The sequence below is a fragment of the Bacillus sp. G402 genome (assembly GCF_051172515.1).
Lineage (GTDB): Bacteria > Bacillota > Bacilli > Bacillales > Bacillaceae > Bacillus > Bacillus altitudinis.
Genome location: NZ_JBPIZC010000001.1, coordinates 398,658 through 512,691, shown reverse-complemented (window position 1 = coordinate 512,691; position 114,034 = coordinate 398,658). Strand labels below are relative to the sequence as shown.

Here is a 114,034-nt window from a genome sequence, read left to right as displayed (position 1 = left end):
GGACGTCTGCAAGTATCTGTCTGGCAAGCTGATCTGCTTCTGCATTTTGTTTACGATCGATGACTTCATATGTTGGCGTGAGCTTCAGCTCTTTGATCGCAGCCTCAATTCGGTCGAGCCATTTGTTATGTATATCATCATAACAAGGCCATTCCCCTTTGAGCTGATTCATCACAACAAGAGAATCTCCTCTAATCGTAACAGAGTTTCTGCTGGCTCCCAGTTCTTTTAAAGCCTTTACCGCTTCAAATAAAGCCGCATACTCTGCCTCATTGTTCGTGGTGCTCTGAAAAGGCTGATTCTTCCTTAACCGGTATGCATCCTGTCCGAGCTGATAATACACAACAATTCCAAGCCCAGCATCACCTGTTTCTTTGCGAAAACTCGCATCAAAATAGACCTGAAGCTGATCGGGTTCAAGCCTAAGTTCTTCGTTTAGCTTTTCAAGTTCTTTCATCGACCACATCGCACCCTTTTCATCTTCAAATGATAGAAGTGACTGCGGTTCTTTTTTGTCTATATGTTTTGCTAAAAGCAAGGCTTCTTTGAGCTCCATCCAATCTTCTTGGAAAAAAGCAATGGACCCAATCGATTTCACTTTCATTGTATAGTGTGCTCTTAGTTTCATTGATCACATCGCCTTCCCGTACTTTTAAGGTAAACGTTCGTTATGCTATAATCAAAAAGTTACATTTTACATTTAGAAAGGAAGTTCATGTCACTTGTTTAATGAAGGTATTTGGATCTTATTTGCGATCATTAATTTTATCATTGTTCTTCTATTTTATAAAGGATTTGGCAAGATGGGGCTTTTCGTCTGGATTGGTTTTGCAACAGTTGCTGCCAATTTACAAGTGGTCAAAACCGTTGAATTATTTGGCTTAACGGCAACACTTGGCAACATTTTATACGGCAGTGTGTTCTTTGCAACGGACGTCCTAAATGAAAAATATGGACAAACCGAAGCGAAAAAAGCTGTCTGGATTGGCTTTGCCACCCTTTTAACATTAACTGTTGTCATGCAGGAGGCTTTACTTTTCCATCCCGCTCCATCTGACATTTCCCAATCATCATTAGAAACGATATTTGGCTTTATGCCAAGGGTCGCTCTTGGTAGTCTTGCTGCTTATATCATCAGTCAAATGTTAGATGTTTATGTATATTCGTTTATTCGCCGGATATTTCCTTCAGACGGTGCGCTCTGGCTGCGAAATGCGGGGAGTACAATGATTAGCCAGCTGCTTGATACACTCGTTTTCACAACCATTGCCTTTCTTGGTACCTACCCATTCCATATATGGATCGAAATTTTCATCACGACTTATGTGATTAAATTTATCGTCGCTGCCATTGGCACACCTTATGCCTATGCGGCGAAAAAAATGGTTCCGATTGATGAAAGGGGGAAATAAATTGCCAGCTGAAATATATATTGACGGTGCTAGTGCCGGAAACCCAGGTCCATCTGGCATCGGCATTTTCTTGAAATATGACGGAAAAGCTGAGTCTTTCTCCATTCCTCTTGGCACCATGAGCAATCATGAAGCAGAGTTTTCCGCGCTCATTGAAGGCATGAAAATTTGCGTAGAAAAAGGATTACGGACCGTTTCATTCCGCACTGATTCACAAGTAGTAGATCGTGCAGCCAATGCAGGATTTGCTAAAAATCCATCTTTTCGTCATTTTATCGAAGAAATGCTGCAGCTTCAAAGCGAATTTGATTTATTTTTCATTAAGTGGATTCCGAGCAAGGAAAATCAAGTGGCTGATCAGCTCGCTAGAAAAGCGATTCACCTTTCAAAAGGATGAATCGCTTTTCTTTTGGTTATGCTAATGGGTGAGGTGATACGAATTGGATAAAGAGAACAGAGGCCGTGTCACAAACGGAACGACTCCTCAAGGTGATGCGCAGACAAAAGATAAACAGCCAATATCGCAATTAGAAAATAAGGCGAAAAAAAGCAACACAAAGGGCTAAAATGAACTTGATTTTAGCCCTTTCTTTTTTTCTAACCTTAACTGATTCCTAATTGACTTAAGCGGTTCACCATTGGTTCGATCCCTTTAATTTGATGCAAGCGAAGCATTGCCGCTGCCCGCTCTGGATCCATTTTTATTTTTGTTTCGTCAATCGGACAGCTGAGTGGTACATCACATTTAATTTCTGCCAGTATACGAGAAAGCTTCAGATCTTCTAATCCTGCTTGCATTTTCTTTTGCTGAGCTGCCGTTAATGAATGAACATTTTCTAACAGTCGATCAATCGTTTCATACGTTTGAATAAATTTCAATGCTGTTTTTTCGCCGATTCCTTTTACACCAGGGTAATTATCGCTAGAATCACCCATCAGTGCTTTCATATCAATCAGTGCCTTTGGAGATATGCCCATTTCCTCTTCAAAAAGGGCTTTTGTATAATGCTTATAATTCCCAATGCCTTTTTGCATTAAAGCCACGGTCACTTGTTCATTCAAGATTTGCAGCAAATCTTTATCTCCTGTTAAGACGGTCACATGTGCTTCGTTTTGATAGATTGATGCAAGCGTTCCAATACAATCATCTGCTTCAAAACCTTTCACACCAATGTTCATGATCCCCAGTTCTTCTGTCGCCTCTTTTGCTAAATCAAACTGCGGGATAAGCTCAACAGGCGCCTCGCCTCGATTGGCTTTATAATCTTGAAACAATTCGTTCCGGTATGTCTGGCTCCCCATATCCCAGCAGCAAACGATATGAGTCGGCTCAAATGTTTGGACAGCTGTTAACAAATGCTTCAAATAACCATTCACTCCATTTGTCGGTACACCACGATCATTTATCATAAAATTGCGATGGACAGCCGTCGCATAAAACGACCTAAAAAGAAGTGCCATTCCATCTACAAGTAAGACGTGTTTATTCATTCATCTAAACTCCCTTTTTATAAACAATACTCCTATTCTATCATAGAACATCGAAACGAACATAAAAAAGGCGCCTTCTTCTTTTGATAAAGAAGAGGCAGCCCGATTACTTTTTACCATATTGCATTTTTTTCGTTTCCGCTTCTGCGTAGGATGGCATGTCTTTTTCCTTCGGCATGCGCTCCTCCTGCTGCTTTACGTTTTGCTTTTTTGCCATGATCATTCCCCTTTCTGGTTCATTTGTTAAGATGACCAAAAATGAGAAAATTACTCTTTACTTCTGTTTACGCTGGGTGTATTCCTCCACCATCTCAATCGTCACGTGTTTACGAAGCGGAACAATTCCGCCTCGGGCAAGCTCATTCATTTTAGACGTAATGGCGTTGATCTCATCTGTTGAAAATGGTTCATTGTGTTCACATTTTTTCACAGCCGATTCAATCGCCTGCTCTCTTTTTTGTTCAAGTGCAAGAAAAGATTGGATGTGGGCATGTTGTTTCTGTGAATGTGCAGAAATTTCTTCGTGTACGCTCGTCATCGTCTATCAACTGCTTTCTTTTTTATATAGTCTATCATGAATCATATCGTTTTCAACTGGTTCTTCCATTCATTTGTTTGTTCATAAACTTGTTCAATGACCGCCTGTTTTTCAGCATCTGTTGTAAGGCTCGTCATAAATGTCTGTTTTTGCTCATTGAGCTGTTGGAGAGCATCTTGTTCGTACCTTTCCGTATAGGTCTTCACTAGCTTTTCATATCTGCTCAGCAACTCTTCTTTTTCGTTATCTGCCCAACGTGTTGTCATTTGATGTAGAACATCTCGAATGGCTTCAATAAACGTAGCCTTTTCATTTTGTTCAAAAAAGGCTTTCGCTGATTTTTGTTTCTTTAAAAGTGGCTCAAATGGTGCAATCTCTGCTTCGACTTCAATTTGTTTTAGCTCAGCATTTTTCTCCTCAGGGGCTGACAGGCTGAGAGAAAAGTAAGGATCTTCCGCACATGCAGCCTGCATCCCTTTTTCCCACTCCTCCTGGAAATAATGGTGGATAAACGATTCCATTCGGATATCAAGTGCCTTGAGCTCCTGCACAAATTCAAATTCATACTCCTTTAACGCTTTCTCAAGTGCCTTTTTTAACTGCTGACCAAAATTCCCTTGAGATATGCCAGGATAAAAAGCCGACTTTAATAGATCATTCGCAAATAATGAAAGCCGCTGTACAATATGATAGAGCTGTTCATGCACGTCTTTTTTTACGCTTTCGGTCACAAGTTTAGACCGTTTCACATCTTGCATTTTTTCGAGAATGGCTTCATAGGATGTCTTGATGTTTTTCTTTTCAGCTTCTTTCTCATCTTCTGATTGATGCAAGGTCGCACGTAGTCTATCGACCGTTGTACATAATGTATTAGCTTCAAAATGCAAAAGTTCAATGGCATCTTTCGTTAATTCTTCCTCAATAAAATAGTCGAGCTGTTTTCTCAGTGTTGCATATTGATTATAAGATGTCGGCTCTTTCCCCTCGATCTCTTCCTTACTAGACACATGATGCAGGTTTGGATTGCGGATGCCTTCTTTTGTGAGCTCGCTTCGTACATAGTCAAATACGGTTTCAAGCTCTGCTTGATCCTTAGCCAAATCAGCTGCATTGATGATAAAGAACATTTTATCCATGCTAAAGGAATCTTTTACGAGTCCAAGCTTCCGTAAAAATGAGCGATCAGCTTTTGAGAAAGAGTGCTGATAATACGTTAAATAAAGAAGGGCGTCTGCATCCTTCATATACTGGAAGGCGATTTCTGTATGACGCTTATTCATACTGCTAGCACCTGGTGTATCGACAATCGTCAGTCCTTTATCTGTCAAAGGTGTACTTAAATACACCGTCACTTCCTTCACCACACAAGAAACAGATTCTTCCGCTACATAAGGCTTTAATTCTTGAAGTGTGACATGTAAATTGGTTTGGTTGTCAATGTCATCATGAAACTTGGCATAGGCTTGTAGGAAATGTTCTACAATGATTCGGTGATCCTGTTCGAGCTGCCGTTTTTTCAGTACTCTTTCCAGCTTTGCCTTAAACGAATCTCCTTTTTCTGTTGCGATCGAAAATCCAAGAATCTGATCGAGTTCCTCTAGAATGTCCTGCTTGGTTTTAAACACCACTTTGACACTTTCATGAGGATGATCTTCCGTAGGTCGTGTCAGTTTGTTAATTGTCGCAGTTGTTGGCGTAGGTGATGATGGTAACACCTTCCGTCCAACAAGCGCATTGGCAAAAGAAGATTTTCCAGAACTAAAAGCGCCAAATAAAGCGAGTGTAAATTCTTTTGCCTGCAGCCGTTCTGTTCGTTTTTCAAAGGAATCTCTTTGAGACTTTAGAATATCTAAAGGCGATAAAATGCGGGAAAGCTCTTTAAATTGTGCAATTGATTGTGCTGTTGTTAAATGCTGTGATTGGCGGTATTGATCGCGCTCTATCCGTTCAGTTGCTTGATCGCTCTCTTCAACATGAATTGATGCGCGATTCTTCTCCAGCTGGTCGTGCTGCATCCATTGCTTTTTCGCATAAAACCAGTCGCCTGGGATATGATCATCCGTTCCGTTTTGCCAAATATCCCATAAATGCTGAATATCCTGTCTTATTTGTTCATTTTTTTCGTTATACTCCTCAAGGCTCTGAAGCTCTTGTTTCGCTTGTTTCCATTTTTCCTCTTGCTTCTCTTGTTCATTCCGGAGCTGGTCTTTCAAGGTCTCAATCATCTGTTCAATCAATTGAAGCGCTTGCTGTTTTGCCTGTCTTTTCAATGCTTCACCAGCATCTTTCGCATATTGAAGAACATATTCGTTAGAAAAAGTTGCCCCTTGGTGAATGACCTTTTCAAGCAAGGATTCTTCAACAGGTGTCTCAAATGCCATGGCTTTGTCTAATAACGCTTCCCCAAGCTGATGCTGTTTTATTTCTTTTTTAAGGAGCTCGGCAATGTGCCAGTCAACTTCCGCTTTCATTCTCTTTTTTACATCTGCTAAGAAATCACTTGCCCGCTTTTCCTTTTCCTGCTCGGTTTTATTTTTTGCAAAAAGTAAACCCACTTTAAAGCCAGGTGCTTTCGATTCGATATAGTCACTTGCAAGCTCTCGCATCTTAAATGGCGTGAGGTTTGCATTTTTTAAGATGTTCTCTACTTCAGAAGACACTTTATCTTCTACCTGCTTTGCACCATTTTCAATAAATCGGCGTTTCTCTTCTAGTTCTTTCACTTCATTCCTTTTTTCTTGAAGCTGCGCGTCAAGGTCCTCTTCATGCAGTTCTTCTTTTAACGAGTCTATATGTTCTTTTAAAACATGTTCGATTTTCTGCTCTGTATAGGCTCGAAGTGATGCTTTAGGCATGGTTTGTAATTCTTGTAGCTTCTTCACTAAACGGATCATTTCGTTTTTTGGGTGTGCCTCATCCGTCACAGAAGTAAAATATAGATGTTCTTCTTCAATGCCTTCTTTTAAAAGCATCTCAACGACTTGTTTTTTGTAGTTTTCAAAAGTTGTCTCTTGTTCATCATGCCGATCCACTTGATTGACGATGAAATAAAGATTAGGCACTTTCTCTTTAATCGAGCGAATGAAGCGAATGTTTTCTTCAGAATGGACATGGTTATAATGAACGACATAAAAAAGAGCATCCGCTTGATGAAGAATCGAAGCAGCGGATAAAAAGTGCGCATGATCCGTTGAATCAATTCCCGGCGTATCAATGAGTGCCACTTTTTCTTCAAGTCCACTATAATCACCGCTAATTTCCACCATCTCAATTTGTTCCCCATCTTTACAAAAACGCTGCACCGCTTCTTTATCATAAGAACCGCTCATTTTTGCAAAGCGTCCATCAGACGTATGGAGCTGAACTTCACTGACCCCTTTCCTGACAACAACCAAGTTTGCACTCGTTGGAATTGGGCTTGTGGGCAGGATGTGATCATGAAGAAGATGATTCACTAGTGATGACTTACCAGCAGAATAGTGGCCGGTAAATGCGATATATACTTCTTCTTCAGCTTCCTTTTTCATAATAGATGCAAGTTTGGCTGCGCGCTCGTGATCATCCCTTTTCAGAAGGCTTTGATATAAAGCACCTGTAGTTTGAACGAGCGAATCTCGAATAGACAAGTCTTTCATGACGATAAACCCCTTTGTTTTTAGAAAAGTCAGTTATGTATGTGTACCATTTTACACAAAATAAAGAGATTTTTCTTCTGATCTGAGGAAATAAAAAAATCTGCTGCCCGATCAGTCGCAATGGACTGCAATCAGGAAGCAGATTTTTTTGAAACACCTTTTAATACGAAGCCAATCAATAAGCTGTATACACAGACCGTACCGAGTAAGAAAATCATTGTCATGTGATCACCGTCCATCCTTCATGATTGAGAATGTTTATCATTAATGAAAGTGTAGCACAATTGATAATGATTTTCAATATTAATTTAATAAATACTGATTCAGTGCTTTTTCTTCTGTTTGTATTCTGACCATCATCATCCATCCATTTAAACACGTAAACAAAATGGCAGTAATAAATGCGTTAAATAGCAGCGGAATGAACATCAGTTCAATCGCCACCACCACATAGTTAGGATGCTTTAACCAGCGATACGGCCCCTTTTTCACAATCATCGCATTTGGAACGACTAAGATTTTTGTATTCCAATACGTCCCAAGTGAACATAGTGCCCAGTACCGAATCACCTGGGTAGCAAGAAGGAACACAAGCAGCAATAGGAAAAAACGAGACGGTTGACGATGCAGCAGCCATGTCTCTCCAATAAGCGAGAGGAAAAAAGCTGCATGCATAGCGACCATATAAGGATAATGGCTTGCACCAAATTCAATTGCTCCGATCGCCTTCACCTTCTTTTCATTTCTTTTCGCCACAAGCACTTCAATGAGGCGCTGACAAATGAAAATGCCAATCACTATCCAGAAAATCATCACGAGAGCCCCTCCCATTTCATGAGCAATAATTCTGATGAAAAGCCTGGACCAAGTGCTCCGCAAAGCCCCACCTGTCCTGCATCTAGTGACTGATGTTCAAGAAAATGCTTCATGACATATAAAACGGTGGCAGAGGACATGTTTCCATGCTGTTTCAGAACCTCTTTTGAAGAAAATAGCTGATGCTCTTGTAAAGATAGGCTTTCAAGATAGGCATCAATCACTTTTTTTCCTCCAGGGTGAGCAAGAAATACGGATACATCCTCTGTTGAAAACCCTAGTTGATGTAAAAAGTGATCCACTTGCTCTTTTAACCAGCCAGAAATGATGGACGGAATGTCACGTGAGAAGATGACTCGAAATCCGTCGGCGGTAAAATCCCATCCCATCACATCCTCAGAATCTTTCATGGTCACTGACTGCGTGCCAAGCACTTTAGGAACCGTTTTTAACCGCGTATACTTAGAGGCGGCCTTTTCTCCAGTTAAAAGAACGGCCGCAGTCCCGTCACCGAACAGCGAGGTTCCAATTAAATTGCTTTTTGATTGATCTTGCGGCTGAAAAGTGAGGCTGCAAAGCTCGCAGGCAACAACGAGCACTTTCGCTTCTGGATACGCCCTGATGTATTCATAAGCTCGGGATAAGCCTGCCGCCCCGCCCCCGCAGCCTAACCCCCAAATTGGCACTCGTTTCGTATAAGGAGAAAATGGAAGAACATTCATCAGCTTTGCATCAAGACTTGGCGTTGATAACCCTGTACTAGAGATGAAAAACAAAGCATCAATCTCATCAAAAGGAACTGGCTTTGTAAGAAACGCTGTTTCATGCAGACAGTGAAAAACGGCTTCTTTCGCATGAGCCAATGCTTTTTCGATATAGAGGTCGTTTTTCTCTTCAAAAGAGTGATGTTCTTGATACCAATCAATAGGCTGTACAAACTGCCTGCTCTCTATTTCGCCATTATTAAAAGCTTTTAATAGCCGATCAATATCTTTAAACGATCGTTTAAATTGAGACCTTGCAAATTGAGCAGCTGCTTGCTGATCCACATGATGTTTTGGCAGACTTGTTCCAACTGAAAGAATGTATGCCATCGGCTTCACCTCTTTTTTCGGTTAATATCCCCAATCAAAAAAAGGATATACATGCCAAAACGACACAATTCAGTCAAAATATTTTCCTCCGTCTAACTTTTTGTCTTGACGACAATTGATAAATATTGGATAATATAGGTGAAAACATGATGTAGTTTTCCTCCTTCACAGGTTCGTTCCAAGCCAAGCGAACCTGCTTTTTTATGCAATTTATGTTCAAAAATAATGGTGATTTAATGAAAAAAAAGAACTCCGTTAATTGGGAGTTCCTCTGTGAATGACCTCTCTTATGAACATCTAAATAGCAAACCCTCACCTAAACCTTTTCAAGGATTGACTTAATAAAATCAGTTTTTTCATGTGCGTATTTGTGTTTGTCATTTCCATGTAATCTTGATAATATAAGTTTAAGCTGTTGGTACTCACTTCTAGCTTGCTCATTATTTCTCAAGTAATCTCTGAAATTTAACTGTTCAAGTAAATACTTATTATGTCTTTGGTACATATGGATTTGATGTGTTCGTGGTTCTCCCTTATTAAAGTAGTGTCTTTCAGGTAATACGTCTGTTCCTTTATATGAGTAACCGAGTCCTTCCAACGCTATTACACATTTTTCTCCATCAAAAAAATGTTCTATTTCAATTGCAATATCAATAATTGGCTTAGCGCTTAAACCTTTTACTGCTGTACTTCCAATATGGTGTACATTGATTATGTATTGACTAATATCACCTATTATCTTTCGCTTTTCACTTTCAAATTCTTTTGTCCACTCAATAGACCAAGGAACTAAAAAGACTTCCCCTCTTGGTAATCCTAACATTTACTTATCCCACCTTTCAACACCCATTTGGAGAATGTTAATAAACCAACTTTATCATAGGTCCCATATGGAGAGAGCAGACAGATTTCAATAATCATCCTATTCGTTTAGATCTATTTCTTGGTTGATGTCATTCAATACGATTCTTAACCATTCACTCTCATCTTATTTTATATCTAAAGAACAAAAATCCCTTCAACCGATTATTAATAGAGTTAGTTAATATAGCTTTATTCAAAAAAACACCTCTCAAATGAGAAGTGCAGACCGTAGACAAACCCCACCTTTCATTTAAACATGAATGGATCACCTTTTTTTCTGATCAACACAAATAAATAACCATAAAATGCTAATTTATTTGATGATTATATATGAAAAGGGGGTTTTTTCCTGTATACTTAATCAATATGAACACCATGAAAAACAGTGAAAAAAGATAGAATCTACTACATGATTCGGCACAAAATTTAATTGACTGGAGTGATTGTCATGAAAAAGGTGTCCAAAAAACAAACACCCTACAACACGATATTTCTCTCAAAGATAATTGGTTTAGTGCTTCTTACACTGTTTCTCTTTTTTATCTGGGATATGTCTAAACCCCATTTGCAGGCGACAAATGGGCAAGCAAAAATTGTTACTAGCAGTGACTTCCGAGACACAAGTATCAGTCTGAAAGCAAAAGATCATTCTGCAAGAACATTGGATCAACAATTTAAGACCAATCCAAACCAACAGACAACGAATCAAACGGTCTTTTTAACATTTGATGATGGTCCTTCTGCTACATCAAATCAGCTGTTAAATGTCTTAAAAGCACATCAAGTGAAGGCGACATTCTTCATGCTTGGACCGCAAATCCAAGCTCACCAAGCAGCTGTGAAAAGACTTTATCAAGAAGGACATCAATTAGGGCTTCATGGCATGACGCATGATATAAACCGCTTTTATCAGAACAGTGAGTCTCCCGCAAATGAAATGAGAGAAGCTCAGCTCATTCTTGCTTCTGTTACAGGCGTTTACACCCGTCTTGTGAGAACACCTTATGGCAGTGTTCCAAATTTAACATATGATCAAAAAGTACGCTTAAACCAATATGGCTTCATTTACTGGGATTGGACGATTGATAGCCTTGACTGGAGATATAAAAACTCACAATATGTTCAAGAGGTATTGAATCAACTGCAAATGTTTGAGAAAAATAAACCATGGGAACCAAAAGTGATTTTAATGCATGATCAACCCTCTACCACGAACTATTTAGATAGCCTGATTACACAACTAAAAGCAAGGGGCTATACATTTGCAGTCATTAACGAAACAATGCCTCCGGTACAACATTAATAGCACTAATCACAACAAGCCCGTATCCAAAGGATGCGGGCTTTCAGCTCTCCAAAGAGAAGTGATTACATAACAGATTGCTTAGGTTCTTCCATTAGCTCCTGCTCTGTTTCTTTTTTAAAAGGAATCATGTGATAAATAATATGAAGCAAAATAGCGGTAAAGCTTCCGGCGACAATTCCGTTACTTGTTAACAATTTAATCGATTCTGGCAAATGCTCAAACATTTGCGGCACAACCGTTACTCCGAGCCCGATGCCAACTGAGCATGCGACAATGAGCAAGTTTTCCTGTTTGGCAAAATCGACGCGTGAGAGCATTTTAATCCCGTACGCAATGACCATGCCAAACATGGCGACCATTGCACCGCCTAGAACGGATTTTGGAATAATCGTTGTAAATGCCGCGATTTTAGGAAAAAGGCCAAATACCATTAATAATACACCTGTCACCACAATGACCTGATTTTTCTTCACACCTGTTAATTGGATCAATCCAACGTTTTGGGAGTAGGCTGTGTATGGAAAAGCGTTGAAGATACCGCCTAATAAGACGGCAATTCCCTCTGCACGATATCCCTTTGCTAAATCCTTCTCTTTTAATGAACGATTCGTTAAATCTCCGAGCGCAAAGTATACACCCGTTGATTCGACTAATGACACAATGGCAACTAATGTCATTGTCATGATTGGTGCAAATTCAAAAGTAGGCAACCCAAAGTAAAAAGGCTCAATGATGCGGAAAACTTGAGCATTCGCCACTTCTGCTGTCTCCACCTTCCCTAAGAAAGCAGCAACTGCTGTCCCAAGTAGAATGCCGATTAAGATGGCAATGGCTTTCATGAATCCCTTTGTAAATCGATAGAGAAGGACAATGATAAACAATACAAGAAAAGCAAGTCCAAGATTCTCAAAAGAACCATAGTCTGCACTTCCTTCACCACCTGCCATATTGTTCATGGCGACCGGAATTAAGGTAATTCCAATGATCGTGACGACGGAACCTGTGACAACGGGCGGGAAGAATTTCACAAGCTTCCCAAAGAAAAATGAAAGAGCAATGACAATACACCCTGCCGCGATAATACTTCCATATATAGACGAAATTCCATATTTAGAGCCAATCGCAATCATAGGAGATACCGCAGTAAATGTACAGCCTAGTACAACAGGCAAACCGATGCCAAAAAAGCGGTTTTTCCATACTTGAAGCAGTGTGGCGGCACCGCACATGAAAATATCTGCCGAAATTAAGTACGTCAGCTGGGCTGGCGTGAGCCCAAGCGCATCTCCAACAATGAGCGGGACAAGAACCGCACCTGCATACATCGCCAGTACATGCTGTATCCCTAGCGAAAGGGTTTTGGCTTTTTTAGCGGCACTCATGATTGTACCTCGCGTACAAACGTGACTTTTCCTTCCTCGAGCGATTCGATACGTGCGAGTGACTCGACTCTATAGCCCATTTGCACAAGCTCTTTTCTTCCAGGCTGGAATGATTTCTCGATAACAATTCCAAAACCAGCTACTTTTGCTTTCGCTTGCTTTGCGATTGCAGCTAGTCCCTTAGCGGCTTCTCCATTTGCTAAAAAGTCGTCGATAATTAACACACAATCATCCTCACTAAGGTGCGTGTTAGAGACAGCGATCGTACTTTCTACTTTTTTGGTAAAAGAATACACACTTGCTGTCAAAAGGTTATCCGTTAAAGTCAGTGATTGCCGCTTTCTGGCAAAAACAACTGGCACATGAAGGGCAAGTCCAGCCATGACAGCAGGTGCAATACCAGAAGATTCGATCGTGATAATTTTAGTAATTCCATCATGCTTAAATAATCTAGCAAACTCTTGACCGATCTCATGCATTAACACAGGGTCAATTTGATGATTTAAAAAAGCATCTACCTTTAGCACTTGATTTGACAGAACGATTCCTTCGTTCTCGATCTTTTGACGTAACAATTCCATCATTCTTCCTCCCAGCATATTAGCAACTTTCATTTTTTTGCATAAAAAAAGCATTGCTGTCCATTAAGGAGCAAGCAATGCGAAAACGATCCACGGGATCTTCAGCTCATACAAAAGCTGTTTCATTTTGCTCACTCATAGTCGGACGGTATCGGTGTCCGGTAGAAACTTGCGTGCCTTCATCACGCGATTATATGAGTGTTTCATAGTGTTCAAATTATAACAAGATTTCAGACGCTTGGAAAGCACTTTTCTAGAAAAATACCGAACTTAAATAATCATTAAGCTTTAAACGTTCGTTTTTAGAATATTCAACCAGCAAAAAAGCACCCTTTTGATTAAAGGGTGCCTTTCATTTATGATAAATATAGTTTCGTGTACTTATCTGTTAAATAATCAATTAAGTATTGAACATTTAATTCTTCACCAGTTGCGTCTTGAATGATTTCAGATGGCTTTTTCCGTTTTCCATGCTGATGGACATGTTCAGTTAGCCATTCTTTTATCGGTGCAAAAGACCCGTTTTGAATCAGTTCATCAAAATTCGGTAAATCTTTGATCATTTGCTGCTTTAATTGCGCCGCATACATATAACCAAGTGCATATGAAGGGAAATAACCAAAACTACCATCTGACCAGTGAACATCCTGCAAAATACCAAGCGCATCGTTAGGCGGCGTAATGCCAAGATATGCTTTATATTTTTCATTCCATAACGCTGGCAAGTCTTCAACGGCTACTTCTTCATTGAAAATGGCCTTTTCAATTTCATAGCGAATAATAATGTGAAGCGGATACGTGAGTTCATCTGCTTCAATTCGAATGTAAGTCGGCTTCGATTCATTCACCGCATGCACAAATTCTTCTAAAGTGACATCTTTAAATTGTTCAGGAGATGCCTCTTGCAGCTTTTGATAATACGTTTTCCAGAAATCTTCATGTCTGCCGATAAAGTTCTCAAAGAAAAGAGACTGTGATTCATGAATACCCATTGATGTGCCGTCACATAAGAGCGTTCCGCTCAGTGCCTCATCAATATTTTGTTCATAAATGGCGTGGCCGCATTCGTGAATGGTGCCAAAGATCGCCATGCGAAAATCGTGCTCATCATAACGCGTCGTCACACGTACATCCCCTCTGCTTAATGTCACAGCAAAAGGATGAACCGTTGTATCAAGTCGTCCTGCGTCAAAGTCATACCCTAACTCTTTTAAGAAAAAGAGACTCAGCTCTTTTTGTTTGTCGATCGGGAAGCTTTTCGATAAAAACGAAGTATCCGGTTTATTTGGCGAAGCTTCAATTTTTTTCACGAGAGGAACGATGGCGTCTCGAAGTGCACCGAATTTTTGATCGAGTTGTTCAACCGTCATATCCGGCTCATAATTATTGAGCAGCACATCATATGGTGTTTTTTTCACGCCCCAATACTGGATGAAACGCTTGTTAAAATCAATCAGTTGTTTTAAATAGGGTGCAAAGAGTGAAAAATCTGATTTCTCCCTTGCTTCTACCCAAACATGTTCTGCTTTTGATTGTAGAATGGAGTATTCTTTAAATTCTTCTTTTGGAATTTTACTGTTTTCATCATATTCTTTTTGCGATAATTCGAGTGCCTTCTGCGTGTCTTTTGACAGCTTTTCTTTCTCTTTATTTAATGCATCAAGAAGATCTCTCATTTCATCAGAAGTCTTCATATTAAAGATATCGCTGGATAATTGACCGATGGTTTCTGCTCTGAAATCAGCACTTTTTTTAGGCGCTTGTGTTCGAGAGTCCCAATAAAGTAAATGAAGCGCCTCTGTATAATGGGCGATTTTTCCTAGTAATTGATAAAACGCTTTCTCTTTTGATTCAAGACTCATGCGTTCGTTCCCCCAATCAATAAAATATGTATGTACGTTTCAAGGCTACTTCAATAAATGTTCTTTTGTCAATGAAAAAGGAGGATACGCTGATCGTATCCTCCTTTTATTGAATGGTTTTCTATCATTAAGAGATCACTGGCTTTACTGGAAGAACGGATTCAATTTTACTTTGTAGCTCAATATCTTTCTGACTGCCAAAGTAAATATGAATGCTGCCAGCATCTTGGCTTGTCCGAATCAGTCTCCCAATGCCCTGCCTTAGACGAAGCAGCATGTACGGAAGGTCCACTTCAGTAAATGCATCTTTCGCTTCATTCCGTTTTGCTTCAAATACTGGGTCATGCGGTGGATATGGAAGTCCCCAAATGACCACATTTGTTAAAGAATGTCCTGGAATATCCAGCCCTTCCCACAAGTGAACGGAACATAACACAGATGTTTCATCTGCTTGGAACTTTTGAACAATGGTACTGATCTCCTCGTCTCCTTCAAAATACACATGGAAAGGCAGTGGTTCATTTGATGCATCGAGCTGCTTTCTAAATACATGCAGTTCATCAAATGAAGGGAATAAAATAAGAGATCGACCGCCATTTTCTTTTACCTGAGATAGCACGTGCTGACCTTTTACATCTGACTCTGTCATTGGCTGATGAATTCCGTGGAAATACATTTGCATTTGCTCCTCATAATCATACGGCGAAGCCACACTCATAGATAAGTAATCTTTGATCCCAAGGCTTTCAGCTAAATAATCAAATGATTTGTTTTCAGACAATGTTGCAGACGAGAAAATATAAGGGATTTTTTGCGAAAATACCTTTTCACCGAGCACTTCTGCTACCGTTTTTGGCATGACGACAAAGGTTGTATCTAATTCCTGCTTCTCCAGCCAGCTAATGGCATTTTTCTGATAAAGCGACAGAGAATACGCCATCTGTTCAATGTACTCTTCCACAACAGACAATTCATATTGATCAATTGTGTACATCTCTGATTCAAATACGAGCGCTTCTCCAATCTTCTCAAGCAAATCACATAATTCACTTGCTGAACGCTTCACCTCATCTACACGACCAATTTCAAGGCGGTGTGATCCTTTGATTTCTTTGGCATTCGTTTTTAAGAGGTAAAAGAATTGATCGTTTGTTGCAAGTGCATCTTCAACAAGCTCTGCAAACTCTTCACGAATATCATTTTGCAAAAGACGCTCCAAAAACGTCTCAAGTGTTGATTGTTTCACTCGGTATGTTAGCGCTTTTTGTGCTGCAAATTCAAGAAGATGTCCTTCATCAAATACAACAGAGCTATGCTCAGGAAGGAGCGGCAGCTGTCCTTCACGTTTACGTGACTCCTTTGTCCATACATGCTCCATGTAAAAGTCATGAGAACAAATGATGAGGTCTGTTGCTTTTCGGTAATGGTCTCTTGATAAATTCAAGCCACAGCGGTGCCGCATGTCGCACGTTAAGCAGTCCTGAAAAGAGTCATAGCCAATTCTTGACCACTCATCATTTGTTAATTCTGGATACTCTTTTCGATCACCATACGGATAAAATGTCTGCATCCCATGAGATTCATGAACAAATGAAGGAAGCGATTCATAAATGTCGAGCCACTTCTCATCATCTTCACGTTGCATCGTTTTCTCTAGTTTCTTTAAGCATAAATATTGATCATGCGATTTACTTAATCTCGCATCTATTTGAATATCAAGGTGATTGGCAATTTTATAGATATCACCTTCTTGTTTGACCAGCTGTTCAATTAACGTTTCATCTGCACATGCAATGATCGCAGGTTTCCCTGTATATCTTGCATATGTGACCGCAAATAAAAGGTAAACGATTGTTTTGCCTGTGCCTACCCCAGCTTCGGCAAACATCACACTTTTTTCTTTAAAGGCTCTTTCTAACTGAAAAGCCATGAATATTTGTTCATCTCGAAGATCAAAGCCCTTTTCTGGCAAAATGTCATAAAACACATCACCAATCCAGTTGCCCAGTTCTTCGTAAAAATTATGTTCTTTTGTTAATGAAAAAGGCAAACGAGACGCTGTCACCTGCTTCAACCCCCAACTTTTGAATCATTCAGACATTCAATAGTACCATTTATGCTGGGGTATGACAATCTTTTTTTAAGAGCGCAGGCGATGCTGGTAGCTTTCCTTCATTAAAAATGCGTGCTCTGAATGGTCTATGTAGTTTTGAGCCATTGCTAAGTTCTCGATGGCTGCCGTAAGTTTAGCAGATTGTCCTGTTTCAATCCCTTCTATTTCTCGGGCTGTTGAAGCGAGTGCTTTTTGAATTAACTGAAATTGATCATAATGAATCATGAAGACACCTCTTTTTTTAAAATCAAGTTCAGTTTATTCCGTCCCGTCAAGACTTATACCTTTTTAGCATAAAAAATCCACACCTTCTCGTGGTGTGGACATTTGTTACGATTCAGTTGTTTCTCTTCTAGGTCGGCGTTTTCCCCAGTATTGATAATAGTCTGTTTTAATAAATCCATTAAACAGTTTTCTCTTTTTCGTCGCTTTTCTTCCGAAACACTCTTCGAATTTTTCATGTGACGTTAAAATGTAAATGGACCACGTATCTAGGTTTTTCAATGCTTCGCCCATGCCTTGATACATTTTTTCCACAGCTGGCTTATCGCTGAGACGTTCACCGTAAGGCGGATTTCCGACAATTACACCATACTCTTCTTTTGTTTGAAAGTCCTTCACTTGCATTTGCTTAAATTGAATCAGTTCACTAAGTCCAGCTTCTTCTGCGTTCAGTTTCGCAATCTCTACCATACGATGATCGATATCGCTCGCGATAATGTGAAGCGGCTGATCATAGTTCGCCTTTTCTTCTACTTCAAGGCGTGCTTTGTTCCAAACGTCCTCACCGATCCATTCCCATGATTCAGATGCGAACTCACGGTTAAATCCAGGGGCAATGTTTTGTCCAATCATCGCTGCTTCAATAGCAATTGTTCCTGATCCGCAAAAAGGATCGACAAACGGACGGTCAGGTGTCCAGTTCGTTAATAAGACAAGCGCCGCTGCAAGGGTTTCTTTAATCGGCGCGCCCCCTTGATCTGCACGGTATCCACGTTTATGAAGACCCACACCTGACGTATCGAGCGTCAGCAATACTTTATCTTTTAAAAGCGCTACCTCGATTTTGTATTCAGGGCCTGTCTCTTCTAGCCATTCAGACTGTATGTTGTAAGATGATCTAAGTTTTTGCGCAATAGCCTTTTTGACGATGCGCTGACAATCCGGCACACTGGCAAGCTGAGATTTAACAGATTTACCAATGACGGGAAATGTGCTATTTTTCGGTAAAAATGCGGCCCAGTCAATGGCTTTAGTCTGTTCAAAAAGCTCATCAAATGTCCTGGCCGAAAATTCAGCAACTTGGACCTTGATTCGGTCTGCTGTACGCAGCCATAGATTCGCACGGCAGATGGCAAGCGCATCTCCTTGAAAAATAACTTTTCCGTTATCTACGGTGCACTCATACCCGAGGTCTCTTACTTCTTTTGCAACAATCGCTTCAATTCCCATTGGCGCTGTTGCGATGAGTGTATAGGTTTTCATTTGTTTATCACCTGTTTTCTCGTTCTATTCTGTAATCAAGATAAAAGCTCTCCATATGTAGAAATAGGAGAGCTTTGATTTCATCATGTTTATGATAACGGATATAACGTTCTGTAAGCCATGTTTTGTTCCATCGTACTGCAAACGGCAAAAGCCTCGTACTCAGGTGGTAATCATCTATCTACAGAATTCTCTGTCCTTCTCTCCGTTTGGTTCCTTTGAGAAAGTTCCCCTACCAAGTTTGGGTTTCTCGCTCGAGGGGTTTACCGCGTTCCACTCTCACCATTTCTAGTGAGACTTCGTCACTGTGGCACTTTCAAGGATACTTTGCCCTATCCTAAAAGGACGTAGGCATTTTTCCTGCCGTCAGCCTTTCCCAGGCTGCCCTGGCTTATTTTTTCGCCAGGCACGAACACTACGGGCATCTCAGCACCGTGCGAGCATGGACTTTCCTCTGCAATGTCAAAGCATTACAGCGATTACCCGAACGTTAATCAACATGCGTTATTATAAACGACAATGTCATCTGACACAAGCTTTTTTGGTATTACTCAATCATAAAGTTTGCTGCCGAAAACGTGTTTCTCAAGATTAGATAGTCTTTTTAAAATATCAAAGTTTGTTGTATTGGACTGTGCAGGCTGTCTTTTCCCTTGCTCAACCGCTTCTTCAAGCTGTTTTGACAAGTGAAGGTTTTCTTGTTGGAGTTTTTCAATTTCTTGATGGAATGTCTCATAGTCTTTAATGACCATATCTAGAAATTTATCGACTTCTTCTTGTTTATACCCTCGGACACCTGTTTTAAATTCTTTTTCTAAAATTTCTTTCGCAGAAAGCTTAACTTTATCAGCAAGCATCTTTTTCACCTCATATCGTGAATTCATAGTATATTTTTTCAGAAATACGTGACGTTGTCAAATTTTCTCTTGCTTTTAGTCAAAAAACGGATCTTCCGCCTCAACCTGTGCTCTTAAATCATCCATTGTGATATACATAATTGGGTAGTCGGTATAGGTGTCAGCTTCTTTGATCATATATTTTGGCGAGCCTTCGTGCTCGGGATCATATAAGACGAGAAGGCCGTCCGTTTTTTCAATAAAAAAGCGGTTCTTTTGTTTAAATTGTGCCGGACTTTCATACGGTCTATGCGTGACACTTTCTACAAAATCAGCTTGTGCAAGAACGCCTTCATACAGCTCTTTATTTTGTTCATTCCAGCGCTCTTCCTGTTCATAAAATGGTGTAATGACAGCAAGTTTTAAATCTGGAAACTTCTCTTGAAGCTCAAAGACCACTTCAGCTGTCCATATTTCTGCCCCTAACTGACCTGAAATGAGCACCCATTCCAGCCCGTCTTCAATGAGTGCCGTCAGCCTTTTCCGAAGTTCCGCTTTTATGTATTGAAGTGCAGGCTCGTCTTGTTTGAAGATCCCAAGCTCAAATGGCTTGTACCCTGTGACAGCAATAATTTTCATTTTTTCACCTGCTTTTAAAAAAAGGGACTTATAAAAGTCCCATTTCACTTTATCTGTTACAGCAAGGTCCACCGCAGTTAAAGTGTTGATGTGTTGCCGGGTCCACCTGAGAAAACGTATGCGGGAAGTAGTGAACATGTTGGAAATTTTGGTGATGAACATTTGTTACATGCTGCGGGTGGATGTGCGGCACAATTGTAGTTGACTCACTGTGCGTACAGCAGTGAGTCGTTGGATGTACAATTGGCTGTGTAACATTTGGATTGCAATGATGATGATGGTACATGTAGCATTCCCCTCTCCTTGATTTTCTTACATTAACAATGTATGAATCAAGAGGTGTACATGTACTAATGCATTAACCTATTTTAAAAGTTTGCAAGAAAAACATCTTTATAGTTTGAAAACACAAACGCGACCAATATGACAACAAGAAAAAACAAGTAGAAAAGACCCTTATACATGCTCTACGCTCCTCATTCAATATCTAACGTTATTTTACAGGATTCGTGACTTTTCTACAATAAAAGTGCTAAACAATTTTTATTTTCGGCCGAGAGCCGAACGTTGTCATTTTTTGCGCTTTCCCAGGCAATAATTTCATTGCCCAGCTTTTCTTAAGAGCCGCTTTTCTCGCTTGTCAAGTTCCACAATGTCTCGTTCACTTAAAGACGATTGTGATAACAATGTTTGGGTAATGGAAAGGGCTGCTTTTGGATCTTTTTGACGGTGTTCTTCATACTTTGCTAGCTCTACACCCGCTTTTAATCTTAAATGAACATCACTTGATTCAAATAGACGCCTCCATATACATGCCGCTTCATCCCATTGTTTTAATCGCTTGTACTGTAATGATAGATCATAAGCTGCTTGATCCGCATGCTCAAACGCTGCTCCCGTTAATTCTTGCAGGTGCTTTGTTGCTTCCTGCACATCACGGTGAGCAAGATGCCACTTAGCTAATGCATATTTCTCATCGTCTTCCTTCACCGCATCTTTGGATAAGATTTTTTTAGACAAATGAATGTAGAGACTGATTAACGATAAGACATCAAGTTCATTGTGAGTCAAAATTCCTTCAATCAGCTTCGGGTTTTGTTCCTTTAAAAAGTGAAAATAAATCATTGGTGCGAGGAACCCCGGTGTATCTCCCTCTCGATTGACGTGCAGTTCCTCTTTTTCTACGACCGAAAGAGCCATACGCTCATATTTATGTTTCCACAATCTCCTTGACCCATGCAGAAGGTCAAAATGACCAAATTCAGGTAGAGCAGGTATTTGATCGCGTAATAATGTATGCCTCGTTTTGACTTGAGGCAAGTCAAATGATTTTCCATTATATGTCACGAGTGATTCGACATCCACCTCACTAAGAAAGCTATTGTAAAGTGCCGCTTCATTTCCTGGATTCGTGAGCAAATGTTGTTTTACCACCACTTTATCTGAATAAACTCTCGCATGCCCAAGTAGAAAAATCATATTTCCCGTTCCGCCAGATAGTCCTGTTGTTTCTGTATCGAAGAAAAATAGCTCGTGAGGCTTGTAGCCTTTTGCAGAAAGAGAATGCTGAATCTCACTTTTGTTCCATGCACTCACCATCTCCGGCAGTTCTGCAAATGAATATCGCCCATGCTGATGGTCAAGTGGATAGGTCACTTCCCGAATGAGGCAGAAAGAGTCTTCAAAGTAGTAAGGAGCTGCACCTAATTCCCCCCACTCTTTTAGAAATGGAATGGTTTCAGCCGTCACAGTGTGCGTTTGTCCCTCTTTTACTGCCCCACGCTTTTCATCTGACTGATTGTGCGACAGGTGTTTTTTCATTCTGTTTAATTTTCCTTTTAATGACATGGGTACGTCTATTCCACCTTCCCTTAAAATCCTGCCATCAATTGAATGATCCTGCTTTTTCCATCGATCTCTTTCATTTCCATGCCAATACAAGATGGACAGCCGTTCTCGCAGCTGCATCGCTCAATCAGCTGAGTGGCTGCACGAGCAATTTCATCAAAGCGAGCCTGCACCTCTTTACTTAAACCGATTCCACCTGGGTAATGATCATATAAAAATACGGTCGGTTTCCCGGTATGGGCTGCCTTTATTTGAGAAATGACATGAATGTCTGAACGGTCACACATGACAAACGCCGGAACAATATGCTGAAGAACATTGGCAATACCGAGCAAGAGCTGTTCAAGTGTTTTTTCTTCAAATGTCCGCTCTGCTTCATGTAATTCAAACCAAGCAGCACTCGTATGAATCTCTTCTTCAGGTAAGTGAATCGGGCCGGAACCGATATTTTCCCCGGTTGATAATCGAATTTTTTTGAAAATGGTCGGCATTGCATTGACGGTCACATCACCGTAGTGAACAGATACCGCCTCTTTCTCTGTTGTTTGATCAATTTCAAGCACCTTGAGCTGAACTGCTAAATTCGCATCAGTATAATATTCTACATCGACTTGTTTCACATAAGCCTTAAGATGCTCATAATCTAGCTTTTCCACTTGATACTGAACCCCTTCATGTAAATAAATCGCTTCATCATGAAGTAAGGTCATCGCACTGAATCGATCCATCTCTCCAATAATTCGAACGTTCGCTACATCGGATTGATCGACAATGACGACATTTTCCTGACTTGCAGATCTCAGACTGATGCCATGAGCCGGGAACGATTGATCTGACCAATAATAACGGTTCCCGCTGAAATGAAGAACCCCTTCTTCATGTAAGTATTGCAAAATTTCTTCTACTTCCATACTGCCAAACTGTTCATCTTCTCGAAACGGTAGCTCGTAGGACGCACATTTTAGATGATCGACTAGGATGATAAGGTTCTCAGGATTGATTCTTGCCGATTCAGGTGGTCTGTTAAAGAAGTATTCAGGGTGTCTGACAATATATTGGTCAAGTGGCGATGAGCTTGCGACCATGATAATGAGTGCTTCCTCATGACGCCTTCCAGCTCGTCCAGCCTGCTGCCACGTACTCGCTACACTGCCAGGATATCCGGTCATGATACAGACTTTTAGCTGTCCAATATCTACTCCTAATTCTAGTGCGTTTGTGCTGACTACACCGAGAATGTCTCCTTCCCTTAAGCCTTTTTCAATCATGCGCCGCTCTTTCGGCAAATAGCCCCCGCGGTAACCACGGATCGATTTAGGACCAATTTCTTTTTTCACTAGTTCTTGAATATGACTTAGGATAACTTCAACTCTTACCCTACTTCTAGCAAAAACAATCGTTTGAATTTTTTCTTTTAAAAATGTTTTAGCGAGCTGATTCACAACAGTGGCCGCACTTTGTCTAATATTTAATGGCTTATTGACGACTGGCGGGTTGTAAAAGACAAAATTCTTTTTACCGCTAGGCGCTCCGTTTCGTTCAATGAGATGCACCTTGCTTCCGGTCAGCTGCTCTGCAAGCTCTTTTGGATTCGCAATGGTCGCTGAAGTACAAATAAAGGTCGGGTCACTTCCATAAAATGCACAAATTCGCTTTAGTCTGCGAATGACATTGGCAACATGACTGCCAAACACGCCTCGATATGTATGAAGCTCATCAATGACAATATACTTTAAGTTCTCAAATAAACTGACCCATTTCGTATGGTGAGGCAAAATCGCTGAGTGCAGCATATCTGGATTTGTAATGACAATATGTCCTGCCTGTCTGACGCGCTGGCGAATCGCTGGGGAGGTGTCCCCGTCATAGGTTTCACTGTGAATTGGAACATCCATCTGATGAATGATTTCGTTTAATTCACTTTTTTGATCTTGCGCGAGTGCTTTTGTTGGAAATAAATAGAGGGAGCGGCTTGTCTGATCTTCTGCGATCGACTGAAGAACTGGCAGATTGTAGCAAAGCGTTTTACCTGAAGCTGTAGGTGTCACAGTCACCACATTCTCACCATCCATCACACGTTCAAAGGCTTCCTTTTGATGAATGTATAGTTCGCTCACACCTCTTTTTTCAAGCGCCACTTTGAGCCTGTCATTTACTCTTTCAGGAATTGGAGAAGTCAGTGCAGGCTTCGCTTCAATTTCATGCCAATGCTCGACCTGTTCGTCTTTTTTTAAATCTTCTATGAGTTCGTTCATTGTTTTCTTCTTCATCTGGTATCCACCTCTCATTCTAGTGTACCGAATATTTGTTTGCATGACTAGGCGGCAATTTTTTGATGCGCCGCTTGTGAGCAAATATTTTGATGTGTTGTAACAATATCTATTACACTTCTATAGTGAAATGATTTTATCAAGGAAGAAGATGATCAGATTGAAAAACGAATTTAAGCCTTTATTTGAACCTTTTACATTCCCGGGGGGTGCCTCTATTGATGGCCGTTTAGTCGTTGCACCAATGACACACTTCGGTTCTCATGAGGATGGCACGATCTCAAAGGAAGAAATTGATTTTATTACCGCTAGATCAAGTGAAATGGGCATGGTCATCACCGCATGCGCAAACGTGACGCCAGATGGTAAGGCGTTTGAAGGACAGCCTTCTATTGCAAGGGATGAAGATATACCTGGCCTTCAAAAGCTTGCTTCTGCGATTCAAGCGAAAGGAACAAAAGCCATTATGCAAATTCATCATGGCGGCTCTCAGGCTCTCCCTCATTTAGTCCCAAACGGTGATGTCGTTGCGCCAAGTGATGTATTTAAAGATGGAAAACAAATTGCGAGAGCTTTGACAGAAGAAGAAATTCCTCACATCATCGACTCATTTAAAGAAGCAGCAAGGCGCGCAATCCAAGCGGGATTTGATGGGATCGAAATCCATGGAGCGAACGGATATTTATTACAGCAATTCTACTCCCCGCATAGTAATCAGCGTACAGATCAATGGGGCGGAAGCGAAGAAAAGCGTCTCGCATTTCCAATTGCAGTAGTAGATGCAGTGAAAGAAGCAATCAAAGAGCATGTAACAAAACCATTTATCTTTGGGTATCGATTATCACCTGAAGAACCAGAAACACCTGGTTTAACCATGACAGAAACATTTACTTTAGTGGACGTACTTAAGACAAAAAACCTTGATTACTTGCATATTTCTTTAATGGAGATTGACGCTAAAGCAAGACGTGGTGCTGATACAAGTAAGACGCGGATGGAGTTATTAAAAGAGCGCTGTGGTGACACGCTTCCACTCATCGGCGTCGGCAGCGTCATTACAGCTGAGGATGCACTGAATGCATACAATCAAGGGATTCCACTCATCGCTGTTGCAAGAGAAGTCATTGTTGATCCCGATTGGGCAGTAAAGATTAAAGAAGGCAGAGAAAACGAGATTGAAACCGTCATTAAACGCAGTCAAAAAGACAAGTACATGATTCCAGAGGGTTTATGGACTGTTATGGAAGCAAGTAAAGGCTGGGTTCCAATGGAGGATTAATGTCCTCAATCAAAAAACTACCCTATCAACTCAGGGTAGTTTTTTTTGGATTATTTCATTTTCACTGTAAAAAGCTTGGACGTCTGCTTTTCTACAGAGCCCTTAGGTTCTTTGTCAAGATGTTCTACTAAATCACCATTCATGATGACAATTGGTGTCACTGTGCTTGCCGCTTTTTCTTCAATCAGCGCTAAATCACACGTAATGAGAGGATCACCTGCTTTCACTTTATCCCCTTCTTTTATGTGTGCTTCAAAGCCTTCACCATTTAATCCAACCGTTTCAAGTCCGATATGAATCAGAAGCTCAAGCCCCGAGAGTGTTCGAATCCCAATTGCATGTTTTGTATGGAAGAGTTGAATAATTTCACCATCTACTGGTGACACAATGGTGCCGTTTTTTGGTTTTACAGCTACGCCGTCTCCCATCATCTTTTGAGAAAAAACGGGATCTGGTACATCGGTCATATCCATTAACTCTCCATCAACTGGAGAATAAATGACTTCTTCCTTTACATCATCTTGGTTTTTTCCGAAACCGAATAATTTTTTCAGCAATGTTCATTTGCTCCCTTCAAGCTTTGCTTCTAGATCTATTCAGCGTATAAACCTTCACGCCCATACACCTTGCTTCATTCAACACTATTTAATCATAATTTTTTCCTCTCATCAATTGATAACCGCCTGAGCCCCTTTTGCATAGGCTGTAGATGAGAGGTGATTCAAATGAAACATGAAAGTGAAAAGAAACACGAGTTGTTAGCAAATGAAGACATTTTATATGAAGCGATTGAACAATTTTTTGCATCATCGCCGTTTCACGACATTTTAAATAGTGCAGAGGCGCTGATGACCACGAGCCATTCACTTGCATCCATTACAACCGATGTGACAGAAGATGATCAATATGTATACATTGAGATTCGATTTCCAGACCATTTTGTCGAAGGTGATATCGCACTAGAAGTGAAAGCGCAATATTTACACTTATCGGTACAGGAAAAAATCAAAACAGACACGACTTCCTCCTATTCGAGCTTTACCAAAACCATTTTAATGCCTGCAAAAATAGATGAAACCAATATGAAGAGCGTTTGGAAAGATCAATCACTTCGTGTGACTGCGCCAAAACAAACAACCCAATAGATGTATATCTATTGGGTTTTGCTATGCTTTAAAAATACTAGTAAATCCTTTCGCCAATGAGCCCACTTGATTCATTGTACTCATCATTTGTCCAGCAGTATCAAACATTTTATTAAAATCGTATTGCCCATTCGTTTTTTTAAATTGTGACAGCACACTTTTAAATTGAGATGATTGCTGTTTTTGCGGCCTTGGCAAAGGATAAGGATTCATAGGCTGTTGCATAGGCATCATGCCCGGCGGCTGCATTTGCGGCTGATTCATTGCTTCAGGCTGCGGCTGATAAGGCTGGAAGGTTTCCTGATATCCAAAAGGCGGCTGATAGCCTGCAGACGGCGGCTGGTTCATTTCACCTTGATATGGGGGCATGAAATATTCTGGAGGCTGCGGAGGCTGCTGCATATCTGGATACGGAAAAGGCCGTTGCTGAAATTGATTCATTTCATAAGATGGCTGGTTTGAATAAGGGAACACGTATCTCGCTCCTCTCGCTCTGAAAACATATTGAAGTCAATGATATATTATGTTCAGGAAGCAGAAGATGTGCCTACAGCAGCCATAAGAAAAACGCAGGCTGTTTCATCAGCTGCGTTTGTTGATTTCTTCTATTAAAAGGTTCAGTGTATAAATCACTGACTCAACTAAATTTTTCACACGAGGTGCATGCTGTTTGCCAAAATAAGATTGCAGCACAACCTCTTTTCCATTTTCTTGGACGGCTTCAAGCTGTTCTTGATGTAAGTATCTAGGTTTGGCCTGATGAATAAATGAGGTAGCAGCAGTAAGCCACTCTTCCATTTGCTGATCAAATTTGACAACGGCCGGCTGAATATCGTTGTAAAAATCATAATCTGGGTATTCCTCTTCTGCCTTTCCCTTTAGGTACTGCTCGTATGCTTCTTCGATCCACGTGATCAAGTCTTGTGTATGTTTAAGTAATGTTTGATTATCCAAAGTGTTCACCTCTATGAACCATCCTATCAAACGTTTACTTATTGCTCAAATAGAAAAGCTATCCGGCGTGATATGCGGGTCTTGCCTGCAGCTTATACTCTGCTGCATGAATTTTCAATTCACATTCCTTCACTTCAGATTCAAGACGGTCAATGATTTGTTCTTGCTCCTCTACGGCAGCGTTTTTTGTTTTTTTGACAGCTAAAGACAGTTCTTCTTCCACCGCATCAATCTTTCGCTCAATTTCCTCTAACAATTGCATAATGGATTCTTTTGATACAAATTCGCTCATCATCAGATTCCTCCTTTATCATCTCTCGTTACATTCTCTTTTCTTTTACTCCCTCCTTCATACATGACAAAACTAGAACTAAATCGCCAATCTAAGTGAAGATAAGCGCAATTTCTTCCATTTCGACACGTGCTTGTCCTTCTTTGTATGATCGCGTCCGATTGTGTAAATTCTAAGGACAAAGGAGGTAGATGTCATGAAAAAGCAGCAAGCACCAAAAGAGCAAAAAACAAAAGGGAAAGAAAACAGTACAGATCAGCTTGATAAAAAGCTCGGCGGCCCTAACCGTCCATCCACGTAAAAAAAGCAGGTACCCCCTGCTTTTTATTTATGCAAAAAATAGTGTTCTAATGAGAAAAGAAAACGAAGCTGCCTTTTTTTATGAAAATACCAGTCGGTCAGCTCAATTTGTTTTGGTAAACGCTCTGCTTCAAACAAGGATGGACTCAATTTCTTTTGAAACCAATCTTCCCTTTGATCGTCTAATGAATGTGTCATGACTGGATACACTGTTCTGAGGAAAGGGCTTGACCTTCGCGCAATTCCTAAAAACGGTTCAAAATCAAATCGAGATCCCGTATGCGGCACGGTATGCAAAAAGTGATAAAAATCCGAAAACAAATCGGCTCGAAACAATAGTTTTGCTAGTTTTTTCCCTAACGTAATGCGCTCTTTTACTTGGGAAAACTTTCGTATGGTTAAGCCGTACAAATGCCCGTCTACTGTCGGAAAAACGACAGTTTGAAAATGTGCCCACTCGCTGAAAAGATATTGAATCGAGTGAAAAACATTCTTTTTCAGTAGAGGATTTTGTATAATAGGAGATTGTATAGTATATTGTTCATTTATGATGAGTGCATGCAGCAATCGCTCTATGTCACGCTTTTGCCAAAATCGTTCCCACTCAGCGCTCATAAAACGAGACACACCGAAATGGGGTAGCAGATGAAATAAAGGTTTGCGGCACCTTTTTGACCATTCATACAAGAGAAGCTGCGGGTAAGCATCTGAAAAGATCAGCCAATTCGCTCTTTCATACGCTGTAAAGAACAGATGCCCTTGCTGATCCGTTAAACCCGGATGGAAGAGCTCGCCTTTTAAATCTGTCATGGACCATCCAGCATTTCTCGAGACAAAAGAAGCAAGCAGAGACCATTTCATCTCTGGATGACGGTCATAAAAGCGCTTGTACGCATTTGTCCTTGTCAGGTTGTCCTTATTTTTCGCTTTCGTTTCATGTAAAATATGCTGGGTAATCATGTGCTCTTGTTGTGACAACATGGTGATCTCTCCAATACAAAATGCATTAAAAGGAGGCTGAAACTTGATGATTCGGTATCCTAACGGAAAATCGTATCAGCCCATTCAACAAATTGGGACAAAAAAAAGAATCAGCGGCGAATCATCTTATAGTAACCGTGGGATGACGCTTGAAGCTGACTTAAATGAAACGAACCAGTACTATTTGGTCAACGGGATTGCAGTCATTCATAAAAAGCCTACCCCTGTTCAAATTGTCAATGTGGATTATCCAAAAAGAAGCGCTGCTGTCATTAAAGAAGCCTATTTTAAACAATCCTCCACAACAGACTACAACGGGGTATACAAAGGGCGCTATATCGATTTTGAAGCAAAGGAAACCAAAAGCACCACCTCGTTTCCGCTCAAAAATTTCCACGACCATCAAATTGAGCATATGAAACAGGTTGAAAAGCAAGGCGGTATTTGTTTTGTTATTATATCCGCATTTGGTTCCGTTTATTATTTGTCCGCTTCTGACCTCTTCTTCTTTTGGGAGCGGCAGCAGCAAAACGGCCGTAAATCCATTAGCAAAGATGAATTAATGGAAGCAGGCCACCTCATGACACTTGGATATTCGCCAAGAATTGATTATATTAAAGTAGTGGAGACACTTCATTTTTCGGATGAAAGCAAGCATCATTTACGTTCGAAAAAGGTTTAACACGAAAGGTTGAGATGTGATGTCTGATCAATTTACAAGTCGTGAACAGCGACGTAAAGCAAGTCAAGAAAACAATAAGAAGCAAAAGAACAAAAAAGGCAAAAAGAAAGCAGGTCTATTTAAAAAAATATTTTTATCTTTACTCGTGATCGGTCTTCTTTGTTTAGTAGCCGGAATCACAACTTTTGCCGTTTTTGCATCAAGCGCTCCTTCTATTGATGATAGCAAGCTAAAAACGCCGTATTCTTCAAAACTTTACGATAAAGACAAAAAAGTCTTTGCAGAAGTCGGGGCGGAAAAAAGAACGTATGTCTCGATTAAAGATATACCCGACGTGGTAAAAGACGCGTTTATTGCCACTGAAGATGCACGTTTTTATAAACACCACGGGATTGATCCTATCCGTATTGGCGGTGCTCTTGTCGCAAACGTCGAGGACGGTTTTGGAGCAGAAGGTGGAAGTACGATTACACAGCAGGTTGTGAAGAACTCCCTGCTTAACAATCAAAAGACGTTAAAACGTAAAGTACAGGAAGTGTGGCTCTCGATTCAGCTTGAGCAAAAATACTCTAAAGATGAAATTTTAGAAATGTATTTAAACCGTATTTTCTTCTCTCCTTATGCTTATGGTGTTGGGAAAGCGGCTGAACAATTTTTCGGAGTGACAGATTTAAATAAACTAACTGTTGCACAGGCTGCCACACTTGCAGGTATGCCGCAAAGTCCTTCTGCCTATAACCCAGTGAAACATCCAGAGGCAGCGGAAAAACGTCGTAATATCGTTTTAGGCCTAATGAAAAAACAAGGCTATATTTCAGAAAAAGATTATGAGGAAGCAAAAGCAACACCTGTCAGCAAAACAGTTGTTTCAGCTGATAAATATAAGAGTCAAAACTCAAGTAAGTACTCTGCTTATATTGAAGAAGTCATGGAAGAAGTACAGAAAAAAGCCAAAGTAGATGTATCAACAGATGGATTAAAAATCTATACTTCTCTTGATCGAAAAGCACAGGATCATCTGGATGACATCATCAATGGGGATTCAGCCGGATTTACGAAAGGTATGCAAGCTGGAGTCACCCTGCTAGATACAAAAAATGGTGAAATTCGTGCCATTGGCGGTGGTCGTGATGTACCAGCCGGCGGCTTTAACTATGCCACTGATGCAAAACGCCAGCCGGGATCTACAATCAAACCAATTTTAGATTACGGTCCTGTAATTGAAAACAAAAAATGGTCAACATATCAGCAAATTGATGATGCGCCTTATACGTACTCTAACGGTACACCAATTAACAACTTTGACAGAAGACACTTAGGGAAAATGTCGATGAGAAGCGCTTTGGCACAATCACGAAACATCCCTGCTTTAAAAGCTTTCCAAGAAGCTGGTACAGATAATGCTGTTCAATTCGCCAATAACTTAGGTCTGGATTTACCTTCTGACATTCCTGAGTCTTACTCAATCGGCGGATTTGACGAAGGTGTCTCTTCACTTAAAATGGCTGGTGCATTTAGTGCATTCGGTAACAACGGATACTATAATGAACCGCATGCCGTAACATCTGTTGAATTTAATGACGGGACGAAGCTTGACTTAACTCCAGACTCTAAAGCAGCCATGAGTGATTACACTGCATTTATGATCACAGATATGCTGAAAACTGCTGTACAATCTGGAACAGGTACACTCGCACAAGTACCGAATGTTCAAGTAGCTGGTAAAACAGGTACAACCAACTTTACACAAGATGATATTAATAAATACAACATCCCTTCTGGCGGGGCGAAAGATTCTTGGTTTGTCGGTTACACGCCGCAATACACAGCAGCTGTGTGGACCGGAATTGGCAACTCAAAAGATGCGGACGGCAAAATGTGGCTCACGGATTATGAACAACGTGTTGCCAAAGTGGTCTTCCAGAAATTAATTTCTCAAATTGATGATGGAAGCGGCTCATTTGAAAAGCCAGACAGTGTCGTTGAAGCAACGGTTGAAAAAGGATCAGATCCAGCGAAGTTAGCTGGACCAAACACACCAAGTGATAAGAAGACAACGGAATACTTCGTCAAAGGAACTGTCCCAACAAAAGTTTCTGACACATATGAAAAGAAAGAAGCTGACAAACCATCTGACTTAAAAGCGGTGTATGATGAAGAGAAAAAATCGATTACACTCACTTGGGGTTATGATGACGATGCAGATGCAACATTTAATGTAAAGCAAGCGGTCGATGATGGCGGCTATAAAGACATTCAAAACAGCTCTTCTAAAGAAGCCGTCATCTCTGATGTGAAGCCAGGATCCACCTATAAATTCCAAGTGACAGCGACTGTAGACGATGTCACAAGTAAAGCGGCTTCTACCTTCCTCACCATTAAAGATGACGAAGAAGAGGAAGAAAAAGCAGATGATGAGAACAAAGAAGAAGAAGAGCCACAGCAACCTGATGATGAGCAGACAGATCAAACAGATGATAATCAAAACCAAGGTGGCACTGATGAACAGAAGCCTGATGATAAAAAAGATCAAGGCGGAAATACCGAAAAGGGCAATGGTGGTTCAAGTGATGGCTCAGACAGTACAAATGGAAACAGCAACTCACAGAGCGATGCCAATAAAGATAAAAAGAAAGACGACGAGAAAGCCAATTCTCAAAGCTCAAATACTCAGTCAAATTCTACTTCTCGCAAAGAAGACGAATAACAAAAAAGCACTTGCCCTATGTGGCAAGTGCTTTTTTAACGATTTTGTTTAAGCTTTCTGAGTGCTTCGTATTTTCCATACTGCTTTTTGAGCTCTGTGTATAACTCGTCCAATTGAATAAAGCAATGATATTGGGTAGGTTTAAGCAAAATAAACTCTAATCGTTCTGTCCAGTTAATGGGGGCTACTGGAAACGTCTGTTGTTTGATTTCCTCCCAATCAATGGTTTGAAGCTTCTCTCCTTTGATCCAGTAAAACATTGCAATCATACTGACAATGCCTTGCAGCATATCATCCTCTTCACACCGAGATTTTCTCGTTTGAAAGCGAGGAAGCATGTTGTCTTTTAATTCATTCCACAGATCAAACATCAAAGGAACAAATTCTTCCGTTTTCTGCCATGGTTGCTCATCTAGTAAAGGTTCTGAAGATAGATCAAATGCGAGTGGATTGTTTCTTAATATATCCTTCTTTTCGCCGCTTACCTCTACCTTTTTCTCTTTTAGCTTTTCGACATATGAGGTGAAAACAGCTGCCCCGCTCATGCCAGCTTCACCAGCCCTTTTTTCAGCCTCTTCTGCCCTTCTCTACACATATCAAGAAGTGGACAAGATTCACACTGCGGCCGCTGCGCCTTACAGTGATATCTACCGAAAAAGATGAGACGATGGTGGGTCACCGACCAATCCTCTTTTGGCACCTTCTTCATTAAGGTTTGCTCTACCTCAAGAACAGAATCCTTCCAGCGGCAAATCCCAAGTCGTTTGCTGACACGCTCGACATGTGTATCTACTGCAATGGCGGGAATTCCAAAAGCGACAGATACAACGACATTTGCTGTTTTCCGTCCAACCCCTGGGAGCTTGATTAGCTCATCTCGATCTCTTGGCACTTCACCGCCATAATCTTCAATCAGCATTTGGCTTAATTTTTGAATGTTTTTTGCCTTATTACGATAAAGACCGATCGAACGAATATCCTGCTGCAACTCTTCAAGCGGCACACTTAAATAGTCTTCTGGTGTTTTATATTTTTGAAATAGATGTTTGGTCACTTTGTTCACTAGAACATCTGTACATTGCGCTGAAAGTGCGACAGCAATCACTAGTTCAAATGGATTGGAATGAACAAGCTCACACTCAGCCTCTGGAAACATATCCCCTATAATATCTAAACATTCATTGATTTGTTTTTTTGATAACATGCCTTCTCCTTTATTGGTTATTGTTCCAGCCAATTATAAAAAGGAACTTGTCGTTTATATGAAGATGTTTCTTCTTTTGAAGGTGGGGCTTTTTGCTGCGAACGGAAATGCTGGCTATGCTCTTTCGCTTCTTCCGCTGTTTTCAGCCCTTTCTTTTTCCACTCAAATAAAATTCGATCTATATAGCGGAAATTTAATTTTCCTGATAAAACGGCTTCTCTTAGAGCAAGACGAATCATCTCAGCATCATGATGGTCTTGATCCATCCAGATCGAGAGTGTTTCCCCTTCAAGAGGAGAAAGTGGTCTGCCAAACTCATCTTCAAATAGCGCATATAAAGACTTTTCAGCCTGCACATGATTCTTTTGTACGTCTTTCGCCTGTTTTGCTTCTAAAAAGTCATACAGCACACCCCATAAGGGTTCTACCGAGTACCGGTCATGCTGAATACCAGACCTGTCTTCAAACGGCTGGATCGAAATAAACCCTTTTTGAATCAAATACTGCACCATATAAGCACATTCTTCGGCCGAAATGGTCATACCATGTGAAAGCTCTTCAAATGTCTGAAAAAAGACGCCTTGTTCTTCATTCATTTTAATCTTTAACATGACCATCATTTGTGATTCATTCAGTCCTAATTGCTCATAATGGGCAATCAGCAAATTAGGCAAACTGGTCGAACCCATTTTCTGCATATCTATAAATTGCTGCCTTTTCATCGGATACACCTCTTCACTTTCAGTATATCACGTTTTTTCATACGTGCTGTCCTTAAGACGTTTGAAAAAGCCTCCATATATTGGAGGCTTTCACGTCTTAAGGATATAAACGGTTTAATAATCTTGGGAATGGAATTGTTTCACGCACATGCGGCGCTCCGCTAATCCAAGCAACTGTTCGTTCAAGTCCAAGACCAAAACCTGAATGTGGTACAGAACCATATTGTCTTAATTCTGTGTACCATTTGTACGTTTCTTGATCTAATCCATGTTCTTTTAGTCTTGCTTCAAGCAGATCTAAATCATGAACACGTTCAGAACCGCCGATAATCTCGCCATAGCCTTCTGGCGCAATTAAATCTGCACAAAGGACGACATCATCGCGGTCTGGTGCAGGCTGCATATAAAATGGTTTTAATGAGGTTGGGTAATGAGTGATAAAGACTGGTTTATCATAGCTTTCGGCGATCGCTGTTTCATGTGGCGCACCGAAGTCATCTCCCCATTCGATGTCATCAAATCCTTTATCCTGCAAGAATTTAATCGCTTCATCATATGTGATGCGCGGAAATGGTGCTTTGATGTTTTCTAATTTTGCTGTATCACGGCCAAGTGTGTGCAGTTCTACTTTACAATTTTCAAGTACACTTTGAACAACGTGAGACACATAATTTTCTTGGTACTCAAGGTTCTCATTGAATTCAACAAATGCCATCTCAGGCTCGATCATCCAGAACTCGATTAAATGACGTTTCGTTTTCGATTTTTCTGCTCTAAATGTTGGACCGAATGAGAATACTTTTCCGAGTGCCATCGCAGCAGCTTCCATGTAAAGCTGTCCACTTTGAGAAAGATATGCATCTTCATCAAAATATTTAGTAGCAAACAGCTCTGTTGTTCCTTCTGGAGCACTTCCTGTTAAGATTGGCGGATCCACTTTCACGAAACCTTCTTGATGGAAAAACTCATATGTAGCACGAATAATTTCATTACGGATTTTCATAATGGCATGCTGTTTTTTAGAACGCAGCCATAAATGACGGTGATCCATTAAGAATTCTGTTCCATGTTCTTTTGGTGTAATTGGGTAATCTGTTGCTTCGTGAATCACTTCAATGGATTTCACTTGTAATTCAAAACCAAGTGGTGAACGTTCGTCTTTTGTTACTTGTCCTGTGACATAGACCGATGTCTCTTGTGTCACTGATTTCGCAAGCTTAAAGACTTCCTCTTCCACCTCTGCTTTTACAACGACTCCTTGAATAAAGCCTGTCCCGTCGCGAAGCTGCAAGAATGCAATTTTCCCGCTTGAACGTTTATTGGCAATCCATGCGCCGATTGTTACTTCTTCATCGACGTGTTTAAACACTTGATTAATAGTTGTTTTCAACATATTTCCCTCCAAAGCCAGAAAGAAACTCACCTTGTTAAATAGGTGTGATTCTTTTTTCATACATTTTATTATAACCGTTCTAAATCAGCATGGTCAACGCAAGACAGAAGAAACTACGGTGTTAAATTTTTTTCCACTCGTCCTGTCGTAAAATCAACATAGCTGAAACTATATTGGTTGTTCTCATTTAAGTACGTTACTTCCCAAAGGAGGACGTCACCTTCTCGTGCTAATTGAACATTTTTTAGCTTAGAAATGGTGTTCTCCTTTTGAACGGCTTGTACTGCTTGGTTTGAAGTAATGCCTTCTTTTGCTTTTTTGGCAATGACTTTTTCTTTTTTGCTGGCAGGTACCCACACATAGATCGCTTCGTTTTGTTTGTTTTTACCTTCCACAATAAATTGCTTTTCTTTCCCAACAAAGGTATCCACTTGCTCTACTTGTGCTAATGATGCTTGCTTTTTTGCTCGTTCAATCGCTGCCTCATGACCTTCTTCTTTTTGACCCATGGCCATTTGATAAATCCACGAAAAGCTAATGATGCCAATGAGTAAAACGAGCGCAGCAACGGATGAAATAATCCAAACTATTTTTTTCATGTCAAGCTTCCCCTATGTGCGATATATGGTAAATATCGCTTGATTTTGATCTTCTTGATCTAATGCTAATCCAAACATAAGATCTTCCCTTTTAAGCGTTCTGTTCAGTAAATCGACGATTTTGTATAGGTCTTCTGAATGCTTAATTTGAACAGTTGAAAGTACCTCTATTTTACTTTCCACTTCTAATTCCTCCTCGGTACGTAAATATTGTTAGTCATACTTTTCAATGTGAGAACCGATACTATTTTTACAACGGAACATAAAAAGCCGTTACGATAAATTAACTCCAAACCCACACCAGTGAAAGGCCGCTTATGACAGCGGCTTTTCGTTGTTAAGCTTTTCTATATACGCCTCAAGCGACTCTTTGGACATCTCGTGAACTGGCGCATGATGAAGTGATTCTAAAAATAGTTTTCCATACGAAGCGGTTTTCACTCGGCGGTCTAAAATCAGCAATGTTCCGATGTCTTTTTCCGAGCGCAGCAAGCGGCCGGCTCCTTGCTTAAAAGTTAACACAGCTTCCGGGAGAGCGACGGCTTTAAAGGGATTCTTCCCCTGTTTTTTTGCGGCTTCACATTTTGCTTCTATCAGCGGTGAATCAGGCGGTCGGAAAGGAAGCCTTGCCATAATAACGGTCGTTAGCTCTGAGCCAGGAAAATCCACACCTTCCCAGAAACTCCCTGTTCCTAGCAAGATGGCTTGCTTCGCCAATTTGAACATTTTTGTCAATTTTACAGGGCTCCCGCCTGTCAAACCTTGAGCAAACAAGGCCGATTGCATACCTTCTGATTTCAACTCTTCATACACTGCTTTTAACATCTCATGTGAATTAAATAACACCAATATTTTCGCTTGATCCTGCTTTTCCATGATCTTAATATATGTTGCAGCTCGCTTCACATATTCGCGTTCATCACGGTTTGTGATCGGCGGCATGTCAGCCGGTACAACGACCTTAAGCTGTTTTTCAAGTTCAAAAGGTGAATCAATTTGGACAAGGTGTGGGTAAAAATCTTGTAGGCCAAATCGTTCCAAGCAATAATCAAAGCGTCGATTGATGGTGAGCGTCCCTGATGTGAGGACGACGCTTTTTTTGTTCATAAAGAACCGATCAGCTAGCAGCTCCCCTGTATCCAGCGGCTGTGCGTGCATAAAGACAGCATTCTTGGCACCCTTTGCATCAATCTCAATCCAAACGGTTTCATCATTGTTTGGTTCAAAGATAAACCGGTACAGCGTACTGCAGAATGTCTGCATAAACGACATCACTTGATCGTATTCTTCTGCTTCAAATGCAAAGTGTTCTATGAACTGATCACTTTTGTGAAGCAGCTCATTTTTTTGCTGCTCATACAGTTTCTCACAAGCAATTAATAATGAACAAAGCTTACTCGCTGATTCTTTAATTCGGACCCACTGAGCATGTTTTGAATGATGACGGACTCTATGAATGAGACGATTGATGTCCGCTTTTGGTTTTGTCCTTTTGACAAAAGAATGTACGGTACTAAAAAATGCGTCACTTTCCATCTGAAGCTGCTGAAGATACTCGTCCATTTCAATAAAGGTGTCAGTTGATAAACCTGCCCCATGAAATCTCTTTTTCAATTTCTTAAGCAGCCCGCCATGCAAAGAGCCAAGCTGCGTTAATTTCGCATGAAGCTGGATATAAGACGCACTGTCACCTAGCGTTTCATTAGCTGTTTTTTCAAATTGGTGGGCCTCATCAATCACATAGACATCTGCATGTTGAAAGATAGAGGCTCCTTCCGTTTGGGATAAAAGCAGACGGTGATTCGTCAAAATTAAGTCAGCGGTTTGAGCCTTTCGTTTAGCCCGTTCATAAAAACAATGTTCTTTAAAACGGCGTTTTTTCGATGTAAATGGCATGTGTACACAGGAGATACGGTCTTTTATATTTGCAGCTCCTGACGGTAAATTCAGTTCAGACAAATCACCTGTTTCAGTGACAAGGAGCCACATTAAAATTTGCGCTTTTGTTAAGACAACATCATAGTTATCATCTTCCTCATGCAGCACATGCTCAAACTTATCTAAACAAATATAATGTGCCCGCCCTTTAAACACACAGGCGGCTGGCTCAAATGGGAGCAATTGCTTGAGTAGCGGAACATCGCGCTGAAGCATTTGCTGCTGCAGTAAAATAGAATATGTACTGATAATGACAGGTTTTCCTGATTTCTTTGCTTCTAAAGCAGCTGGTATAAGATAAGCGAGTGTTTTCCCGATTCCTGGCGCCGCTTCAATTAAAGCATAAGCTCTTTCATGGAACGCATCTCTTACTTTGTTCATCATCGTGAGCTGGCCTTCTCTTACTTCATAGCCTTCTAATGTTTGAGGAAGTTTCTCTTTTATCTCCTCAAACAGCTGCTCGTCGTCAGCGCCTACTGCATATGTCGATTCAGTGATAGGATTGGTCACATCTTTCACAGCAAAAGATCCTACTTCTACAAGCGAATCATCCTGACTCGTGTGATTGGTTTCAAGCTGCTTAATTAAAAGTCCTATATCACTTAGAAGATAAGAGGATAATCTGCGCAGCTGTTTTAACACATTTGGCGGTGTATTCCTTAATTGATGTAATAAGGTTAAAAATAACATGGCAGTAACTTCCGCATCACTATCCGCCCTGTGCGGGTGGTCATGTGGAAGCATGAGCTCTTCGCTTAATTCAGTTAACTTATAACCTTCAAGCTCAGGATAAAGAATTCTAGAAATTTCAACCGTATCAATCGCTAGCACATCCAGCTCATTTTTCCCGCATGCTTTTAGTTCATCGTTTAAAAAGTTCAAATCAAAATGAACATTGTGCGCAACAAAATAAGCGCCCTGTATGAGATCATACACCTCTTGGGCAATGTCCTCAAAAAACACCGCGTCATCAACCATGTGCTGCTTAATACCTGTCAGCTGTTCAATAAATCCAGGAATCGTTTTCCCTGGGTTCACATATTTTGAATACCGTTCGACAATTTGTCCATTTTCAATGACCACCGCAGCAATTTGAATGATTTTATCACCTTTTTTTGGTGAATTCCCGGTGGTTTCAATATCAACGACAACAAACCTTTGATCGGTCATAAAATGGACACCTCAATTCCTCGTTCCACTCATAGTGAAACACACTCTGGGCAATATAGCTGAAACAGAACAGCTTCCTTTTGATGAAACTGTTCTGTTTCCATGTGAGCGTGCGTTATAAAATCGTTCTCGCAGGCTCTTGCCCAATCATTTGTTCAATTTGATTTTGTTTATTTAACACGACCACTTTAGGTGTGTGCGATTTCGCTTCTTCCTCTGACAACATCCCATAAGCGATAATAATGACTTCATCTCCTGGCTGAACCAATCTTGCTGCCGCACCATTTAAACAAATGACACCGCTCTTTCTTTCTCCAGGGATGATATATGTTTCAAGTCTAGCACCATTGTGATTATTGACAATTTGCACTTTCTCATTTGCCATCATGCCTGCCGCATCAAGCAAATCTTCGTCGATAGTAATACTACCTACATAGTGTAAGTTTGCTTCAGTCACTGTCGCTTTATGAAGTTTCGAGGTCATAAAAGTTCTATACATGTTTTTCACCGCTTTCAGGAACATGGAAAATCACATTATCAATCAGTCTTGCCCGGGAGAACTTCACAGCAATGGCAATGATCACTTGCCCCGTTAAGTGCTGAAGGGGTTCAAGCTCTGGATAGGAGTAAATGTCAATATAATCGATTTCTCCACTTGTTTGAAGAATCTCCTCTTCCACTAATTGATAAATACGATTTACATCATGTTCACCCTTTTCTACAGCTGTCTGTCCTTTTTTTAATGCCCGGTATAAAGCAGGTGCTTCTTGCCTTTCTGTTTCAGACAAATACACGTTTCTTGAACTTTTCGCTAAACCGTCTTCTTCTCGAACAGTAGGAACAGACACAAGGTGAAGATCAAAAAAGAAATCCTTGATCATCGCATCGATAACAGCGACTTGCTGTGCATCCTTTAGACCAAAGTATACATTGGTTGGTGCGACAAGGTGAAACAGCTTTGTGAGCACCGTGACAACGCCGTCGAAGTGTCCTGGGCGTTTCTTCCCGCATAAGACGTCTGTACGCTTTTGAACAGTCATCGTAATCGATGGCTCATCTCTGTACATTTCCTTCACATCAGGTGTAAATAATATATCTACTCCAGCTTCTTCAGCAAGACGCTGGTCTCTTTTCATATCTCTTGGATAGGATTCAAAGTCTTCATTCGGTCCAAATTGCAATGGATTGACAAAGATGCTCATCACCACAATGTCATTTTGATCTCTTGCTTCTTTTGCAAGCGTAAGATGTCCTTCATGAAGGAAACCCATTGTAGGGACAAATCCAATGGAATGCTGCTTCTTTTGATGCTGCTTGATCATTTCTTTTAATTCATGAATATGGGAAACAACCTTCATTCCTTGATCCCCCCATATAAACCATCAAGGACTTCTTCTTTCATATGAAAGGTATGAGCATCCTCTGGGAATGTGCGTGCTTTTACTTCTTTTGTATATTGTATGAGCGCTTCTTCTAATACAGCATCGATTTGCGCGTATTGTTTCACAAATTTAGGTGTTCTAGACACGCCGTACCCTACCACATCATGGTAAACGAGAACTTGTCCATCTGCTTCAGCCCCTGCCCCAATTCCGATCACAGGAATCTTTAGCATGTCAGTAATCCGTTTTGTCAGTTCACCAGGTACACACTCTAACACAAGGGCGATGGCACCTGCTTCCTCACATTTCAGACTATCTTCAATCAATTTCTGTGCACTCTCTTTGTCTTTTCCTTGCACTTTATAGCCGCCAAGGACACCGACTGATTGAGGGGTGAGCCCTAAATGGCTTACAACAGGAATACCGCCTCTTGTAAGTGCTTGAATGGATTCAAATACTCCATCTCCACCTTCAAGCTTTAAGGCATCAGCACCGCTTTCTTGCATAATGCGTGCTGCATTTTTCATCGTTTCTTCTAATGAATAATGATAAGACATAAATGGCATATCCGTCACAACAAATGTGTCTTTTGCGCCTCTTTTGACTGCTTTTGTGTGATGAATCATATCATCCATCGTCACTTGCACTGTGGAATCAAGTCCAAGGACAACCATCCCAAGTGAGTCACCAACTAAGATCATGTCGACTTCCGCTTTTTCCGCTTGCTTTGCAGCTGGATAGTCGTATGCTGTCAGCATCACAATAGGTTCGTTTTGTTCTTTCATTTTGAAAAAATCTAACTTTGTCTTCATTTGTTCCTCCTCATTCTGGAGAGGAGATGGCTTGTCTGATCTCACACGCTTTTATCTCTCATGTGCAGACGAATCATCCCTCTGTCCAAGTCCCTTAGGATCAAGGCAGAAATTTATCGAATTTTTCTTCCTAACAGGTACAGTTCTTTTTCAGATACTGCCCACACGAAGTATATCAAAAATGTGCCGGGTGTTCCACTTAAGTTGACTTGATCTCAATGTCAGCGGAGTAGATGTTTTGGATTCCGCCCTCCGTTTCGAGTAAGAGAACGCCTTCATCGTTAATCCCAAGCGCCGTTCCAGCATATTGTCCATTGACGGTGCGTGCGATGATACGTTTTCCAATGGTCATCGCATACGATTCCCATAATTGTTTGATCGGAGCAAAACCATATGTCATATATTCATCATACCTTTTTTCAAAGGTGGACATGATGGTTTGAATCAGTGCCGCTCTGTCTACCTTTTGACCAAGCTCCATTCGCAAACTCGTCGCAACATCCTTTAATTCTTCAGGAAAATCATTTGCCGTCTGATTCACGTTAATGCCTGGGCCAATAATGACTGCGTGAACTTGGTCAGCTTCTGCTTTTAATTCAGTCAAAATACCAACGACCTTTTTTCCGTTTAGCAAAATATCGTTTGGCCATTTGATCGATGGACTGAGACCCGTTTGCTGCGCTATGGCTTCAGCGATCGCGACAGATGCTAAAAGCGTCATTTGCGGCGCTTTGTGCAACGGTATTTCTGGCCGGAGAATCAAACTCATCCATATGCCTGTCCCATTTGGTGAGTGCCACGTTCTTTGAAGGCGTCCTTTTCCGTTTGTCTGATGATCACTGACAACAAGCGAGCCGTGCGAGGCTCCTTTATTGACGAGGTCATGGGCAATGAGCTGAGTTGAGGCGACTTCTTCTTGAAAATAAATATGCCTGCCAAACAGCTCTGTTTCCAAACCAAACAGAATTTCGTCTTCACTAATTTTGTCCGGTTTACGAAGCAGCCGGTATCCTTTTCTTCTGACCGCTTCGACCTCATATCCCTCTTTTCGCAAATCCTCTATATGCTTCCATACTGCCGTTCGGGAGCAGCCAAGCTCATCACATATTTGCTGGCTTGAGACAAAATCTTGCTCAGATGCTGTAAATAGTTCAATTAATCGTTTTCTAATCGCTGATCGCACGCTATGAGCCACTCCTCTATGGCTTCTTTTCGGTTTTCAAGCTGGTTTTGCAAAACGGCTTTTTTCACAAAAGCAAGCTCTTCTGCAATCCATTTACCAGCTGGCTTTTGCCGAAAGGCCATCAAATCTTTTCCTGACACTGCAAGGTCTTGAAGCTGTTTAATCGGCAGCGCATCATATGAACGTTTCGCCGCCTCCAGCTCATCAAAGAAAATGCGACGCTCATGTTTGAGCTGCGTGATTTTCATACTAGAAAGCAGGACATGTTCACCAGCTTCAAACATTTTTTCCGCATCCCAGTCACAATCAACATATTTGCTAATAGCAACGGCTTCTTTTAAAAGTTTCGTTGATAACTTCCATTCTTTTAAAAAGGACACCGCCTCCGCCTCATCTAGACCAAGTAAATGGATAAAGGCTCCCCACACCTCATCTAACCCATCCAATAAATAATACGGGAAAGCTTGGAACGTTTCATTCAGCTGATCCTTTTTGAGGCCGGGCAATTCTTCATACAATTTGGTGGAGATGAGCACCTTGATGGCTTGCTCACAGTAGCGGCCTTTTAAAAGTTTTTCCATTTCGATTTTTTTGCGTTCAACAGAGATGTTGGCAAGCAGATGTTTATCTTTTTTCATTGCTTCTTCCGTCTCTTTAGAAAGCTCAAACCCGAGCTGGCTTAAAAACCGCACCGCTCTCATCATCCGAAGCGCGTCTTCTTGAAAGCGGCACGCAGGATCTCCAACCGTTTGAATTCGTCTCCGCTTAATATCCCGCTTGCCGCCTACATGGTCAATGATGTCACCATGAATATCCATGGCTACTGCATTGATCGTTAAATCTCTTCTTAAAAGATCTTCTTTTAGTGATGAAATAAACGCCACTTCTTTAGGCCGGCGAAAGTCTTCATATTCTGATTCAGTCCGAAACGTAGTGACCTCATAGCTGACCCCGTCAAGTAAAACAATAACAGTGCCATGCTCTTTGCCGACATCTACTGTTTTATCAAATAAAGACTCCACCACATCAGGTGTGGCATCTGTCGCAATATCGATATCCCCAACTTCCCTGCCTAAAAGGACATCTCTCACCGCACCGCCGACAAAATAAGCTTGATACCCATGTTCGTGCAGTGTATGTAAAATAGGGATCGCATGTGTGAATGGTTCATTCATCTTCAACATCACCTTCGATCAATTCTAAGTAAAGCTCTTCATACTCTCTCACAATTTTGTCAGAAGAGAAATTGGCTTCCACACTAGACTTGGCTGCCATCGATATTTGCTGATGGAGCGCATTGTCTTTCAGAATAGTGATGGCATGTTTTGCTGCTCCATCTACATCACCAAGCGGAACAAGGAATCCTGTCTCTCCATGTGCAATCACCTCTGGAATTCCTCCAACGTCTGTTCCTATACAAGGTACTCCGCATGCCATTGCTTCAAGTAGTACAAGACCAAAACTCTCTTTCTCAGAAAGCAGCAGCTTCAAATCACTAATCGAATAGAGCTCCTCCACTTTCTCTTGCTTTCCTAAAAATAACACGCGGTCCGTTAATCCAAGCTTTTTCACAAGCTCGCAAACAACCGATTTTTCAGGTCCGTCCCCAATCAGTAGCAGTTTTGCATTCACCTGTTCAGAAATCTGTTTAAACACATGGATCACGTCATGCACCCGCTTCACTTTACGGAAATTTGATACATGAATGACGACCTTCTCATCCTGCAGAAGACCATAATGCGTCTTCAGCACTTCGTGATCTTCACGCAAATATACGCGCTCATCGACGAAATTATGGATCGTATCAATTTTTTTATTCGGTTTAATCAGATCGTATGTCTGCGCAGCTAATGAATGTGATACAGCCGTTACGCGGTCAGATGATTCGATCGCAAACCGGATGACTTCCTTTAAAGATGGGTCATAGCCTAAAACCGTAATATCCGTCCCGTGAAGCGTGGTGACGACTTTGACAGACTGTCCAGTCATTTGCTTAGCTAAGAACGCACAGACGGCGTGAGGGACCGCATAATGCGCATGAATAATATCAAGCTTCTCTCGTTTTGCCACTTCTGCGAGTTTACTTGCCAGTGCAAGGTCATAAGGCGGATATTGAAACACAGCATATTGATTGACATCCACCTCATGAAAATAAATATTCGGATACACTTTATTGAGTCTAAACGGAATACTCGAGGTAATGAAATGAACATCGTGCCCTTTTTCAGCTAAACGTTTTCCAAGCTCTGTGGCAATAATGCCCGATCCGCCAACACTTGGATAACAAGTGATTCCGATCTTCAATTTTTTCATAATTACCCCCCAAGTAAGTCATCGTCCATCAAAAGTGGCTTCTTTGTCAGAAACCCTTCTGCAAAAGGTTTATTGACTTCCCTTCCATACATCGACTCTCTCATTTTGACAAAATCGATATAACCATTTACAAGCGGTGTCTCCACTGAACTCTCTGTTTTGACAAATTGGCTTTTATACGCATGTAAGCTATCAATTTTTTGCTTCATCTCGTCTGAGATATCGATCACAAAATCTGGACGATGGTGGCCATTAATCATGTAATAATACATCTGGCTTATTTTATGCGCTGGCTGCTTGTATGAATCTTCAAATTTATGTATACCTGCAGAAAAAGCGGCCTCTTCTACAAGTGAACCCGCATGACCATGATCAGGATGTCGATCTTGGTGGTGCGGGGCAAAAATAAGTCTCGGTTTGTATGTTCGGATGACACCTGCAATTTCTTTCATCGCTTCGTCATTCAGATAAAGTCCTCTATCTGGCAACGTGAGCTGGATTCGAGTCGTGACGCCTAAAATGGCAGCGGCTGCTCTGGCCTCTTCTTTTCGGCTTTCAACCGTTCCGTTTGAAGATAATTCAGCCTGAGTCAAGTCACAAATCCCAACACGTGCCCCTTTTTTTACGTATTTTGCAATCGTTCCACCCATACCGATCTCTACATCATCGCTATGGGCACCGAATGCAAGGATATCAAGTGGTTTCATGCGTTCCTCCGTTTTTTGCTACATCTCGAAAATCAAACGTACCTTTATTTAAATTCCTGACTAAAATTTCAGCAGTCCCCATATTGGTTGCTAATGGGATGGCATACACATCGCAAAGCCGGATGAGTGCAGATACATCCGGTTCATGCGGCTGTGCAGTGAGAGGGTCTCTAAAAAAGAGCACAAGATCCATTGCATTATCAGCAATCATAGCACCGATCTGCTGATCTCCTCCAAGTGGTCCTGATTGGAAACGATGAATGGGCAGCCCAGTCGCTTCTTTCACTCTTAAACCTGTGGTTCCTGTTGCATAAAGTGTATGATCGGCCAAAATATCTCGATACGCAATGGCGAATTGAATCATGTCACTTTTTTTCTTATCGTGAGCGATTAAAGCAATGTTCATCAGGGGTCCACTCCTTATTAGTCGATAATATTTTCTAAGCCATAGACGAGTTGATCAATATGCATCACCTGTTCAACAGAAAGCTTCACACCTGACATAAATGATGCACGGTTATAAGAATCATGACGGATCGTGAGCGTCTGTCCGTCCATTCCAAACAGCACTTCTTGATGTGCAATCATGCCTGGAAGTCTTACGCTGTGAAGGCGGATGCCATCATAATCTGCTCCTCGTGCACCTTCGATTAGTTCTTTTTCTTCAGGGTGCCCCTGCTTTTTGCTTTCTCTTACTTCTGCGATCATTTCAGCTGTTTTTAGTCCTGTACCGCTCGGAGCGTCCAATTTTTTATCATGATGAAGCTCAATGATTTCAACATCAGGAAAATAATTTGCTGCCATTTTGGCAAACTTCATCATTAAAACAGCACCAACAGCAAAGTTAGGCGCAATAATACAGCCTATCCCTTTTTCTTCTGTTAATTGCTGAAGTTCTTTTAGGTCGTCTTCTGAAAAACCTGTTGTGCCTACGACTGGACGTACGCCATGTTCAAGGGCTTTTTTTGTATGTACTTTCCCGATTTCTGGGGTCGTCAAATCAATTAATACATCCGGTGCTGTTTCTGAAAGACACACGTCAATATCCGTATAAATGGGCGCATCAGATGTTGTATGAAGCACATCAGATAGCTTTTTCCCCTCATGTGTGTGATCAAGTGCTGCTACCAGTTCAAAATGGCTTGTTTCTTCTGCCAGCTTGACAGCCTCTATCCCCATTCTTCCTCTTGCTCCAGCGATTACGACTTTGATGGTTTGATTCGTCATCTTCTCTACTTCCCTTCTTTTTTCGTCCAGCGGTCTTTGTCTCTTGTATTGAATTTATGCATCACACGATCATGGGCTTCTTCAAGTGATATATTGAGTGAATTGGCAAGGCATGTTAACACAAACAGCACATCGCCAATTTCTTCTTCCATGCTTTTTTCTGTTTCCGTTGTTTTTTTCGGCTTTTCTCCATAGTAATGGTTGACCTCTCTTGCCAGCTCACCTAATTCTTCTGTCAGACGGGCCATCATGGCAAGCGGGCTGAAATAGCCTTCTTTAAATTGTCCTATGTAATCATCTACTTCTTGCTGCACGTGACGCAGCGTTTTTTCATTCGTCATGAAGCTCATCCTCCTATCCATCTCTTACATGTTAGCGAAATCATAAATATTTGACAAATGTTTAAAACTCAGTTTGCTTGTTTCTCTTCCATACCATATAATATTATCGCTGTCTAAGCAAAAAAAGGAGTGATCTTTTGCTAAAAGAAATTCGTCTTAAAAATATCGTATTTATTTTAATAGGATCTGCGATTTTTTCTTTCGGCCTTGTTCATTTTAATATGCAGAACAACTTGGCGGAAGGCGGATTTACAGGTATCACACTGCTTTTATATTTTCTATTTCACATTGATCCATCTATTTCAAACCTTGTGTTAAACATTCCGATCTTTTTTATCGGCTGGAAAATGCTTGGCAGAACCATGTTTACATATACAATTGTCGGAACCGTCAGTCTTTCTGTCTTTCTAGCCATCTTCCAGCGCTTTCAAATACATATGCCTCTTCAACACGATTTAGCCTTAGCCGCACTCTTTGCAGGTGTGTTTATCGGAACAGGCCTCGGAATCATCTTTAAATTCGGCGGGACAACAGGTGGCGTTGACATTATTGCAAGACTGATCAATAAACATTATCAAGTTGCAATGGGAAGAACGATGTTTATCTTCGACGCGTGCGTCATTACCATCTCTCTCACCTATTTAAATTACAAAGAAGCCATGTATACACTTGTTGCCGTATTTGTTGCTGCAAAAGTCATCGATTTCATGCAAGAAGGCGCATACGCTGCCAAAGGAGCGATGATTATTTCTGAAAAGGATGACATCATTCAAAAGAAGATCACAGAGGAAATGGAGCGCGGAGTGACCATTTTAAAGGGTGTCGGCTCCTATACGAAACAGGAACGCAACGTTCTTTACTGCGTCGTTCCAAAAAATGAGCTTGTCTACCTCAAGAGTGTCGTAACTTCCGTCGATCCTCATGCCTTTGTATCAGTGAGTGACGTGCATGACGTACTTGGTGAAGGCTTCACATTAGATGAACATAAAAAGCCGCTCAATCCCCACTAAAAAAGAAGCCCGATAACGGTGCTTCTTTTTTTATGACTTTGGATAATCGGCTTGTCGCTTTTGCGTTTTTTCTTTTTCAGCACGGTATTTCCTAAACCCAACATACGTTAAAGTGAGTAAAATCATACTTCCTGTTGTTAAAATGACCCATAAAAGCGATGGATCCGCTTCATCTTGATCAACGTTCGCAAACACACTTGATAAATCTTCTTCGAGTTTCGTGAGACGCTCAAGCTTTGTCCCACTAGATGCTTTTAAAAATTCACCTTGTTCAATTACTTCCATGTGCTGCTTAATTGTTTGTAGCTTTTCAGGCGAGATATCAATGGTTAAACTCGGATAAATCATATCATACAATGAAACCAGCTCATTCCAAGTTTCATAGAACGTCGTCGATTCTGGATCTTTTACTTCTTTCTTTAATGTCGGAAAAGACCCCATAATCGGCTTCTCGAGAGATCCCCAAAGAGGTTCTGAATTTGATTGTATCGCATCGAGAAGCATTCTAAACTGAGAGGCATACCGAAGTTTTTCGCGCTCATTTAAGTCTTCCTGCGGGAGTCCTTTAATGATATCTTGATAGCCAAGTGTAATTTGCCGAACCTGCGTATTCGTCAGAGTTCCACGCCAATTCTCAGCTTTAAATGTCTTTTCAGCATACAATGCAACTTGTAATGCCTCATCATATTTAGCTTGTCTCGTTAATTGAAAGATTGAATCTGATAGTTCCGTTAATTCTTGCAGCGCTTTAGCAGCTGTTGTTTCCTCACCTTTTGCAGCAGCTGGATGCAAGACGAGAAATAATAATAGAATCATCGCGATTGACTTTCGTTTCATGCAAGTCCCTCCTAGCCTTTCTCCATACAGCGTATGAAGAAAAGGACAAGGTTAGACCAACATTGTTAAGGGAGTTCAAGCTTGACCGATTTTTTCGAGATGACAAGATAATACGAAACAAGAATAACGGCCATACTTAACCAAAACGTCACGTAGCCGATCTCATTTGAATAGGCAGAAAGCATAGAATAACGCGGCATCATTCCAAATACATAATCAATCACATCATTATGTAAAATCCATATCCCTGCTACAACCAAATGACGCATGTGAAAACGATAATACGGCGCAAATAACACAGCCTGTACCGCCATCGCAAAGTGCGAACCAATTAGCATATATCCTTCCCACGGAAAATCATCAACAGAAACGAGCACGAAAAGATTCATCCCTACAGCCCATAATCCATATTTGATCAAGGTGACAAGGGCCAGCGCTTCAAAATAAGGAGCATGGCGTTTCATTAGAAAGGCTAGTAATACAAATAAAAAGAAAAAGCTTGCCGTCGGACTGTCTGGTACAAAAGGTAAAAAGACAGCCGGCGTCTCAACGAGCTGCGGGATATACCAGTAGTAGCCGTACACAGTACCAAGAAAGTTGACAATGAGCACGAGCACAAGCATGTAACGTGTGGCTAGCAGATATTGAATCCATCTCATATTTCTCTTCACTCACGATCTGTTAAAATCAGAAAAAAGCTGACAGCGCCAGCTTTTTTCTCCTTTTGAGTATATCCTTGTACTTACATTTAAACAACTGAATTATTTAGATTTGACCTCAGATAAATATTTCGAGAGCTTTTCAAGTTCTTCATCGCTGCCTTTAAAAATGCCCTTAGGCATGTTGCCTTTTCCTTCTACAGCGATTTTCGCAATTTCCTCTGGTGCTAAACCATTATCAACAAGCGACGGTCCAGCTGCACCGCCTTGCATATTATCTCCGTGACAGGAGATACATGTCTGCTCTTGATAGATTTTATACTCTTCAGCTGAGGTATCAATCTCTGCTTCTTTCTTGATTTCACCTTGCTTCGCAGCTGCTTCCCAGTCATGAGTAGCAACAGACTCCCATGTTAAATAGGTTGCTGCACCAACTGCAAGAATCATCATTCCAACTGCAATTGGTCTTCGATATGGCCTACGTTCAGGACCAGAATCAAGAAATGGTGCGAGTAAAAGAGCACCAAACGCAATTCCAGGCATAATCATTGCGCCAACCACTGTATAGCTCCCTGCAGCAAACTCATATTTTAACAACTGGTATAAAAATAGGAAATACCAGTCTGGCAGCGGAATATAGCCCGTATCTGTCGGATCAGCCATCCGCTCAAGCGGAGGTGCATGAACAACAGTTAGGACAAGAAATCCAATTAAAAAAACAGCACCTACAAGCCATTCCTTTAAAAGAAAGTTCGGCCAAAAGGCTTCGGTTTTTCCCGGATATTCGGAATAGTCTTTAGGTATGTTAGGTTTTCTTTCTGCCGGTATTCTGGAATCTCCGACAAACTTCATCCCTTTTCCCCTATGCAAAGTCATCCCCTCCTCATTGAACATTCATCAAACGCAAAATTTTACAGCGGTCCAGAAATTCCTTGCTTACGAATCATAATAAAGTGGGCAGCCATCAGCCCAAATAATGCCGCTGGCAAGAAAAAGACATGGATAGCGAAAAATCTCGTCAGCGTTTGTGCACCTACAATGTCAGGATGACCTGCAAGTAGCGTTTTAATCTCTTTCCCAATGAAAGGTGTCGCCTCTGCAATTTGAAGACCAACCTTCGTCGCAAATAGCGCCTTCATATCCCACGGTAAAAGATATCCTGTAAAACCAAGTCCAAGCATCACAAAGAAAATGAGCACACCGACAATCCAGTTTAGCTCTCTAGGCTTTTTATACGCCCCTTGGAAAAAGACCCTCAGCGTATGTAAAAACATCATAACAATGACTAGACTCGCACCCCAGTGGTGCATCCCTCTAACAATCTGTCCGAATGCCACTTCATTTTGCAAATAATAGACAGATTCCCATGCGTTTTTAATATCCGGTACATAATACATCGTTAAAAACATGCCCGAAAGGACTTGAATGACCGTCACAAAAAACGTTAAACCGCCAAAACAATACACAAAAGCAGAGAAATGATGTGCTGGATTGACGTGCTCTGGCACTTCATGATCCGCAATGTCTCTCCATATCGGTGTGATGTCCAGCCGCTCATCTACCCAATCGTAAATCTTGTTAAGCATCGTTACCCTTCCCCTTTCGGCACAGCTTTTCCAAGATAGAGGTATCCGTCCTTCACTTGCTGCTTATAATGATCAAGCGGTGCAAGCGGTGGAGTTCCGGGTACGTTTGTACCATCCTTGTCGTACAGCCCATAATGGCATGGGCAGAAAAATTTGTTTGGATTTTTCGGATCACTGTTCCAGTTCACTGTACATCCCAAATGTTTACAGATTGGCGATAAAGCGACAATTTCATCCCCTTCTTTGTACACCCATGCAGACCTAGATTCCTTTGACTCATACCATGCATCTACTTGATCAATTTTAAAGTCAAAGCGCTTCGGTTCTTTTGTCAGTTCATCTACACTGACAACTTGAACCATATCCTGATCCTCTGTTCCTTTTAGCACAGGGTCAAGCGCAAAGCGAACCATAGGCATGAGCATTCCAGCGGCCATAAATCCCCCCACGCCGGTCAACGTGTAATTCAAAAATTGACGCCTGGACACTCCATGTCTCTTCTCGCTCATTTTTTTCTCCCCCCCTCAGGTCGTCAGCTACTTTATAACTGAATTAGAAAAAATTTCATAAAACTAGGACACCCTCATAATATATCAATCTATTCACAAGGTCAACAGCCTAAAAAGCTATGTACAATGCAAATGTAAGGGTTTTTATGAAGGGTTCCATTTTTGTAACAAAAAGTTCAAAATTTGTTCTACACTGTCTTGAATGACTTTTTGCTTTAAATTGACCTTTAAATGCTCAAGCGGAACAGACTGCAATATAAATGCCGATTCACTCACTTCTAGCTGTTCTTTCCATTTGTTATCAGATGTGATAAACACAACATGCTGAAAATGTTCTTGCAATGATTGTTTTACTGCAAGTATGTCTTCTTGCTTACGATGATTTACTTCTAAATATGTATGTGGAGGAAAAAGAAACACTCTGCCTTTCAGTTGCCTTTCAAGATCCTCTGCCACAAGCATTGTAAACTCACCTAAAGACACGGTTTGTTTGATATGGCTTGCATCTATCCCAACTAATGGAATGATAGCGGTATCAATGTAATCTTTAGATTGTAAAAAGAGATCCGCGTCCTCCGCCTGAAACTTCATCTAGTTCCCCTCTTTCATCACATAAGCCCTGCCTGTATAGGGCAAGGCTTATTGGCTTGGTTTATGATAATAGGCTTAATTCTTTTGCTAACTTATTAAATGTTTCTTGATCATGACGGTCAAGCGCTTCATCGATTTCTTTCATCAGCCGTTCTTTTTGGAAAGTAGCAATAGAATGCTCTAGCACTTTCTCAGCAAGATCTTTATCTTTTTCATTTTCATAAAGATCTTTAGGAATATGAGGATTTGTTTCAAGTACAGCGGCATATTCCGGCGAACGATATGCAGATCGGAAATTCAATTGAATAAACAAATCTTGCTGTTTATTCAAACGAATATCATGAAATGATTTTTCTGCATCTGTCGTCATGATATTTTCTTTATAAAATCTAAAGGGAACTTCATCCACACAGTGTGTTGACATAATAATTCCCCTTGGGCAAAATTCTGCTTGCTCTACAAAATGAACCTTTTCCATCAAAGAGTCGTGACTCATTAAATAATTTAATATCCAAACACACTCTCTTCGCTTTAACTGATAATGGTTTAAGAACCACCGGATAAATTCCTTCTTTTCATTGACAGAAACAGGGGTCTGCATGTTATTCCCTCCTCTATCGTAAATTAAATTGCTATACATGAATTATTCAACAAACCAGTTCTTCATTCCTGCAAACTATAAGGAAATTTCGTCTTCAATTCTTAAAATCGTTTCTTCAATTTCTTCATTCGTGCCATCTTTCTGAAGAACTTTTCGTAATAACGGCAAGGCTTCTTTTTGTCTGCCTTCTTCTAAAAGGAACGAAGCATATTCATATAAAAAGTCACGTTCCTCATCAAAATCAGGCAGAGCAAGTTTGAAATACTCAGCGGCTTCATCATATTCTTCTCGTCCGACAGAAGCAGAAGCAGCATACCAATTCCATTTTGGATCTTCTTCCCCAAAACTTTTAACCTCTTTAATCACATCCAGAATTTCATCAAACAGCTCTTCATTTAAATAGATCGCAAGCAGCGTTTGAACCGCTTCAATATATCCTGGATCAAGAGCAAGTGCTTCTTGAAGCAATTTTTTCGCATCTTCCGAATGGCCATTTTTCAAATCAATCTTTGCCCCATATAAATATAACTCTTTGTTATACTCATCCACTTTAATTCCTTCTTTTACTATCTCTAAAGCTTCATGATATAGTCCTTCTTCCTCATAGCTTTTAGCTAAAGGCATATAAAGTGACGAATACGAAGGATCAATATCTTTTAGTTCAGAAAGCTGCTGAATAGCCGTTTTCGTTCTGCCAGCCCTCATCGCTGTAAATCCGTAGCCAAAAAGTGTATTTGGATCCACTTGATCCTTTACAGCCTTTTCATACCATTCAAGGGCATCTTCAAATTCTCCAGCTGTGCTTAATGATTCAGCGAGCCGCTGATATACATTGACACCGCCAATTTCATTTTGTTGATCGGCCACTTTGTAGAAATAGTCGGCTGCTTTCTTTGAAAGGCCTTGAGAAAAATACAATTCCCCTAAAGCAAAATCAATGACGGCTTCATGAGGTAGTAACTCTTTCGCTTTTAAAAGCTTTTGTTCACTGACTTCAAATAGTCCTTGCATTTGATACAAATCTGCCATTAACAATAAACTCTCTGGATACGCATCGTCATCTTCAGGAATCGTTTCAAGAACTGCTATTGCCTTCTCTTCTTCATCAGAGTCTATTAACAACTCTGCATAAAAACAGGTTAATCCTGTTTCTTCTGGATATAAATCATGTAAATCACTAATGAGATTCCGCGCTTTATCAATATCTCCCCAGTCATAATATAACTGAGCTGCCTGCGCTTTTTCTTCATCATGAAGATGCTTCTCTGCTTGAGCAAGTGTTTGGAGTCCCTTTTCAGTCTCACCCGCCTCAACTAATTTTATGGCTTCTTGTAATGAACTATTCAAATCAAACCGTTCCTTTCTGTTTCCAAAAACCTAAACTGTTGTTACTTCATATCATAATCGACAGCTGCATATCCAGCAAATATGTTGCTCTTTTAACATGAAGCCATTTTTGTGTTTTGAAGACTCTTTTTCAATCAATACTTTACTAAACTGACGATTTGTAAACCGAATACACTAAAAAATTGTTTTTGAATCAGCAAAATGCTCTTTTTCAAGGTTTCACCTTGAGACAAGCTATGCTATAGTTCTTTCAAATATGCAAAAGGAAAGAAAAAGCCTGAGGAAATCCTCAGACTGTTTGCGTTAAGTATTCAATGTGTTCAAAGAAATTTGGGTAAGATACACGTACTGCATCTGTATCTTCAATCTCGATTGCTTGCTCTGTTATACATGCCGCAATTCCTAACATCATACCAATTCGATGATCTCCGTAGCTTGAGACGACTGCGCCGCCTTTAAGGCTCGTTTTACCATGAATCTTCATTCCATCATCTGTTGCTTCAATATGAGCACCTAGTTTTTTAAGTTCTGAAACGACTGTATCAATACGATTGGTTTCTTTCACTTTTAATTCAGCGGCATCTTTAATGATCGTTGTTCCTTCTGCTTGAGTAGCTAGGAGCGCAATAATAGGAATTTCGTCGATGAGTCTAGAGATCATATCACCTGAAATGTCGATCCCTTTTAATGAAGAGGTAGAGATCGTTAAATCACCGTACGGTTCTCCGCCTTTAGCATCCACTTCTTGAATGTCGAGGTCTGCACCCATTTGTTTTAGCACATCTATAATACCAGTTCTCGTTTTGTTCAAACCGACATTTCTCAATACAATCCGGCTGTTTGGAACGATAGATCCAGCCACTAAGAAAAATGCAGCTGAAGAAATATCTCCAGGGACAAATACATCTGTTGCTTTTAACGTTTGTCCACCTTCAATTGCAACACTTTGTGCATCTTCATGTAGCGAGACACCAAACATTGATAACATTCTTTCGGTATGGTCTCTTGATTTATGCGGTTCAGTTAACGTCGTTGTTCCTTCTGCCTGCAGCCCAGCTAGAAGGACAGCCGACTTAATCTGGGCACTGGCAACTGGAGACTCATAAGAGATAGCTTTTAAATTACCCCCACGTATAGAAAGTGGTGTATACTCGCCATTTGCTCTGCCATCTATCTTGGCTCCCAATTGTTTTAGCGGACCTGTTACCCGTTTCATCGGTCTTTTGGCAATACTTTCGTCTCCGATCAGCGTACTGTGGAACTCACAGCCAGCCAAGATTCCCATCATTAAACGAATGGTCGTGCCAGAGTTACCAACATCGAGAATATCGCTCGGCTCTTTAAGTCCTTTTAGTCCCTTACCATGAATGACAACATCTGTACCTTTTTGCTCGATGTCTACACCCATCTTTCTAAAACAATCAATCGTGCTTAAACAATCAGCGCCAGGAAGAAAGTTTTTTACTACTGTAGTCCCGTCAGCAATAGCGCCAAACATCACAGATCTATGAGAAATGGATTTATCTCCTGGAATATGAATTTCTCCATTCATAGGAGCACTTTTATGAATTTTCATGTTCCTCACCTCAATCAGCATAAAATGTATCGTAATTTGCTCTATTTTTTATACAGAGTTCTGCCCGCTTTCGATCGTCATCTGTTTGAAAACTGATGCGTAAAATCCCGTTAATGTCTTCTCGCGTTTCAATAATACGGATATTTGTAATACTAATGTTTTCATTTGCTAGATATCCTGTAATTTCCGAAATAACACCAGGATGATCCGGCACATCGACATAAAGATCATAAAAAGCAGGGATCGCTCCTTTTTTCCTCAGAGGCAGGCCGTCGCGATATTCCTTGGCCTCTTGGAAATAAGAGAATAACCCCTCAGCATCTTCTTGTTGCACAAAGGATTCAATGCGGTCAATCTCTTTTTTCCATTCATAGAACCGGTCTAAAATCTTGTTTTTATTATGCAAAAGGATATCGCGCCACATTGCAGGATTACTTGATGCAATACGGGTAATATCTCGAAAGCCTCCTGCAGCAAACCGTTTTACAAGAGGAAATTCTTCTTCAAAATGATGCGCTTGATGCACAAGACTGGCAGCGACGATGTGTGGAAAGTGACTAATCACACTTGTCACAGCATCATGTTCTTCGGGTGTCATTTCAATGAAATGAGCATTGGTTCCCTTCAGCAGATCCTTCAAACGGTCAACAGCCTGACGACTTGTTACCTTTGCTGGCGTTAAAATGTAGAATGCATTTTCAAATAAAAAGTCTTTCGCTGCAATGACACCTGATTTATGAGACCCTGCCATCGGATGCCCGCCAATAAATTGGTAATGATCAGGCAACGTTTTTTCAGCAAAGTGAACGACCTTTTGCTTTGTGCTCCCTACATCCGTAATCGTGAGCTCTCTTTCAATTCCAGATGCTGCAATATCACTTAACATTTTGACGGTTTGTTGTACTGGCGTTGCCAAAATAATCGTTGCTGCTTCATTTAAGCCTTCCATAAAGGACTCGGCAGTCGCGTCGATGATCCCTAGTTTTGTTGCAGCAATCATTTGTTCTTTAGAGACATCATAGCCTACAATTTTTTTATGTGGAAATTCTTTTTTAATCGACAGTGCAATAGAACCACCAATTAAACCGAGCCCAGCGATTAATATGGTTTCGTTTGCTTCATTCATGTTCATCACCTGATTTTTCGCGAAAATTAAACAAGCTGTTTCTAGCTTATATGTATATTGGATGAGTTACAACGAAAGCCATATCCCATAAACAGGATATGACTTCATTGTTATGCTACGCACGAATGCCTTGTAATAAATCGGCAAGTGTAGTTAGGATTTCTTCATTTTGCTCCTTTGTTCCAACAGTAATACGTAAAGAAGTTGGGAATCCGAGAGCTTGACCAGATCGAACGATATAGCCCTTTTTCAAAAGTGCATTGAACAGCTCATCTGCATCTCTTTTAAAATCAATCAGCACAAAGTTTGTTTGAGATGGATAGATAAATAATCCAAAACGGTCTGCAAATTCTTGATATTGTTTAAGACCTGCTTCATTTTTTTGTCTGCACGATTGAATGAAGTCTTGATCTTTAATGGCTGCACGTGCAGCTGCCTGAGCGATACGACTTGTATTAAATGGCTCTCTCGCAGGTTCAATGGCGGTAATCAATTCCTCTGAAGCAACCCCATAACCTACTCGAAGTGCCGCAAGTCCATATGCTTTAGAGAATGTGCGCAATACAATGACATTTTGATAGGCTTTTAATAGAGATAAACTGTTCGGAAAGTCTTCTGCGCGGACATATTCAAAATATGCTTCATCTAGAACGACAAGCACATGAGCAGGCACTTGATCTAAGAACGATACTAGCTCAGATTCTGACAAATGATTTCCTGTCGGATTGTTCGGGTTACACACCCAAACGACTTTTGTGTTGTCATCCATCGCATCCAGCATTCCCTTTAGATCATGAGCTCCACCATTTAGAAGTGGTACTTCTCTAATCTCTGCATGCTCAATTACTGCATTGTGACGGTATTGCGGGAATGACGGAGATGGGATCACCGTATTTGTATGTTGATCAAGGAATGCCCTAGCAATAATTTGCACAAGTTCATCTGAGCCATTCCCGAATATTAATTGTTTTTCATTTACTTGAAGAAACTCAGCCAGTTCCGTTCTTAAACTTGCGCTGTATCCGTCTGGATAAATCGCTAAATGTTCAAGTTCAGCTTGTATAGCCTCTCTTGCATGTGTGGAACATCCAAAAGGGTTTTCATTTGAAGCCAATTTCACAATTTTGTCTAATTGATATTCTTTTTTGACCTCTTCAATTGGTTTCCCAGGTTGATACGGTTTTAGCTGTTTTAATTGATCTTTGATTTGCAAAATGTTTCACCTCATTTGAATGAATAGAGGGGACTAAATGTTTTTGCATATGTTTCAAATTCTCTTAAAGCCTCTTGGCGTGTATCACTTGCTACTAATTGTTCTTGAAGCTCTTCAATTTTTTTGACAAGCGCACTGCCGACAACGACACCATCACTCATTTTATTCATTGAGTCTACTTGTTCTCTTGTTGAAATACCAAAACCTACAGCAACTGGTATTTGACTCAACTGTTTCACTTGTTGAATAAAATCTGTAATCGATGCGTCGAAAGATTGTCTGACACCTGTGACGCCGAGAGATGAAACACAATACACAAAACCTTCTGCCTGCTCTACAATTTTTTCTAATCGTTCCTTGCTTGTTGGTGCAACGAGTGATATATATGAAATGTCGTGTGCTTGACAGTTCTTCTGTAGCTCGCTGCTCTCTTCAAAAGGCAAGTCGGGTGTTAAGAGTCCCGAAATATGATTTTTGCGCAGTAAAGCGAAAAAGTATTCTGTGTCTAATTGTAACACAGGATTATAATACGTAAATAGAATTACAGGAATTTTTACGCCGTTTTTTTTCATCTTTCCTGCTAATTCTATCGCTTTTACGATATTCATACCATGATGAAGTGCTCTTTTAGAAGCTCTTTGAATGACGGGGCCGTCCGCTAACGGATCGGAATACGGAACACCTAGTTCAATCGCATGTGCCCCTGCTGCTTGAAGCGCGAGGGCTAAATCAATGGTGATCTCTTCTGATGGATCACCCGCTGTAATAAATGGAATAAATAATTTCTGACCTTGCTCTAATTGAAATGTGATCATTTTGTTTCACCCTCACTTTCAAGCACATTCATTAATGTATGCACGTCCTTATCTCCTCTGCCTGACAAACAGACAAGAACAATGTCGTCTTCACTCATGTTCTGGCTCATTTCAAACGCTTTTGCTAAAGCATGTGCAGATTCGATCGCTGGCAGGATTCCTTCTTTTTCTGTGAGCAGCTTTAACGCATCTAGTGCTTCTTGATCTGTCGCACTCACATATTGAACCCGGCCGCTCGCATGCAAATACGCATGCTCTGGCCCAATCCCCGGATAGTCTAATCCAGCTGAAATCGAATAAGGCTCAATAATTTGACCAAATTCGTCTTGGATCAAGTATGTCAAAGATCCATGTATGACACCTTTTGTCCCTTTCGTGATGGTTGCTGCATGAAGCGGAGTGTCGATTCCTTTCCCAGCAGCTTCTACACCAATGATATCGACCTCTTCATCTAAGAACGCCCGGTACATTCCTATCGCATTGCTTCCGCCGCCAACACAGGCAACGACTTTATGAGGAAGCTGCCCTTCCTTTTCAAGTATCTGTGCTTTTGCCTCATCTCCGATCATCCGCTGAAATTCACTGACGATTTGAGGATACGGATGAGGTCCAACGACTGAGCCAATCATATAAAAGTGGTCACTGCAATGCTGGACCCAATAGCGGATGGCTTCATTGGTTGCATCCTTTAATGTTCCGTTCCCGCTAGTAACAGGTATGACTTCAGCGCCGAGTAGTTTCATTCGGAACACATTGAGTGATTGTCTTTCCACATCTTCTTTTCCCATAAATACAGTGCAGGATAAACCGAATTTTGCCGCCACTGTTGCAGCAGCTACACCGTGCTGACCTGCTCCTGTTTCGGCGATAATATTTGATTTCCCCATTTTTTTCGCTAGCAGTGCCTGCCCAAGCGCATTGTTAATTTTATGAGCGCCTGTATGGTTTAAATCTTCTCTTTTTAAATAGATTTTAGCACCGCCGAGATATGCCGATAATTGATCAGCATATGTGAGTGCGGTTGGTCTGCCTGAATAGTTTTTCAAAAGCGATATATATTCCTTTTGAAAAGCAGGGTCTTCTTTTAATTCACGAAAAGCTTGTTCGATCTCTTCTAGTGGCTGCATGAGCGTTTCAGGAACGAATTTCCCTCCAAATTCTCCATATCTGCCAATCTCATTTGGATATGCGTACATGGTTCAACATCCTTTCTTCGAGCGCTTTCATCTTTGTACTGCTTTTCTTCCCGTTTTCTTCTATACCGCTTGAAAGGTCTATGACGTCTGGACCAAAAGCAAGCAGATCTATTATGGTGTCTGGCGTGATCCCGCCAGCAATGGCGCAAGTTTTTCCCAGTTGTTTTGCATGCTGAACATATGAAGGCACCGCCTCCCATGCAAAAGCTGTTCCAGAACCGCCTCTCATTCCTTTTACTTTCGCATCAATGAGAAAACCGTCGACACTTGGAGCGAATGCCGTCATATGTTCAAGTGTGTCGTTTACATCGGGCTCGTGATGGAACACTTTCCAAACGAGCGCCTTCGTATGCTGTTTAATGTCATTTGCAACTTCTGGCGTCTCATCGCCATGAAGCTGCACAATATCTAAGGGGAGGTTGTTTGTGATCTCGCACACTTTTGGTGTTTTTTCATTCACAAATACCCCCACTATCTCTTTTTTGCATTTTACTTGTGACAGCCAGTGTTTCACTTGATCTGGATCAACTCGTCTTTTACTCGGCGCAAAAATAAAACCGATGGCATCCGCTTGAGATTGCGAGATGCATGCGACATCCTCTTGTGAGACAGCACCGCAATATTTTAAGTAAGGCTTAATTTTCTTCATTCTCCGAACAATGCCTGAACGGCTTTCTCCTGTGATCGTTCCCTCATTAAAGATTCACCAACAAGAACGGCGTTTGCTCCGTGCTGTTTCACAAAGGTCAGATCATCAAATGTCTTTATGCCACTTTCACTTACTAGTAATACGTCTTTTGGAACAAGTGGCGCGATCTCTTTTGTTTGTTCAACAGTTGTTGTAAACGTATTGAGATTCCGGTTGTTCACACCGATGATCTCAGGAGTGAATAGGTGTAAAATCTTTTCTAGTGTATGTGCTGCATGTACTTCAACGAGGACATCCATTCCTTTTTCTTTCGCTTCTGTATAGAGCTCATACAGCTTTTGCGGCTCAAGCACCTCTCCAATTAATAAAATGGCATCTGCCCCTATCCGTTTCGATTCTTCTACTTGTATAGAGTCAATAATGAAATCTTTTCTTAAAATAGGACGTGTGATGTGTTCTTTAATAAGAGACAAATATTCGTTTTTCCCTTGGAAAAACGGTTCATCCGTTAAGACAGATAAACAATCTGCATTTGATGCTTCGTATGCTTTTGCTGTCTGTAAAGGATCAAAATGAGGCTGAATGATGCCTTTGGAAGGAGACGCTTTTTTCACCTCAGCAATCAGTCCGATCGAGCGGTGAGGATTCATAAGGGCTTCTTTAAATGATTGTCTTTCATAATGTCCTTCCTCAGGTAATTGCAAGGTTTGCACATGTTCTTTTTTACGGGCGATAATTTCATTAAGCATAGATCTCTTCCTCTTTCGTTTTTTGTTTTAGACGGGCTAATTGTTCTTTAGCTGATCCGTTTTTGATCGTTTCTAATGCTTTCATTGTTCCTGCCATCAGACTCTCTGCTTTTCCTGCCACATATAATGCGGCCCCAGCATTAAGCGCTGTAATATGAAGCGGCGCTCCACCTGCTTGATAATTCAATATATTCTGAATCAATTTGGCGCTTTCTTCTGGTGATTGGACCTGAATGTCTGATAAATGCCCTTTTTCAAGTCCGAAGTCTTCTGGGTTTAACGTATATTCTGTCATGACACCTTTTTTGAGTTCAATGATGTATGAATTTGCTGTAATGGTTAATTCATCCAGCCCATCATCTCCGCAAACAAACAGGACATGTTCTGGCTCTAAAGGAGCAAGAGCTTTCGCCATGAGCTTTGCCTTTTCCTTTGCATACACACCGATGATTTGCTTTTTGGCCTGCATCGGGTGGCAAAGCGGTCCTAATAAGTTAAATACCGTCCGAAATCCGAGCTGCTTGCGTACAGCGGCTACTTGTTTCATAGAAGAATGATAGAGCGGTGCAAATAAAAAGCCCATGTTTTTCTGCTGTATTTGTCGTCTTGTTTCTTCAGGTGTGGATTGAATTTGAATACCAAGACATTCTAGCACGTCAGCACTCCCGCTTTTAGAGGAAACGGAACGATTTCCGTGCTTGGCGATTTTCGCCCCAGCAGCCGAAGCAACGATGGCGGCGGCTGTTGATATATTAAATGTTGATAAACCATCGCCTCCTGTACCGCACGTATCAACGACATCAAGTGACCTTTCTACTGGTGCTGCATGCTGCCTCATGGCTTTCACGAAGCCTGTCATTTCTTCGGCTGTTTCTCCTCGATGCGCTAAAATAGATAGACTAGCAGCGACTTCAGCATCTGTTAACGAGCCGCTCATCATATCATGCATCAGGCCATTCGCTTCTTTTTCTGATAGTTTTCCTCCATTAACAAGAGCTGATAGTCGTTGATTCATTTGGCACACTCTCCTTTTCTGAGAAAATATGTTCAGCAAGCTGAATGGCTTTTAGAAGTGCTCCTGCCTTATTACATGTCTCTTCCCATTCGTTTTCTGGAACGGAATCAGCGACAATGCCGGCACCTGCTTGTATAGAAGCAGTCTGATGTTTGACGCTCATTGTGCGTATGGTAATACAGGAATCGATATTGCCGTCGAAACCAATATAGGCAATACAGCCGCCATACGTCTCTCTTGGCTCAGGCTCCATTTCGTTTAATAATTGCATCGCCCTAATTTTTGGGGCGCCTGTCAATGTGCCTGCTGGAAAAGCGGACATAAGCGCGTCTACTGGATGTGTATCCTGCTTCAGCTTCCCTGTCACAATAGAAATAATGTGCATGACGTGCGAAAAGTTCACGACTTTTGTAAAAGTTGGGACAGACACACTGCCGTATTCTGCTACACGCCCCACATCATTTCGAGCCAGATCCACTAGCATGTAATGTTCTGCTTTTTCTTTTTCATCATCGAGCAACTCTCTTGCTAGTGCATCATCTTCTTCTTTTGTCATTCCTCGTTTTCTTGTACCAGCAATTGGATGGATTTCTAAGTGACCGTTTTTCGCATGGATTAATCGTTCTGGCGAGCTTCCCACTAAGTCTCGATCTTTTAATTTCATAAAATACATATACGGTGATGGATTGACGATCCGAAGCACACGATATAATTCAAATGAGCTCACTGTCACTGGAATGTCAAAACGCTGAGAAAGTACACCCTGGAAGATATCACCCGCTCGAATATACTCCTTGATTTTTTCGACATCCTTTAAAAATTTTGCTTTTTCATAGGTAGACGTCACCTGTTCAAACGAAGGGGATTCATTCATATTCCCTGAGATAATCAATTCTTTCATATCAATTTTTGTATGAAGCTGCTGTACCATCAGTTCAAGCTGCTTTTGATTTTCTCGATAAACCAGAATTTTTTCTTCGTCTGTTTCATGACCGTTCAGCTGCGTGTACTGAATAAAATGAACTTGGTTTGTTTCATGATCAAATGCGATCATTGTTTGGCAAACAAATAATGTGCAATTATCTGTTGTTGATGCATTCGGATGCGGCTTGACAGACGGCTCAATGTTGGGAATGAGGTCGTAACTTAAGTACCCTACGGCTCCGCCAGTAAATGGGATATCAATTTCAGGTGTCTTGATTTGATATTGCTCTTTCATCCAGTCAAGCAACTCTTTCAGCTCCGCTTTTTGCATCACTGACTTTCCTGCAGCGTCACGAGCAATATAATGGTCTTGCTCGTCATGTAATGTTAAAAAAGGATGTAATCCGATAAAGGAATATCTCGACCAGCTAGAAGATTCGTCTTTGCTTTCTAGCAAATACACAATATCCTGTTTCAGTTTCTCAACAATTTGAATGGGTGAGAGCGTATCAACTGTAATGGTTTCAACAATCGGGATGGTTTTGTAAAACTGACTGTCTCTTAAAAATTGGGTAAGGTTTGATTGGGATTTCATAAGCACACTCCTTAAATGGAATTAAGGAGAATGAGGGGACATCTTGAGGATTTGTTTGAGTATACGAAATAAGCCTAAAAGAGGCTTCGCTCTTTTAGGCAGTATGATTAAATAGAAGTATCGTATCTCTGCTCAACTCTACTCATCTCAACTACCCTAGTCTCATTCTCATCTTCTCTAAGCTTGCAATGCCGTTCACACCTGTGTGTAAACTTCGGCTGTTCATATCGTATTATAATTCCTTGTTTTTTGTCAACTGTAAATCAGGCCGAAGCGTGACAGCCTCTTCCAAGTATACATGCTGGATGTCTTCCTGCTTGACATCTGTCTGAACGGTCATTAAAACGCGAATACACTTCTTTAGACCTCCATCAATGTCAAGCTCTTGCATACAAGTGACAGGCACATAGGTCCATCCTTCAAACTGCCTGAGTGCTTTTGCTGGAAAAACAGAGTGAATATCTTGTGTAGCTGAAATCAAGATCTGCACGACACGCTCTGGATCTACTTGGTTTTTTGAAATGATCGCTTCTAGCAGCTGCTTCGTTTTGGTTAACACTTCTGTTTCTGTATCTTCTGTCACAGTTGTAGCCCCGCGTATCCCGCGAAACATCATAGACAGCCCTCCTCCCGTTTCCATTCTTCGAGCCAGTGATACAGCTCATCTTTTGTGAAAGATTGCAGGGTGACGTCTCCAACTTGTTTTAGCAAAACAAACTGAACACTCCCGCCTCTTGCCTTCTTATCACCAATCATGCGATCGACAAATGTTTTGGTTGAAATCGTTTGTGTGACTTGTACTGGGAACCCTAGTTCTTTCATCCACACTTTAAGTTTCTCGCGATCTAGACTGAGTCCTTGCTCTTTTTCACTGACATATAAAGCAAACTGCATGCCAATTGCAATGGCATCTCCATGCGTGATCGCACCGTATCCATACTCCGCTTCAATGGCATGCCCTAGTGTATGACCTAAATTCAAGTATGCCCGCACACCTTGTTCTTTTTCATCTTCTTGAACAATGGATGCTTTCACTTGAATCCCTTGATAAAGCATATGTGCCAGTTCATCCTTTGATAATTCTGTCAACGAACGAATGGACATCAGTTCTGATAAAAAGACTTCACTTGAAATCAGTGCATGTTTTATCACTTCTGCAAAGCCTGATCTCAGCTCTATTGGTGAGAGTGTCTCTAGCATACTTGTATCATAAATGACAGCAGCCGGTTGATGAAACGCACCAATTAAATTTTTGCCGAGCGGATGATTGATTCCGGTTTTTCCGCCGACTGCACTATCATGTGCAAGCAGCGTGGTTGGTACTTGAATAAAATCAATGCCTCTCATATAAGTGGCAGCAGCAAAGCCAGCCAAGTCTCCAATCACCCCGCCTCCTAATGCAATGATGCATGAGGAGCGGTCGAGTTGAAATTGGATGGCTTTCGTATGAATCTGCTCAAACTGTGCAAAAGATTTTGATTGTTCTCCGTTTGGCACCACTACTTTTTGTACAGACCATTTCTGTTTCAGTAATTGAACCATTTCATCTCCATAAAGGGCATCGACGGCTGAATCTGTCACGATAAAGAGCTTCGTGTAGGATCGCCCAGTGGAAGTAATCAAGTCTACGATATTTTGTCTAATCCCATCACCGATATATACAGGATAAGTGGCTGAAGACGTCTTCACTTCCAGTGTTTTCATTAAAACTCCCTCTGAAGCTGGCGCATTTTGTCCACATTTTCTTTAATGCGGTCAATTTGATCAAGACCAAACTGCTCAACCACTGCATTGGCGATTTCCCATGCAACGACTGCTTCTGCCACAACACTTGCGGCTGGAACAGCACAGCTGTCAGAACGTTCAATACTTGCAGAGAAAGGTTCTTTTGTTTCAATATCCACGCTTTGCAATGGTTTGTATAAGGTTGGGATTGGTTTCATAACCCCTCTTACGACGATTGGCATGCCAGTTGACATTCCGCCTTCAAGACCACCTAAGCGGTTTGTTTTTCTCGTATAGCCTTTTTCTTCATCCCAGATGATTTCATCATGAACTTCACTGCCATTTTTAGAAGCTGCCTCAAAGCCAATACCGAATTCAACACCTTTAAAAGCGTTGATACTCAGTACTGCGCCTGCAAGCTTGCTATCCAGTTTGCGGTCATAGTGCACATAGCTGCCGACTCCAACTGGCATCCCTTCAACGATGACTTCGACAATACCACCAATTGAATCGCCGTTTTTCTTCGCTTCGTCAATGGCATCCATCATTTTTTGACCAGCTTCACTGTCATAGCAGCGAACAGGTGATTCTTCTGTTACTTTTTGCAAATCTTCAATAGATTCATAAGCGGTATGGGAAGCTTTTACTCCACCAATTTCAAGGACGTGACCAGCCACTTTGATTCCAAGGTGAGCCAAAATTTGTTTCGCTACTGCACCTGCTGCTACACGAACCGTTGTCTCGCGTGCTGATGAGCGCTCTAATACGTTTCTCATATCACGGTGACCATATTTAATCGCACCATTTAAATCCGCATGCCCTGGTCTTGGACGAGAGATTTGACGCTTCATTTCACTCTCTTCTTCTTCAGTAATCGGCTCTGCACCCATGACCTTTGTCCAGTGCTTCCAATCATTATTTTCAACAACAAGTGCAATAGGAGAACCTAATGTTTTCCCGTGGCGAACACCACTTAACACTTTCGCTTGATCTTTTTCAATTTGCATTCTTCTTCCGCGGCCATGACCTTTTTGTCTTCTAGCCAGTTCATAATTGATGTCATCCTGCTCTATGTAAAGTCCCGCTGGAACTCCTTCAATAATTGTGGTCAGTTGTGGACCATGTGATTCACCTGCTGTTAAGTACCTCATGACTTATTCTCCCTTCATCGCATTAACGCTTTTAAGTAAAACTATAATAACACACTTCCTACTAAAAAGTCAGCTACTACCCCTTCTTTTGATAAAAGAAAGTATCAGCAGAGGTTAATCCAAACTTTTCTGGGTGAAAAATTTGTTCTGTAGAACCAACAAATAATACGCCGTTTTGCTTTAAACTGCTGCTCATTTTTAAGTAAATTTCTTCTTTCGCCTCTTCTGTAAAGTAGATGAGGACATTTCGGCACACGATGAGATCCAGCTGTTTTTCATATGGATCTGCTAAAAGGTTGTGTTTCTTAAATTGAATGTGCTTTCGAATCTCATCCTTCACCGTGTAAAATGAAGAATCTTCTTTGGTGAAATATTTTTGCTTGATTTGATCTGGCACCTCTTGCAAAGATCGTTCATGATATCTTCCTTTTTGCGCAGATTGCAGGACTTTATCATCAATATCCGTTGCAATAATTTGGAAGTCCTTCACAAGCGGATGGCTTGATAGCAGCATTGAGAGTGTATATGGCTCTTCTCCAGTAGAGCAAGCTGCACTCCATATTTTTAGGGTGCCACTGTTTTTTGAAAGCAACGGCAGGATTTTTTGATCAAGTACTTCCCAGCGCTGATAGTTTCGGTAAAATTCTGACACATTGATCGTCATTCGATCCATCGTTTCATCTAATAGCGCTTTGTCCTTTTCAAGAGCAGACGCAAATGCCTCAAAATCTTTATATCCTTTTTTATCATAAAGGGATGTTAATCTTCGTTTCATTTGTGCTTCTTTATATAAGTTCAGATCTACCCCAGTTAGTTTTTTCCATTTCCCAACAAATACTTGATACTGATCCATCAATGTCCTCTCCTGTCTCATCTATCTTTGTCCTAGTATAGCTGTTTTTATCATAAATTTGTATCATCTCATGCGAAAATTCGTATAGAAATCTCAATATAAAAAAGCCAAAGTGATCATTTGATGAACACTTTGGCTTGAACATTAATAAATCCAGCTTGAGATCGTTTGATCCCAGTTTGTCAGTTCTTCTTGTTTAAAGAAAAGGTTGATTTCTCTTTCGGCACTTTCTGGTGAGTCTGAGCCATGGATAATGTTTTTGCCAACAGTTAATCCATAGTCGCCTCTTATTGTTCCCGGAAGCGCTTCCTTCGGATTTGTCTTTCCAATTATCTGCCTTGTTACGTCTACGACTTGTTCACCTTGCCATACCATCGCAAATACAGGTCCTGACGTAATAAAGTCAACCAATTCACCGAAAAATGGTTTTTCTTTATGCTCTCCGTAATGTGTTTCTGCTACTTCTTTTGGAATGCTCATGAGCTTTGCTCCAACAAGCTGAAGCCCCTTTTTTTCGAATCTTGACACAATTTCACCGATTAATTGTCTTTCCACACCATCAGGTTTGACCATAAGAAATGTTTTGTCCATATACGTTTTCCACCCCGTCGTTATGTATGTATAGGCTTACATTGTTACAAAGTGATCGTATCATTTTTTTTTATAATAATCAATTTTTGACAAAAAATTTCACAAAAAAACCAATCAACGAAACGTTGATCAGAATTTTCGTTTACCAATATATTTTGCAATCGACGCTAATGAAGATTTAGCCCGCCCACGCGGAAGTTGATCGAGCTGTTCAAATGCTTTTTTCAAGTACATTTCACTCACTCGAATGGAACGGTCGATCGCATCTGTTTGTTTGAGATGTTCAATCACAGGTTTCAGCTGCTTTTCCGTCGTTTCACTATTGATCAGCTTCAACTGACCTTCTAACGTCGGGTTCTGAAGCGCATATAAAACAGGAAGAGTGACATTTCCTTGTAAAAGGTCCCCACCAACAGGCTTGCCTAATTCTTCTTCAGTTGATGTAAAATCAAGGACATCATCAATGATTTGGTACGACATACCAACATAGTACCCAAACCAGTAAAGGGCTTTATGTGTTTTTTCATCTGTTCCAGCTGCAATCGCACCTAATTGGCAGCTGCCTGCAATAAGCAAGGCTGTTTTTCGCTTAATTCTTCTTAAATATGTACGAAGGTTTTGGTCCATGTTGTATTTATCTTTGACTTGTTCTATTTCCCCAAGACAGAGCTCGACGACCATTTTTGACAAAATTTCATGTGCCATTGGGTGATTGATTTTCGTCATGTACTCGAGTGACCTTGCAAATAAGTAATCCCCCGTGTACATCGCAATTCTGTTGTCCCATTTTGCTTTAATCGTCGGTTTTCCTCTTCTCAGTTCTGCATCATCAATGACATCGTCATGGACAAGTGATGCCATATGAATTAATTCAAGCGCTACGGCTACATATTTAATTTTATTAATATCATAGTCACCAAACATGCCTGAAAGGAGAACAAAAACGGGGCGGATTCGTTTTCCGCCCGCTTGCAGCAAATGAAGACCGGCTTCACTTAATAATGCATAATCAGAGCGAACGGTTTGTTCAAGCTCTTTTTCAATTATATCGATATCATGATTTAGAAAAGAAATCATTGCTTTTAGTTTCATTATTTTCACCCAAATATCGTTTATTCAAAGCTTCTTTCCGATATGTGTTGCTGCTACACCGCCTGTAAATGGATGATACGAGACATCAGATAGACCGGCCTCTTCAAAAAGAGACGCCAGTTCTTTCATGCCAGGGAACGTTTTGGCTGATTCTTGAAGCCATGAATACTCCTGATAGCTTTTGGCAAACAGTTTGCCAAAGAGCGGCATGATGTATTTGAAATAGACATAATACCCTTGTTTAAACCCAATCATCTCAGGCTGTGATGTTTCAAGGCAGACAACCATTCCACCGGGTTTTACCACTCGTGTCATTTCCTTTAGCACTGTTAAATAATCAGGGACATTTCGAAGGCCAAAACCGATTGTGACATAATCAAATGAGTTGTCCTCAAAAGGAAGCTCCATTGCATTGCCGTGGAGCAGCTCAATTTGATTGTAGCCGCCTGTTTTCACCTTCGTTTCGCCAACACTCAGCATATTTTTACTGAAGTCAAGACCTTTGACCTCGCCTGTTTCTCCAACAGCGTCTGCAAGCGCAATCGTCCAATCGGCAGTTCCGCAGCATACATCTAGTGCTTTGGCTCCTTTTTGAACATTCATGAGCTTCATTGTTTTATCGCGCCATTTTTTATGCTGTTTAAAGCTAATGACAGAGTTCATTTGGTCATAGTTTTTATAAATTTTTTCAAATACACCGTGTACTCGCTGTTCTTTTGATTGCTGCATGACTTACCCTTCTTCCACTTTCTGATGGTACGCAGGTTCATTTTTCATATGATCCAAGCGATTTAATAGCTCTTTTTGAACGATCGGAGATGAAACTAGATGCTCCTTGATTGATCGTTTGGCCTTTTCATAGCCTTCATTCTCAAAGTTGTCAAAACATGTATAGGCGTCCGTATAGCTATCGTTCAAAAAAAGTTTTAAATGTTTGTCGTCTTCTGCTTGTTTCATAAAACGTTTATAAACAAGGAAGCGACTTGCAATTTCATTCCAATGCGTCAATTGAAAGTGCTCAGAAATTCTTTGGAATAGCGCAGATTCCACTGTAGCAACACTTTTATAAAAGTGGGCTGCATCTTGAATGGATCGATCATATAGTCTAATTTTATGTTCATTAATCTCTTTGATCGCCGTGGCGAGAGTGCGGATCATGTAAATATCTTTCATGTCAGAGAGAAGAGAGTAATAGAGACCGCTGAAATAGTCTCCTGCTAGGATGGTCAACTGACGATTTTTGAACTCGTCTTGTTTGATGGCTGCAGCAGTTGTGACTTCGTCATGGGTATCAAGGGCAATTTGCACAAGCATCGCCGTTAAAATATAATTTTCTTTTTTCTCAGCATCGATTTGAGCTTCATCAAACATTGCATGAAAAAGAAGGAGCTTATCTTCATCGATGAGCGGCGCACGCAAATGCTTCGCCAAATAAGGATGAGAAAGCTTTTTGTTTAATTTTATATTCAGATTAGATAAAATTCCGTAGATGTCTTGCAAAGATATCACCCTTGTCCCAAAAATTACAGTTTCATATGTAGCTCTCTACATTGTATAGAGATTTATTATACCATATCAGGCCTGACTTTCATGCTATCAAGTGCATAGTCGTGCGTTATTTCTTTGCTTCGCTTTGAATTTCACCGAAGCTTGTTTGAATGACAGCATCGCCCCGCACTTTGATGGCTGATGTGTGCTCAGTAAATTGTGCGATAATGACTTCACCTTTATCGAGCTTTTCGGAATGGTGAAATCTTGTATCGGAACCTCTAGTTAAGCCGATCACATTGACACCATTATCAATGGCTTTAATCACCACAAAATCAGATGCTTTATTTTCACTCAATCTGTTCACCTTCCATCTATGGATTAGTCGTTTTTAATAAATGAAAGCACTTCTGCTCTTGCTGCCGCATCATTTGCAAATGTACCGCGTACGGCTGAAGTGACTGTTTTAGCGCCGGGCTTCTTCACTCCGCGCATCGTCATACACATATGCTCTGCTTCAACGACAATCATCACACCATGTGGATTTAAGGTTTCTACCATACTGTCTGCAATCGTTGATGTAATGCGTTCCTGAAGCTGCGGGCGCTTTGCCACGGCCTCTACTGCTCTTGCCAGCTTGCTGAGTCCCGTTACTTTTCCGCCGCGCGGAATATAAGCGACATGGGCTTTGCCATAGAATGGCACAAGGTGGTGTTCACACATTGAATGAAAAGCAATATCTTTGACAAGAACGAGTTCTTCATGATCTTCACCAAAAATGGTTTTAAAATGTTCTTTTGGATCTTCATTTAATCCCGAGAACACTTCTTCATACATTTTTGCTACTCGTTTTGGGGTATCAAGAAGTCCTTCACGATCTGGATCTTCTCCGATTGCTTTTAATATATCGCGTACCGCGTGTTCGATTAATTCTTTATTTATTTCACTCATGTATTATATCCTCCAAAGGCGATTACATTTCATTCAGATTCTAGCACACTTCAGATCCTAAAAGCAAAGGAGAGCGTTCTAAACAAACCATTTGATTCAAAAGGAAAAGCCCCTTATCAAAGGGGCTTTTCTAGACCAGTGTGAAACTGTATATGTATAACTCCTTCAATAGGATCATTACACATAACGATTATTTACCTGCCACCGCGTCTTTAAGTGCTTTACCTGGTTTGAAAGCAGGTACTTTGCTTGCAGGGATTTCGATCTCTGCACCAGTTTGTGGGTTACGTCCTTTACGAGCTGAACGCTCACGTACTTCAAAGTTACCAAAACCAATAAGTTGGATTTTGTCACCATTTTTAAGTGCATCTAAAATTGTATCAAAAACAGAATCAACTGCTTTTGTCGCGTCTTTTTTAGATAACTCGCTTGCTTCAGCAACCGCGTTAATAAGTTCTGTCTTGTTCATGCCTTTCACCTCCTCCCAAAAATATGCATTCAATAGATTGTTATCATTTCTTCACAATTCATCTTCTTTCTATACACTTTTTTTGAAAAAAAGAGCGTCTAGAAAGCGTCATACATGGCTTTTCATTAGAAAACTTCTCTTTGAAGGAATGTTTGTCCAACAAAGTGAAGATTTTCTGTAAGTAGATTAACACATATGAAATACCATATCAAGCATTTTAAAGGGAAGAATCCTTATTCGTCAAGGATTAAGGGCACTTTTGCGAACGAATATTCCTAATTTCAGCCTGAATCTGACTAATCTTTATACAATTGTCTTTTTATGACTTCACCCGCACGCAAAAAAAGACCCCCATCAATGAGAGGTCTCACATCCTATAGAATAATCGCGATCAGACCGCCTGATCCTTCGTTAATAATTCGTTCAAGCGTTTCCTTTAGTTTATACCTTGCATTTTCCGGCATTAGCGAGAGTTTTGCTTGAATGCCTTCTCTGACAAGCGAGCTGAGTGAGCGTCCAAATATATCGGAATTCCAGATAGAAAGCGGATCATCTTCAAAGTCTTGCATTAAGTATCGGACGAGCTCTTCACTTTGTTTTTCTGTTCCGATAATCGGCGCAAACTCACTTTCTACATCTACCTTAATCATATGAATAGATGGCGCGACTGCTTTTAATCTGACGCCGAATCTTGATCCTTGCCTAATGATTTCCGGCTCATCTAAACTCATATCTGACAAAGCTGGTGCCGCAATTCCGTAACCAGTCTGCTTCACCATTTTCAAAGCGTCAGACACTTGATCATACTCCGTTTTCGCATGTGCAAAATCTTGCATGAGCTCAAGAAGGTGATCTTTGCCCCTAATTTCCACACCAACCACTTCTTTTAGGATATGATCATATAGATCATCCGGCGCATACAGATCAATTTCTGCGATCCCCTGACCCATTTCAATGCCTGCTAAGCCCGCTCTTTCGATAAAATCGAATTCACTGAACTGACCTACCACTCGGTCAACATCTCTTAATCTCTTAATATCCTTGACGGTTTCTTTCACTGAATCCTGATAACTCTCTCTTAGCCAATGATCTTCTTTTAGTACCATGACCCAGCTTGGCAGGTTCACATTCACCTCAAGCACTGGAAATTCATATAATGCTTCACGAAGTACACTGAGAACGTCTTGTTCTCTCATACTTTCGACACTCATCGCGAGTACAGGAATATCATATTTTTGACTAAGTTCCTGCCGCAGTGCTTCTGTTTCAGGGTGATAAGGTCTCACAGAGTTGATCACCATAATAAACGGCTTTCCAACTTCTTTGAGTTCGTCAATGACACGTTCTTCTGATTCAATATAGTCATGTCTTGGGATTTCCCCAATTGATCCATCTGTTGTAATCACAACACCAATCGTTGAATGCTCTTGAATGACCTTGCGTGTACCAATTTCCGCTGCTTCATGAAACGGGATTGGCTCTTCATACCACGGCGTATTAATCATTCTCGGACCATTTTCATCTTCATAGCCGCGTGCACCAGGCACGGTGTAGCCTACACAATCGACAAGCCTAATGTTGACATCCAGGCCGTCGCTCACGTGAATGGATGCCGCTTGATTTGGCACAAATTTTGGCTCTGTGGTCATAATGGTTTTTCCTGCTGCGCTTTGCGGCAATTCATCCTGTGCTCTTGCACGGTCTGCCTCATTATTGATATTCGGGAGCACCACGAGCTCCATAAACTTTTTAATAAACGTAGATTTCCCTGTACGAACAGCTCCAACGACTCCTAAATATATATCGCCTCCTGTTCGTTCAGCGATATCCTTGAAAATATCGACTTTTTCCAAGTGATCCCCTCCCGGACTTGCTATCCTCGTTTTCAAATAAAATACTCTATACTTCAATCAAACGGTGCTTGAAAGGTGTCAGGACAATATATGTGTATGACGTTGTCCTATTTGAATATGACACCTTTTTTGTTTTGAGAGTATGTTTAGCCATAAAAAAACCTTTCTCCTCATTTATATGCAGAGGAGAAAGGTTCATTCTTGTTTATAACGTCTTTTTTTCTAAAAAAGCCGGCTCACCTTTTTTGTTGATCGTATATGGAACAGAAAACGCTGGTACAAACGGGGTTTCCTGCCAATAGACATCTTGAATATTTTCACCTGGTTTCAGCTTTTGTTTCGTATTTTTCAAAATCTGGGCAAAATCACTGCGATAGTCAACATAGATTTCGCCATTTGAGGAAATCAGTAATGGAAGTGATTCACCCGTAACAGGGCTCGTCACTGTAGGCGGTGCTTTTAACCCTAGTTTTTTTTCATTTAACGTATATAAATCTTTGGATACTACTTTGCCATATGGCGGATATGTATGTTCATCTTGATATATTTTGATCCTTAGACGTAATTCACTGATCGTTTGTGTCATTTTGACATCAAGCAGTTTCACCGTTGGATTTTGTTCGACGTCTGTGAGGACATAGATATATTCGCCCCCGCCTTCAAAAGATGTCGACGGTACATCGTGTAAATATCTTGGTGACAGACGCTTAAAGTCAATGACATACTTCTGATAAATCGGTGTGTCGCCTTCTTTTGTTTCAATGGGCAAAAGGCCATTTGTCGCTTTTTGAAAATCTTCAATCGCTGTCTGCACACTTTGCAGCTGCTCTTTATATGGCACGCGGTTTTCAGCTTTGCGATTCTCTGGATAGAGGCACCCCGTAAGTAAAATAAGTGTTAACAGCATGACACTGATTTTTGCTTTGATCATCACATTCTTCCTTTTTCTTTATTCATTGACCGGCCCGCTAAATACAACTAAAAACACAATGACACCTGATATGAGCATTAAGCTGTACGCGACAGTTGAGGCTGTTATTTTCAGAAACCGGCTCTTCAGCTTAAATCTACTCAGATAAATGGTTACAACGGCTAAAAACATGAGCCCCATTGAACCAAGCGCAAACCACATCTTGATTAAAGCAAAACTCATCGTGCCTGTCCCCCTTTAATACAAACGAATTGTAAGCGTTTATATTTCATTCTAAACCAAAATTAAGTAAAATATCAATCATTTTTCCAATCATTCAGAAAAAAGTGCATAAAAAAACTGAAGCAAAGAGGGGGACTCTGCTTCAGTCATTAGGTCGACTATTTTTCCTCATTCTGTAGAGGCAAAGCTCTATTCAAACTTCATTGTTATGTTATGCAAGTCTGCCCCTTCTTGCATCCTCTACACGCCTAAGTTCAGTCTTCCAATTACTTTGTTTGGTTTTCGAACATGTTCACAAGGTCTTCCATCTCATGTGTTTTCACACGTGCCATTAAGGATTCTACAGCATCGTCTACCTTTTTCCCTTCAAATAGGACGCCGTAAAGAGCCTCTGTAATCGGCATGCTGACCTTGTATTCTTTGGAGAGCTGATAAGCGCCTTTTGTTGTGCGGACGCCTTCGACAACCATCCCCATTTTTTCAAGCACTTCTTCGAGCTTATATCCTTTACCGAGTAAATTCCCGCAGCGCCAGTTACGTGAATGAACACTTGTACATGTGACAATCAAATCTCCAACACCTGTTAACCCGGCAAACGTAAGAGGGTTTCCTCCCATTTTTGTGCCGAGGCGGGCGATTTCAGCAAGACCCCTTGTGATGAGCGCTGCTTTCGCATTATCGCCATATCCGAGTCCGTCTGTGATCCCTGCCGCAAGAGCGATGATGTTTTTCAGCGCCCCGCCAATTTCCACCCCAATCACATCAGGGTTTGTGTACACTCTGAAGTTGTTGTTCATAAACAAATCTTGAACAAATTGAGCCGCTTCAATATGTTCTGATGAAACTGTAACAGTTGTCGGATGACGCAAGCCAACTTCTTCAGCGTGACTTGGTCCTGACAGGACAACCACTGCTTCCCTTTTCGCTTCTGGGACTTCTTGTTCAATCATTTGAGAAATTCTAAGAAGCGTATCTGGTTCAATTCCTTTACTGACATGAACAAATGGCACCTTTGACGTAATGAACTCATTGGCCTGTTTCAATACTTCTCGAATAGCCTTTGTTGGCACAGCGACAATAATCGCATCTGTCCCTTCTAGTGACTGTTTCATATCTGTTGTCGCTTGAATAGACGCTGGCAATGCAACATTAGGCAAGTAATCATGATTTTCATGTTTCTCATTGATTTGATCAATTAATTCTTGTCTATGTCCCCACATGTGTACATCATGATGATTATCAGCTAATACAAGCGCAAGAGCTGTTCCCCAGCTCCCTGCTCCAAGTACTGAAATTTTCTTCATCCTGCTCACCCTTTTTATTTTCTCGCTCTCGCAAATATTTTAATTGGTGTTCCTTCAAAACCAAATGCATCTCGAATTCGGTTTTCTAGGAAACGCTCATAAGAAAAGTGCATAAGTTCTGGATCATTTACAAACACAACAAAGGACGGCGGTTTGATCGCCACTTGTGTTGCATAGTAAATTTTCAGACGCTGTCCGTTATGGGTCGGCGTTGGGTTCATTGCTACGGCATCCATGATAATATCGTTTAGAATGTTCGTTTGAACGCGCATCGCATGATTTTCACTAGCGGTAATGATTGTTGGCATTAACGTGTGAATTCTCTTTTTCGTAAGAGCAGACATGAATAAGACAGGTGCATAATCAAGGAATTGAAAATGCTCGCGAATATTTTGCTCAAATTCCTTCATTGTACGCTCGTCTTTTTCAACAGCATCCCACTTGTTCACAATGATCACAACGGCTTTACCCGCTTCGTGTGCGTAGCCGGCAATACGTTTATCCTGTTCAATAATGCCTTCTTCACCATCAAGAACTACAGCGACAACATCCGATCGATCAATGGCTTTTAACGCTCGAAGTACACTGTATTTCTCTGTTGTTTCATATACTTTCCCTTTTTTTCTCATACCTGCTGTGTCGACAATGACAAAGTCACGTTGGTTGTACGTAAACATTGTATCTACAGCATCTCTTGTTGTACCAGCGATGTTGCTGACAATGACACGTTCTTCACCGAGCATCGCATTCACCAAAGAGGATTTCCCTACATTTGGGCGGCCGATTAAGCAGAACTGTACCACTTCTTCATCATACTGTGTATCTGGTAAGTTTTTGAAATGCTCTGCGACAGCATCAAGCAGATCACCTAGACCGAGTCCGTGCGTTCCAGAAATCGGATACGGTTCACCAAATCCAAGTGCATAAAAGTCATACACGTCGCTTCTCATTTCAGGGTTGTCCAATTTATTGACAGCAAGTACGACAGGTTTTTTCGTGCGATATAAAATTTTTGCGACTTCTTCATCCGCAGATGTGACGCCATCTCTTCCATTGACCATAAAGATAATAACATCCGCTTCATCCATTGCGATTTCAGCCTGATGGCGAATTTGCGCCAAAAACGGCTCATCTCCAATATCAATTCCACCAGTATCTATTAAATTAAAGTCATAATTTAACCATTCAGCAGAGCTATAGATTCGATCTCTTGTTACACCAGGTGTGTCTTCTACAATCGATATTCTTTCGCCTGCGATTCGATTAAAAATTGTAGATTTTCCAACGTTGGGCCTTCCAACAATGGCTACGACAGGTTTACCCATAGTACCCTTCCTTTCAATCCAGCCGCGATTCAATATGTTCATCATCATGTTTCAACCGGGATTTATAATTTTCATTCAGTTTTATGAAATAAACCCTTCAAACATGAAGGGTTCAACTTATATATTATATCAATTTTTAATCAGACCACAATGAATAACTTAAAAATGTTTGACAATCAAATAAAGATCTTCTCCAATGCCGTGTGCAATTCCATCTAAAATGGCCTCTAAATTCATGGCATACATGTCGAGCTCTTCTTTATTTTCACAGAAAAAAACGGCTGTTCCGCCAATGACCCGCTCTTTATTTGTTGTCGCCACAGCCAATATAAATTGTTCAATGGTGTTCGCCATGCCCTATTACCTCACTTTCTTTTTAATGAAATCTGTCGGCATTCTAATGGCATTTTCTAAAATAGGCACCTCTTCTAATACACGGACAGCCAAATCTTCACGCTGCCATTGCGGTAAAATGAATACGCCAAGTGTGCCGTTATTCAGATCACGTTTTGCGAGCGGACAAAGCGATGGTTCACCAGAATCTCGGTATACACCAAGCACGTTGGATAAATCAAATAAGATGGCTTGTCGCTGCCCAAGGTTTGCGATGGTTGTGGCCGAGTTAAAATTCTTTGGAGTCAAGATGAACCCCATTCCATGCTCTAAAATCAATTTTTGCTTTTCAGGCAGCCCGATATTCATAATGTAAATATCATTTACGTAAAGTCCTGCGCCGTCAAAGCGAAGTTCCCCTTTTTGAATATTCACGATATCCTTTAATTGGCTCCCTGACATTAATAGTTTTGCCATGAAAAAACAAAGAATACCGACCACTGTCCCCACGACGAGCGAGAAGAAAATACAGGCGGTCGTTGTAATAAGGGCAGTAAGAATGGCAATATAATTTCGACTTTCAAAGGCAATCGCAATGCCTTCGATATATGTACTGCCTCGTGAGACAAGCTCATACGAATCCATTTGGGTCAATGTATTTCTTTCCATATTACGCACATCACGAAATTGCGTGGCTGCAAGCGTCAGAAAGGTAATAGCAGTGAATTCTTCCTGGATCAGTGCAGGCATAATAATAGCACCAAGCCCTGATGCGATAAAACCAAGCGCAATGTGAATCACTTGTCCATGAATATATGTGGGATATTGCCGATAATCAGTTCTTAGCATATAAAGCCTAGCCGCCATCCCAAAGATGACACCAATAATCACAGGAAACGTGTAATCCGTCATGTTGATTTTGCAGCCCCTTTTACTGGTTTTCTAGATGAACGGGTGTTCAAGAGTTTTTCAAGCTGACCTACACCTAATAGAAAGACAGCTCCTTGAACAGCCATGGAAAGAAACGAGAGATCTCCTATGACAATGGAAGATGTGAGGCGATGAATCGTAAGCGCATAAAGGGCTTCCCCCAGACATATAGCCATCATCCATAAAGTGATCCGTTCCGTTAACTGATGCCCATATGTTAAACACATCAAGATCAGCAAGGCAAATACAACCCAGTCCACCTTTATTATCGTGAACCAAACTGGATCATATAATGCAAAAATCATAAAAAAGGCATACGCACTGACCATGGAACCTAATTGCATGATTCGCATGATTCGATGAGCAGGGCGAAAGATCACGAATGACATGCAAGCATATAAAAAGGTCATCAAAAATCCTGCATTGATCCTCATGTCTAAAATAGAAACCATGACATGACTGCATATAATATGAATGAGAACACATACGCCCAGCACATTGCGCCACGTGCTTTTCTCCATGATAAATGTCACCATAATCCAAACGAACCATATTGACCAATAATAGTACAATGCCTCCAACCCTCATCACCTCAATTACATTATGGGAAAATCTCCAGTTTTTAAACGTATGAGAAGGTGCGGGATTTGCATGAAATAAACAAGAGGTGACACCCTAATAGTTGAGGAGGGATGTATAATGGGTAAGGATAGACAGGAAAAACGCCTAAAGGCGTCAAGAAGAGTTGAATCTGACCGCGATCAATCCATTCATCACAAAGGGGCAACAACTTTAGAAGGCCCGGAAGACGCTCGCAAAAGAAATCAATAAAAAAAGACATGTGATTACCACATGTCTCAGCGTGCAGACAAACCCTCGCATTCAGTGTCAGTCCTGCGCATTGCTGCTCACGAATGTCAAATTCGCTCCGCAAAAAGCAGCTGTCTTTCATAGACAAAAAAGTTTTCTTTCACGCTGAAAAGAAGACAAAGGGCTACATTTCATTTAGTCCTTTGTCTTCTTATTTCTTAAACTATAGTACGTAGTATCCACGCCTCTTTCTTTCAGCCAATGACTTGTTTCCCCTGTAAGCACAATCGGAGCTTGCCTTAGCTCCTCCATTGTTTTCATGCCAAGTACTGTCATCAACATCTTCACATCATCTTGTAGATCAATGATATCAGAGATGAGGCCCTTTTCTCCTCCACTCGTCAGGGATTTTAAGAAAAAGCCGGCTAATCCAACGGCAGACGCACCAAGAGCAATTGATTTTGTCACATCAAGTGCATCTTGAATGCCTCCAGAAGCTAGGACGGTTTGATCTGGAAAGGCTGTATGTACTTCAGCCAGACTCGCTGCAGTTGGAATTCCCCACTGGTCAAAATAGCGAAGTGCTTTTTGACGGCGCAGGTTCTCGATTTTAGAAAAATTCGTTCCCCCAAATCCACCTACATCAACAGCAGCAACTCCAGCATCAAATAATTTCTTTGCTGTTTCCTTACTCATCCCAAATCCAACTTCTTTGACGACAACAGGCACCTCAATTGATTCAGCAATGGCTGAGATCCGCTCAACAGCACCTCTGAAATCACGATCTCCTTCAGGCATGACGATCTCTTGAATCACGTTTAAGTGAATTTGGAGCATGTTTGCCCCCAGCATGTCAACGGCATCCCGTGCTTGCTGAATAGTCGCCTCACTGCCCAAATTGGCAAAAACGAGTCCATCTGGATTCACCTTTCGAACCACTTCATACGTACGACGTTCGTCTGCATCTTTCAGTGCAGCCATTTGTGAACCGACTGCTACTGGAATATTGGTTTCCTTCGCTGCGATAGATAAAGAGCGATTAATCTCATAGGTCGATTCTCCGCCTCCACCAGTCATTGCATTGATAAAAATTGGCGAACCGAAAGTCAGTCCGCCAATTGTCGTATGAGTATCAATTTGTGATGTCGCAAGATCTGGTAAACTGGCGTGAACGAAGGAAACATCTTGTAAACCTGTTGCTGCATGCTGGCCAGTCGACAAAGCATGCTCAATATGCTGTTTCTTTCTTTCTGCTCGCGTCAATTTTGATCACCAAATTATTTTAGTTTATTGAGTTTATCACCAATCAGGTCACCAAGCTGGAATCCGCTTGTATTTTCTTCTTTCGCCTGATATTGACGGTAATCCTCTTCGATTTGTTTTTCAGGATTCTCTTCTAATTCACGAATGCTAAGTGAAATGCGCTCTTCATCTTCATTGACATCAAGCACTTTCACTTTCACAGTCTGCCCTTCTTCAAGGACTTCTTGAGGAGTACCGATATGCTTGTGTGAAATTTGGGAAATATGCACAAGTCCTTCTACACCTGGCAGAATTTCAACAAATGCTCCAAAGCTCACAAGACGTTGAACGGTTCCTTCAAGAACATCACCTTGTTTTACCTTTTCACCAATTTGGCTCCAAGGTCCTGGTAATGTTTCTTTAATAGATAGTGAGATACGTTCGTTATCGCGGTCAACAGCAAGAACTTTGACTTTCACTTCCTGTCCTTCTTCAACAACGTCAGATGGCTTTTCGACATGCGCATGGGATAGTTGAGAAATGTGAACTAATCCATCAATGCCGCCAATGTCAACAAATGCACCAAAGTCAGTCAGGCGCTGCACTTTTCCATCAATCACACTGCCTACTGCAAGCTTTTGCAGGAAGTCTTGCTTCTTATCTAATTGTTCTTGCTCAACGACTGCACGATGCGATAAAATCACGCGGTTTTTTTCGCGGTCAAGCTCTACCACAACAAGCGAGAGTGTTTTCCCTTTGTAGTCAGTGAAGTCTTCTACATAGTGTGCCTCAACAAGAGACGCAGGAATAAATCCACGAACACCAATGTCGACCACTAGACCACCTTTGACAACGTCTTTTACTTCTGCTTCAAATACTTCTTTTGTTTCAAACTTTTTCTCTAGGTCTTCCCAAGCGCGGTCTGCATCAACAGCACGTTTCGATAAAATCAAAGCATCGTCTTCGACCTTTGTTACTTTAAGCTCTAACTCGTCGCCATCTTTCACGACATCTGATGCTTTTTCAACGTGAAGACTTGATAATTCACTGATTGGGATGATCCCAGGTTGTTTCACATTGACGATATCTACATTGACATGCTTGTCCTCAACTTTAGAAACAATCCCTTTCACTACATCTCCAACCTCTGGTACCTGAACATCGATTTGATTCATTTCCTCTGTCATTTCGATAACCTCCTTGGTCCAAACCTACACAGCTTAGTTAAAACGACTGGGTGAATATGTGTCCTTAGCATGATGATTGCCAGCCGAATATGTATTATAGAAACATTCAAATCAACAGAATTGCTTGAATGATCAATAAAAATAGTATTAGTATAAACTTCTAATAAAAGACCTTGTTTGTCAAGAGATAAACCTCTAACTTATAAAAGTTTTCTAAAATTTCTTACTGTTTTTCTACACGCTCTGCTGCATCTAAAATTTTACCTGCAACCTCTTGAATAGAAAGGGAAGTCGTGTCAATTTCAATGGCATCATCTGCTTTCTTCAGCGGTGATACCTCCCGCTCAGAATCAAGCTTGTCACGTCTTGCAATCTCTTCGATCAGCTGATCGTAATTGACATCATAGCCTTTTTTCTGATTTTCTTCAAAACGACGTTTTGCTCTTTCCTCTACTGACGCAAGCAAGAAAATTTTCACTTCTGCATCTGGAAGAACATGCGTGCCAATGTCTCTTCCATCCATGACGACACCGCCTCGGTTCCCCAGCTCTTGCTGCCTGCGGACCATTTCTTCCCTAACAGCTCGATGCTTTGCAACAACAGAGACTTGATTGCTTACGCGGTCTGTTCTGATGTCTTCTGTGACATCGATCGTGTCTAAATGTACTTTTTGACCTTCGTCAGTTGACACAAGTTCAATGACTGTGTTTTTTAATAACGCATCAAGTGCCTGTTCGTCTTCAAGGTCTACGCCTTGATTGAGTGCTGCAAGTGTAATTGCGCGGTACATCGCACCTGTATCGATATAAATATATGATTTTTTCGCTGCGACAATTTTTGCCACAGTGCTTTTTCCTGCTGCAGCAGGACCGTCAATTGCGATAGATAATTTCTTTTTCATAATACCTCTCCTTGATTGAATCTCCCTTATGAATTGTAACACGATCACCGCTCAAACGGGTGAATTTTCTATCAATCCTTTTGCTTAAATGTCTCAATCCAATCTTCAATGCTCATGTTATTCACACCCTCGTATTGTACGACTTTTGACAAAAATAGTTCTCCTTTCGTCAAGTGAAGGGTGACCTGAACCGCCAAAAGCAGAATGAGCTGAATGAGCACTGCTTTGAATAGCCATCTTTCCATTGTTTTCATACAAAAAGCCTCCAACGCTAGATTCTTTCTCTCTAGTATGGAAGCTTTTGACAACCTTTATTCTTATACTTTTTTCACACGTGTTAGAAGCTGCTGCTGGAAGCAATACTTCATGATGTGCTGCTGGTGGTCGTTTGTGATTTCAGTAAATTCCATGATCGCTCTTGTTTTCCCCGTCTGTTCATCTTGATAAACACGATTCATTTCTGCAATCGCTTTAATTTTCACTGGTTCTTTAAGTGAAAGTTCAAACTCTGTGACGACCTCGCCATATTCTTTTAGTGAGACACTTTCTGGAACAGCAATTGCTACACCGCCAGCACTCATATTGACAATAAATGTGTCGAAGGTTTCTTCACCATTTTGCGTAATGGACGCTTTCACCATCGTATCCACTCGAAGATATTCTCTTCGTTGAAGCCGAATCATTTCTTCTTTTGGCGGAATCGAAACGACAATCATCGGGATATCTTCTTTTCTTTTCCCAATGACTTTGCTTGTACATTTGTATGGAATTTGATTTTCATCGAAAAAGAAGACGGTGATTTCTGTTTCTTGATTTAAATAGATCGTGCGCCCCGTTTCTTTATCAGCTGGATAATTAATGCAAATATCATCGTTATTATTTTCCAAAACTTTCGATTTTGCAGTTTTCACTTCTTTGTTCTCATTGACATACTCAATTGTGATTGCATCCCCTATTTGTAACATTCCTCATCACTCTTTTCATCTGTGAAATCGTATCCTCTCTTATATTAAACCATGTATAAAACAAAAGGAAAAGGCTTATTCGCCTTTTCCTCGCTTCCTTTTCTATAGGTCTTTATATATAGGTTCTGCATTTTTTAGTTTATCTACTCTTTCTTCTTTTCCAGTATCTGCATTAATGAACATTCGGTACGTGTCGTTTTTAATGGTTCCTAAAAACTCATAGCAGAGAACTTCCTCTGACATATCATTTTGAACAAGAGCTACATGTGTATCCTCGATCTTCACATGTTTATTTAAGGTCTTTTCAGCTTCTTTTTGAGAAATTTTTGGTGCTTTAAGGTCACGTTTTCTGTGATTCATTAAATAGTCTTTCGCTGAGAATCCCACAACCTCTCCATCATCTAAAGCGACTTTCATTCGAATGCTATCTGGATAAAGCAATACGTTATTCTGTAAAGGGACATAGGTAAATACGCCGATATTATCAAATTGCGCACTCTCATCTAAATGAAATGATTCAGTATCAAATCCATGCTTCTTTAAGAAACTTAGTGCTTTTTCTGAGGCATCATTTAAACTGATTTTTTGTTTTTTCACTTCACGGTTCTGAAGAAGATAGACAGGATGGCCGCCTTTTTCAGTCAAGTCTAAATAAAAGTTTGCCCGATTGTCTGGGTCAGACATTGATAGGCTGTAGACATCACGGTTCGTTTTACTCCCACTTTTTCTCACCTTAAAATCTTTGTTATGGTCAGGCGCAAATTGCTGGGCGATACGGATCGCTTCTTTTTTTGAAATCTTTTGCCCTTTTAAGTGATTGTAGCCTTGCGTTTCTGATTCAGTTGACACATTTGTAGGGCCAAGATCAACATCTGCAAACGCATCAGCATTTCTTTCAACGGTTTTTAATCCGTCAATGATGGTGTTGTCGTTTTTTCGATCTCCATCAGCCAGTGCCATTTCAACATCCATCCATTTTAAATTTTTGTTGAGTACGAGATGCTGCACTTGTCTAAGTTCGTTTTGAATATCTGCCGCTTGATCATATAAAGTGGTAATGGTTTTGTGTGTATCTTTGTTTAATGGTTCATCTGATAAAGATTTAAGTGACGATTTGTAGCTAAAGTCACCGACATTCGCTAGAAACTCTTCTGTTTTGTTAAAAGGCATCAATGTGAGCGGAAGCTGACTGACATTGTTATGCGCTTCTGATGACATTCTCCATACATCTGCCAGTGCTGGAGATATAGATGTTTGGCTATTCATCGCAAGTGTTGCGCCAAGTTTATCGTGCAGCTGATCGACTTGATACGTTAAATCATGGAAGGCTCTTTGATAGTTGTTCTCTGCATGAAGCAGTACTGCATCTTTTTCTTGATGCTCTTTATAGCCCCAGTATCCTGTTGAGATGACAGCAATTCCTAAAATAGCAATCAATATTCCTCTGATCATTTATTTACACCTCTTTTTATTCACAGAAAATATGTTTCCCGATTCGTTTAATTTGTGGTCTTCCCCAAATCCATGGGCTTGTCGCTGTATCAGGATTAAAGTAATAAACGGCGCTTTCAGATGGGTCCCAGCCATTAATGGCATCAAATACTGCCTTTTTAGCGGTTTCATTTGGCGCCATATAAAATTGTCCATCTGCTACAGCAGTAAACGCAAGCGGTTCAAAAATGACACCAGCAATCGTGTTTGGAAAGGTCGGGTTGTTTAAACGGTTTAAGATGACGGCTGCGATCGCTACCTGTCCTTCATAAGGTTCACCTCTCGCTTCACTATAAACAGCTTGTGAAAGAAGCTGAATGTCATTGCTTGAAAAACCACCTGGCATGTTGGCTGCTGTTTGTTTCGGCGTTTGATTTGCTTGACCATTTCCTGACTGGTTTCCAGACTTCCCAGACGAGCTGTTTCCTCCGCTTTGACTTTTTTGATTCTCTTTTGTACCTTGTGCTGTCTTTTTTTGCGTGTTTCTTTGCGCAGGAGCCTTTGTTTGCTGATCAAGAGGTTTCCCGCCGTAGTGCGTAAACTGATTCCCTTTTTGCAACTGCTGTTGCACAAACTCTTTATAGTATTTCGTCTTTTGAACTAATAGGCTTTTTGTTTTTTCCCCTACGAGTCCATCGACTTTCTTTACACCAAACTGGCTTTGAAAATTGCGCACGGCCCAGTAAGTTCCCCAGCCATACACCCCGTCTATTTTTCCATTGTAAAAACCATTGTATTGGAGCCTTGCCTGGAGCTCGACGACATCTTCTCCTGTAGCTCCCCGCTGAATCACTTGATTCGTGAAAGCTTCACTTTTTTCAGCTGTCATCAATGAAGACGCGAGCAGAACAATTGAGAAGATAAGGACGATTTGTTTCATGAAACGAGCTTTGTCCATATTTGATCCTCCTGTACTTTTGATGTTTGAATATATGTTTCTTCCGATCCCTATTTTTATACATTCATCACAGGAGGGAATTGGATGGAAAAGACAAAAAACGCCCTAAAGACGTATAGGACGTTTTCCAATTTAAATTTGTACCATCTTCACCGCACGGGCTTTTTTGGCTTTCCGCAGACCAAACCACCATAAAAAAATCATGAACGGCAACATAATATATCCCCAATTTTCCATGCCAAGAAGAATGAAATCATATAAGCCATGAAAAAGGATAGGAAGTATTAAAGAGAGAATCAGCCATTTTCGCTGCTCTTTTTTATCAGAGAAGCGAGCTTTACCTATATAAAATCCCATCACCACACCAAATAAAGCGTGGCTTGATACAGGCAGCAAGGCACGTGTAAACGCGTACTCTACCCCATGACCCACTAAGTACAGAATATTTTCAAGTGTCGCAAATCCAAGCGAGACACTTGTTCCATAGACAATCCCGTCATAATGTTCATCAAACTGTACGTGCGCATAGACACTGACCATTAAAATAAACCACTTTAATGATTCTTCTAAAAATCCCGATGTCACAAATGAAATCACGATAGGATTCGTAGCGATATTTTCCTCTTGGAGGACATACTGAATAAACATGGTTGGAAACACAAGTATGACACCTAGCATAAAAGATCTGATGACCATATGAACCGGCTCATTGTCGTATTGATCTTTCAAATAAAAATAACTTAAAAGTGCGATGCCGGGAGCTAAACCTGCTGAAATGATTGCGATCATAATCAGACCTCTTTCCCTACATTATCCTTTATTATCGTACCACGAATCACCCCTTTTTTATATGACTCGAGCCCATTTTCCCAAAAATAATCTTCTATATAATCCCAATTTACATAAAAAAGAACTGAATCCCTTAGAAGGACCCAGTTCTTTTTTTACCCGTTGATTCTTTTGTTGATTTCTTCTGCAATTAACCCACCATGAAATCTTCCATTTTCAATGAAAATTTCGTTGGCGTTGTTACCAGCTGCAATGACCCCTGCAATGAAAATACCTTCTACATTTGTTTCCATTGTTTGTTCATCAAATGCTGGGCGGCCTGATTCTGGATCGATTGTTACACCCATTTTTTCTAAAAATGAATGATCAGGATGATAACCTGTCATCGCAAACACATAATCACTTTTCACTCGATCCGTTTGGCCCTGCTGGTTTGTAAAGACAATATCCTGTTCTGTGATTTCCTTCACCTCTGCACCGAACTCCATTCGAATGGTTCCATTTCGAACAAGCGCTTCAAACTCTGGTAAAATCCAAGGTTTGATGCTGGATGAATATTCAGTTCCTCTATATAAAACCGTCACCCTGCTTCCGCATTTCACAAGTTCCAGGGCAGCATCAACACTAGAGTTCTTCCCGCCGATCACCGTCACATCTTTATCAAAGTAGGGGTGTCCTTCTTTAAAATAATGATACACATGAGGAAGGTCTTCCCCTTTCACATTCATATAGTTAGGATGATCATAGTAGCCAGTCGCAATCACAACATAGTCACATGTATAGTCGTCTTTTGATGTATTTACCGTAAAACGGCCATCTTTTTTCGTCACAGCGTTTACCTTTTCAAAAGCATTCACACGAAGGCTTTTTCGTCTGACCACCTCTCGGTAATAGGAAAGCGCCTGAATACGAACGGGTTTCCGATTTTCAGTGATAAAAGCGACGTCACCGATCTCAAGCTTTTCACTTGTACTGAAGAAGGTTTGGTGTGTAGGGTAATGATAAATACTGTTGACCACATTGCCCTTTTCAATCACAAGTGCATCAATCCCAATTTGCTTGAATGCAATGGCAGCTGATAGACCGCACGGGCCGCCTCCTATTATGATCGCTTTTTCTTGTTTCATTTGTTCCACTCCTGTCGTTTCACTGCAATAACAATTGCTGGGCTGTTTGATTCTTTGCATGATTCCATAAAAAAATCTCCTATTTAAGGATAGGAGATTTTAAGGCGCGATGCAAATAAGTCGCTTAAATCCAGCCTCTGAATCGAGAAGCTTCAGCCATTTTACGTACACCGACCATATATGCTGCTAGTCGCATATCAATACGGCGGTTTTGCGCCATTTCATAAATATTATTAAATGATTTCACCATCATATCTTCTAAACGAGTTTCTACTTCTTCTTCTGTCCAGTAGAACCCTTGGTTATTCTGAACCCATTCAAAGTAAGAAACAGTCACTCCACCCGCACTTGCAAGTACGTCTGGAACAAGCAGTACACCACGATCTGAAAGAATTTTTGTCCCTTCTAATGTCGTTGGTCCATTTGCTGCTTCTACGACAATTTTGGCTTTAATGTTCGCCGCATTATCTTCTGTAATTTGATTTTCAATGGCTGCAGGTACTAAGATATCACAATCTAGCTCAAGCAGCTCTTGGTTTGTAATTGTATCATTAAATAATTTAGTGACGGTTCCAAAGCTGTCACGTCGGTCAAGCAAGTAGTCAATATCGAGACCATCTTCATCATACAAACCGCCGTAAGCATCTGAAATTCCTACGATTTTCGCTCCGGCATCATACATAAATTTAGCCAAGTAACTTCCTGCATTTCCGAATCCCTGAACGACAACACGAGCCCCATTGATGTCAATTCCTTTTTTCTTCGCCGCTTCTTTGATACAGATCGTTACACCTTTTGCCGTTGCAGTATCACGTCCATGTGAGCCTCCAAGAACAATTGGTTTTCCTGTAATAAATCCTGGCGAGTTAAATTCATCAATTCTAGAATACTCATCCATCATCCATGCCATGATTTGAGAGTTTGTAAACACATCTGGTGCTGGAACATCTTTTGTTGGTCCAACGATTTGGCTAATTGCGCGAACATAGCCGCGGCTTAGTTTTTCAAGCTCCCTAAATGACATTTCTCTTGGATCACAGATAATACCGCCTTTTCCTCCGCCATAAGGAAGATCCACAATACCACATTTTAAACTCATCCAAATTGAAAGCGCTTTTACTTCTTTTTCAGTAACGTTCGGGTGGAATCGAATTCCGCCTTTTGTTGGACCGACAGCATCATTATGCTGCGCACGATAACCAGTGAAAATTTTCACCGATCCATCATCCATACGTACTGGAATTTTGACCGTTAATAGGCGAATTGGCTCCTTCAGCAATTCATACACTTCTTGCGGATAGCCCAATTTATCAAGCGCTTTATGTATGACGGTTTGAGTTGACTTTAAAACATCTAGCTTATCTTCTGCGTTATGAGCGGCGTTTTGATCGGCTGCCATTAAAATAAACCCCCTAGAAATCTTTCATGATCTACTGCTCCCTTTCAAGCAATAGTATACACCTTCGTACTGGTAAAGCAAAGGTAAAAAGCGTTTTTTATCAAAATAAAATATCAGCGTTTATAAATATAAAAATGGATATAAAAAAATACTGTTGTTTCATCACAACAGTATTAAATATAATAGAAAAAAGTGATTAAAAATACAGTTGAATCGTTTTCACTGCATCTTCCTGCATGATCACTTTTCCGTATTCTTTTAACCGGTGAATGGTTAATGTCGTCGGAGAACCGAACTCCGCTAAAATAGAAATGACTGTATCTGCAGACAGTTCTTCGAAATCATCTAGGCTGAGAAAATATTGACCTTCATAGTGGTAAACTGTACCCCCTAAAAGTCCAATACGACTTAAACTATGGGACAGTTGAATCACATCTTCAAACGAGGCAAATTGATAGAGCACATGCTTGCTCTCGTCGAGCTTGACTTGCATCTCAATGTAATCTTCATCAAACTCATCATCAGCATCTTCCTGCTGACTCTTTGTCACAATGACGACCATCCCCTGCGCCTGAAGAGAAAATACTTCAACAGCAATCGGTCCATTCGCTTCAAAACCGAGCTCCTGATTCGCTTCGTTCATCATGTCTTTAAACAGCTGATGAACTTTGAACGAATCTTTCCAAAGGTCTTCTTTCGTAAGACCTCGGTCTGTCAGATCATCTAGTGTGAGAAAAATTTTGATTTTATTATAATTCAGACGCTCTAGCCGCATAACGTTCCCTCCTGCCTCTTCTAACACACATCATACTGTAGTATATGAGATGATGAGTCATAGGTTCTTAATTTTGTATTCAGTTTACACTGTGTCAAGACGGAAGACAAGCATGAAGCTATGCTTACGGTGACTTTTATGGAAAATATTGATGGGGCATCAACTTAGCGCGTTTTTAGCGGCATTAAATAGATCAGATGGGTTTCTGGTTCTGCTCCAAGACGCATCGGAATCTTTGTTGTTCCGTAACCATTACTAATCAGAAAGAAAGCACCTTTGACTTGGCCTGTTCTTCCTTTTTCATACGGACCAAATTTCCCAATACGAATTTGACCCCCATGGGTATGACCGCTCAAAACAAGATCAATTCCCTCTTCTTCACTCATCAAATGATGCACATCTGGGTTGTGTGATAAAAGGATATTCACGTCTTCTTTGACAAACTCCGGCCGTATCGCTTCATAATCTGCTTTTTCAAGCCGGATATCATCGATTCCGCCTATTTTAATGGGCTGTCCTTCAAAATTCCACACAGCCGTCTCATTTTGCAATGTCGTCACCTGATAGGTATGGAGGATGTCTTTGAGTTTTTGCTGATGCAGCTCATGGTCGTTATTCCCCCACACAAAATACACCGGGGCAATCCTTGCTAAACGTTTCACATTTTCTTCAACTCTAGCATAAGGGACTCCCTTTTCAGCTAAGTCCCCGCCGATCATAATGACATCAGGCTGCTGCTCTTTTACTTCCGCTAATAAAGTATCACTAATTAGACGGCGATGGGTATCAGAAATAAAGAAAATGACTGCAGGTCGATCTGACTGAAGTCCTTCTATTGTAAAGTAATGCTTTTTGATGTTGTTTTGTTTTGCCGTTTTCACCATTTTCGCTGTTACACACACACCTGTTGTCACAGCCGCTATGGCAGCAGTAAATCCGATGGCATATTTCATTATGAATGACTCCCTTGTATCAGCTTTCTTTTATAAGACGCTTGAATGAAAAAAGACGTTTCAACTGTTTAAACGTCTTTTGCTCATTTATTTACTTTCATAATAGAGATTGATATCATATTGCGTCTGCATGAAGTGGAAAACGGCCTCGCGCTCTTTCCATTGATTTGATTGAGGCCATAAATCTGTGCTTTTCTGTATAATTTCACATCTGAGCTTATGATATTCATCCTCAGCCTTTTCTTCTTTTTTCTTATAATAATACGATGCGTAAAAAGCAAACACTTCAGCCATGATCCAAAACAGAAACACCTCATGGCCAAGCAATGTGGCAATCATCGCTTCCGGCTGCAGGGAGCCCCCGCTATTAGCTGTTATCACAAAATAAAACAGAAGAATCGCAAGTGATAAAAGGGCTGTCCATTGCCACCTTTTGCATTGTTTTGCAAACCCCTCGTATTTGCGCTTCCTTTTGATCAATGTTTCAATCATTTTCTGTGTCGGCTGATCCATATAGCGGCTGATTGCGTGCAATGTCATCACATACACCCTTGTCCCTTTTTTCTACATATGTATGTGCTTTTCGATTCATTCATGTCAAATATTAATTTTCTAATGGGATATTCAATACTTGTCCGCTGTACACGCTATTTCCTTTTAAATGATTGTAAGCTCGAATTTTCTCTTCCCCTGATCGGTTTTGATAATACTTCATGGAAATTCGATACAAGTTTTCCTCTGGTCCAACAGTATGCTGCACGACACGAACAGGCTTTTCTTCCTGCTTCTTCTTCTCTTCTGCTTCTTTTCGCTTTTTCTCTTCTTGCTGTTTTTGAAGAGCGAGCTGCTGCTGCTCACGCTTTTTTGCAGCTTCGGCCTTTTCACGCTCAGCCTTCTCTTTAGCGGCTTGTTCTTTTTTCTTTTGCTCTGCTTTTTCTTTTGAACGCTGCTTTTCTTTATCAGCATCTTTCTTTTTCTTCTCGTCATCAGATGCATCCGCTTTGTCAGCGCTTGAATCATTTTTTGTTTCAACAAGTGCTGACGGGACTGGATCTGTGTCAGCACTCGATGTTTTATCAATATATACACCTTGATTGTTATTATCGTTAATTTCCTTTGATGTGTAATAAATCAACAGGAAGAAAACCGTGACGACAATAATAGGAAAGATAATAGCCAGTGTCGTAAACAATGGATTACGCACCTTTTTGGTTCGCTGCTTTTTATATTCATGAAAATCTTCTCGTGTAGGAAAGTGAGAGTCATCTGAAGGATGCACTTTTTCTTCTTCAAGATTTTCCTCTACATCATCATCATGGATGTTTGTCAGCTGCTGCTTTTTTCTCTTCATTCTCGACATTTCTTCCATGTTCATCCCTCCCCCAATATTTAAAACGAATTTGACATGCAAAGACTAAGTCAATGACAAAGTGTGTCATGACAGGAACGAATAAATTCCCTGTCCACTCGTATAAAAGTCCTAAAAAAATACTAATAGAAACCACAAGGATAAACAAGAGTATTTTTGACAAGTAGCGAAAGTGAAGAAGTGCAAACACAATGCTTGCAATCTCCAGTCCAAATTGCTGCTGAACGATCCCGCGAAATAAAATTTCTTCTGAAAAGGCAATGAGCAGCGTTAACCAAACAATATGCGGGATGCTGCGGTTTTTGAACATTTTTTCATTTAATCCGCCATCATCATACATATGAGCCGGAAACACCTTCATGACAATAGCGTCGACAATAATCACAAGCAAAGCGCCGCCAATTCCATAAGTCAGGATACGCATATCTCGGATCTGCCATAGGGCTGTAAAATCAGTCCAATGATCAAACATAAACATCCCTAGTAAAAAAGAGACAATCAGCATGAGCAGCTGTGTAAAATACAACTGTTCTACTACTTGTCGATCGGTTAATTTTTCAATAATACGGCGATGTTGTTCAATCAATGCTGCGCCTCTTTTGTCAGATGAAATAGACGATCCAGCTCGGTCTTCCAGTGTTTCATTTCATTCAGCTCCAATGGTTGATCTTTTTTTTCGTAATCAGACAGGTCAAGTCCGCATGAAGAACAGCAGTTCCCAAAGGAAGCGTCCTCCGTTAGATCAAGCTGCTCATCAAAGTATGATAACAAAGATTGCCTAAAGCAGCGATGGCCAGTGATATGCTCTTTAAACTGCCACACTTTTTTTAGCTTTTCTGTTTGTCTATCCTGCAGCTTTTCTTTCAGCTTCTTCATGAGCAAACGGGGCTGTTCAGTTTGGTACATCGTGTAATAATGCGAGAGCATTCGCGCGCGCGTCTCCTGAAGCCCTGCTTCCATCAATTGTTCACGAAATTTCTTTTCATCATTGATCGGCATTTGTGATAATCGGGCTAAGAAAAAATCAATTTCTGGATCATCAAAACCTTCTGCTTGAATCAAATGACTTTGAATATCCGCATCCTCTTCTGTATATAAAAGAACGCTCACACTATTTTTCCCGTCCCGTCCAGCTCTTCCAATTTCCTGCATAAATGCTTCAATTGATTGAGGCGGACTCATATGAATCACAAAGCGTATATTTGCTTTATCAATTCCCATTCCAAAAGCACTTGTACAGCAAATGAGATCAATTTGACCACTGATAAATTGCTGCTGGATCAGCATGCGGTCTCCTGACTCCATTCCACCATGATAAAACTCTACACGTTGATTCGTTTTTTGTTTCACCAAACGTGAAATATCTTCTGTCATTTGCCGGGTCGGACAATAAATCAGCCCAGGCCCTTGAAGGGTTTCCACAAGCTCCAGTGCTCGTTTCTCTTTTGCTTCTTTCGTTTCATGTGCCTCTTTTAATAGTGCAATATTCGGCCGGTTGACTGAATGAATATGAACTTCTGGATGCTCTAGCCGCAATGTTTGCACAGTATCTTTTAAGGTTTGTTTCGTCGCAGTTGCCGTTAGTGCTAAGGCGACAGGATTGCCGAGCGCTTCTCTCCATTCTCCAAGCTTGGAGTATTCCGGGCGGAAATCATGTCCCCATTCCGATATACAGTGAGCTTCATCTACAACGAATAGACCCACATGCATCGCTTTGAGCTGCTCTACCAATACCTCTGACATAAGCGCTTCAGGTGCGACAAATAAAAATTTATATGATGGCAAATGCCGAATAATATGTCTTCTTTCCTGAAAGGACAGTGTACTGTTAAGCGCAGCCACTCGCTTTTCACCGCGCATTTTCATGCGTTCTACTTGATCTTCCATGAGTGATAAAAGAGGTGAAATGATCAGCACTAACCCGTCTGTCAAATAGCCCGGAATTTGATAACAAAGGGACTTCCCGCCACCAGTAGGAAGCATGGCAACCGTATCTTTTTGTTGAAGTACACTTCGAATAATGTCCTCCTGACCTGTTTTGAAGGCATCATAACCAAAATATCGCATCAGCGTCTGATGAAGCTTATCCATTTGCTTTCACCATCCTTGTCAATGCCAATCGTATTTGAAAATAAGTAAATGAATGCTCGAGACTTTCTTTGATCAGCTTCATCTTGTTGGTTTGGAGCTCACCAGCTACCTCATGTATCGCCTTTTGAGCTTCACTGCTGACATATGGTTCGATCGAGAAGCTCGGCTCATGTATCGAGAGCTCCACAATATGATCTTCGATTGTCGCTTTTTTTAATGAACGAATATGAGCAATTTGATCAATACTGAACCCTTTTTGTACAAGCTCAAGCGTTTTATGGGTAGAGGTGGTCAGCACACGTTTGAATTGAAGATCATCTATCATGCGCTGGATGATCGGTGCCTCACCTTTTTGCGCACATTGAATAAAATAATGGAGCACATTCCAAAAAAGCAAGTAAACATACCATACATCTTCTTTCATCCATTCCGCCATTTGCTGGTACGTACGTCCGATTCTTTCATTTGAAGTCAATGAATAAACAAAAAGCAGTGCCTCTTGATCAGTTAAATGAGCAAGAAGTGTTTCAAGCTCATGATGGATATCTTCAGAAAGCTTTTTCTTCTGGTGATATTGCGAGAAAAAGGATTTCGTCCAGCTTTGAACCGATACATCTCTTTGAATCGGTGCATATTGTTGTGACCCCGCTGCATGATGTGAAAGGACTTGCACAAGTAAAGACAGCCTCATCCATAACACCTTTGCTTTATCATGATACTTGGCACCATCAAAGTAAATTGGCATCGGTTTTTCAGTGAAACACTGCCTGAGCATACTTATTCCTGCATCTGTGGCGATGAATGTATCCCCTGTCTTTCTGATGAAGTGCTGCTCTTTTAGCCTTTGCACAGAGCGGTTCAGCTGATCCCTCGTAAAAGCTGGATAGCAGCCGAAGTAGCTAGAGAGCTGAAACAAACTTGCATCCTGTATCGTTTGAGATGATTTTTTTCCTTTAAAAAGATGGTAGACAGCACTAATGGAGCGTTCGCCGTTCAATTTATGTACGCTGTCCATCAACATGACATCCAAGTAATGAATCGTCATTGACCAAAGCACCTGTCTTCCTGACAAAATTCGAATATTTTCTCCCTTTATTTTAACAGATTTCATTGAAGAAGAAATGTTTAAACTCAATTAATGGGGGAAAGTTATGAACAAACCCTTATGTGATAAGCATTCTCAATCACTTTACAGTTGAAATGTGAATTTAAAATCATTACAATAAGGTTTGAGGAAATTGGTTTTTTATCGGTGAAACTAAAAAGGTTAAACCATTTGTTCCATCGAACAATCTGGGAGGTATTTTTTTAACATGGCAAAATATACAATTGTAGACAAAGACACATGTATTGCTTGCGGCGCATGCGGTGCAGCTGCTCCAGACATTTATGATTATGATGATGAAGGCATTGCATTTGTCACGCTTGATGACAATCAGGGGACTGTAGAAGTTCCAGAAGTACTTGAAGAAGATATGCTTGATGCATTTGAAGGTTGCCCAACTGACTCAATCAAAGTTGCGGACGAAACTTTCGATGGTGATCCACTTAAGCATGAATAGGATAAAAGCCCCTTTAAAAGGGGCTTTTTTTATATTAACTATTTTGAAGTCGGCGTTTATTTTCAAACCATGGACGCATTTTGACAAAAATGAAACTAAAGACGATGGTGATGATGATTCCTTTAATCAGGTTAAAAGGCAAGATCCCTGCTGTAATGGTTGCCTTTAGCACATGATCTGACAGGACGGGTGCATTCAAAAACCATGTATAAGCAGGAAGGAACAAGAAATAGTTTAAGATGCTCATCATGACTGTCATGAGTAATGTTCCGAGAATCATGGACCACGCTAACCCTCTTGCTGATTTAATCTTTTTAAAAATAAAAGCCACCGGTAAGATGAATAGTACACCTGCTGTAAAATTCGCTACTTGATCCACAGGAACACCGGACATGCTACCATGAATGAGGTAGTGCAGTAGATTCTTTAAAGCTTCAACAGCAATCCCAGCACCTGGCCCATAAATTAAAATCGCAATAATCGCAGGAATGTCACTAAAATCAATTTTTAAATACCCAGGAAGCCCAGGGAAAGGGAAATTCAATAACATTAATACAAATGCGATACTGCTAAGCATGCTGATGACAACTAAACGTTTTACTTTACTTTGATTCAATATTCTCTCTCCTTTTCGATCAAATCTTTCGAAAAGAGGATTGTTCAATTTTAGCCACAAAAAAACCGCTCTGAATACATACACAGGAGCGGGAAATTTAGGCTACACAAATAAACGTATAAACAGACATGTTTTCAACGTTTACGAACCTCCATCTTCTCCCATCCAGACTATACTGTCGGCTTCGGAATCACACCGAATCCTGCCAAAAAAGGCTCGCGGGCTTAGAGACTATGCCTCATCACCGCCGGTAGGGAATTACACCCTGCCCCGAAGATTGATCATTATTCAATTCGACATCATTATATATGATATATGAGCATTTGTACAGATAAAAATCCTGAGCAAATTCATCAGTTTTAAGAAATCGTAAAAAACCTAAAATTTATAATGACAAATGCGTAAAAATTGGTTATCTTTTGTTTAAAGGTGTCCATTCTTGATCAAGACACTAAAAAATGTTCGTGTTTTCTTTTTCGCTTTACTGCTTTAATTTGATTGACACAGTGAAAAGGAATATGGTAAATTATCAGATATTTATGACGTTTATTTTAGGAGGAAATCTTACGATGTTTCGAGTATTAGTCTCAGATAAGATGAGCAATGATGGTCTTTTACCACTATTAGAATCAGATTTTGTTGAAATTGTTCAAAAAAATGTAACAGAAGCAGAAGATGAATTACACACGTTTGATGCCTTACTTGTCAGAAGTGCCACAAAAGTGACAAAAGAACTTTATGAAAAAATGACTTCATTAAAAATTGTTGGCCGTGCCGGTGTGGGAGTCGACAACATTGACATTGATGAAGCGACAAAACACGGTGTGATTGTCATCAATGCACCAAATGGGAATACGATTTCAACGGCAGAGCATACGTTTGCGATGATCTCATCTCTCATGCGTCATATTCCTCAAGCCAATATTTCTGTGAAATCAAAAGAATGGAACAGAGGCGCATATGTCGGTGCTGAGCTTTACGGAAAATCTCTTGGGATTGTTGGCTTAGGCAGAATTGGAAGTGAAATCGCCCAGCGTGCAAGAGCATTTGGCATGACGGTCAACGTATTTGACCCTTTCCTCACAAAAGAACGTGCCGAAAAAATTGGTGTTAATGCAAAATCACTTGATGAAGTGCTTAAAGTATCAGATATTATTACGGTACATACACCTTTAACAAAAGAAACTAGAGGACTTCTCAATAAAGAAACAATCGCAAAAACGAAAAAAGGTGTTCGTCTAGTGAACTGTGCACGCGGCGGCATCATTGACGAACGAGACCTTCTTGAAGCACTTGAAAATGGTCATGTCGCAGGGGCTGCACTCGATGTATTTGAAGTAGAACCACCTACTGAGAATCCACTTGTGGATCATCCAAACGTCATTGCCACTCCGCATCTTGGTGCATCTACAAAAGAAGCACAATTAAATGTGGCGGCACAAGTCTCTGAAGAAGTTCTTCAATTTGCAAAAGGACTCCCGGTTATGTCATCTATTAATCTACCAGCGATGACAAAAGACGAGTTCAAAAAAATCCAGCCTTATCATCAATTTGCGGGAAAACTTGGACGTCTTGTTTCTCAATCGATGAGAGAACCTGTAAAAGAAGTCAGCATTTCATATGAAGGATCTATCGCAAAACTCGAAACATCATTTATTACAAAAAGTCTGCTTTCTGGCTTTTTGAAAGAGCGTGTCGATTCGACTGTAAATGAAGTCAATGCAGGTATGGTGGCAAAAGAACGTGGCATTAGCTTTAGCGAGAAAATTTCTTCAAGCGAATCTGGCTATGAGAACAGCATTTCCATTGAAGTCAAAGGTGACCTTTCCACCTTTACATTAAAAGCAACGTATATCCCGCATCTAGGTGAACGTGTCGTTTCTATTAATGGTTTCAATATTGACTTTTACCCAGATGGACACCTTGTCTATATTCAGCATACTGACGCACCTGGTGTGATCGGTCAAGTTGGAAAGATTTTAGGCGACCACGATGTGAACATTGCGACAATGCAAGTAGGCCGTAAAGAAAAAGGCGGCGAAGCCATCATGATGCTTTCTTTTGACAAGCACCTTGAAGATGAAATTGTCCAAACGTTAACTGAAGTAAGCGATATTCTTTCTGTACGTCTGATTGACCTATAAAAAATGGTAAACCTCATGCAAAAGCATGAGGTTTATTTTGTTGAAACGATTAAACGTTCACCTGTACGTATGAAATGCGTTGTCAGTGCATTGATTTTCTTTAATTGATCAACGGTCATTTGATGTGCTTTAGCAATGGACCAGAGCGTGTCCCCTTGTTGTATGACATATGTATGTTTCTCATATCCATCTACATGAAGGGCTGGCTCTTGGAAACGATCTCTTGCAATGATTGTGAGCGGATCTACTGCATCTTCTTTACTAACTGACCAATTGCCCCTGTGCACCTCAAAATGCAAATGAGTGCCCCTAGAGGCGCCTGTGTTGCCTATGATGCCGATCGGCTGCCCTGTTTGTACATGGTCACCATTCTTCACAAAACGCGCATTTAAATGCGCATAGACGGTTTCATATCCATTTGGATGCCGAATAAATACAACTTCTCCATATGTAGCAGATACATAGGAACGAGTAACCACACCTTCGCTAGCAGCCAAAATGGATTCTCCTTCTGGTGCAGCAATGTCTAACCCCTTATGCGAACCACCTCTTGTCCCAAACAAATCAGTGACTTCACCTTTGATTGGTTCCACCCACTCGGTTGTTTTCTCTGCATGGGCAAACGGTGATAAGGTCAAGAACAAGAAACAGCTAGCACATATGTAGCAATACCTTTTCATCAGTGACTTCCCTTCTTTGAAGTTCTTTTCATGACAGCTTAGTATACCTCAAGGAAGCCCTTTTCTATACATGAAAAAAGAACGCAATAAGTTGCGTCCTTTAGCGTTCTTTGATAACAACTGGGTTTGGCAGTGCCGGTACCTCTAGCGGTTCTTTTAATTCATATGGGCCTACTTGATCTGTTCCTGCATTTTGTATCGTGACATCTGTAAAACCGAAATCTTTCGCTGTGAGCAGCAGTCCTTCAATAAGTAAAATATGATCAATTGAGTCCGTTAATTGTGCTGATGCTCCAAACGTGATGGTTGCATGTTTTCCTTTTGATGTCACCTTTTGAATAGGCTCTTCTTTAATGAGTGGATCGAGTCCTGCATCATTCGCCCGCTTCATCGCCTCTACCGCATCTTTATAAGAAGGATAATCATCTTTTGACGGCACCAAAAATGTCCCGCTCTTATTTTCTAAAACGTAGTAAGCGTGCTTTGTTTGTTTATTAATTGAAATGGTACCAAGACGGCCATTCGTCCCTAATTGAAGGTGCGAGCCATTGACAGACTTGACCTGTACTTGTTTATATTGGCTCCATTTTAACGTTTCTTTGACCATGTCTTTAAAACGGTTGGCTTCTTTTAATGTATCAAGAGACAAATCATTTTTCAGCTGAAAAATCAGTGTGTCTCCTTTTTCACTCACATCCACCATATCCATATAGGCTTGAAGAGGTTTTGTCATTTCAGGCAGCTCCAGTTTTTCATATGTATCAAGAAGCGCCTGCACATCGTCATGCTTATTTTCTTTTTGAATACTGATTGGGACAACTTGAGAAGTCGATTCATCTATGTATGAAATCGTCATATACTTTTCTTTGTCAGATGCATAAGCAACATGTGAAGGATCATTTGTGTTTTTTACCGCCTCTAATGTAGCATTCACCTGTCCTTTTTCAGCACTCGAGTCCATTTTCACTTTCTTTATATCTTGAGCAGCCGGCTGAAATAAATGAGGAGAAATCAAAAACGCCATAAATAAGACCACAACGGTTGCGACCGCTGGACCGATCCATCTGGCACTTTTCTTTTTCTTCCCGCTTGCCATCAGCATTTGCTGGTAAATCTGCTTAGATGAACGGTTGTCCTCCACCTTTGGAAGCTGACTGAGTAATACTTTAATTCGTTCTTCGCTCCAATTGGACCTGTTCGTTTTCATTCACTAGCTCCTCCTTCAAAAGCTCCATATGTTTTCGGAGCACTTTCAGGCCTCGGTGCTGCGTTGTTTTGACTTTGCTTTCCGAGAACTTTAGCGCCTTGGCCGTCTCCATGATTGAGTAGCCTTGGATAAACCTTAAAATGATGACGGCTCGTTGATCAATGGTGCAATGATCAAGTGCGGCATAAATTTCTTTGATATTTTCATCCTGTACAGCCAATTCATCTGGGAGCAGGTCTGGATCTTTTACATCCTGTTTATCCCAATCAAACGTGCCGAGCACCCGTTGTCTGATGGTTTGCTGTTTGCGAAACCAGTCAATTGCCACATGCCTTGCAATTGAAAACAGCCATGTTTTCTCGCTGCTTCTTCCTTCAAAAGTTTTATATGAGTGAAGTACCCGAATGTAAACCTCCTGCACGAGATCCTCTGCCTGATTTTTATCTTTTACCATATAAAATAAAAATTGGTACAAATCTTGATGGTACGAATCATATATTTTTTGAAAGGTTTCATGCATAGGAAACCCCTCCGTTCACTTATTTTTGTCGAGTGACTCTCACAAAACGTTACATTACAACTTTATGACAAATATATTACAAGATCGACAATTTGGAAAGGGCTTTTTGTTTAACTTCTCCTTAAAAATATGAAAATAGAAAAAACACTTCATTTTCTTTCGAAAAGAAGTGTTTCTCATGTAACAAGATTCTTCGTCAAGATTAGACGAGTTCCTGCTTTTTTTTCGGAATATAGAAAGTGAAGTGAGTACCTGTTCCAGCCTTACTATGTGCATGAATGGAGCCTTGATGCGCTTCTACGATGTTCTTCACAATCGCAAGGCCCAGCCCCGTACCGGAACGTCCTCTTGTTCTTGCTTTATCTGCTTTATAGAACCGTTCAAAAATAAACGGGAGATCCTCTTCAGGAATGCCGCTTCCCGAATCTTTCACATCCATCTTGAGCCCATTTTCCACCGATTGAACTGAGAAGTGAACTTCTCCGCCTTCTGGTGTATGACGAATGGCATTATCGATGAGATTTGTAAAAACCTGTTCTATTTTATCTGGATCAAATACAAAATACGGTTCTTCTACTTGAATTTCATACGTCAGGTTGATTTGTTTTTCTTTCGCAATTCCAAGGAATTTACGGTAGATTTTTTCAGTCAGCTCTTCTGTATCAGTTGATTCAAGATTCAGTGTAATATGACCAGCTTCCATACGTGCGAGATCGAGAAGATCATTCACAAGACGACCCATTCGAAGTGATTCATCATAGATAATTTGGGCAATCTCTTTCTTTTCCTCTTCTGATCCGGCAATGTCATCGACAATCGCTTCACTATAGCCCTGAAGCATAGCAATAGGTGTACGGAGTTCATGACTGACATTTGCAATGAAGTCTTTTCTTAGCTTATCCAGTCTTCTCTCTTCTGTCATATCGCGAAGTACCGCTACCGCCCCTCTGACATCTTGCTGGTTATAAAGCGGAGACATGAGAAGAACCCAAGTACGCCCTTGCAGCGTGACTTCGATCATTTGCTCTTTTTCCGTACTGACGGCAGTATGAAACAATTCACGCGCTTCCGGCGGCAGTTCATCCCCATCTTTGATCTTCATATTTTGCTCGTAATACCAAGCCTGCAAGAATCTTTCTGCAGGAGGGTTTGTCATGAGGATCGTCCCATCAATATTGATCGTGATGACACCGTCTGCCATACTGCTGAGAATGTTGGACAAATGTTCTTTTTCTTGATTTAAAGCAGTTATATGAAATTTAAGCTGCTTACCCATTTGATTAAAGGCGATCGCCAGTTCCCCAATTTCGTCTTGGGTTAAAATAGGAATCTTTGTATCAAATTTCCCTTTCGCCAAATCTTGTGCTCCCTCCCTCATCTTTCTAAGAGGATAGGTGACACGAGTGGATAAGAAGAAAGCGAAAATCGTGGTGAGCACAATCGCAATTCCGGCTGCGAGGAAGATATAACGCGTCGTATGTTTTGTCGTCTGCTCTACAGCGAGGAGGGATTGAGAAAGAAAGACCATCCCTTTCTTTCCGTTCGCCTCGTAAGGAACACCTACTACAATGCGTTCATCCTTCTGATTGCCTGTATCAGATTCAGCTCGTTTACTGATTTTTTTTCGTTCTGTCAGTGCCCTGTTCAAATCTTTGTCTGCTTCAATTTGTTCTTTTGTGATCGCAGGAAGCTTCCCGCCTTTTTCAGACGAATACCATTCTAGTCCATCCTCTTGAACAATCGCGATACTTGTCAATTTATCAGCTAGTTCTGATGTAATCGATCTTGCAAGCGATTGATCCTCATGGCTTTCTAAAATGACTGCTACTTTGTTGGCCATTTGTGTTAAATCAGACTTTGCTTCTTCCACATGGTAATTCTCAATGAACTCTAAAAGAAGCACAGTTAAAATCGATAAAACAATGAGCACGAGGAAAAGAATGGTTAACCATAGCTTTCCTACGACACTTTTCCACAGCTTCATTCAGCGCCGACCTCAAATTTGTACCCGACACCCCATACTGTCACGATTTTTTTCGCTGCTTCTGGTGACACTTTATTTAGTTTTTCGCGAAGCCTTTTGACGTGAGTATCCACTGTTCTCAGATCCCCAAAGAATTCATACTGCCACACTTCTTTGAGAAGCTTTTCCCTGTCATAGACCTTATCCGGCGTTTTTGCCAAGAAATACAAAAGTTCGTATTCTTTCGGCGTGAGGCTGACTTCTTTTCCATCTGCTGTGACCCGGTGTGCATCATGATCAATGGATAGATGAGAAAACACAAGAACATCTTTTGTGGTTGTTCCAGTATTGAGATATGACGTTTGAGACGATCTTCTTAACAGTGCTTTCACACGAAGAACCACTTCACGCGGACTGAAAGGTTTGACGATATAATCATCCGTTCCTGCCTCAAAACCTTGCACACGGTTGGCTTCCTCACCTTTTGCTGTCAGCATAATAATTGGTGTGGCTTTTTTATCTCGGATTTGATTACACACTTCGATCCCATCTGTCCCAGGCATCATTAAATCAAGCAAAATGAGGTCATAATCGGTTTGAAGTCCTTTTTGAATGGCTTCATCCCCATTTTCTGCTTCATCAATTTCATAATTTTCCCGTTCTAAATACATTTTTAAAAGGCGACGAATTCTTGCCTCATCATCGACGACTAATATTTTCGTTTGAGTTGTGTGTTCCATTAGACAATCCTCCTGCTTTCTCCGTTGTTACATACATTTTAACAAAAAGCCGAATCGAATCATAAAAGTTGGCCTTTTTCATGCGATTACGCGTAAGAATGAAGCCCCGCAATCACTAGGTTGACAAAGATAAGGTTAAACATAATGATCGCAAATCCGATTACAGCAAGCCAAGCGGACTTTTCACCATGCCAGCCTCGTGATAACCGAAGGTGGAGATAGGCGGCGTAAAATAAAAATGTAATTAAAGCCCATACTTCCTTCGGGTCCCATCCCCAGAATCTCGTCCATGCAATTTGTGCCCAGATCATCGCAAAAATAAGACCGCCTAACGCAAATACAGGGAAACCAATGGAAACAGCCCTGTATCCAATTTCATCGACTAAATCGAGATTCACCTGTCTTACGAGCGGCTGAAGCAGCGCACTTAGTCGTTTGCGAATGATCAATCTTAGCAGTCCATAAATAATCAGCCCAACGCCAAATGACCACAGCACTGTATTCACCTTTCTACCTGAAAAAACAGGCGGCAGATCAACCGCAGGCTCTAAACGATCTTTTGTGATAAGTTCTCCTTTATGAGGTCCTACTAAAGCAGGAAGCTCATAGACCATGACGCTCTCTTCTTTATTTTTATCTACCCAATTAAATTTCGCTTCATACCCTGTCATTCTAAAGATGGACGTGACAGCGATAAATACAAGGGTGACCACAATCATAAACATGACCAGCTCTAAGCCAAAGGTTTTCTTCCCCGGTTTTGTTTGATCGACATGCTTCAAAAGAAAAATCACACCTGCCACAAAACTGATCGCTAAAATGGCTTGACCAAGCGCTGCTGTCGTGACGTGAATATATAGCCAATTACTTTGAAGCGAAGGAATCAGCGGTGAAATATCCGATGGAAACATGCTTGCATAAGCAATGATTAATAAAGCGATTGGAAGTGTGAATAAACCTAGCACAGACACTTGATAGACAAAATATAAAATAATAAATGCGAGCACCAGCATCATGCCAAAGGCTGTGGTGAATTCAAACAGATTACTGACTGGTGCGTGACCAGACGCGATCCACCTTGAAATAAAATAGCCAAATTGACTCAAAAAACCAATGATGGTGAGCGTTATGCCGATAAGTGCCGCCTTATTTTTGCGCGGACCCTCTTCTTTCTTTTTTCCTTTAATGGCCCCTCCAAAAAAAGGAACTGCCGCTAAATAAAATAGAAAAGCTGCAAATAACAGGTTTTCACTGACTGCCGCCATCTAATCCTTCCCCCTTGCTTTTGCTGATACTTGTTGTATCAGGCAGTTCTTTTTGATCCACTGGCTGTTTGATGCCACTGCCGTGCAGTAACACCTTGAGATCAGACTTTAAGCCGAACCAGTTTTTGTTTGTATGTCCTGCCACAAATACTTTTCCATCCTTTACCGACAGCCAGATTCTTCTATGCTGCCAGTACATCCCTTGTACGACACCAATCATAAAGATGATTCCGCCAACAATAAGTACCCAGAGTGTTAAGTCTTTTCGAACCGTTAAACCTGTCACGTTTTTTGTTTCAACCCGGTCAAATTTCATTTTATAAAGATTGTTATCAGAACCCTCTACTGTCTCTTGAATCGCGACAAAACTTTTTTCACCTTTTGGTTTTTCAGGAGAGGTCATTTCAAATACGAACGCAGGATTATTCGGATTCCTCGTTTTCGTACTAGGTGTGCCATCTTCGTCAAAATAAAAATCAGGCAAATAACTCATCACCTTGACTTTGTAACCGCTACCAAGATCATATTCTGACTTAGGCTCCAGCAGATTAATCTTCACTGTTCCGAAAGATTTCTCAGTATCTTTTCGAATCAGCTGAAAGACCATTTGATCGAGTTCATTTTGTTTAAAATCCACTTGATATAATGAGAAATTGTCAAACTTAAGCGGTTCATTCACTTTAATATCGTGTTCTGTTACCTGCTTTAGCTTTGGCTTTTCACCAAATACAACTTCCCCTTCACGTTTGTATAAAACGGCATCGGTTTTATAACTTTTGACGACTTGACCATCGCCAGCCTTTTCAATCGCATTTTCAAAGACTTCTTTTTCTTTTTCAGATTCATAGCGGTCAATTGAAAACGCATTATTCTTTAAGAAGTATTGACCTCCCGTCCCTGGGATTGGTGCCGTTTCGCCTTCTCTTACCCATAATGTTTCATCCACGTACATTCCCGGGACAAACCGAAGCATGGAGCCCATGAGAAATATAATTAATCCAATATGATTGACGTAAGGTCCCCAGCGGGAAAAGCGGCCTTTTTCAGCTAAAATATGTCCATCTTCTTCTCGTACGCGGTAACGCTTTTGTTTCATCTTACTAAGGATGCCTTCATATGTATGTTGATCTAATGTTTGATTTGTTTCACTGAAAAGACGCTGCCTTCTCATAAAACCTTCTTTTTTGACAACCCCTTGATTTTTGAGTGCACGATAAAGTGGAATCACTCGATCAAGGCTGCAAATCACAAGGGAAATTCCGATAGATGCGACAAGGGCTAAAAACCACCAAGAATTATAAAGATCATGGAATCCAAGGATGTAATATAACTTGCCAAACGACCCATATTGCTCCTCATAATAAGTGGAAGCTGATGCACCTGGCGGAATAAACCGCTCCTGCGGAAAAATAGTTCCTAGCGAAGAAGCTAACAGTGTGATGACAATGAGCCACACACCCACTTTTACGGAAGAAAAAAAGTTCCATACTTTATCAACAATCGTTTTGTTGTATGTTTGCGAGCGTCTTGCACTGCCGTCATATCTCATATCAAGCAGCTTTGATGAATTTTTCTCTTTTGCTGCAATGGTATTCCCGCATGATTCACATAGAACAGTACCGATTGGATTAATATGTCCACACTCGCACTTTACCTCTTTCATTCTATGACCCCTTTGGTTTAATCAAATTCATATATTCATAGACATTACGTTCTGTCATCGTCCCCTTTATGACTTTGATTACTTTGCCTTCAGGATTAATTAAAAATGTGGTTGGCAGCGGCGTAATATCATATGCCTCTGTCACTTGACGATCTTTGTCCATGGCAACAGGAAAATTCACGCCATAAGCATCCATAAAATTCTTCACAGCAATATTGGATTCCCCCACATTCACGGCAACAATTTCGACACCGCGATCCTTGAACACTTCATACTGATTTGCCATATAAGGGAATTCCTGCTTACATGGACCGCACCATGTACCCCAAAAATTGAGAAAGACGCCTTTGCCTTTTAAGTCCTTTAGTTCAATCCGTTCCCCATCTACCGATTGAAGGACAAAGTTAGGCGCAATAGATCCTTCTTTGATTTGATCCTGTTTGGCAAATACTGAGTTATACATCGTATAACATAGTGCAGCAAGCATCACGAGGAGAATGCCCGTCCGTATGAAAAATCGTCTTTTCTTCATCTGAAGTACCCCTTCCCCATAGACATTCAGGTAAATTATAGCATTCTCCTTCTTTTGATGCTTCTTCATTTTTTGAAGTTTATGTGAAAATTAAAAAGCGCTTTTCCCATGATCCGCAATCGCTCTCAGACGTTTTACTTCATGCGGCGTCAATTCTCTGCGATCTCCTGGTCTCATGCCTTCAATATGAAGGAAAGCATATTGCTCTCTTTTGAGTTTTAAAACGTCGTGGCCGATTGCTTCAAACATGCGGCGAACCTGTCTGTTTCTGCCTTCATGAATGGTTAATTGCACAATACAAGTTTGCTTTCGTTTATCAATCGAGAGCATTTTGGCACGGGCAGGTGCTGTTTTTTTATGGTCTAACATGATTCCTTTTTCTAACTTTCTAAGCAATTCTTTTGAAGGGATGCCTTTTAGTTTCGCTGCATACGTTTTATCAATTTGATATTTCGGATGCATGAGCTTATGGGCAAATTCGCCATCATTTGTAATCAAAATTAAACCGCTCGTATCATAATCCAACCGGCCGATTGGATACAGACGCTGCGGAACATCATCAAAGAAGTCTGTCACGACTTTGCGTCCTTTATCATCCTCGGCAGCTGAAATGACGCCGCGCGGTTTATAAAGCATAAAGTAAACCGGTTCTTCTCTTTCAAGCTTTAAGCCATTGACTTCAATTTTATCTGAAGAGCCCACCTTTACTCCGAGCTCTGTCACTGTTTCACCATTAACGGTAACTCGTCCTTCTTTAATTAATTCTTCAGCCTTTCGTCTAGAAGCGACGCCGGCATGGGCAATTACTTTCTGTAAACGTTCCATTTGTCTTTCACCTCATGTACTATCTTACTTGCTTGGCTTGAAACAAACAAGCATTCGTGGAAAAATAAGCGTTTCATCTGTCTAATTTCAACAAAAAAGCTGTTTTCCATCCATGAAATAAAAAAAGCACCTGATTAGGCGCCGCTAAATAACAAACTGACGATAATAATCGATGCAATGATCCCAATCAGGTCTGCAAGCAGCCCCACTTTCAGTGCATCTCCCATTTTTTTAATACCAACTGCTCCAAAATAGACGGTTAAAATATAAAGGGTCGTATCCGTTGACCCTTGCATAACGGCGGCAAGCTTGCCGATAAAAGAATCTGGACCATAAGTCGCAATTAAGTCTGATGTCATACCAAGCGCCGCTGTTCCTGATATAGGACGAATAAGCGCAAGCGGCACCACTTCTGTAGGAACACCAATCGCTGTAAACACAGGTTTTAATAACTCCATGACAAAATCAAGTGCACCTGATGCTCGGAAAATTGTAATGGCGACTAGCATACCGACTAAATATGGAATGATTGAAAAGGCAATTTGAATGCCTTCTTTCCCGCCTTCTACAAATGTTTCGTACGTGGGTACTTTTTTAATCGTCCCTGCAATCAATATTCCTGCGATGATCAGTGGAATCAAAGCAAGTGACAGCCAGTTAATAAATGCCACAAGATCACCCCCGCCTGCTTCTGCGATAGTGGAAATAGCGATCAATCATAATCGCACCGATACCTGAAATAAGTGTCGCCAAAATGGTTGGGCCTACAATATCTGTTGGCTGATCTGCGCCATAGGTCATACGAATGGCAATGACAGTCGTTGGCACAAGTGTGATAGAAGATGTATTGACTGCTAAAAAAGTGATCATAGACCGGCTCGCCTCATTTTTTCCCCCATTTAATACTTTCATCTGCTCCATCGCCTTAATCCCAAGTGGAGTGGCAGCATTGCCAAGGCCAAAGAAATTTGCCATGAGATTGGACAAAATATACCCCATCGCTGGATGATTCGCAGGAATCTCAGGAAATAGCTTTGAGATAAAGGGCCGGCATAATTTACTAAAGAAATGTAACAACCCCGCTTCTTCTGCGATCTTCATCAATCCTAGCCAGAATACAAGAACACTAATCAACCCAATTGAAATGGTGACCGCTTCTTTTGATCCTTTAAAGACCGCTTCATTCACTTCATGCATCGTTCCGTTAAACATTGCATAGACAAGACCGATGACCGTGAGGAATACCCAGATCAGATTGACCATGAAGATCCGCCTATCGATGTCTGAAAGACAGACTTAAACATTTCTTGAAAGCTTTTTTGAGGCATTCGGTTGTGTTTGTTTTCATAAAAAATCGGGACTTGCTCAATCACCTGACCATCGAGTAAGAACGTCATTTTCCCTACTACATCTGGGATCGCTTCTTTGTTTTTCTCCCATTTCTTTTCAGGCGTCAGCATTTCCGTTTCGATTTCCACTAGTTTTTTCTCATCCTCATTTAGAAAATAGTCCACATCCCGCTTAATAAACGCTTTTTTTTCGTAAAAAGTCCCTTTTAACGAAGCGAGCCTGCCTTTTTCAGCAAGCACATACGTTTTATAGTGATCAAATGCATACTCAAACATTGAGATATGATCCTTCCAATCATCCGGTGCATTAATCGTCACAGCAATGAGCGCAGCATCTCCTTTTGCAGCTGTGGAGACAAGTGTGCGTTTTGCAAGTTTTGTATATCCTGTCTTCCCTCCAGTCGAATATTGATACAAACCAGTGAGCAGCTTGTTTTTATTTTTCCAATAACCTTCGATTGTTTTTGCTTTATAAAAGGTGGTACCGGCAATTTTTTGATATTGCTGATGCTTCATGGCGTACTTCGTTAAGATCGCCATATCATAAGCTGATGAATAATGGTTTTTATGATCATCGAGTCCATGCGGATTTTGAAAATTTGTATTCTCCATGCCTAGTTCAGAGGCCTTTTGGTTCATCATAAAAATAAAGCCTTCTAAGCTACCACCAACATGTTCTGCAATGGCAACAGCTGCATCATTTCCAGAGCGCAGCATGAGCCCGTATGTCAAGTCTTCTAAACTCACCTTCTGTCCTTCCTTTAAATAAATCGAAGAACCTTCCGCTTGAATCGCACGTTTTGACACTTTGACCATGTCGTTCATTTTTCCTGATTCAATGGCTAATACAGCCGTCATAATTTTTGTGATACTGGCGATTCTTCTTTTTTCGTGCTCGTCCTTTCCAAATAGGACTCTGCCTGACTGTCCATCTATTAAAATGGCGCTTCTCGCACTCACCGATAATGAAATGTCTGCTTGAGCGTGTGAGGAAAAAGGCAGTAAGAGTGTCAATAGAAGAAGGACTGCTGTTCCAATTTTTAAATAGGGCATGTTCATTCACGTCCTTGTCCGTTTTGTACAAGTGTATGCGCGGCTGAAAAAGTTATGATGCCTCGTCCATAAAAAAAAGCAACTCTCATGTGAGAGTTGCCTTGTCTTCTTTATACCATTTTCATTTGCTGATGAGATGTTGTATATTCCAGCTCTTCTCTCATCGTTAAAAAATCTTTTTCTAATGAAGAAAACAAACGTTTGACCTCAGCCGATACTTCATAATGGAAAACAATGCAGCTTTTTCCTGTGTAGGCTGAGCGGCTATCTTCATACCATGTATCCTTTTTTGGTGTAAAAAATTCTTCAATACATTGATGATAAATACGATGAAGCGTCTGCTGTGCGGCTTGCTGCGGGAATGTCTGCTGCTGCCCGATTTTCCTGCAAACCGCCGCGGCATCCTCGCTATAAACTGCAAGCTTCCGCAATGTACTTAATATGTCACAATAATAGGCTTCCGCTTCCGGGTTTAATCGTTTCAAGCTTGATAAGGTAGCTTCGTTCAGAAAATCATTCACTTCAACTGCAACCTTTGATAAAAAAACGCCTGCTTGATCAACTTGAGCCTTTACATTCATATGTGCCATTTGTTTCGTGTTTACCTTCCCCTCATGGCTTTGTCACCATTTTATCTTTCAAACAAAGGTTTTAGACCTAAAATCTCTGTTATATTTTATCATACATTTTTCCTTATTTTGAACTATTTTATCTCTTCAAATGTTTGATTGAAGTTTTCAAAAAAGAGATCAGCCTCTTCTTGCACCCCATCTGCTTCCACATTCTCTGGAAGTGGCGGTAATTCATCTAAGGCTTTTAAACCAAATTGCTCTAAAAAGGTAGGTGTTGTCCCATAAAGGATCGCTCGTCCCGGTCCATCGGCACGTCCTACTTCACAGAGCAGTGCTTTGGCCACTAAACTATGCAGCACTCGTTCTGATTTAACGCCTCTGATCTCCTCGACTTCGCTGCGTGTAATCGGTTGTTTATACGAGACAATGGCGAGCACTTCTAGCGCTGCCTGTGACAAACCTTTAGATGGTGTCTCTACTAATTTTTTTAAATATACGCTGTATTCTTTTTTCGTCAGCAGCATATATGAATCTGCATATTCAATAAGCTCAATCCCTCGTTCTTGTTTTTGATATTCTTCCTTTACGGCAGACATAATATCAAGCAACGCTGCCTCATCAACTTCAAGAACAGACATGAGCTGTTTTCTTGTTAAGCCTTCGTCACCTGCTGCATATAGCAGCGCTTCTAAGATGGCTTTCCAATTCACGATATCAAGCGTCATGAATCGTTTCACTCCCTATGATATAAATATCTTCAAAGTTTCCTTCCTGCTCCAGCATGATTTGATGGCTTTTCATCAATTCGAGAACAGCAAGAAACGTCACGACAAGGTGTTCCTTTTGATCATGTTGAAATAAAGTCATGAAATTGGTCCGCTTTTTTGTTTTTCTTAAATGGTTCATAATCTCATTCATTTTGTCTTCAATCGGGATTTCTTGTCTTGTAATCTTTGATGGTGCTGGTTTTGTTATTTTTTTGCGGTTCAATACCTTTTGGAACGCACCTAACATATCATACACCGTGACGTGTAAGTTTGTGTCCTTCGCTTCTGCTTCTTTTGCAAATTCACTTAAATCACTTGGTGGTTTTGTGAAGGCGTTTTGCCGCTCTTCTTCACGTTCCTTCAGTTCTTGCGCTGCATTTTTATACTTGCGGTATTCAATTAATTTGCCAATCAGCTCATCACGAGGGTCCTCTTCTTCTTCCATCAGGTCTTCATCAAACAGCTCTTCCTCTTGTTTTGGAAGAAGCATTCTGCTTTTAATGCTGAGGAGAGTTGCAGCCATCACCAAATACTCACTTGCAACATCAAGTTCAAGCTCCCTCATCGTGTGGACATATAATAAATACTGCTCCGTAATTTTAGCGACGGGAATATCATAAATATCAATTTCCAAACGGTTAATTAAATGTAAAAGCAAGTCCAAAGGACCCTCAAACGAATCTATTTTCACCTGATATTCCAGCATTCTTTTCTCACCATTTCTACTGTCTTCTAAGTACCGTTTTCATCGGCTAACCTTTAGTATAAGACACGATAAAGCTCTCGTCCAATATAATTTCGACCATGAGGCAGCAGGCAAAAAAAGAAAAACAGTGGATTCGCCCATACCAATGAGGGCA

The 114,034-nt window shown here is 40.8% G+C and carries 123 protein-coding genes, 1 other RNA gene and 2 riboswitches (1 of these 126 running past the window's edge); of the genes, 13 read left to right on the top strand and 111 right to left on the bottom strand.

Features of this window, described 5'->3' with window-relative positions; genetic code table 11:
- A protein-coding gene (locus ACSBQP_RS02800; protein ID WP_017367474.1) for a ribonuclease H family protein crosses the window boundary here: on the bottom strand, window positions 1–628 show its 5' portion. The gene continues 44 nt to the left of window position 1, outside the view; 628 of the gene's 672 nt are visible here — the first part of the coding sequence; the start codon lies at window positions 626–628; its stop codon lies beyond the left edge, outside the window.
- 94 nt (window positions 629–722) lie between these two features.
- Between ACSBQP_RS02800 and ACSBQP_RS02795 the strand changes: the two genes are divergently transcribed.
- From ACSBQP_RS02795 to ACSBQP_RS02785, 3 genes are read left to right on the top strand one after another with little or no spacing between them, the layout of a single operon-like run.
- A complete protein-coding gene (locus ACSBQP_RS02795; protein ID WP_007500834.1) occupies window positions 723–1,412 on the top strand; it encodes a queuosine precursor transporter in 690 nt (229 codons plus the stop codon).
- Window position 1,413: 1 nt separating this feature from the next.
- A complete protein-coding gene (locus ACSBQP_RS02790) occupies window positions 1,414–1,809 on the top strand; it encodes a reverse transcriptase-like protein (protein ID WP_035703313.1) in 396 nt (131 codons plus the stop codon).
- Between the two features lie 43 nt (window positions 1,810–1,852).
- Window positions 1,853–1,978, top strand: a complete 126-nt coding sequence (locus ACSBQP_RS02785; protein ID WP_008346357.1) for a hypothetical protein — start codon at window positions 1,853–1,855, stop codon at window positions 1,976–1,978.
- Window positions 1,979–2,015: 37 nt separating this feature from the next.
- On the opposite strand, the gene ACSBQP_RS02780 is transcribed toward ACSBQP_RS02785, so the two are convergent.
- The 7 genes from ACSBQP_RS02780 to ACSBQP_RS02750 all read right to left on the bottom strand — a co-directional run bounded on the left by ACSBQP_RS02780 (window position 2,016) and on the right by ACSBQP_RS02750 (window position 9,809).
- Window positions 2,016–2,903, bottom strand: a complete 888-nt coding sequence (locus ACSBQP_RS02780; RefSeq protein WP_435028175.1) for a 5'-3' exonuclease — start codon at window positions 2,901–2,903, stop codon at window positions 2,016–2,018.
- A 274-nt stretch (window positions 2,904–3,177) separates the two neighbouring features.
- Window positions 3,178–3,441 (bottom strand): YpbS family protein, encoded by a 264-nt coding sequence (locus tag ACSBQP_RS02775; protein WP_008346351.1) that lies wholly within the window; start codon window positions 3,439–3,441, stop codon window positions 3,178–3,180.
- Window positions 3,442–3,482: 41 nt separating this feature from the next.
- A complete protein-coding gene (locus ACSBQP_RS02770; protein WP_435028174.1) occupies window positions 3,483–7,076 on the bottom strand; it encodes a dynamin family protein in 3,594 nt (1,197 codons plus the stop codon).
- A gap of 131 nt (window positions 7,077–7,207) precedes the next feature.
- Window positions 7,208–7,294 (bottom strand): Fur-regulated basic protein FbpC, encoded by an 87-nt coding sequence (locus tag ACSBQP_RS02765; RefSeq protein WP_223251174.1) that lies wholly within the window; start codon window positions 7,292–7,294, stop codon window positions 7,208–7,210.
- A gap of 85 nt (window positions 7,295–7,379) precedes the next feature.
- Complete coding sequence (locus ACSBQP_RS02760) at window positions 7,380–7,889, bottom strand: isoprenylcysteine carboxyl methyltransferase family protein (protein ID WP_017359716.1); 510 nt, start codon at window positions 7,887–7,889, stop codon at window positions 7,380–7,382.
- The gene (locus ACSBQP_RS02755; protein WP_079919905.1) at window positions 7,889–8,986 is read right to left on the bottom strand and encodes a type III polyketide synthase; all 1,098 of its coding nucleotides are present in this window, start codon (window positions 8,984–8,986) and stop codon (window positions 7,889–7,891) included. The genes ACSBQP_RS02760 and ACSBQP_RS02755 overlap by 1 nt, the downstream gene beginning before the upstream one ends.
- A gap of 316 nt (window positions 8,987–9,302) precedes the next feature.
- Window positions 9,303–9,809: a GrpB family protein gene (locus ACSBQP_RS02750; RefSeq protein WP_435028173.1), complete on the bottom strand. Its 507-nt coding sequence runs from the start codon at window positions 9,807–9,809 to the stop codon at window positions 9,303–9,305.
- A gap of 489 nt (window positions 9,810–10,298) precedes the next feature.
- Here ACSBQP_RS02750 and ACSBQP_RS02745 point away from each other — a divergent pair, with 489 nt between their 5' ends.
- Window positions 10,299–11,153, top strand: coding sequence for a polysaccharide deacetylase family protein (locus ACSBQP_RS02745; RefSeq protein ID WP_435028172.1), 855 nt, complete (start codon window positions 10,299–10,301; stop codon window positions 11,151–11,153).
- Between the two features lie 65 nt (window positions 11,154–11,218).
- Here ACSBQP_RS02745 and pbuX read toward each other — a convergent pair whose 3' ends face one another.
- The 12 genes from pbuX to ACSBQP_RS02685 form a co-directional block, all read right to left on the bottom strand.
- Window positions 11,219–12,538, bottom strand: a complete 1,320-nt coding sequence (gene pbuX, locus ACSBQP_RS02740; RefSeq protein ID WP_007500846.1) for a xanthine permease PbuX — start codon at window positions 12,536–12,538, stop codon at window positions 11,219–11,221.
- The gene (xpt, locus tag ACSBQP_RS02735) at window positions 12,535–13,119 is read right to left on the bottom strand and encodes a xanthine phosphoribosyltransferase (RefSeq protein WP_008346333.1); all 585 of its coding nucleotides are present in this window, start codon (window positions 13,117–13,119) and stop codon (window positions 12,535–12,537) included. Before xpt ends, pbuX begins: the two co-directional genes overlap by 4 nt.
- Before the next feature lie 118 nt (window positions 13,120–13,237).
- A riboswitch (purine riboswitch) is annotated at window positions 13,238–13,337 on the bottom strand.
- Window positions 13,338–13,475: 138 nt separating this feature from the next.
- Window positions 13,476–14,981: a carboxypeptidase M32 gene (locus ACSBQP_RS02730; RefSeq protein ID WP_058214038.1), complete on the bottom strand. Its 1,506-nt coding sequence runs from the start codon at window positions 14,979–14,981 to the stop codon at window positions 13,476–13,478.
- Between the two features lie 127 nt (window positions 14,982–15,108).
- Entirely contained in the window at window positions 15,109–17,046 is a 1,938-nt protein-coding gene (locus ACSBQP_RS02725; protein ID WP_435028171.1) for an ATP-dependent DNA helicase, read from the bottom strand.
- Window positions 17,047–17,121: 75 nt separating this feature from the next.
- A complete protein-coding gene (locus ACSBQP_RS02720) occupies window positions 17,122–17,319 on the bottom strand; it encodes a hypothetical protein (RefSeq protein WP_017359721.1) in 198 nt (65 codons plus the stop codon).
- Between the two features lie 105 nt (window positions 17,320–17,424).
- Window positions 17,425–18,579 carry a THUMP domain-containing class I SAM-dependent RNA methyltransferase gene (locus ACSBQP_RS02715; RefSeq protein ID WP_017359722.1) on the bottom strand — a complete coding sequence of 385 codons (1,155 nt, stop codon included), beginning with the start codon at window positions 18,577–18,579 and terminating at the stop codon, window positions 17,425–17,427.
- A gap of 109 nt (window positions 18,580–18,688) precedes the next feature.
- Window positions 18,689–19,070, bottom strand: an RNA gene (gene rnpB, locus ACSBQP_RS02710) — RNase P RNA component class B.
- Between the two features lie 60 nt (window positions 19,071–19,130).
- Window positions 19,131–19,436 carry a cell division regulator GpsB gene (gpsB, locus tag ACSBQP_RS02705; protein WP_008344631.1) on the bottom strand — a complete coding sequence of 102 codons (306 nt, stop codon included), beginning with the start codon at window positions 19,434–19,436 and terminating at the stop codon, window positions 19,131–19,133.
- Between the two features lie 75 nt (window positions 19,437–19,511).
- A complete protein-coding gene (locus ACSBQP_RS02700; protein WP_435028170.1) occupies window positions 19,512–20,054 on the bottom strand; it encodes a DUF1273 domain-containing protein in 543 nt (180 codons plus the stop codon).
- A 49-nt stretch (window positions 20,055–20,103) separates the two neighbouring features.
- Window positions 20,104–20,340: a spore coat protein CotD gene (gene cotD, locus ACSBQP_RS02695; protein ID WP_081105428.1), complete on the bottom strand. Its 237-nt coding sequence runs from the start codon at window positions 20,338–20,340 to the stop codon at window positions 20,104–20,106.
- Between the two features lie 314 nt (window positions 20,341–20,654).
- Window positions 20,655–21,902 (bottom strand): ribonuclease H-like domain-containing protein, encoded by a 1,248-nt coding sequence (locus ACSBQP_RS02690; protein WP_435028169.1) that lies wholly within the window; start codon window positions 21,900–21,902, stop codon window positions 20,655–20,657.
- 23 nt (window positions 21,903–21,925) lie between these two features.
- On the bottom strand, window positions 21,926–24,172 hold the full coding sequence (locus tag ACSBQP_RS02685) for a DEAD/DEAH box helicase (RefSeq protein WP_435028168.1): 2,247 nt from the start codon (window positions 24,170–24,172) through the stop codon (window positions 21,926–21,928).
- A 160-nt stretch (window positions 24,173–24,332) separates the two neighbouring features.
- On the opposite strand from ACSBQP_RS02685, the gene ACSBQP_RS02680 reads away from it, so the two are divergent.
- The gene (locus tag ACSBQP_RS02680; RefSeq protein WP_024718533.1) at window positions 24,333–25,451 is read left to right on the top strand and encodes an NADH-dependent flavin oxidoreductase; all 1,119 of its coding nucleotides are present in this window, start codon (window positions 24,333–24,335) and stop codon (window positions 25,449–25,451) included.
- A gap of 50 nt (window positions 25,452–25,501) precedes the next feature.
- Here the strand turns inward: ACSBQP_RS02680 and ACSBQP_RS02675 are convergent, their stop codons facing one another.
- Window positions 25,502–26,008 (bottom strand): PTS sugar transporter subunit IIA, encoded by a 507-nt coding sequence (locus tag ACSBQP_RS02675; RefSeq protein WP_008344623.1) that lies wholly within the window; start codon window positions 26,006–26,008, stop codon window positions 25,502–25,504.
- Window positions 26,009–26,176: 168 nt separating this feature from the next.
- On the opposite strand from ACSBQP_RS02675, the gene ACSBQP_RS02670 reads away from it, so the two are divergent.
- Complete coding sequence (locus ACSBQP_RS02670; protein ID WP_007500867.1) at window positions 26,177–26,596, top strand: Hsp20/alpha crystallin family protein; 420 nt, start codon at window positions 26,177–26,179, stop codon at window positions 26,594–26,596.
- Between the two features lie 21 nt (window positions 26,597–26,617).
- Here ACSBQP_RS02670 and ACSBQP_RS02665 read toward each other — a convergent pair whose 3' ends face one another.
- The 3 genes from ACSBQP_RS02665 to ACSBQP_RS02655 form a co-directional block, all read right to left on the bottom strand.
- The gene (locus ACSBQP_RS02665) at window positions 26,618–27,070 is read right to left on the bottom strand and encodes a YppG family protein (RefSeq protein ID WP_435028167.1); all 453 of its coding nucleotides are present in this window, start codon (window positions 27,068–27,070) and stop codon (window positions 26,618–26,620) included.
- Between the two features lie 108 nt (window positions 27,071–27,178).
- Window positions 27,179–27,559 carry a YppE family protein gene (locus ACSBQP_RS02660; RefSeq protein WP_414834338.1) on the bottom strand — a complete coding sequence of 127 codons (381 nt, stop codon included), beginning with the start codon at window positions 27,557–27,559 and terminating at the stop codon, window positions 27,179–27,181.
- A gap of 49 nt (window positions 27,560–27,608) precedes the next feature.
- Entirely contained in the window at window positions 27,609–27,842 is a 234-nt protein-coding gene (locus ACSBQP_RS02655) for a DUF5446 family protein (protein ID WP_224558417.1), read from the bottom strand.
- 196 nt (window positions 27,843–28,038) lie between these two features.
- On the opposite strand from ACSBQP_RS02655, the gene sspM reads away from it, so the two are divergent.
- On the top strand, window positions 28,039–28,143 hold the full coding sequence (gene sspM / locus ACSBQP_RS02650; protein ID WP_017359731.1) for an acid-soluble spore protein SspM: 105 nt from the start codon (window positions 28,039–28,041) through the stop codon (window positions 28,141–28,143).
- A 23-nt stretch (window positions 28,144–28,166) separates the two neighbouring features.
- Here the strand turns inward: sspM and ACSBQP_RS02645 are convergent, their stop codons facing one another.
- On the bottom strand, window positions 28,167–29,123 hold the full coding sequence (locus ACSBQP_RS02645) for a DUF2515 domain-containing protein (RefSeq protein ID WP_435028166.1): 957 nt from the start codon (window positions 29,121–29,123) through the stop codon (window positions 28,167–28,169).
- A 46-nt stretch (window positions 29,124–29,169) separates the two neighbouring features.
- Here ACSBQP_RS02645 and recU point away from each other — a divergent pair, with 46 nt between their 5' ends.
- Window positions 29,170–29,805: a Holliday junction resolvase RecU gene (gene recU, locus ACSBQP_RS02640; protein WP_035391682.1), complete on the top strand. Its 636-nt coding sequence runs from the start codon at window positions 29,170–29,172 to the stop codon at window positions 29,803–29,805.
- 19 nt (window positions 29,806–29,824) lie between these two features.
- Complete coding sequence (locus tag ACSBQP_RS02635) at window positions 29,825–32,512, top strand: PBP1A family penicillin-binding protein (RefSeq protein ID WP_435028165.1); 2,688 nt, start codon at window positions 29,825–29,827, stop codon at window positions 32,510–32,512.
- Window positions 32,513–32,547: 35 nt separating this feature from the next.
- Here the strand turns inward: ACSBQP_RS02635 and ACSBQP_RS02630 are convergent, their stop codons facing one another.
- The 17 genes from ACSBQP_RS02630 to ACSBQP_RS02550 form a co-directional block, all read right to left on the bottom strand.
- Window positions 32,548–33,057: a YpoC family protein gene (locus tag ACSBQP_RS02630; protein WP_025207533.1), complete on the bottom strand. Its 510-nt coding sequence runs from the start codon at window positions 33,055–33,057 to the stop codon at window positions 32,548–32,550.
- A complete protein-coding gene (gene nth / locus ACSBQP_RS02625) occupies window positions 33,054–33,716 on the bottom strand; it encodes an endonuclease III (RefSeq protein ID WP_008344602.1) in 663 nt (220 codons plus the stop codon). Before nth ends, ACSBQP_RS02630 begins: the two co-directional genes overlap by 4 nt.
- A gap of 17 nt (window positions 33,717–33,733) precedes the next feature.
- Complete coding sequence (locus ACSBQP_RS02620) at window positions 33,734–34,438, bottom strand: DnaD domain-containing protein (protein WP_008344601.1); 705 nt, start codon at window positions 34,436–34,438, stop codon at window positions 33,734–33,736.
- Window positions 34,439–34,535: 97 nt separating this feature from the next.
- Entirely contained in the window at window positions 34,536–35,828 is a 1,293-nt protein-coding gene (gene asnS / locus ACSBQP_RS02615) for an asparagine--tRNA ligase (protein WP_024718525.1), read from the bottom strand.
- A gap of 116 nt (window positions 35,829–35,944) precedes the next feature.
- Window positions 35,945–36,430 (bottom strand): cell wall elongation/penicillin-binding protein regulator TseB, encoded by a 486-nt coding sequence (gene tseB / locus ACSBQP_RS02610; protein WP_007500889.1) that lies wholly within the window; start codon window positions 36,428–36,430, stop codon window positions 35,945–35,947.
- Window positions 36,431–36,442: 12 nt separating this feature from the next.
- The gene (locus ACSBQP_RS02605) at window positions 36,443–36,613 is read right to left on the bottom strand and encodes a YpmA family protein (protein WP_008344594.1); all 171 of its coding nucleotides are present in this window, start codon (window positions 36,611–36,613) and stop codon (window positions 36,443–36,445) included.
- Window positions 36,614–36,745: 132 nt separating this feature from the next.
- Window positions 36,746–39,538: an ATP-dependent DNA helicase DinG gene (gene dinG / locus ACSBQP_RS02600; RefSeq protein WP_156061360.1), complete on the bottom strand. Its 2,793-nt coding sequence runs from the start codon at window positions 39,536–39,538 to the stop codon at window positions 36,746–36,748.
- Between the two features lie 115 nt (window positions 39,539–39,653).
- Entirely contained in the window at window positions 39,654–40,037 is a 384-nt protein-coding gene (gene panD / locus ACSBQP_RS02595) for an aspartate 1-decarboxylase (protein ID WP_017359738.1), read from the bottom strand.
- Window positions 40,030–40,896 carry a pantoate--beta-alanine ligase gene (gene panC, locus ACSBQP_RS02590; RefSeq protein ID WP_060781139.1) on the bottom strand — a complete coding sequence of 289 codons (867 nt, stop codon included), beginning with the start codon at window positions 40,894–40,896 and terminating at the stop codon, window positions 40,030–40,032. Before panC ends, panD begins: the two co-directional genes overlap by 8 nt.
- Window positions 40,893–41,732, bottom strand: a complete 840-nt coding sequence (gene panB, locus ACSBQP_RS02585; protein WP_008344587.1) for a 3-methyl-2-oxobutanoate hydroxymethyltransferase — start codon at window positions 41,730–41,732, stop codon at window positions 40,893–40,895. Before panB ends, panC begins: the two co-directional genes overlap by 4 nt.
- Before the next feature lie 199 nt (window positions 41,733–41,931).
- The gene (locus tag ACSBQP_RS02580) at window positions 41,932–42,915 is read right to left on the bottom strand and encodes a biotin--[acetyl-CoA-carboxylase] ligase (RefSeq protein WP_050827330.1); all 984 of its coding nucleotides are present in this window, start codon (window positions 42,913–42,915) and stop codon (window positions 41,932–41,934) included.
- Complete coding sequence (locus ACSBQP_RS02575) at window positions 42,888–44,090, bottom strand: CCA tRNA nucleotidyltransferase (RefSeq protein WP_035391671.1); 1,203 nt, start codon at window positions 44,088–44,090, stop codon at window positions 42,888–42,890. Before ACSBQP_RS02575 ends, ACSBQP_RS02580 begins: the two co-directional genes overlap by 28 nt.
- Window positions 44,083–45,228: an N-acetyl-alpha-D-glucosaminyl L-malate synthase BshA gene (bshA, locus tag ACSBQP_RS02570; RefSeq protein WP_008344584.1), complete on the bottom strand. Its 1,146-nt coding sequence runs from the start codon at window positions 45,226–45,228 to the stop codon at window positions 44,083–44,085. Before bshA ends, ACSBQP_RS02575 begins: the two co-directional genes overlap by 8 nt.
- Window positions 45,229–45,230: 2 nt before the next feature.
- Window positions 45,231–45,935, bottom strand: a complete 705-nt coding sequence (gene bshB1, locus ACSBQP_RS02565) for a bacillithiol biosynthesis deacetylase BshB1 (RefSeq protein ID WP_024718519.1) — start codon at window positions 45,933–45,935, stop codon at window positions 45,231–45,233.
- Window positions 45,922–46,341 carry a methylglyoxal synthase gene (mgsA, locus tag ACSBQP_RS02560; RefSeq protein WP_024718518.1) on the bottom strand — a complete coding sequence of 140 codons (420 nt, stop codon included), beginning with the start codon at window positions 46,339–46,341 and terminating at the stop codon, window positions 45,922–45,924. The genes bshB1 and mgsA overlap by 14 nt, the downstream gene beginning before the upstream one ends.
- A 17-nt stretch (window positions 46,342–46,358) precedes the next feature.
- A complete protein-coding gene (gene dapB, locus ACSBQP_RS02555) occupies window positions 46,359–47,162 on the bottom strand; it encodes a 4-hydroxy-tetrahydrodipicolinate reductase (protein WP_017359745.1) in 804 nt (267 codons plus the stop codon).
- A gap of 5 nt (window positions 47,163–47,167) precedes the next feature.
- Window positions 47,168–47,503 (bottom strand): nucleotide pyrophosphohydrolase, encoded by a 336-nt coding sequence (locus ACSBQP_RS02550; RefSeq protein WP_008344575.1) that lies wholly within the window; start codon window positions 47,501–47,503, stop codon window positions 47,168–47,170.
- A 137-nt stretch (window positions 47,504–47,640) separates the two neighbouring features.
- Between ACSBQP_RS02550 and ACSBQP_RS02545 the strand changes: the two genes are divergently transcribed.
- Entirely contained in the window at window positions 47,641–48,513 is an 873-nt protein-coding gene (locus ACSBQP_RS02545; protein WP_435028162.1) for a YitT family protein, read from the top strand.
- 30 nt (window positions 48,514–48,543) lie between these two features.
- On the opposite strand, the gene ypjB is transcribed toward ACSBQP_RS02545, so the two are convergent.
- The 36 genes from ypjB to ACSBQP_RS02365 all read right to left on the bottom strand — a co-directional run bounded on the left by ypjB (window position 48,544) and on the right by ACSBQP_RS02365 (window position 80,291).
- Window positions 48,544–49,350, bottom strand: coding sequence for a sporulation protein YpjB (gene ypjB / locus ACSBQP_RS02540; protein ID WP_277687682.1), 807 nt, complete (start codon window positions 49,348–49,350; stop codon window positions 48,544–48,546).
- A gap of 65 nt (window positions 49,351–49,415) precedes the next feature.
- Window positions 49,416–50,009, bottom strand: a complete 594-nt coding sequence (locus tag ACSBQP_RS02535) for a DUF1405 domain-containing protein (RefSeq protein ID WP_435028161.1) — start codon at window positions 50,007–50,009, stop codon at window positions 49,416–49,418.
- 102 nt (window positions 50,010–50,111) lie between these two features.
- On the bottom strand, window positions 50,112–50,879 hold the full coding sequence (locus tag ACSBQP_RS02530; protein WP_008344567.1) for a menaquinol-cytochrome c reductase cytochrome b/c subunit: 768 nt from the start codon (window positions 50,877–50,879) through the stop codon (window positions 50,112–50,114).
- Window positions 50,880–50,920: 41 nt separating this feature from the next.
- Window positions 50,921–51,595: a menaquinol-cytochrome c reductase cytochrome b subunit gene (qcrB, locus tag ACSBQP_RS02525; RefSeq protein ID WP_003215804.1), complete on the bottom strand. Its 675-nt coding sequence runs from the start codon at window positions 51,593–51,595 to the stop codon at window positions 50,921–50,923.
- Between the two features lie 2 nt (window positions 51,596–51,597).
- Entirely contained in the window at window positions 51,598–52,104 is a 507-nt protein-coding gene (locus ACSBQP_RS02520; RefSeq protein ID WP_007500911.1) for a ubiquinol-cytochrome c reductase iron-sulfur subunit, read from the bottom strand.
- Between the two features lie 144 nt (window positions 52,105–52,248).
- Window positions 52,249–52,695 carry a YpiF family protein gene (locus ACSBQP_RS02515; RefSeq protein WP_007500913.1) on the bottom strand — a complete coding sequence of 149 codons (447 nt, stop codon included), beginning with the start codon at window positions 52,693–52,695 and terminating at the stop codon, window positions 52,249–52,251.
- A gap of 61 nt (window positions 52,696–52,756) precedes the next feature.
- On the bottom strand, window positions 52,757–53,296 hold the full coding sequence (locus ACSBQP_RS02510; RefSeq protein ID WP_008344562.1) for a ReoY family proteolytic degradation factor: 540 nt from the start codon (window positions 53,294–53,296) through the stop codon (window positions 52,757–52,759).
- A 75-nt stretch (window positions 53,297–53,371) separates the two neighbouring features.
- A complete protein-coding gene (locus ACSBQP_RS02505; protein ID WP_035702924.1) occupies window positions 53,372–54,643 on the bottom strand; it encodes a tetratricopeptide repeat protein in 1,272 nt (423 codons plus the stop codon).
- A gap of 289 nt (window positions 54,644–54,932) precedes the next feature.
- Window positions 54,933–56,219 (bottom strand): 3-phosphoshikimate 1-carboxyvinyltransferase, encoded by a 1,287-nt coding sequence (aroA, locus tag ACSBQP_RS02500; protein WP_046527075.1) that lies wholly within the window; start codon window positions 56,217–56,219, stop codon window positions 54,933–54,935.
- Between the two features lie 10 nt (window positions 56,220–56,229).
- Window positions 56,230–57,345: a prephenate dehydrogenase gene (locus ACSBQP_RS02495; protein WP_035391662.1), complete on the bottom strand. Its 1,116-nt coding sequence runs from the start codon at window positions 57,343–57,345 to the stop codon at window positions 56,230–56,232.
- 115 nt (window positions 57,346–57,460) lie between these two features.
- On the bottom strand, window positions 57,461–58,558 hold the full coding sequence (gene hisC / locus ACSBQP_RS02490; RefSeq protein ID WP_017359751.1) for a histidinol-phosphate transaminase: 1,098 nt from the start codon (window positions 58,556–58,558) through the stop codon (window positions 57,461–57,463).
- 11 nt (window positions 58,559–58,569) lie between these two features.
- On the bottom strand, window positions 58,570–59,373 hold the full coding sequence (gene trpA, locus ACSBQP_RS02485) for a tryptophan synthase subunit alpha (protein ID WP_017359752.1): 804 nt from the start codon (window positions 59,371–59,373) through the stop codon (window positions 58,570–58,572).
- Window positions 59,370–60,569, bottom strand: a complete 1,200-nt coding sequence (trpB, locus tag ACSBQP_RS02480; RefSeq protein ID WP_007500937.1) for a tryptophan synthase subunit beta — start codon at window positions 60,567–60,569, stop codon at window positions 59,370–59,372. The genes trpA and trpB overlap by 4 nt, the downstream gene beginning before the upstream one ends.
- Window positions 60,550–61,218, bottom strand: coding sequence for a phosphoribosylanthranilate isomerase (locus tag ACSBQP_RS02475; RefSeq protein WP_017359753.1), 669 nt, complete (start codon window positions 61,216–61,218; stop codon window positions 60,550–60,552). Before ACSBQP_RS02475 ends, trpB begins: the two co-directional genes overlap by 20 nt.
- On the bottom strand, window positions 61,215–61,967 hold the full coding sequence (trpC, locus tag ACSBQP_RS02470) for an indole-3-glycerol phosphate synthase TrpC (protein ID WP_435028158.1): 753 nt from the start codon (window positions 61,965–61,967) through the stop codon (window positions 61,215–61,217). The genes ACSBQP_RS02475 and trpC overlap by 4 nt, the downstream gene beginning before the upstream one ends.
- A complete protein-coding gene (trpD, locus tag ACSBQP_RS02465) occupies window positions 61,960–62,982 on the bottom strand; it encodes an anthranilate phosphoribosyltransferase (RefSeq protein ID WP_017359755.1) in 1,023 nt (340 codons plus the stop codon). Before trpD ends, trpC begins: the two co-directional genes overlap by 8 nt.
- The gene (gene trpE, locus ACSBQP_RS02460; RefSeq protein WP_046343849.1) at window positions 62,954–64,501 is read right to left on the bottom strand and encodes an anthranilate synthase component I; all 1,548 of its coding nucleotides are present in this window, start codon (window positions 64,499–64,501) and stop codon (window positions 62,954–62,956) included. The genes trpD and trpE overlap by 29 nt, the downstream gene beginning before the upstream one ends.
- 232 nt (window positions 64,502–64,733) lie before the next feature.
- Window positions 64,734–65,117: a chorismate mutase gene (gene aroH, locus ACSBQP_RS02455; protein ID WP_008344549.1), complete on the bottom strand. Its 384-nt coding sequence runs from the start codon at window positions 65,115–65,117 to the stop codon at window positions 64,734–64,736.
- Window positions 65,114–66,205 (bottom strand): 3-dehydroquinate synthase, encoded by a 1,092-nt coding sequence (aroB, locus tag ACSBQP_RS02450; RefSeq protein WP_007500945.1) that lies wholly within the window; start codon window positions 66,203–66,205, stop codon window positions 65,114–65,116. The genes aroH and aroB overlap by 4 nt, the downstream gene beginning before the upstream one ends.
- On the bottom strand, window positions 66,205–67,377 hold the full coding sequence (aroC, locus tag ACSBQP_RS02445) for a chorismate synthase (RefSeq protein WP_007500947.1): 1,173 nt from the start codon (window positions 67,375–67,377) through the stop codon (window positions 66,205–66,207). Before aroC ends, aroB begins: the two co-directional genes overlap by 1 nt.
- A gap of 76 nt (window positions 67,378–67,453) precedes the next feature.
- Window positions 67,454–68,230, bottom strand: coding sequence for a CheR family methyltransferase (locus tag ACSBQP_RS02440; protein WP_008344547.1), 777 nt, complete (start codon window positions 68,228–68,230; stop codon window positions 67,454–67,456).
- A gap of 144 nt (window positions 68,231–68,374) precedes the next feature.
- A complete protein-coding gene (gene ndk, locus ACSBQP_RS02435; protein WP_003216015.1) occupies window positions 68,375–68,821 on the bottom strand; it encodes a nucleoside-diphosphate kinase in 447 nt (148 codons plus the stop codon).
- A 129-nt stretch (window positions 68,822–68,950) separates the two neighbouring features.
- A complete protein-coding gene (gene hepT, locus ACSBQP_RS02430) occupies window positions 68,951–69,913 on the bottom strand; it encodes a heptaprenyl diphosphate synthase component II (protein ID WP_007500951.1) in 963 nt (320 codons plus the stop codon).
- A gap of 24 nt (window positions 69,914–69,937) precedes the next feature.
- Complete coding sequence (locus ACSBQP_RS02425) at window positions 69,938–70,642, bottom strand: demethylmenaquinone methyltransferase (RefSeq protein ID WP_007500957.1); 705 nt, start codon at window positions 70,640–70,642, stop codon at window positions 69,938–69,940.
- Window positions 70,643–70,645: 3 nt separating this feature from the next.
- Entirely contained in the window at window positions 70,646–71,413 is a 768-nt protein-coding gene (locus tag ACSBQP_RS02420) for a heptaprenyl diphosphate synthase component 1 (protein ID WP_007500958.1), read from the bottom strand.
- A 115-nt stretch (window positions 71,414–71,528) separates the two neighbouring features.
- Window positions 71,529–71,759 carry a trp RNA-binding attenuation protein MtrB gene (gene mtrB, locus ACSBQP_RS02415; RefSeq protein ID WP_008344541.1) on the bottom strand — a complete coding sequence of 77 codons (231 nt, stop codon included), beginning with the start codon at window positions 71,757–71,759 and terminating at the stop codon, window positions 71,529–71,531.
- A gap of 23 nt (window positions 71,760–71,782) precedes the next feature.
- Window positions 71,783–72,352: a GTP cyclohydrolase I FolE gene (folE, locus tag ACSBQP_RS02410; protein WP_003215789.1), complete on the bottom strand. Its 570-nt coding sequence runs from the start codon at window positions 72,350–72,352 to the stop codon at window positions 71,783–71,785.
- 190 nt (window positions 72,353–72,542) lie between these two features.
- Entirely contained in the window at window positions 72,543–72,821 is a 279-nt protein-coding gene (gene hbs / locus ACSBQP_RS02405) for a non-specific DNA-binding protein Hbs (RefSeq protein WP_003215863.1), read from the bottom strand.
- A 374-nt stretch (window positions 72,822–73,195) separates the two neighbouring features.
- A complete protein-coding gene (gene spoIVA / locus ACSBQP_RS02400; protein ID WP_008344534.1) occupies window positions 73,196–74,674 on the bottom strand; it encodes a stage IV sporulation protein A in 1,479 nt (492 codons plus the stop codon).
- Between the two features lie 205 nt (window positions 74,675–74,879).
- The gene (locus tag ACSBQP_RS02395) at window positions 74,880–75,605 is read right to left on the bottom strand and encodes a hypothetical protein (RefSeq protein ID WP_052320781.1); all 726 of its coding nucleotides are present in this window, start codon (window positions 75,603–75,605) and stop codon (window positions 74,880–74,882) included.
- A gap of 18 nt (window positions 75,606–75,623) precedes the next feature.
- Window positions 75,624–75,827 carry a DUF2768 domain-containing protein gene (locus ACSBQP_RS02390; RefSeq protein ID WP_017367508.1) on the bottom strand — a complete coding sequence of 68 codons (204 nt, stop codon included), beginning with the start codon at window positions 75,825–75,827 and terminating at the stop codon, window positions 75,624–75,626.
- Window positions 75,828–76,093: 266 nt separating this feature from the next.
- Entirely contained in the window at window positions 76,094–77,131 is a 1,038-nt protein-coding gene (locus ACSBQP_RS02385) for an NAD(P)H-dependent glycerol-3-phosphate dehydrogenase (protein ID WP_058214020.1), read from the bottom strand.
- Between the two features lie 14 nt (window positions 77,132–77,145).
- Window positions 77,146–78,456, bottom strand: coding sequence for a ribosome biogenesis GTPase Der (der, locus tag ACSBQP_RS02380; protein ID WP_008344528.1), 1,311 nt, complete (start codon window positions 78,454–78,456; stop codon window positions 77,146–77,148).
- Window positions 78,457–78,615: 159 nt separating this feature from the next.
- Window positions 78,616–78,810: a capping complex subunit for YIEGIA gene (locus ACSBQP_RS02375; protein WP_008344527.1), complete on the bottom strand. Its 195-nt coding sequence runs from the start codon at window positions 78,808–78,810 to the stop codon at window positions 78,616–78,618.
- Window positions 78,811–78,816: 6 nt separating this feature from the next.
- Complete coding sequence (locus tag ACSBQP_RS02370; protein WP_007500964.1) at window positions 78,817–79,701, bottom strand: YIEGIA family protein; 885 nt, start codon at window positions 79,699–79,701, stop codon at window positions 78,817–78,819.
- Window positions 79,698–80,291 (bottom strand): YphA family membrane protein, encoded by a 594-nt coding sequence (locus tag ACSBQP_RS02365; protein WP_419715767.1) that lies wholly within the window; start codon window positions 80,289–80,291, stop codon window positions 79,698–79,700. Before ACSBQP_RS02365 ends, ACSBQP_RS02370 begins: the two co-directional genes overlap by 4 nt.
- 127 nt (window positions 80,292–80,418) lie before the next feature.
- Between ACSBQP_RS02365 and ACSBQP_RS02360 the strand changes: the two genes are divergently transcribed.
- Window positions 80,419–80,550: a YpzI family protein gene (locus ACSBQP_RS02360; RefSeq protein ID WP_008344525.1), complete on the top strand. Its 132-nt coding sequence runs from the start codon at window positions 80,419–80,421 to the stop codon at window positions 80,548–80,550.
- A gap of 174 nt (window positions 80,551–80,724) precedes the next feature.
- Here ACSBQP_RS02360 and fni read toward each other — a convergent pair whose 3' ends face one another.
- The 17 genes from fni to ACSBQP_RS02275 all read right to left on the bottom strand — a co-directional run bounded on the left by fni (window position 80,725) and on the right by ACSBQP_RS02275 (window position 96,761).
- Entirely contained in the window at window positions 80,725–81,792 is a 1,068-nt protein-coding gene (fni, locus tag ACSBQP_RS02355; protein WP_046527082.1) for a type 2 isopentenyl-diphosphate Delta-isomerase, read from the bottom strand.
- Between the two features lie 14 nt (window positions 81,793–81,806).
- The gene (gene rpsA / locus ACSBQP_RS02350) at window positions 81,807–82,958 is read right to left on the bottom strand and encodes a 30S ribosomal protein S1 (protein ID WP_008344519.1); all 1,152 of its coding nucleotides are present in this window, start codon (window positions 82,956–82,958) and stop codon (window positions 81,807–81,809) included.
- A gap of 223 nt (window positions 82,959–83,181) precedes the next feature.
- Window positions 83,182–83,859 carry a (d)CMP kinase gene (cmk, locus tag ACSBQP_RS02345; RefSeq protein ID WP_017359766.1) on the bottom strand — a complete coding sequence of 226 codons (678 nt, stop codon included), beginning with the start codon at window positions 83,857–83,859 and terminating at the stop codon, window positions 83,182–83,184.
- A gap of 71 nt (window positions 83,860–83,930) precedes the next feature.
- Complete coding sequence (locus ACSBQP_RS02340) at window positions 83,931–84,113, bottom strand: YpfB family protein (RefSeq protein WP_008344514.1); 183 nt, start codon at window positions 84,111–84,113, stop codon at window positions 83,931–83,933.
- Between the two features lie 63 nt (window positions 84,114–84,176).
- Complete coding sequence (locus tag ACSBQP_RS02335; protein WP_435028154.1) at window positions 84,177–84,824, bottom strand: flagellar brake protein; 648 nt, start codon at window positions 84,822–84,824, stop codon at window positions 84,177–84,179.
- A gap of 102 nt (window positions 84,825–84,926) precedes the next feature.
- Window positions 84,927–86,276, bottom strand: a complete 1,350-nt coding sequence (gene ypeB, locus ACSBQP_RS02330) for a germination protein YpeB (RefSeq protein WP_135226728.1) — start codon at window positions 86,274–86,276, stop codon at window positions 84,927–84,929.
- A 16-nt stretch (window positions 86,277–86,292) separates the two neighbouring features.
- The gene (sleB, locus tag ACSBQP_RS02325) at window positions 86,293–87,144 is read right to left on the bottom strand and encodes a spore cortex-lytic enzyme (RefSeq protein WP_411801802.1); all 852 of its coding nucleotides are present in this window, start codon (window positions 87,142–87,144) and stop codon (window positions 86,293–86,295) included.
- Between the two features lie 201 nt (window positions 87,145–87,345).
- Entirely contained in the window at window positions 87,346–88,002 is a 657-nt protein-coding gene (gene prsW / locus ACSBQP_RS02320) for a glutamic-type intramembrane protease PrsW (protein ID WP_076822154.1), read from the bottom strand.
- Window positions 88,003–88,157: 155 nt separating this feature from the next.
- A complete protein-coding gene (locus tag ACSBQP_RS02315; protein WP_024718498.1) occupies window positions 88,158–89,129 on the bottom strand; it encodes a YpdA family putative bacillithiol disulfide reductase in 972 nt (323 codons plus the stop codon).
- Window positions 89,130–89,253: 124 nt separating this feature from the next.
- On the bottom strand, window positions 89,254–90,528 hold the full coding sequence (locus ACSBQP_RS02310) for a Glu/Leu/Phe/Val family dehydrogenase (protein ID WP_007500982.1): 1,275 nt from the start codon (window positions 90,526–90,528) through the stop codon (window positions 89,254–89,256).
- Window positions 90,529–90,724: 196 nt separating this feature from the next.
- Entirely contained in the window at window positions 90,725–91,303 is a 579-nt protein-coding gene (locus ACSBQP_RS02305; protein WP_007500984.1) for a genetic competence negative regulator, read from the bottom strand.
- Between the two features lie 164 nt (window positions 91,304–91,467).
- Window positions 91,468–92,256, bottom strand: a complete 789-nt coding sequence (locus tag ACSBQP_RS02300; RefSeq protein WP_017367513.1) for a metallophosphoesterase — start codon at window positions 92,254–92,256, stop codon at window positions 91,468–91,470.
- 87 nt (window positions 92,257–92,343) lie between these two features.
- Window positions 92,344–92,796 (bottom strand): DUF2663 family protein, encoded by a 453-nt coding sequence (locus tag ACSBQP_RS02295; protein ID WP_007500988.1) that lies wholly within the window; start codon window positions 92,794–92,796, stop codon window positions 92,344–92,346.
- 64 nt (window positions 92,797–92,860) lie between these two features.
- Entirely contained in the window at window positions 92,861–93,625 is a 765-nt protein-coding gene (locus tag ACSBQP_RS02290; protein ID WP_019744027.1) for a LysM peptidoglycan-binding domain-containing protein, read from the bottom strand.
- Window positions 93,570–94,211, bottom strand: coding sequence for a CPBP family intramembrane glutamic endopeptidase (locus tag ACSBQP_RS02285; RefSeq protein WP_008344498.1), 642 nt, complete (start codon window positions 94,209–94,211; stop codon window positions 93,570–93,572). Before ACSBQP_RS02285 ends, ACSBQP_RS02290 begins: the two co-directional genes overlap by 56 nt.
- Window positions 94,208–95,716, bottom strand: a complete 1,509-nt coding sequence (locus ACSBQP_RS02280) for a RecQ family ATP-dependent DNA helicase (RefSeq protein ID WP_435028152.1) — start codon at window positions 95,714–95,716, stop codon at window positions 94,208–94,210. The genes ACSBQP_RS02285 and ACSBQP_RS02280 overlap by 4 nt, the downstream gene beginning before the upstream one ends.
- A complete protein-coding gene (locus tag ACSBQP_RS02275) occupies window positions 95,709–96,761 on the bottom strand; it encodes a helix-turn-helix domain-containing protein (protein ID WP_435028151.1) in 1,053 nt (350 codons plus the stop codon). Before ACSBQP_RS02275 ends, ACSBQP_RS02280 begins: the two co-directional genes overlap by 8 nt.
- 268 nt (window positions 96,762–97,029) lie before the next feature.
- On the opposite strand from ACSBQP_RS02275, the gene ACSBQP_RS02270 reads away from it, so the two are divergent.
- Complete coding sequence (locus ACSBQP_RS02270) at window positions 97,030–97,278, top strand: ferredoxin (protein ID WP_008344492.1); 249 nt, start codon at window positions 97,030–97,032, stop codon at window positions 97,276–97,278.
- Between the two features lie 34 nt (window positions 97,279–97,312).
- On the opposite strand, the gene ACSBQP_RS02265 is transcribed toward ACSBQP_RS02270, so the two are convergent.
- Window positions 97,313–97,894 (bottom strand): ECF transporter S component, encoded by a 582-nt coding sequence (locus ACSBQP_RS02265; RefSeq protein WP_008344490.1) that lies wholly within the window; start codon window positions 97,892–97,894, stop codon window positions 97,313–97,315.
- A 149-nt stretch (window positions 97,895–98,043) separates the two neighbouring features.
- Window positions 98,044–98,176, bottom strand: a riboswitch (FMN riboswitch).
- Window positions 98,177–98,463: 287 nt separating this feature from the next.
- On the opposite strand from ACSBQP_RS02265, the gene serA reads away from it, so the two are divergent.
- Window positions 98,464–100,038 (top strand): phosphoglycerate dehydrogenase, encoded by a 1,575-nt coding sequence (gene serA, locus ACSBQP_RS02260; protein ID WP_025207559.1) that lies wholly within the window; start codon window positions 98,464–98,466, stop codon window positions 100,036–100,038.
- A gap of 32 nt (window positions 100,039–100,070) precedes the next feature.
- On the opposite strand, the gene ACSBQP_RS02255 is transcribed toward serA, so the two are convergent.
- From ACSBQP_RS02255 to ACSBQP_RS02185, 15 genes are all read right to left on the bottom strand, one after another.
- A complete protein-coding gene (locus ACSBQP_RS02255) occupies window positions 100,071–100,718 on the bottom strand; it encodes a peptidoglycan DD-metalloendopeptidase family protein (protein WP_025207560.1) in 648 nt (215 codons plus the stop codon).
- A 100-nt stretch (window positions 100,719–100,818) separates the two neighbouring features.
- Complete coding sequence (locus ACSBQP_RS02250; RefSeq protein ID WP_017367519.1) at window positions 100,819–101,925, bottom strand: hypothetical protein; 1,107 nt, start codon at window positions 101,923–101,925, stop codon at window positions 100,819–100,821.
- Window positions 101,885–102,445: an RNA polymerase sigma factor SigX gene (sigX, locus tag ACSBQP_RS02245; RefSeq protein ID WP_007501006.1), complete on the bottom strand. Its 561-nt coding sequence runs from the start codon at window positions 102,443–102,445 to the stop codon at window positions 101,885–101,887. Before sigX ends, ACSBQP_RS02250 begins: the two co-directional genes overlap by 41 nt.
- 202 nt (window positions 102,446–102,647) lie before the next feature.
- On the bottom strand, window positions 102,648–104,429 hold the full coding sequence (locus ACSBQP_RS02240; RefSeq protein ID WP_024718919.1) for an ATP-binding protein: 1,782 nt from the start codon (window positions 104,427–104,429) through the stop codon (window positions 102,648–102,650).
- Window positions 104,426–105,148 (bottom strand): response regulator transcription factor, encoded by a 723-nt coding sequence (locus tag ACSBQP_RS02235; RefSeq protein ID WP_003215596.1) that lies wholly within the window; start codon window positions 105,146–105,148, stop codon window positions 104,426–104,428. The genes ACSBQP_RS02240 and ACSBQP_RS02235 overlap by 4 nt, the downstream gene beginning before the upstream one ends.
- Window positions 105,149–105,234: 86 nt before the next feature.
- On the bottom strand, window positions 105,235–106,413 hold the full coding sequence (gene ccsB, locus ACSBQP_RS02230) for a c-type cytochrome biogenesis protein CcsB (protein ID WP_435028149.1): 1,179 nt from the start codon (window positions 106,411–106,413) through the stop codon (window positions 105,235–105,237).
- The gene (gene resB / locus ACSBQP_RS02225; RefSeq protein WP_435028148.1) at window positions 106,397–108,076 is read right to left on the bottom strand and encodes a cytochrome c biogenesis protein ResB; all 1,680 of its coding nucleotides are present in this window, start codon (window positions 108,074–108,076) and stop codon (window positions 106,397–106,399) included. Before resB ends, ccsB begins: the two co-directional genes overlap by 17 nt.
- 1 nt (window position 108,077) lies before the next feature.
- Window positions 108,078–108,608, bottom strand: coding sequence for a thiol-disulfide oxidoreductase ResA (resA, locus tag ACSBQP_RS02220; RefSeq protein ID WP_017359780.1), 531 nt, complete (start codon window positions 108,606–108,608; stop codon window positions 108,078–108,080).
- Window positions 108,609–108,698: 90 nt separating this feature from the next.
- Window positions 108,699–109,433 carry a 23S rRNA pseudouridine(2605) synthase RluB gene (rluB, locus tag ACSBQP_RS02215; RefSeq protein WP_008344472.1) on the bottom strand — a complete coding sequence of 245 codons (735 nt, stop codon included), beginning with the start codon at window positions 109,431–109,433 and terminating at the stop codon, window positions 108,699–108,701.
- A 134-nt stretch (window positions 109,434–109,567) separates the two neighbouring features.
- On the bottom strand, window positions 109,568–110,104 hold the full coding sequence (locus ACSBQP_RS02210; protein ID WP_017359781.1) for a spore maturation protein: 537 nt from the start codon (window positions 110,102–110,104) through the stop codon (window positions 109,568–109,570).
- A 4-nt stretch (window positions 110,105–110,108) separates the two neighbouring features.
- Window positions 110,109–110,696 (bottom strand): nucleoside recognition domain-containing protein, encoded by a 588-nt coding sequence (locus ACSBQP_RS02205; RefSeq protein WP_008344468.1) that lies wholly within the window; start codon window positions 110,694–110,696, stop codon window positions 110,109–110,111.
- A complete protein-coding gene (locus tag ACSBQP_RS02200) occupies window positions 110,684–111,835 on the bottom strand; it encodes a D-alanyl-D-alanine carboxypeptidase family protein (protein WP_212047037.1) in 1,152 nt (383 codons plus the stop codon). The genes ACSBQP_RS02205 and ACSBQP_RS02200 overlap by 13 nt, the downstream gene beginning before the upstream one ends.
- Window positions 111,836–111,945: 110 nt before the next feature.
- A complete protein-coding gene (locus ACSBQP_RS02195) occupies window positions 111,946–112,425 on the bottom strand; it encodes a YpuI family protein (RefSeq protein WP_435028147.1) in 480 nt (159 codons plus the stop codon).
- Between the two features lie 113 nt (window positions 112,426–112,538).
- Window positions 112,539–113,132, bottom strand: a complete 594-nt coding sequence (scpB, locus tag ACSBQP_RS02190; protein WP_008344462.1) for an SMC-Scp complex subunit ScpB — start codon at window positions 113,130–113,132, stop codon at window positions 112,539–112,541.
- Window positions 113,122–113,880 (bottom strand): segregation/condensation protein A, encoded by a 759-nt coding sequence (locus ACSBQP_RS02185; RefSeq protein ID WP_007501021.1) that lies wholly within the window; start codon window positions 113,878–113,880, stop codon window positions 113,122–113,124. The genes scpB and ACSBQP_RS02185 overlap by 11 nt, the downstream gene beginning before the upstream one ends.
- Window positions 113,881–114,034 lie beyond the last annotated feature (154 nt).

What these genes read in the sequence shown, in the direction of transcription:
- ACSBQP_RS02780 (WP_435028175.1), bottom strand. Translation starts at nt 2,903, where the DNA reads ATGAATAAACACGTCTTACTTGTAGATGGAATGGCACTTCTTTTTAGG.
- ACSBQP_RS02775 (WP_008346351.1), bottom strand. Translation starts at nt 3,441, where the DNA reads ATGACGAGCGTACACGAAGAAATTTCTGCACATTCACAGAAACAACAT.
- ACSBQP_RS02770 (WP_435028174.1), bottom strand. Translation starts at nt 7,076, where the DNA reads ATGAAAGACTTGTCTATTCGAGATTCGCTCGTTCAAACTACAGGTGCT.
- ACSBQP_RS02765 (WP_223251174.1), bottom strand. Translation starts at nt 7,294, where the DNA reads ATGATTTTCTTACTCGGTACGGTCTGTGTATACAGCTTATTGATTGGC.
- ACSBQP_RS02760 (WP_017359716.1), bottom strand. Translation starts at nt 7,889, where the DNA reads ATGATTTTCTGGATAGTGATTGGCATTTTCATTTGTCAGCGCCTCATT.
- ACSBQP_RS02755 (WP_079919905.1), bottom strand. Translation starts at nt 8,986, where the DNA reads ATGGCATACATTCTTTCAGTTGGAACAAGTCTGCCAAAACATCATGTG.
- ACSBQP_RS02750 (WP_435028173.1), bottom strand. Translation starts at nt 9,809, where the DNA reads ATGTTAGGATTACCAAGAGGGGAAGTCTTTTTAGTTCCTTGGTCTATT.
- ACSBQP_RS02745 (WP_435028172.1), top strand. Translation starts at nt 10,299, where the DNA reads ATGAAAAAGGTGTCCAAAAAACAAACACCCTACAACACGATATTTCTC.
- pbuX (WP_007500846.1), bottom strand. Translation starts at nt 12,538, where the DNA reads ATGAGTGCCGCTAAAAAAGCCAAAACCCTTTCGCTAGGGATACAGCAT.
- xpt (WP_008346333.1), bottom strand. Translation starts at nt 13,119, where the DNA reads ATGGAATTGTTACGTCAAAAGATCGAGAACGAAGGAATCGTTCTGTCA.
- ACSBQP_RS02730 (WP_058214038.1), bottom strand. Translation starts at nt 14,981, where the DNA reads ATGAGTCTTGAATCAAAAGAGAAAGCGTTTTATCAATTACTAGGAAAA.
- ACSBQP_RS02720 (WP_017359721.1), bottom strand. Translation starts at nt 17,319, where the DNA reads ATGATTCATTATGATCAATTTCAGTTAATTCAAAAAGCACTCGCTTCA.
- ACSBQP_RS02715 (WP_017359722.1), bottom strand. Translation starts at nt 18,579, where the DNA reads ATGAAAACCTATACACTCATCGCAACAGCGCCAATGGGAATTGAAGCG.
- gpsB (WP_008344631.1), bottom strand. Translation starts at nt 19,436, where the DNA reads ATGCTTGCTGATAAAGTTAAGCTTTCTGCGAAAGAAATTTTAGAAAAA.
- ACSBQP_RS02700 (WP_435028170.1), bottom strand. Translation starts at nt 20,054, where the DNA reads ATGAAAATTATTGCTGTCACAGGGTACAAGCCATTTGAGCTTGGGATC.
- cotD (WP_081105428.1), bottom strand. Translation starts at nt 20,340, where the DNA reads ATGTACCATCATCATCATTGCAATCCAAATGTTACACAGCCAATTGTA.
- ACSBQP_RS02690 (WP_435028169.1), bottom strand. Translation starts at nt 21,902, where the DNA reads ATGTCATTAAAAGGAAAATTAAACAGAATGAAAAAACACCTGTCGCAC.
- ACSBQP_RS02685 (WP_435028168.1), bottom strand. Translation starts at nt 24,172, where the DNA reads ATGAAGAAGAAAACAATGAACGAACTCATAGAAGATTTAAAAAAAGAC.
- ACSBQP_RS02670 (WP_007500867.1), top strand. Translation starts at nt 26,177, where the DNA reads ATGAAACATGAAAGTGAAAAGAAACACGAGTTGTTAGCAAATGAAGAC.
- ACSBQP_RS02655 (WP_224558417.1), bottom strand. Translation starts at nt 27,842, where the DNA reads ATGAGCGAATTTGTATCAAAAGAATCCATTATGCAATTGTTAGAGGAA.
- sspM (WP_017359731.1), top strand. Translation starts at nt 28,039, where the DNA reads ATGAAAAAGCAGCAAGCACCAAAAGAGCAAAAAACAAAAGGGAAAGAA.
- ACSBQP_RS02645 (WP_435028166.1), bottom strand. Translation starts at nt 29,123, where the DNA reads ATGTTGTCACAACAAGAGCACATGATTACCCAGCATATTTTACATGAA.
- recU (WP_035391682.1), top strand. Translation starts at nt 29,170, where the DNA reads ATGATTCGGTATCCTAACGGAAAATCGTATCAGCCCATTCAACAAATT.
- ACSBQP_RS02635 (WP_435028165.1), top strand. Translation starts at nt 29,825, where the DNA reads ATGTCTGATCAATTTACAAGTCGTGAACAGCGACGTAAAGCAAGTCAA.
- ACSBQP_RS02630 (WP_025207533.1), bottom strand. Translation starts at nt 33,057, where the DNA reads ATGAGCGGGGCAGCTGTTTTCACCTCATATGTCGAAAAGCTAAAAGAG.
- nth (WP_008344602.1), bottom strand. Translation starts at nt 33,716, where the DNA reads ATGTTATCAAAAAAACAAATCAATGAATGTTTAGATATTATAGGGGAT.
- ACSBQP_RS02620 (WP_008344601.1), bottom strand. Translation starts at nt 34,438, where the DNA reads ATGAAAAGGCAGCAATTTATAGATATGCAGAAAATGGGTTCGACCAGT.
- tseB (WP_007500889.1), bottom strand. Translation starts at nt 36,430, where the DNA reads ATGAAAAAAATAGTTTGGATTATTTCATCCGTTGCTGCGCTCGTTTTA.
- dinG (WP_156061360.1), bottom strand. Translation starts at nt 39,538, where the DNA reads ATGACCGATCAAAGGTTTGTTGTCGTTGATATTGAAACCACCGGGAAT.
- panD (WP_017359738.1), bottom strand. Translation starts at nt 40,037, where the DNA reads ATGTATAGAACTTTTATGACCTCGAAACTTCATAAAGCGACAGTGACT.
- panC (WP_060781139.1), bottom strand. Translation starts at nt 40,896, where the DNA reads ATGAAGGTTGTTTCCCATATTCATGAATTAAAAGAAATGATCAAGCAG.
- panB (WP_008344587.1), bottom strand. Translation starts at nt 41,732, where the DNA reads ATGAAGACAAAGTTAGATTTTTTCAAAATGAAAGAACAAAACGAACCT.
- ACSBQP_RS02575 (WP_035391671.1), bottom strand. Translation starts at nt 44,090, where the DNA reads ATGAATGAACCATTCACACATGCGATCCCTATTTTACATACACTGCAC.
- bshA (WP_008344584.1), bottom strand. Translation starts at nt 45,228, where the DNA reads ATGAAAAAATTGAAGATCGGAATCACTTGTTATCCAAGTGTTGGCGGA.
- bshB1 (WP_024718519.1), bottom strand. Translation starts at nt 45,935, where the DNA reads ATGAAACCACTTGATATCCTTGCATTCGGTGCCCATAGCGATGATGTA.
- mgsA (WP_024718518.1), bottom strand. Translation starts at nt 46,341, where the DNA reads ATGAACATTGCTTTAATCGCTCACGATAAGAAAAAAAGTGACATGATT.
- dapB (WP_017359745.1), bottom strand. Translation starts at nt 47,162, where the DNA reads ATGACGAATCAAACCATCAAAGTCGTAATCGCTGGAGCAAGAGGAAGA.
- ACSBQP_RS02550 (WP_008344575.1), bottom strand. Translation starts at nt 47,503, where the DNA reads ATGACGAATGAAAAAACGCTGCGTCACGTGCAGCAAGAAGTAGATGAT.
- ypjB (WP_277687682.1), bottom strand. Translation starts at nt 49,350, where the DNA reads ATGAAACGAAAGTCAATCGCGATGATTCTATTATTATTTCTCGTCTTG.
- ACSBQP_RS02535 (WP_435028161.1), bottom strand. Translation starts at nt 50,009, where the DNA reads ATGAGATGGATTCAATATCTGCTAGCCACACGTTACATGCTTGTGCTC.
- qcrB (WP_003215804.1), bottom strand. Translation starts at nt 51,595, where the DNA reads ATGCTTAACAAGATTTACGATTGGGTAGATGAGCGGCTGGACATCACA.
- ACSBQP_RS02520 (WP_007500911.1), bottom strand. Translation starts at nt 52,104, where the DNA reads ATGAGCGAGAAGAGACATGGAGTGTCCAGGCGTCAATTTTTGAATTAC.
- ACSBQP_RS02515 (WP_007500913.1), bottom strand. Translation starts at nt 52,695, where the DNA reads ATGAAGTTTCAGGCGGAGGACGCGGATCTCTTTTTACAATCTAAAGAT.
- ACSBQP_RS02510 (WP_008344562.1), bottom strand. Translation starts at nt 53,296, where the DNA reads ATGCAGACCCCTGTTTCTGTCAATGAAAAGAAGGAATTTATCCGGTGG.
- aroA (WP_046527075.1), bottom strand. Translation starts at nt 56,219, where the DNA reads ATGAAAATTCATAAAAGTGCTCCTATGAATGGAGAAATTCATATTCCA.
- ACSBQP_RS02495 (WP_035391662.1), bottom strand. Translation starts at nt 57,345, where the DNA reads ATGAATGAAGCAAACGAAACCATATTAATCGCTGGGCTCGGTTTAATT.
- trpA (WP_017359752.1), bottom strand. Translation starts at nt 59,373, where the DNA reads ATGATCACATTTCAATTAGAGCAAGGTCAGAAATTATTTATTCCATTT.
- trpB (WP_007500937.1), bottom strand. Translation starts at nt 60,569, where the DNA reads ATGTACGCATATCCAAATGAGATTGGCAGATATGGAGAATTTGGAGGG.
- ACSBQP_RS02475 (WP_017359753.1), bottom strand. Translation starts at nt 61,218, where the DNA reads ATGAAGAAAATTAAGCCTTACTTAAAATATTGCGGTGCTGTCTCACAA.
- trpC (WP_435028158.1), bottom strand. Translation starts at nt 61,967, where the DNA reads ATGCTTAATGAAATTATCGCCCGTAAAAAAGAACATGTGCAAACCTTG.
- trpD (WP_017359755.1), bottom strand. Translation starts at nt 62,982, where the DNA reads ATGAATCAACGACTATCAGCTCTTGTTAATGGAGGAAAACTATCAGAA.
- trpE (WP_046343849.1), bottom strand. Translation starts at nt 64,501, where the DNA reads ATGAAATCCCAATCAAACCTTACCCAATTTTTAAGAGACAGTCAGTTT.
- aroH (WP_008344549.1), bottom strand. Translation starts at nt 65,117, where the DNA reads ATGATGTTTCGCGGGATACGCGGGGCTACAACTGTGACAGAAGATACA.
- aroB (WP_007500945.1), bottom strand. Translation starts at nt 66,205, where the DNA reads ATGAAAACACTGGAAGTGAAGACGTCTTCAGCCACTTATCCTGTATAT.
- aroC (WP_007500947.1), bottom strand. Translation starts at nt 67,377, where the DNA reads ATGAGGTACTTAACAGCAGGTGAATCACATGGTCCACAACTGACCACA.
- ACSBQP_RS02440 (WP_008344547.1), bottom strand. Translation starts at nt 68,230, where the DNA reads ATGGATCAGTATCAAGTATTTGTTGGGAAATGGAAAAAACTAACTGGG.
- ndk (WP_003216015.1), bottom strand. Translation starts at nt 68,821, where the DNA reads ATGGACAAAACATTTCTTATGGTCAAACCTGATGGTGTGGAAAGACAA.
- hepT (WP_007500951.1), bottom strand. Translation starts at nt 69,913, where the DNA reads ATGAAACTAAAAGCAATGATTTCTTTTCTAAATCATGATATCGATATA.
- ACSBQP_RS02425 (WP_007500957.1), bottom strand. Translation starts at nt 70,642, where the DNA reads ATGCAGCAATCAAAAGAACAGCGAGTACACGGTGTATTTGAAAAAATT.
- folE (WP_003215789.1), bottom strand. Translation starts at nt 72,352, where the DNA reads ATGAGTGAAATAAATAAAGAATTAATCGAACACGCGGTACGCGATATA.
- hbs (WP_003215863.1), bottom strand. Translation starts at nt 72,821, where the DNA reads ATGAACAAGACAGAACTTATTAACGCGGTTGCTGAAGCAAGCGAGTTA.
- ACSBQP_RS02395 (WP_052320781.1), bottom strand. Translation starts at nt 75,605, where the DNA reads ATGATCAAAGCAAAAATCAGTGTCATGCTGTTAACACTTATTTTACTT.
- ACSBQP_RS02390 (WP_017367508.1), bottom strand. Translation starts at nt 75,827, where the DNA reads ATGAGTTTTGCTTTAATCAAGATGTGGTTTGCGCTTGGTTCAATGGGG.
- ACSBQP_RS02385 (WP_058214020.1), bottom strand. Translation starts at nt 77,131, where the DNA reads ATGAAGAAAATTTCAGTACTTGGAGCAGGGAGCTGGGGAACAGCTCTT.
- der (WP_008344528.1), bottom strand. Translation starts at nt 78,456, where the DNA reads ATGGGTAAACCTGTCGTAGCCATTGTTGGAAGGCCCAACGTTGGAAAA.
- ACSBQP_RS02375 (WP_008344527.1), bottom strand. Translation starts at nt 78,810, where the DNA reads ATGGCGAACACCATTGAACAATTTATATTGGCTGTGGCGACAACAAAT.
- ACSBQP_RS02370 (WP_007500964.1), bottom strand. Translation starts at nt 79,701, where the DNA reads ATGACGGATTACACGTTTCCTGTGATTATTGGTGTCATCTTTGGGATG.
- ACSBQP_RS02360 (WP_008344525.1), top strand. Translation starts at nt 80,419, where the DNA reads ATGGGTAAGGATAGACAGGAAAAACGCCTAAAGGCGTCAAGAAGAGTT.
- rpsA (WP_008344519.1), bottom strand. Translation starts at nt 82,958, where the DNA reads ATGACAGAGGAAATGAATCAAATCGATGTTCAGGTACCAGAGGTTGGA.
- cmk (WP_017359766.1), bottom strand. Translation starts at nt 83,859, where the DNA reads ATGAAAAAGAAATTATCTATCGCAATTGACGGTCCTGCTGCAGCAGGA.
- ACSBQP_RS02340 (WP_008344514.1), bottom strand. Translation starts at nt 84,113, where the DNA reads ATGAAAACAATGGAAAGATGGCTATTCAAAGCAGTGCTCATTCAGCTC.
- ACSBQP_RS02335 (WP_435028154.1), bottom strand. Translation starts at nt 84,824, where the DNA reads ATGTTACAAATAGGGGATGCAATCACAATTGAGTATGTCAATGAGAAC.
- ypeB (WP_135226728.1), bottom strand. Translation starts at nt 86,276, where the DNA reads ATGATCAGAGGAATATTGATTGCTATTTTAGGAATTGCTGTCATCTCA.
- sleB (WP_411801802.1), bottom strand. Translation starts at nt 87,144, where the DNA reads ATGACAGCTGAAAAAAGTGAAGCTTTCACGAATCAAGTGATTCAGCGG.
- prsW (WP_076822154.1), bottom strand. Translation starts at nt 88,002, where the DNA reads ATGATCGCAATCATTTCAGCAGGTTTAGCTCCCGGCATCGCACTTTTA.
- ACSBQP_RS02315 (WP_024718498.1), bottom strand. Translation starts at nt 89,129, where the DNA reads ATGAAACAAGAAAAAGCGATCATAATAGGAGGCGGCCCGTGCGGTCTA.
- ACSBQP_RS02310 (WP_007500982.1), bottom strand. Translation starts at nt 90,528, where the DNA reads ATGGCAGCCGATCAAAACGCCGCTCATAACGCAGAAGATAAGCTAGAT.
- ACSBQP_RS02305 (WP_007500984.1), bottom strand. Translation starts at nt 91,303, where the DNA reads ATGCGGCTAGAGCGTCTGAATTATAATAAAATCAAAATTTTTCTCACA.
- ACSBQP_RS02300 (WP_017367513.1), bottom strand. Translation starts at nt 92,256, where the DNA reads ATGAAATATGCCATCGGATTTACTGCTGCCATAGCGGCTGTGACAACA.
- ACSBQP_RS02295 (WP_007500988.1), bottom strand. Translation starts at nt 92,796, where the DNA reads ATGACATTGCACGCAATCAGCCGCTATATGGATCAGCCGACACAGAAA.
- ACSBQP_RS02290 (WP_019744027.1), bottom strand. Translation starts at nt 93,625, where the DNA reads ATGGAAGAAATGTCGAGAATGAAGAGAAAAAAGCAGCAGCTGACAAAC.
- ACSBQP_RS02280 (WP_435028152.1), bottom strand. Translation starts at nt 95,716, where the DNA reads ATGGATAAGCTTCATCAGACGCTGATGCGATATTTTGGTTATGATGCC.
- ACSBQP_RS02275 (WP_435028151.1), bottom strand. Translation starts at nt 96,761, where the DNA reads ATGACGATTCATTACTTGGATGTCATGTTGATGGACAGCGTACATAAA.
- ACSBQP_RS02270 (WP_008344492.1), top strand. Translation starts at nt 97,030, where the DNA reads ATGGCAAAATATACAATTGTAGACAAAGACACATGTATTGCTTGCGGC.
- serA (WP_025207559.1), top strand. Translation starts at nt 98,464, where the DNA reads ATGTTTCGAGTATTAGTCTCAGATAAGATGAGCAATGATGGTCTTTTA.
- ACSBQP_RS02255 (WP_025207560.1), bottom strand. Translation starts at nt 100,718, where the DNA reads ATGAAAAGGTATTGCTACATATGTGCTAGCTGTTTCTTGTTCTTGACC.
- ACSBQP_RS02250 (WP_017367519.1), bottom strand. Translation starts at nt 101,925, where the DNA reads ATGAAAACGAACAGGTCCAATTGGAGCGAAGAACGAATTAAAGTATTA.
- sigX (WP_007501006.1), bottom strand. Translation starts at nt 102,445, where the DNA reads ATGCATGAAACCTTTCAAAAAATATATGATTCGTACCATCAAGATTTG.
- ACSBQP_RS02240 (WP_024718919.1), bottom strand. Translation starts at nt 104,429, where the DNA reads ATGAAGCTGTGGAAAAGTGTCGTAGGAAAGCTATGGTTAACCATTCTT.
- ACSBQP_RS02235 (WP_003215596.1), bottom strand. Translation starts at nt 105,148, where the DNA reads ATGGAACACACAACTCAAACGAAAATATTAGTCGTCGATGATGAGGCA.
- ccsB (WP_435028149.1), bottom strand. Translation starts at nt 106,413, where the DNA reads ATGGCGGCAGTCAGTGAAAACCTGTTATTTGCAGCTTTTCTATTTTAT.
- resB (WP_435028148.1), bottom strand. Translation starts at nt 108,076, where the DNA reads ATGAAAGAGGTAAAGTGCGAGTGTGGACATATTAATCCAATCGGTACT.
- resA (WP_017359780.1), bottom strand. Translation starts at nt 108,608, where the DNA reads ATGAAGAAAAGACGATTTTTCATACGGACGGGCATTCTCCTCGTGATG.
- rluB (WP_008344472.1), bottom strand. Translation starts at nt 109,433, where the DNA reads ATGGAACGTTTACAGAAAGTAATTGCCCATGCCGGCGTCGCTTCTAGA.
- ACSBQP_RS02205 (WP_008344468.1), bottom strand. Translation starts at nt 110,696, where the DNA reads ATGGTCAATCTGATCTGGGTATTCCTCACGGTCATCGGTCTTGTCTAT.
- ACSBQP_RS02200 (WP_212047037.1), bottom strand. Translation starts at nt 111,835, where the DNA reads ATGCCCTATTTAAAAATTGGAACAGCAGTCCTTCTTCTATTGACACTC.
- ACSBQP_RS02195 (WP_435028147.1), bottom strand. Translation starts at nt 112,425, where the DNA reads ATGGCACATATGAATGTAAAGGCTCAAGTTGATCAAGCAGGCGTTTTT.
- scpB (WP_008344462.1), bottom strand. Translation starts at nt 113,132, where the DNA reads ATGACGCTTGATATCGTGAATTGGAAAGCCATCTTAGAAGCGCTGCTA.
- ACSBQP_RS02185 (WP_007501021.1), bottom strand. Translation starts at nt 113,880, where the DNA reads ATGCTGGAATATCAGGTGAAAATAGATTCGTTTGAGGGTCCTTTGGAC.